Genomic DNA, 115,343 nt, shown 5'->3' on the forward strand with positions numbered 1-115,343 from the left:
GATCTGGGATTAGGACTGACCGCACCTTTGGCCGGTTGGATAGCCGGACAATCGCATTACCAAAATGTTTATCTTTTTGGTACACTTGCAGCGGCAACCAGCGTTATCCTGGTATATCGCGAATACAGGAACAATGGAACAAAATAATTCACATCACCAGCTTGAGCAACATATTGCCAGCATCGTTCATCTAACTGCGGAACAAATGTCGCTGGTACTGGGTCATTTCAAACCATTACATGCCAAACGTAACCAAATCCTATTGAGTGCCGGCGACCATAGCCAGTACATAAATTTTGTGTACAAGGGTTGCCTGCGCATATTTTTCATCAGAGACGACGGCCAAGAAGTAACCCGTTATTTTGCGTTCGAAAATGAATTTGCTACCAGCCTGGCCAGTTTTTTAACCGGGAAAGCCTCCCTGGAATATACACAGGCGATGGAACCAACAGATATCCTCCGAATCCATCGCCGTGATTTTTATTACTTGCTGGAACTTATCCCTGTCTGGGAAAAATTTTTCAGGAGTTACCTGGAATCGGCTTACATCACCAACCTGGATATCTACCAACGGGAAGTGACCAAGGATGCGGTGGAACGTTACAAGGAATTACTCATTAAAAACCCAAGAATCGTTCAACGCTTGCCCAATAAAGTTGTAGCATCTTACCTAAATATGTCACCAGAAACACTCAGCCGAATGAAACGAAAATAGCGGTAACGTGCCTTTACCTGTTATCATTTTTTACCATCAACAACTAAAAACACCACCGACCGGGGAGGTATTGATACCTTGATACCTCCATTTACCGTAGCGGAGCTTGCAGCCAATTGCTGATAATTTGCAGGGCCACCCGAAACAGAAGTTGGACCATTCCCGTTGATATATACTTTGCGCGAAAACTCACCATTATCTGTACCACCGGTTAAGGTGTAATAATAGTATCTCGCACCAGGCGCAAAGTTCTGCATATTAACATTGATTACCTGCGATGAGGTACCTTTGTTAACTATAACCGCACCCGCCTGACCTGAGCTAAACGAAGAAGCATAGCTTAATATATCATTACTTCCGGTTACCGATGAACCAACCATTTTATCGCCAAAGTATTTTTGAAAATAGTACATGTAGTAAAAAGCGGGCCGGGCATTCCATTTTGTCGCATTATCGGGTTCATCGCCAGAGCTAAACATCCCCATATCATCGCCATTGGCATAGCCGTTTGCCAGATCCCAGCGGCTCGCCATACCAAATTGATCTTTAATTAATTCGCCAAGCACCATGGTGGCATGAATACCGGCTATGTTTGATACCATTTGCTTTGATCCTGTGGCAAATATATTCCACTCCGTTAATGCAATGGGTTTTAACGCTACCCCACCCTGCTGCGTAGTAGTATTCATCCAATCCATCATTATTTTTGATTCCGATACTGCCGAATTAAGTATTGTTGCCGCATCCAGATTGGTTTGAGCGGTATAATAGTCATGAACGATATAAAAATCGGGATAATCGCCCGCCGAGGCAAACAATCCCGAGTTCCAGGTTTTATCTACCACGTTCCACGAGTTTACAGGGTTTGTTTGTATCAACTGGGCACCAATCTTAATAGTTGCGCCGGTTTCAGTTGCAGCTTTCCGCATCGAATCGGCAAATACTTTAAAATGTTTACCATAAAGTTCACCGGTGATTATTTGAGGCTGGGCATCTTTATTATTAGCGAGGTCAATTTTCCAGCCCGCCTGCCAAGGACCATTATTCTCATTTCCAATTTCCCAGTATTTTGTTCGGCCCTTATCATGGCGTACCCATTCGGCGGCAAGGTGTGCGGCAACCTGATCTGGATGCGCACTTAAACCGTAACGCGCATAGCTGTAGTTTATAGTTATAATACCCTGGCTGTTGGTTTGCTGCAGTGTATTGTAATAGTTATCCAGCGATAGTGTCCAGCCGGCCGTGTTATTCCCTAACCAGTAATCGGCCGTTGTGCTGTTACCGTCAGAATCGTAAAGTGTAGCCGGAGCATCAGCGGGGATTTTCCCATCCCAAAAATAAACGCTACTGATATTGCCGCCCGGAAAACGGAGGATATTTGGCGAGAGTGCTTTAAGGTTATTAATGAGGGTTGGTTCGGTAACAATTTGTCCCATATAGGGGTTTGTGTTATTCCCAAACAAATACTTTGAAACCTTAGCAAGTACATTACTATAATCAACATTAATTGTTACTGTTGCGCTGGCTGCAGGCTTTGTAACATCGGCAGTAGTTGGGGTAGTAAAAGTTTTTGCAGCCCAATCATTTAAGAAAAAGCCTTGTGTTTTCGCAATCTCAACATCTGTTTGTGGCTTTACAGTAACGGGAATCACCGAAGTATCTTTGCCGCTCGTGGTTGCCTGCTTTTCGGCTTTGCTTTTTGAGCACGAAAGCATAATTGGTATAAGAAATGTAGATAAACTATATAATCGAAGCATCTTCATAATTACTTTGTGTTTAATAAAAAAGGCCACCACCAATACTACGGTGATGGCCGTACCAACTAACTCAATTTAAACTATTTAATTTTAACTACTCTTATATTATCAATGGCTGCTTCAAACAACACAACAGGATCTTTGGTGTAATTCATAAACATAAACTCCATACCTGTATTTCCACTTGCCCCTGTTAAAGCAGCTATTGATGCAGGCGGCAAGCCGGCAACACCATCCTTTACAATAAAGTTCGACAAAGGAATAGTTACTGTCTGCCAACCTTTTGTAGTAAACGGCGTTTTACTACCGTCAGCATTTTTCCAGGGATTATAGGCCGCCATATTACTGAAATTATAATTGGCCAAAATATAAATGGTTCCGTTCGACCACGGTTTGGTAACATTTATCTCAAACTTTACCGCATAGCTGTCCAAACTGGCGGCAATATCTGATGCTGGAACCCATTGCGACGCGTTTAGGTTGATTGAGTGTGGATAGTCATACCAATCAGTTCCGCCCGCTGGCAGGTTGGTTGCCCCCATCACATCAAAATAACCTGTATTGCCGGGGTACGAACTATTTGAGGTACCTGAACCCCAGGGGTATGTGTTTATAGCATCAAAATTGCAAAACACACCGCTTACAAAATCTTCCACATTATAAACGGTTGTTACTGAACCAGTAGCGGTAGTAACGCTCACCGGCCCGCCTGTTGTGATACCTGATGGCACCGCCAGGGTAATTGTGGTACCATCATTTGATGCCGTATAATCTGTAATGGTTTTGCCCGCAAACGTAACGTTCTTAATAAAGAAAAAACTAAAACCGTTGATCTTAACCGAATCGCCGACATTTGCACTTTCGTTTGAAATACCAGAAATGGTTGGTGCAGGTGCCACTATAGGGAAAGAAAAAGTAGTTTGCCCATGTATAGTTATGTATTCGATGGTATTAAGCTTGCTTGACGGAACAGATGGAAAAGCTATAACAGCAGGTATAAGCACAATGGCACTGGTATCAGAAAACCAGGCATCATTAAAGGATGCTGCTACCCCATCGATATTGATATGGAGCGCGCCTTTTAAATTTTTACCCGAGATCACTATCCATTGCCCGGTACCCGCGCTGCTCAATAGCGAATCGCCTGGATGTGCAACATAATTGCGAATGGCGCTGATGGCGGGTATACCCGTTGATGATGATGCATCTTTTTTACAACCCTGTAAAAGAAAAGCTGCCGCTGCAATTAAGATAATCAACAAACGGCTATTGGTATAATAAACTAATTTTTTCATGTTTTTTAAGACTTATATAAATGAATCTTTTATCTATTTATAATATTCCACCGGTTCTTCCAACAACCTCGGATCCGCGGTTTGATCATTTGCCGGTATAGGAAGTGTAAACGTGGCCACTGTTGCAGGGGTAATAATAAGTCCGTTAACTACAGGCGTTTTTACGCCGGTACCGGGGTTATAAGTAAACTGCTGTCTTTGCTGCTTATTAAGTGCATCACTCGCTGCCTGTGGATCATAGTATGAAAGGCGAACCAAATCAAACCAATACTGGCCTTCAAATGCAAGTTCAACCCTTCTTTCTTTCCGGAGTATTTCGGGGGTGATTGTATTAATCGGATCGACCCCTGCCCTTGAGCGGATAGCGTTAAAATACTTTACAGCTTCGGCATTTGTGGTAGACGCGTTATTGCCAAGTAATGCTTCAACATAAACCAGATACACATCGCCCAGGCGCAGCACCGTATTATGTTCAATAGACGACCAAAAATCCATAGTAGGCGAATTATTGTCGGCTGCTGTACCCACAATATGCTTTTTAACGTTTACACCCGTAGCCGTATAACCGCCGCCCGCCGCGTTCAACTCGGGATAGTGCTCGCCGGTAAGCATAAAGGTGGCTTTACGACGTATAGAGTCCTGCTCGGAATACAAATTAGCCAAATCAATTGTTGGCCCGATGGCGCCGCCATAACCACCACCACCAGTAACAATAGATGCACTTGGTGCAAACTGCGCTTCAATTGCGTTGCCGTTGCCGTATCCTACACCCGGTGCCCATTGAAAAGCAAACAAAGACTCAGGGTTATCATTAAATTGGGTTTTAAACAGGTTATAATAACTTGGTAAAAGTGCCAAACCGCTTGTATTACACACTTTACCAGCGTAATAAGCAGCACTATCAAGATCGGCCTGGTTACGGCTGCCGCTTTGGCCTAAGCCTGCCCTTGTTAAATAAACCTTTGCCAGCAAGCCTTGCGCACTCCATGTGGTTACGCGGCCGGGCTGATCTGTATTGGGTAAATTGGTTGCTGCAAATCTTAAATCGTTTATTATAAATTTATAAACGTCGGTAAGCTTATTGCGTGGCACCAAAGGGTTGGCTATCAATTTGTCGTTATCCTCAATAATAGGTACTGCTCCCCATATTTGTGCTATTAAAAAGTACGAGCTGGCGCGTATAAATCTTAATTCGCCAAGCGCACCGTTTTTATCTGCTACAGCAACACTATCAGGCACTTTGGTATTAATGGTTTTTATATTGATGTTACAATGCGCCACAATATCAAAAAACGATTTCCACGATTGCTCTATATAAGAGTTTTGCGGTGTAATGGAAAACGTGGTGAACTGTACCAGATCGCCGTTGTAAGGCTGCAACATGTTGCCGCTCATGATATCGCCAATACCGAGCATCGGAAACTGATTCCAGTAAAACCACGGCTGGGCATAAAGTGCAGCCGTAGCAAGCCGAAGATCTGACTTGCTTTTGTAAAAATTATCTGTTGTAATGCCGGTTAAAGGAGGCCTGTTCAGGAAATCCTTTTTACAACCGCTTATCATGATTATCATAATGATAAGCCATGAATAAATATTTATTTTAGTTAGTTTCATAATTCAAGCTTATTTATTTAATGATACATTGAGGCCAACGGTGTATACACGCGGTTGCGCGTAATAGCCATTATCAATACCGGCGGCCAATGGGTTCCAAGATCCAATTTCGGGGTCGTACCCGCTATACTTGGTTATGGTGAATACATTGGTTACATTAACATAAACACGTAGCGATTTGAGGTGTAATTTTGACAACAAACCATCAGAAAGGTTATAGCCTAAAGCAATGCTTTTACATTTCAGGAATGAGCCGCTTTCAATATATTTATCAGAAAAACGTTGATTATCATTTCCGCTGCTTTGGCTTATCCTGGTTATTTTTGTGTCGGGATTGGTGATATACACATTATTGATATCCGCTGCTGAACCAGCTGGGTCTATCAAACCTATTTTGGCGTAGTTAAGCACACTTGGGAAGTAGCCAAAATTTTGATTAGGGTTATTAGCATTAACACTTAGCTGGTTATAAATTTTATTACCCTGCTCGCCAACCATAAAAACAGTAAGGTCGATATTTTTATAGCTGAAAGCGTTATTGATACCGTACTGAAATATTGGTAATGGCGAACCTAAAAAGGTTTGATCATTGGCATCTATTTTACCATCATGGTTCAGATCCTTAAAAATAACATCACCTACCCAAACCCCGCCAGATCCGTTTGTAATTGGTATTGGCCCGCTGCCATTTTGAGGCAACGCCGGATATTTGGTAAAGTCGGCGGCATTTTTATAAATACCCAAAACCTGGTAACCATAAAAATCGCCGATGGAACGTCCTACAACAGTTTTACTAACCTGGCCATAAATGGCCGGCGTACCGGTTGCCAAAGCCAATACCTTGTTTTTGTTTTGTGAGAAGGTAAGATTTGTTCTCCAGTTAAAATCCTTTGATTTTACGTTTAATGTTGATAAGGCAAATTCAAAACCTTTATTGCTAACCGAACCAATATTTACAAATGGCGCCTGTATTGCGCCTGGAGAATAACCGCCCGCGGCAAACGTACCTGAATATAGCGGCTCGGTAAGGCTTAACAATAAGTTAGATGTTTTGCGATAATAGGCATCGGCCGTAAGTTCTATCCTTCTGTTTAAAATACTTACATCAATACCAATATTGTATGATTTGGTTGTTTCCCATTTAATATCCGGATTGCCCGTTGTGGCCGTAAGCTGCGAATTGCCCGATAGACCTGTTGCTACGGTATTTAATGTAGATCCATACGCATACTCTGCAATGTTTTGGTTGTTAACTAAGCCATAACCTAACCTTAATTTCAAGTCATTAATGAGTTTTGAATCTTTCAGAAAATCCTCATGGCTTATTTTCCACGCTAATGCTCCCGAATAAGTGGTGTTCCACCTGTTGGCAGGTGCAAATTTCGACGAGCCATCATGACGTACGGTGGCAGTTAACAAGTATTTATCGTTGTATGTAAAGTTTGCACGACCAAAATAGGCTTCAAGCGCCCCATCGCCTTTGCTGCCGCTATTAGTTGCGGTTGTTGCATCGCCACTGTTTATAGCCTGTACGTTATTGCTGGCAAAATTTGTACGGGTGGCCGAAACCCGGTTGTTGGTAAGCAACTGCGATTCGTGTCCGGCCATTACGCTTACGTAATATTTTTGGCCAAACATATGCTGATAAGTTAAGTAGTTGGAAAGTGAATAATAGAAATTTTGCCCGCTTGTAAATGTTCCAGTGTTAGTATTGTGAGAATAAGCACCCATAACATACGTAGGATTAAAATAATCCTCGGTGGCAAAATCAAAATTTCCGGACGCTTCGTTACGCAGGCTGATATCCCGGGTAAACTGAATTTCTGCATATACGTTACCAAGGGCCTGGTACCTACTTTTTAAATCCTTAACTATAGTTGCCAGGGCGAAAGGATTGGCTCCTACTGCTCCGTATATGTTTGGATCGTTACCACCCCAGGTACCATCAGGGTTTATTACATTTACATCGGGCGTTTGGTTTAATGCCTGCAAAATAACCCCGGTATTGGTTGTTCCAACATTTTCTGCAACGTGCCCAAGCTCTAAACTGGTACCTACCTTTAACCAATCGGTTGTTTTGTTGTCGAGATTTATTTTTACCGAGGTCCTTTTAAAATCCGAGCCCAAGGCAATACCTTGTTGTGAAAAATAGGTACCAGATAAGTAGTATTTTGTTCTGGCATCGCCCCCGCTTACAGCCACATTGTGGTTTTGCATAGGTGCCGTTCTATATAAGGCTTTCTGCCAGTTGGTACCAAGACCAAGATATTGCGGATTTGCAAACTGCGGCCTCAAATCATACCCAATTATAACCGATTTTTCGTTCATGAACGTAGCGTACTGTCGCAGGTCCATTACATCATAATATTTAGGTAACGACTGCTGTCCGTAATAGCCGTCATAACTAATAACAGGTGCACCAGATGTCCCTCTCTTTGTAGTGATGATAATTACACCGTTTGATGCCTGCGAACCATAAATAGCGGTAGCCGAAGCATCTTTTAGTATATCGATAGAAGCTATCTCCGAAGGATTAATGCTTGACAAAGGATTGGTACCATTACCGGGGATAGGCGACTGCTGATTTGGCGGAATCTGGATGCCATCGATAACATAGAGTGGCGATGAGCCTGAGAAACCGCCGATGCCCCTTATCTGTACATTTACATCGCCGCCTGGCTGTCCGGATACCTGTTGTATCACAACTCCCGGAACTTTACCTTGCAAGGCCTGATCGACAGTGGTAGGCTGGGTTCTTACAAGATCACTTGCGCGAACGGAAGATACCGACCCTGTAAGATCGCCTCTTTTTCCTGTTCCGTACCCTATTACCACAACTTCGTCAAGACCATTTGTTGATGGCTTTAACTGTGCATTTATGGTTGCGCTTTGGCCTACATAAGTTTGTAAAGTGGTGTAGCCTAAAAAGCTAAACACCAATACGTCACCAGCTTTAGCATTAATAGTATAAGTACCATCGGTACCCGAAACCGTTCCTGTTGATGTATCCTTTATTTTAATACTTACGCCGGGCAACGGCTTTGCATCGTCGGTACCGGTTACTTTTCCGCTAACCTTAATGGTTTGCGCATAGCCCGAAAAGCATAATAACATTCCGGCTATAAATAACAAAGTACCACACTTCATTTTTTTTTGTAAATTTCTTTCCATCTTCTATAGAAATTTTAATAATTGGGTAATTGATTGGTTCATAATTATTGGTTTAATTGGTTTATAGGTTTGTGTTATTTCATAATTGATTAATTGGTTTTAGGAAATTATATGATTGGTTTACATCTATAATATGTATGTATCTAATACTTCGCAATCGATTGTAATTGTTTTGTATAACGCACCTCATTCAGTAGCAAGACAATTTTTTCATGGTCAGGAAAACAAATCACTCTGGTTTTGAGCTGGTAAATAATTGGTTTCGGGTTGATATAATACACATGCTGATATTTTGCACGTTTTACCCTCAATGAAGGTATAAATGTTGATTTTACCCGGGTGTAACATTTGTAATTATTGATGTAACTAATGTTTACACGCAGGTAAAGCATTAATTTAAAGCAACTTATATTTAATTACCTACACGTTTATACATAACAAAAGGCTACAAATTCACTTTTAGGGCCTTTCCTGTATATACTATGGTTTTATCAAATTTATCAACTGGTAACGGTCCGCTGCCGTGCGAGCCATTGACAATCACTATGTTGAAAGTGCGCTGCGTTAACATGCCAGGAAAGCTCCCTTTTGTAGTGGTAATGCTAAGCTGGCGATGTGCGTCGTTCCAGTTCAATGTAAAAGTGGCATACTTTCCATTTTCGTAGTTATAGTTGTCATTTTCATCATCGTAATACACAAACCCACCGTTCGCGCCGGGGTAAATTCTAAGTTCGATGGTGTTATCCGGCTTTTCGGTGGCATATTGCATTACCGGCCCCATCGGGATGATGGCACCCGCTTTAACGTATAACGGCATTGTTTCAATTGGTGCATTAGCTGCAATGCTTTGCCCTCCGTTGTAGCGTTGCCCGGTCCAGAAATCATACCATTTTGTACTTTTAGGTAGATACACATCACGCGTGGTTTTCCCTGCTGAGGCGTTTGCCCCCGTGTACAATTGTTCGGTTACCGGGTTAACCATAAGCGCAGGCCCAAACATATATTGATCCGGAATATTATAAACTTTTTCATCGTTCCTGAAATCAAATGCAAGTGAACGCATTATGGTATAGTTATTTAAGGTTACACGGCCTGCCAGCGAGTATATGTATGGCAGCAAGCGATAGCGCAACTGATCATATTTTAGCAGGATGGCTTTAGTTTTATCATCCCAATTATTGGAAAACAACGCCCGTTCTCCCTTGCCGTGTATCCTGAATATGGGCGAAAACGCACCAAACTGAAACCAGCGGGTAAACAGCTCCCGGTTCTCTGGCTTCGACCAAGTTGGTGCCGCCCAGTTAAGGTGATAGCCGCCTATGTCTGATGTCCAGTATGGGATACCGGAAGCACAAGCATTAATCCCCTGGGGTACCTGCCTTTTAAATGCGTCAAACGTGCAGGAAATATCAGATGACCACAAGGTAGCCGCATTACGCTGCTCACCGGCAAACGACTGCCTGATCAGGAAAAAAGCGCGCTTTCCAGGAATATCACGTCGCCAGCCTTCATAAATACCTTTTGAATGCTGTAACGAATAGGTGTTGAAATAATCTATCCCCTTACCTATAAAAAAATTACTTTGGCGGCGGGCATCAAGCAGTAACCCGTTATCGGGCTCACATTGGTCAACCCACCATGCATCCCATCCGTAGCGTTTAACAATACTATCGCGGGCCTGTTGCCAGTAAAGCGCCCTTGCCGCCGGGTTGTGGGCATCATAATAAGTATCAAAGGTGTGTGTAACTACATTATCCCAGGTTATATCTGTTAAGCCGCCCATTTTTTGCAAGGCATTAAAATTAGGTGTTCCCTTACCTAAAACTGGCCAAATAGAAATCATACCATGTATATTGGCTTTGTGCAACTCATCAACCATGGCTTTAGGATTTGGATAGCGTGCGGGGTTCATGATATGTGAACCTATGGGAAAAGGATCCCAGTAATACCAATCCTGCACAATAACATCAACAGGGATATTGTTGTTGCGATAGTTATTTTTAACTGTGATTATCTCATCCTGGCTCAGATACCTATCCTGCGACTGGAACAATCCGAAAGCCCATTTAGCAAACATAGGGGCTTTACCTGTAGCCGTACGATAAAGGTCAATGATGTGGTCAAAATTGGGTCCGTAAAAAAAATAGTAATCAACCTGCCTGCCGCTTTCAGATACGTATTTGAATTTGGTATTATTATCCTCCGCGCCATAAAAGTTAGAAGCTGCATAGTTATCCCACATTAACCCATACCCTTTTGTGGATAGTAATACTGGGATAGCACCTGTAAGATATTTTATGGCCATATCCTGGTTACGCCCTTTGTAATTAATAGATAACGAATCAAGCGGATGACAGCCCAAACCAAATAGACCTTCATCTGCCGGAGAGTTAAACTGGGTTGTACAGTTATAGGTATTTATGCCGGCAATAGTGGCCGGCTGCATAGCTTTATTAGTTGTTTTATCTTCGGATAAAATAACCGTTCCATCTTTTGTTAAATAGCTAATGGCATTGGTTGCTTTATCAACCAATATATTCAACCTTGCAGTAGTTATAGTTATGCTATTGCCCTCGTCCGACACGGTAAATTCCGAAGGTTGGCTCCATTTATTATTTACAACCAGCGACTCATTTTTTGAAAAGGCATCAAATATGGTGTACTTAACTTCAATTATATCGGCACTGCACACCTTTACTTTGAGTATCCCCCTATCTAAACTAAATAAAACTCCATCTTTTTCTTTTGTAAAACTACGTACACGGGCCAACGCTTTTTGTGAGTGTATGCAACAAGCAAGCAAAACTAAAAGGGTAAATATTTTAGCAGATTTTAAGTAAAGGTTATTGTATAACATAATTGGTTTTTATATCTTCTTTATTGAATTTAATTGCCATCCCCTTTCTAAAACAACACAATGATGCAAGCTGTTAGCTTTATTGGGATACCGGTTATGGCATCCGTTTTACGGCTATTAAATTATCCGGGAATGATAATTGGTTTATATAAAGTGAAGGTATAAGCCAACAGGCCAGCACAAGGTGACATTTGTAACTAAGGATGTAACAAATGTTTACGCACTCACAAATAACTGATATACAGATTCATTTAAATGAAAAACATATAAATGATCAGGAAATATTTATTTTTTCTTGGTGTAGCCCGCGTTTTTGAAGCACAAATTCAGATGGCAGCATATTAAACTCGTCCTTAAATGATTTGGCAAAATATTGCGGTGTGTTAAAACCCACCTCGTATGATACCTCGGCGATGTTCATGCGGCTGTATTCCAATAAATGGGCGGCTTTTCTCAAGCGCAAAAGCCTTATATATTCTACCGGAGATTTACCGGTAATAGTTAGTAGTTTTTTGTAAAGTGTATTGCGATTCATACCCATATGTCTGCTCAATTCATTTACCGATAGCGCGGGGTTCAGCATATTTTCGCCAATGTAGGTTACTATTTCTTTTACAAACTTTTCATCAACAGAGGCAATGGCCGGCTCGTTTATCTGTATATCCAGTTGCCGGGTGTAGGTTTTTTTGAACGTGGCCTGCAGATTCAGCAGGTTCTTTATTTTAGAGATCAATATCTCGAAGTTAAAAGGCTTTGTCATGTAATCATTAGCACCAATTTCCAGGCCTTTCAATTCCTCTTCTTCACCGATAAGGGCCGTAAGTAATATGATGGGGATATGCGATGTACGACTGTCATTTTTTATTTTTCTGCAAAGCTCCTTCCCGTTCATTTCGGGCATACTGATGTCGCTTACCATAATATCCGGATGCAGGGCCAGTGCTTTCTGCCAGCCCTCCTTTCCGTTTGATGCCTCTATGATGTGAAACATGTCCTTCATATTATCTTTGAGGTAAAACCTAAAATCGTCATTATCCTCTACTAAAAGTAAAGTAGGTTTCTTACCGCTCTTCTGCACTTTAAATGGATCCACATTTTCGGTATGAGGTTCATTTTCTGTGTCATCTAAAGATATTTCCAGATCATCTAATGCGGGTACCGGCAAATGGACAATAAAGCAGCTACCATGTTCCGGTTCGCTTTCCACACTAATTTTGCCCTGGTGCATGTAAACAAATTCCTTAGTAATTGCCAAGCCAATACCACTCCCTTGATTAAGCATTGAGCCGGGGAGGTTATTTTGAAAAAAACGCTCGAAAATACACTCCTGCTTATCTTTAGGGATACCTATCCCGGTATCCATAACTTTAATTTCAATAAATTTAAGTTCATTGGCACCGTCGCAGGCCATCATGTTGAGCAGTACACTTACGTGTCCGCCTGCAGGAGTAAACTTAAACGCGTTTGAAAGTAAATTGAACAGTATCCGTTCTATTTTATCATGATCGAAACTCGTTTTAAAAGTGTCCACATCGGTATCAAATAAAAACCCAATGCCTTTTTGGTCGGCAATATCTGTAAACGACAGACTGGCCTCCTTAATAAAATTAACAATGTCGCCGGGCTTTGTATGCAATTTCAGTTCATGAACCTCCATCTTCCTAAAATCAAGCAGTTGGTTAACGAGGTTGAGCAAGCGCCGGGCATTTTTACTGATCATATTGAGCTGCAGCTTTTGATCCGCATTTGCAGCGTGATGGAGCATTTTATCAACCGGGGCCATAATCAGCGACAACGGTGTTCTGAACTCATGGCTTACATTGGTTAAAAACTTGGTTTTGAGCTTGTCTATTTCATGCATTCGCTCAATTTCCTGTCTTTCCTGTTCTATAATAAGCTGTATTTCTTTTTTTTCCTGCTCGGCAATAAATTGTTTTCTGATTTTTTGAATACCCCGGTGGCGAATGAACAGTAACCCGCCTGCAACTATCAGTACATAAAAAGCATACGCCAATGACGATTTCCAGAACGGGGGATTTACTTTAATATTAAGAGAAATTACATTGTTATCCCACAACCCATCGGCATTAGAAGCACGTACTTTAAATACATAGTTACCTCCATCAAGATTTGTATAAGTAGCTTTACGAACATTATTATAGGCAGTAAGCCAGCTTTTATCAAAGCCCTCCAGCATATATTGGTACTTTACTTTATTGGGGTTAAAAAAGTTAAGCGCCGCAAATTCAATGGTGAACACATTCTCGGCGTGGTTTAGGGAGATGGAATGTGTTGCCGATATAGCTTTTGAGAGTATTACATGCCCATTGATTGCTTCATTTGCTGCTACACTATTATTGAGTAGCTGCAAATCTGTAAATATAAGCTTAGGTTTATTTGTGTTTGTTTGGATATTTTGGGGATCAAAAATATTAAACCCATGCCCTCCTCCAAATATCAGTTCGCCTTTTTGAGTTTTCAGGGCCGCGTTTACATTAAATTCCCTGGCTTGTAAACCGTCACTTTCATCAAAATTTTTAAAGCGAAAACTGTATTTTTTGTTAACTGGTTTAAGCGCTATACGGCAAAGGCCGCCCGATGTGCTAAGCCACATCATGTGGTCGTTATCTTCCAGGATATTCAAAATTGAATTATCGGGTAACCCATCCTCTTTTACCAGCGACGTAAAGCGTTTTGTTTTTGTGTTTAATATGCTAAGGCCATCGCGTGTTGCTATCCACATAAGGCCGCGACTATCCTGGGTGATGCTGTTCACATTGTCTGCTATAAGACTATTTGATGTCCGCGTATCATGCACGTAATGAATAACACGACCGGATTGTTTTAGGATAACATTTATGCCCATATAGCCGCCAACCCATATATTACCGTCCTTATCCTCAAAAATTGAGGATATATAAGGCGACTGAATTTGAGCCTGGGTAAATGGACGTGAAAAAAATTTCGTGATGGGATCGAAAAGATTGAGTCCTCCGGCAAAGGTACCTACCCATAAACGGTGCGAGGAATCCTCAATGATACTATAGATACGATCATCAGACACAGACGTTGCCACGTTATCATCATGGCGATAATGCGTAAAGGTTTTTCCATCAAAGCCATCCATCCCGCCAAAATAAGTGCCTATCCACAATTTTTGGTTATGATCTATACACAGGCTAACGATGATATCATTGCTCAAACTATTGTTATTTCGCACATTATGCTTGTACTGGGTATACTTGCCGGTTTTTCGGTTAAAATAAATTAAGCCGCCTCCGTTAGTGCCTATCCACAGGTTGCCTTCTTTATCCTCAACAAATTTATCAACGTCTTCAAAACTCAAACTGCCTGGATCTGACGCAAAGTGTCTGTATAGCGGAAACCTGATGATGTTTTTATGATAATAGCTTATTCCCTCTTTAAAGGTGCCGGCCCACATAATCCCTGCGTTATCCTTATAAAGTATTACACTATTTTGCACTAAAGATTTGGTGTCGTCCTCGCGATTAAGCAGGTAATTGACCTTGAAATTTTTCTTATTAAGCACATTGATACCGCCGTGATCAGTACCTATCCATATAAGCCCGTCATCTGCCTGTACAATATTGTTAACTATATTGGTGTTTAATCCGGTTTCTGTGGTTTCTTTATCGATATATTTAATAGTGTTTGCCTCCGGGTCAAGATAATATAAGCCCATATTTATAGTAGGCGCGTAAAACCAGATATCATTATCACTATCAACGGTAATGGCGTAAACTCTTTTTTTATTGCTATTATTTGCTGGTACAATTAATTTTCGATAGCTTATTTTATTCAGCTTACTATTCATCATTTCTATAACACCGGTATCGTACGCAAACCATAAGTTACCCTTGTTGTCTTCGGCAAAATCAACCACGTTGTTGGCATATAATAACACAGGCGAATTATTACTGTGGGTATAATGATAAATTTGTTGACTGGTTTCATTATAACGATATATTCCCGAGCCATCATACAGGAACCAAAAGTCCCCCCTACTGTCCTTTTTTATTTTGCGTACGGCTACACCTGGCAGCTTTAATGATTTAAGTACCGGTGCTATATTACTGTTAAATTGCTCTGTTTGGGGGTTATAAATGCAAAATCCGTTACGGGTTTCTATCCAAAGGTTATGACTGGGCCCTTCAAAAATATTTACAATATAATCATCATTAATAGAGGTACTATCGTTCACATTGTGTTTAAATACTTTAAAAGTATAGCCGTCATACCGGTTAAGACCAGATAAGGTACCAAACCACATAAAACCTTGCGCATCCTTATAAATACAGTTTACCTGATTATGTGACAAGCCATTGCTTATATCCAGATGCGAAAATTGATATTTATTTTCTTGCGCAAACGCTGAAGTATAAATACCAAAAAGTAAAATAAAAGCAAGCAATACGTTTAAACGCATATAAAGAATGGCCGGGAAATAAGTTTATAACATATAAAGCTACTTAACATATAAGCACTATCCAAATCCAATAATATCAGGCACGTTACTTTATCATCCACATAGTTTTTATCTATCTCTCGCTTATACGCCTTTCCTGTATAAGTGCTATTTAATTCCCCCTTCGGTCACTCTTCTGCTATTTGGTTTGTACCGGCACCACTTGAATACATGTTGTTTAAGTTTAACTACTTCCCATAAATTCTGTTTTTTAACTGTCCACATTACAAATATTTTAAAAACAGCTAAATAGTTTTTAAAAAAAATAGAAAGTATTGGGAATTATTAAAATTTAATTTTAAGTTTGGATTACCAATTAAAAAAATGACTGTTATAAAGAAACATCACTTACTACGGAAGGATCTTATCAAGCATTTTTATTATAACAAACGATTAACGTTAACAGAATTAAGCAAACTCACGCATAAAAGCTTGCCTTTAATTACTACAACGGTTAATAGCTTGATAGAAGATGGATATGTAATGGAGCATGAACTTGCTCCATCTACCGGGGGACGACGCGCTTTAACTTTTTTGCTGAATAGCCAAAAACAACGCTATGTGGTAGCTGTAGCGGTTGACCAAATGGTTACCCAGGTTGTAATTTACGACTTATTGAATAAGGTTAAAATGGCACCCGAGGCAACGGAACTTCTTTTGGTGAATGAGCCCGTGTTGGTTGACAAATTTACCGCGTTCTTAAAAGATTATATATCCCGCTCGGAGATACCAATTGCGCAAATATTAGGAGTTGGCATTGGGATGCCGGGCTTCGTAAATGCAGAGCAAGGTGTAAATCATAGTTTTTTTAAATCAACGGGCGATGTAAGCCTGAAGAAATATTTGACCCGCGAGCTTGGGGTGCCCGTTTTTATAGATAACGACTCGAGCGTTATAGCCCTGGCCGAATTAAAATTTGGTACAGGTAAAAATCTGAAGGATGTTTTGGTGGTGAATGTAGGTTGGGGTATAGGATTAGGCATGATAGTAAATGGCGCCCTTTTCAGGGGGCACAGCGGTTATGCGGGTGAGTTTAGCCACATTCCGCTTTCACAAAGCAATAAAATTTGTTCATGCGGAAAAAGAGGTTGCCTGGAGGTAGATACCTCATTGGTTGTGATGGTTGAGCGCGCAAAGGCACAGATGGATACGGGCGGCAGCTCAAGTATGGAACTTAGTTATACTAAAAACGGCGATTTACCTGTTGACCAATTCCTTCATGCTGCTAAATCGGGCGATCCACTGGCGGTATCAATATTGTCAGATGCTGCATTTTTAATAGGTAAAGGAATGTCGACTTTGATTCATATCATGAATCCTAAACTTATTGTTTTGAGTGGCCGTGGCGCTATAGCAGGTAAAATATTCATGGCGCCAATACAACAAGCAATTAACGAATTCTGTATCCCCTGGCTTGCCGAACAAACGGAAATACAAATTTCTACGCTGGCACCCGAAGCCGAACTCCTTGGTGCCGCCACTTTAGTAATAGAGAATTGCAACTTTAATTAAGAAAATTTAAACCAATCATTAATAAACCCCATCAATTCACCAATAATCTGTAAAAAATGAAACAATTGTACTTTAGGTGTTTCGCGTTATTGTTCTTCAGTTTGATTACAATAACTGCCTATGCACAAAAAACAGTTTCCGGGACGGTAACTGAAAAATCCGGATTGCCAGTTCCCGGAGTAAGCGTATCGGAAAAAGGCACCAGTAACGGCACTGCCACCGGAACCGACGGAAAGTTTAAGCTTACCGTTAAACCGGGCGCAGTGCTAACCTTTGCCTTTATCGGCTTAAAAACAAAAGAAGTAACTGTTGGCGATGAAACAAATTTAACAGTTGTTTTAGAAAGCAGTGAAAGCGCCCTCACCGAAGTTGTAGTTACGGCTTTAGGTATTAAAAGAGAAAAGAAATCGTTAGGATACGCCGTACAGGAAGTAAAGGGTGAAACCTTATCTGACGCCAAGGAACCCAACCTGGTGAATGCGCTTTCGGGCAAAGTTGCCGGTTTACAGATCACCCGCTCGGGTAACGGCCCCGGTGGTTCATCAAAGATTACTTTGAGAGGAAACAATTCATTTAGACCAGGGGCTGCAAATCAACCACTTATTGTGGTTGATGGGATACCATTAGATAACTTTACAGGAGCCTCAAACAACGATTATTACAACCCATCATTGGATATGGGTAACGGCCTATCAGATATAAACGCAGAAGACATTGAAAGTATGAGTGTTTTGAAAGGTGCCGCTGCTGCTGCACTTTACGGCTCAAGAGCTGGTAATGGCGCAATCCTAATCACTACAAAAACAGGTAAAGCCCAAAAAGGCTTAGGTATTACCATATCATCATCAATAGGTATTGAAAGTATTTTTGCAAGGCCATAAATACAAAACGTATTTGGCCAGGGCGATAACAATACTTACAGTGCAACATCAGCAGACAGTTGGGGACCAAAAGCAGACGGCCAGACAGTTAAAAAATATGATGGTACTAATGCCCCTTTAAGAACATTTGATAACATTGCCAACTACTTTCCTCATGGCCTTACGTCTGATCAAAATATATCTTTTCAACAGCAATACAAGTCAACCTCTGTTTATTCATCGTACAGCCGTTTAGATGACAAAAGCTTAATTCCGGGAGCAAAGCTCATCCGCAATAACCTAATGGCCAGAACGGTAAGCAAATTTGGAGATGATAAGTGGACGCTTGATACCAAGGTTCAATATATCAATTCAACTGCACTTAACCGTCCGCAGGGTGGTTCAAACACAAGCAACAACTTTTATGCTTTATCATTACTACCAACCTCTATTGACGTAAGGGACTTTAAAAACCGTACCGACAACAATGGCATCATGACATGGTGGCGCCTTGGAAGCGAATTAAACCCGTACTGGGCATCTAAATATAACCTTAACCAGGATATAAGGGACAGGCTTTTATTAAATGCTTCATTAAAATATCAATTTACCAGTTGGTTAAATGCGGAATTAAAGGGCGGTGCTGATACATACACCACCAATACCGAAAGCAAAACCTACGCGGGTTCTAACACCACCACAACAGGTTCATACGGTATTGGAAAAAGCACATTCACCGAAACCAACTACAGCGGTTTACTTACAGCTAAAAAAGATAACCTTTTTGGTAAATTAGGTGGCGTGGCAACTTTTGGTGGTAATTTAATGAACCGTCAAAGCGCTTCATTAAGTGCCAGTGCAAATCCATTACAGGTGCCGAACCTTTTTTCGGTAAATAATAGTTCAACCAACCCTTCAGTTAGTCAAAGCCAATCACGCAAAGACATATATTCAGTTTATGGATCACTTGGTTTAAATTACGACGGATACTTATTTGTTGATGGTACGTTCAGAAATGACTGGTCTTCGGCATTAAGCGCAGCTACCCGTTCGTATTTTTACCCTTCATTAAGTGGCTCATTTGTATTTACCGAATTGATGAGTAGAAGCGGAAGCACCTTACCATCATGGTTAACATACGGTAAAATAAGAGGATCCTTTGCATCTGTTGGTAATGATATGGACCCATACCAGCTATACAATACTTATACTATTGGTAAAGATCCACTTGGTAACACTACTGCAGGCCGTGGCGATGTGCTTTATGATGCAAATGTTAGAAGTGAACAAATAAAATCATATGAAGCAGGTTTGGAAATGCGCTTTTTTAACAGCCGCGTAGGATTTGATGCGGCAGTTTACAAATCTAATGCTACAAATCAATTGATCAATTTGCCATTGGATAACTTAAGCGGTTATTCTTCTAAAATAATTAACGCCGGTAATATTCAAAATAAAGGCTTTGAATTGATGGTTGACGGCAAAATCTTCCAAAATCCTGAAGGATTCAACTGGACTACCATGTTGAATTTCTCTATCAACAGAAACAAGATCGTATCAATTGCTCCTGATGTGAACACCTATGGATTGGGTGGTTTTGATGACATTTCCATTGTTGCAGAAACCGGCAAACTTTATGGAGAAATTTATGGCTCCCGTTTTTTAAGAGTTAAAGATGCAAGCAGTCCGTATAATGGTCAAATGATCCTTACCAGTACAGGTTTGCCACAAACAGATCCTGACAATGCAAGATTAGGTAATCAGCAAGCTTCAAGCTTATTAGGCTTTACCAACTCATTCGCATACAAAGGATTTGACCTTTCATTCCTAATCGACGCTCGTTTCGGAGGCCAGATCTTCTCTGGTACTATAGCTAATATGGAGCAATACGGTACATCAAATAAAACCGTAGTAGGTGGCGCAAGAGCAGACATGCTTGTTGATGGAGTTGTGCTTAACACTACTACAAATCAATACGAAAAAAATACAACAAAAACATCTGTACAAAACTACTGGACCGTAGTTGCGGGCCATAGCAATATCGGAATAACCGAGGCAAACCTTTATGATGCATCTAACGTACGTATTAGAAACGTACAATTAGGTTATAACCTCCCTAAAAAGTTTTTAGCAGGAACAGGTATTCAAAGAGCAAAAATTGGTGTATCGGCTAATAATGTATGGTTAATATCAAGTCACATGAATGGAATGGATCCTGAGTCTGTTTATGCCACAGGAACCAATGCTACAGGCTTTGAAAGCGGGAGCACGCCAACTACACGTACGTTTTTATTTAATTTAACAATTGGCTTCTAATTATAAAAATATTAATTCATAAGAATATGAAAACCATATTAAAAAGATCATGCCTGCTGCTTACAGCCACCCTGTTAGCCTCGTCATGTAATAAATTTACCGAGCTCAATAACGATCCGCTTAAGGCAAGTGTTGACCAGGTACAAACAGAGTATTTTATAGACAATTCAATTATTGGCGCCCAACAAGACCCGGGATTATCTGAACGTGTATTTATCCTTTATTGGGTAGTTGGTGGCCATGCCCTGCAAGACGAGGATGGAGAAACTTTTTCGCGCGGATCCTATGATGATGGTTGGACATCAGAATATTACAGGCAATCATCACAATGGTTAAATTACATCAACAGTGCCATTGAGGTAGGAACTGGCCAAATTGCCAAGGGAACTTCAAAACCTTACACCAACAATCTTGTACAGGTAGCCCGTATCTGGAGAGCTTATTTGATGAGTGAACTTTCAGATAGTTTTGGCCCGATACCAACTGACGGCTTTCAGGGTAAAAACCCTGATTTCAAGGATGTAAAAACAGTTTACTATTATATGCTTGACGAGCTGAAAGATGCAAGTTCAAAGCTTGATCTTAATGTTCCGGTTACTGGCGATGTAAATAAAGAAGATCCAGCTTACGGATATGATTTTGCTAAATGGCATAAATACGCTACATCAATGCGTATGCGTTTAGCCATGAGGTTATCAGAAGTCGATGCCGCAAAGGCTCAATCAGAATTTGAGGCTGCTGCTGCTACGAAAGATTACATTACTGATGCTGCAGGAATGTTTAGTGTACAGGAATTACCTAATAGCTACAACCCTCTTAGCAGTGTATTCAGAAAAGAATCATCATGGATGGGCTTACCTATATCTGCAACTTATAACAACCTTACTGTTGGCTTAGGAAGCATTAAAACCGCTGATCAATTACCTGCATTTGCATCCGCTGTTAAACCAGCCGATTGGATGGGTCAAAGTTTCCCTGATCAGTTTGCAACAAAAACCAATGATCCTATGGCTGGCTACTGGTTTAATGGTATGCCTAACACTATTGACCCGCGTGCATACAAAGTATTCAGTGTTCCTGGTGATATAACCGATCCTAATTACCCTGCTATTGGCGGTACATTTACAGCTACTGTAAGAGACCTGAAAAATAGCGCTGGTACTGTAGTTAAAACATTAAACTCCACAAGTACCTGGAATGCTAAAGCTGATGGTAACTGGGGTGCAAAAGCAGGAATGAACGATGCTATTACTACTAATGGTTTTAAGCCATTATTGAACCTGATTTACAGGAACGGTAATAACAGAAGGGTATTCTTTGGTCCTTGGGAAACGTATTTCCTATTAGCTGAAGCTGCCGAACGCGGCTGGACATCACCTGTTGATGCTAAAACAGCTTACGAAACCGGTATCAGTAAGAGCTTTGATTATTTTGGCACATCAGCTTCTTTAGGTGCTTACCTTGCCTCTACAGATTATAACCGTGTTGGTACATCTGTAAACTGGGATAACACAACTGAGCCGCCTGCTACGCATACCATGAAATATGAAGATGGTATTACCGGTACTGCTGGTACTGTAGAAATAAGCTATCCTAAAAATGATCTGTACAAATCTGGCGCAGTTAGAAACGACCACCTTACCAAGATCATTACTCAGAAATTTATAGCGCAAACGCCATATTTAACGCTGGAAAGCTGGAACGACCACAGAAGGTTAGGTTTACCATTCTATGAAAATCCTGCGGTTGAAGATATTATGCCTGATCTGCCTGCTTTAAATTCGTCAAACTATATGACAAGCAGCGTAAAATTCTTCTCTCAGCGTATGAAATACCCTTCAGGTTTGCGTAACAGCAACATTAATGGTTACAACCAGGCTGTTGCGGCATTGGGCGGTGCCGATGCAGTTTTAACACCACTATGGTGGGCAAAACACTAAAAAAAAGCAATAGTAAGCCGTAGAATAACAAACTGGTTTGCAAAAAGCAAAGACCTCGTCAGGTAATACTGACGAGGTCTTTTTGTTTCAACCCTAATTATTCCGATAGCATTTAGAATACTATGATGATTTATTTCAAATGCAAGAACTTATCATTTGAATTTATCAAAGAATACACCGCTTAAAGCCGCGTTTGGTCCCCGAACCTGGTTTATCCGGATCCTTATACTACCCGAATAATTAAAAACGAGATATTTCCCGGCTTGATATTGTTTTACCATTTGAACCGGCGCCAGTAGCTTAAGCGTTTTAGCATCAAATATTTCCAGCTCGGATCGCCTTCCGGATTTATCCCAATCCAAAAAGTAAAGTGCAAGTTGGTGAACTTTATCATCTTTTACCTGAATATCCATTGTCATAGTTTCCAGCAGCGGTATAGGATCTTGTGTAACCGCTGCTCCAAAACCGCCAACAAAACCCATAGTATCAGTTAATACCCTATCATCTCCCGGCAGGTTTGTATGAACTTTGGCTTCATTCCTCAACACTACTGATGATACATACGCCGGTAATTTTTGCAGAGTCTTTCCACTTTCAACACTGTTAAATAATGTGAAGCCCTCCCTTCCATATTTATCCCTCCATTTTCCAGCAGTTAAACTATCCTGTTTAAAAGCATTGATAGCATAATTCCAGGGCAGGTTTACCATCGGCTTGCGTTTTACAAAACTATTATACACCATCTTATACTCATATTTACCCGGTGCCAATCCCATGATATTTAAATATCCGTCATTAACCTTAATATCGTTTTGAGATCTGTTATTTGATCCTTTCCCCTCCCAAATCAATCGTCCATTCAAATAAAGAGATTTAACACTATTTCCCCCTAATGGTATAGCGACTCTTGTTGCCATTGTACCATCTGGTATTGTTACTGTAGCTCGTCCGGATTTAACATTAAAACTCGCAGAGATGGTTCCTTTTAATGTTGGTGTACTTCCGCTAACTGCATTAATGGTGTCTGCCAAATGCGGTACAATTTCAAAGGTTTTAAACCCCAGATCCAGTGGTTTGATACCCAGTATTTCCTCTGAAAGCCATTTAACTACGCCAGCGCTCCATGGATGCGTAAGACTGGTATAGGTACACTGGTTATTCGGTACAGCATCGTTTTTCCCGAGAATGGCGTTCCAACTTGGGCGATACACCTCAAAAAAAGTAGTTCCTCCGTATTTTAACTGCCCACCCCAAACATCTTTAATTGCACTTACTGCATCGGTATACTTTTGCATTTTTGCCATTGCACCTATTATAAAATATTCATTAAAAGGCGAATACGATACCCTGTTTACCCTATCCGTGAAATTACTTTTATAGAATACCCCATTTTCTACAGATGTAGTTAGGCCGGTATTGACGGCATCTGCCGAAGCGTGAAGCCCATAATTACTTTGCCAGTTATTTTTATTTCTTTCCTCTGCAATTTTTTGGATAGCATAGTCTATGTATTTTGTAGCCAGGTCTAAACGGCCAATTTGTTTCATTAACCTGCCATATTCCAGCCAGGTACGTATGCTAACCATGGAATAAGCATATTGCGATTCTGTTATATTGGCGTTTTCAAATCCGGCACCAAGGCGTTCGTCCCACCCAAAAAACTCCAGATTTGGTGCTTTTCCAAAGTGTTCGTAGGCTCGGTCCAACTTTTTACAAGCATTATCAATATATTTTTTTGCAAACTCAACATCACCTGTATAATTCACATAGTCGATAAGACTTAAAACCCAATAAAGCGCATAGCTGGCTATGCCGTTATCAAGTTTGGAAGTATAGTCGATATTGGTTTTCACAAAGTCGTAATTTCCAAATGCCACCATAGAGGCTGCCTGGGCTACGTAAGCATCACCTGTCCATGAAAACCTATCCTGCCTTTCTATTAAAATGGCGCCAAAATAATTCTTAAGTAGATTGAGTTTAACGGTGTAGGCTCCGGTATACCAGATCCGTGTAAGCTCGGGATCGCTGCAGGAAAAACTACCTTGATAATTAGTGGGCTTAACCTGGCAAACCAAACGTAAATTTTTGATGTGCCATCGCTGCTGATGTGAAAGCACATGGATCCAGCCAAACCGAACGCCTTCATATAACTCAGGATTTAATTCTAACCTGTAAGTTTGCCCGTGTTTAACCGGGGCTAAGGTTTTAAACCTATGTACGGCACCGTTATTAACAATTGCAGGTTGGTTGTATTCACTTATACTCATGGCTATACTATCTTTCAAGTCGTCGGCTTCAAACTCCAGCCAACCAGCATTTGTACGCCCGAAATCAAAGCGAATATCCCCCTTGCCGTTTACAACGATGACATCATTTTTTTTATAATCTGTCATATTAAAACTGGCGGTCTTGGAAACAACCCAGCTTACAGGTTTTAACTGATAACTCTCCAGATCATCAGAAGCCTTTGGATTAGCCCAGGTATAATTCATAACCGGGTCTGGGGACAAGGGATTTAAACGTCCTTTTTTTATTGCGGATACCGGTGGGTAGCCGTTTATTTGTCCCTGTACAGATTTCCAACACCCTAAACAAAGTATTAATAGCAGAATTGAGGAGGGCTTAATATTAAAATTTGCCTTAACAATATGTGCACACAAGGTAAATTCACGGGTAAAGTAAATCATAAGACAAAATTTGAGGCGGTTTTACAATTGATGTAATGACGAAATTACACGCTTGATGGCAAAATTCAATTGTTGTAAAATGGCTATTTTTTGCACTTTTTGACATTCAGGATTAGCTGCAATAAACATAACTCCGAATTATATAAAACGCCATTACAAACTTTCACCGTGATAAATTTAAACGCAGTATAAATGCATCCTGAAATCTTTTTAACTTTGTGATATGAATTTTGATGAATTGACGGAATATTTTGCGAACATCCAGTTACCACAGGAATTAAGATTGGACAGGGCCACAACCCAATTCAACGTTGCCGATCAGGTAAAAATATTACTGGCCAACATGCAACTATACCCTGAAAATTGGCGGCACCAGCACCGGTTATTAAAAATAAAAAATGCCATTGAAAACCCTTACAATGGGCCGGGTATCCCAAGGTGCTAATACTTAGGAAAACAAATCGTTTTCTCCTAAATAGCTGCGTATCATTTTTAAAATGGGCTCACCAAGATCCGTCGCCTTTGCGTCACCGAAACTCTTTAGCTGCGAAAGCTGATTTAATGAACGTGGCAATTTTGCTGTAATATCCCTGAGCATATTTTCCGAAACCAGTGTATGTTCCAGCACTTTTCGCTCCTGGCTTATTGCCTTACGCCAATTTAACAGTTGCTTATATAGTTCAGGATGCGCTATTTCTTTTTCTTTCGGCAATACTTTGACGTTCCAGTTTTTATAAACCGGTTTAAAACTAATACCGGCTTCCTGTACAGAAGATATCACATCGTTACCTGACGACGCCATAGGCATACGGATAAATGCCGCTGTTTTTGCTTTTAAACTCACCAGCAAATGATTCAGGCTATCATAAAATTCAACAGGGTTATTATCCCGATTTTTCTGAGCATACAAATCATTTACAGCGGCGGCCAACGCGTCTAATTTGGGTACAAAATATGTCGCGGCGTTTCTTAGCCGTTCTTTAAGCGTTTCATTGCTCCAGAGTGGTTGGTTATTATTAAAAACGGAAAGTTCTTTTTTCATGAACCTGTCACCAATGGCTTTTATCTCTTTCTGCAATAGGTTATCGGTTTGCTGCAAAACTGTTGAGAGCTGTTCATTAGCAACGTAAAATATTTTGAATTGATCCCAACCTGTAGTCAATATAGAGAAGTCGAAAATATCCATCAGCAATTCAGATTCTGCGCCAAGAATAATATCGTTCAATAATTGCTCGTTGGGCGCTTCGTTAACAGCGCTCTGCATAAAGCGCACGATTTCCGGATCTGTCCGCACGTTTTCTGAGCGCACGGGGGCTTTCAGGATAATACCTTCTAAAGTCCGGCATCGGCTAAGTGCTACGTATGCCTGTCCAAAAGCAAATGCTGCGTCGATATCAATGATGGCCTTTTCAAAGGTTAGCCCCTGGCTTTTGTGAACGGTGATAGCCCAGGCCAGCCGTAATGGATATTGACTAAAAGACCCATTATTGGATTCGTTTACCTTTTGTTCATCTTCGGCAAGTGAATATTTAACGTTTTGCCAGCTTTCAGGAACAGCTTCAAACTCGGAACCATCATCAAGGAAACTCAACTTTACACTCCCCTGTCCTATCGTTGTGATCCGCGCCGTTCTGCCATTATAATATTGTTTCTTTCCCGAACTATCATTTTTGATAAACATTACCTGGGCGCCAACTTTTAATACTAATTCTTCTTCGGCGGGGTAACCTTCTTTAGGAAAATCGCCGGTAACGGTGGCCTTAAAAACGTGAGGTTCGCCCTCCAGTTCTGTTAACCGCTGTTGGTTTATCTCGTTAACCAGTTTATTATGTGTAGAAAGCGTTACATAGTCTTTTAACCAGTTGTCATTTAAATTGGCATCAAAATGCGCATTGAGCTGATTCAGCGCCTCGTCGCCCACACTACCATTCCTGATCTGATTTAATATCGCTACAAAACCAGGGTCTTTTTGGCGATATACCTGCGTAAGCTCAAAAGTTATTACTGGTATTTTTTTTAACGCAAGACTATTAAAAAAATAAGGGCCGGTATAAAATCTGCTTAGTACACCCCAATCTTTCTCATAAACCGGCGGCAATTGGAACAGGTCACCTATCATGAGTAACTGAACACCGCCGAACGGACGTATTGATCCTTTAACCTGCCTGAGTACGGTGTCGATATAATCCAACGTATCAGCCCTTACCATACTTATTTCATCAATAATAAGCAGGTCCAGACATTGCAAAACTTTAAATTTTTCCTGGCTGACCTGTTTAAGCGGCTCATTACTACCGGCAGGTATTTGCGGCCCGAAAGGGACCTGAAAAAAAGAATGGATGGTTACACCGCCCGCGTTAATAGCTGCTACTGCGGTAGGTGCTACAACAGCCATGCTTTTGGTAACATCGGCCCTTATGCGCCGAAGGAATGTAGTTTTACCGGTACCTGCCTTACCTGTTAGAAATATGGGTCTGTTGGTATTCCTGATGAATTTTAAAACGAGTTCATGAAAGGGCTCAAGCACCATATATTAAAATAGAAATTTTGTTAAAAATAACAAATTAGGCGGCAGGATATCGTCATGAGCGTAACATAACAGCATATTAACAAAACGTAGCTGTTTAATTCAATAAGCGGATGCTGATAATCCATAAATTACCAACAGCAATGTCGCGAGTAAAGGGTATGTTTGTTAGCCATTCTTTAAACATTCAATAATTTGGTTTAACATTATTTAACTATTATTCATTTGGTGTTTTGGGTTTGGTTTCTTTTATTTATAAACGGAATGTTAGCATCGTTATACCCTACCACCAAAGTTTGTAAGTTATTACTTATCAGCCTTTTTGTTTTCTTTTTACCGTCGACACTTTCGGCGCAATATCTTTTTCTGGAAAAAATAGAGGCCTGCGGTAACGCGAGTTTTTGTATGGATTGCGGCGATAAAAAAGCAACCTGCGACCAGTTTACCCTGGATTATATATGCGGACAGATTAATCGCCGATATAGTTTTAAAGATGTAAATACATCGATTACTTTTCAGGTTTTGGTTGAATCTTCTGGTTTTAGCTGTGTGCTTAGTCATTCAGATGTTACCAATAGTTCGTTAACATCCGAATTGATCAGGTATTTGAATGGTAATATATGGAAAGCTGCAAAAGAAAATGGCAAACCCATTTCGGCCTCGGTTAATGTGATGTTTCGTATTGCCAACGGGGTAATGTCTGCCCGTATGCTCCGTATGGATTTGAGCCAGCTTGCCCCTCCCGGCGACCCAGTGATTTATAATAAAACCATAACCTATACAAACCCATCCTTAAAGAACTACGACTTTAAGGTATGGACCCGGTATAATTCTCCTCTTCCGGATAATATTGGCCAATCTGCCGCAGTAGATAAATCCGACATTTTGTGGTACGCTACGGCCAAAGGACTTACCCGTTTTGATGGAGAGGGCTTTACCCCGGTAAATGAGTTTAACTCTCCTTTTACTGCAGAAACACCTGTACAGGATATAACTGTTGATAAAGACAATTTCAAATGGGCGTATGCTTACAATAGGGTATACAAATACCAGGATGGCGCGGGGTGGCAGATATATGACTTTAAAAAGTTTTTAGCATCCGGAGTTAACCATATTTTAAATAGCCGCAACGGTAAACTGCTGTTTACAACCAAAGACGGTTTGGTTGTAGTTAAAAAAGACAAAGTTGTATTGTTAAATAAGAAAACCATACCGCAACTACCCTCAAGTAATATTTCTTACGCATTTGACGATAGCCAGCAACGCCTATGGATAGGTACATCAAAAGGTACTATAATGATGGACGGGCACTCCATAATAACCAAATTTAATACCGCCAATACCCCTTTAAAAAACATGTCTATATCCGGCGCAACCGAAGATGAAAATGGAAACATCTACTTTTCAATGGTTGATTGTAATAAGGTTGAGGGCGACAATGATCGGGAAGGCATAGCCGTGCTGAAAGCAAATGGACAATGGCTGCATTATAATGATAAAAATTCCGGCATGCCGGCAAATCATGTTAACACTATGCTGTATGACAAATTTGAACATGTTTTGTGGATAGGTACAGATCAATCAGGATTGGTGAGGTTTAATTTGAAGGATGAGTGGGAAAACTACCATAATAATAATTCTGCAATGCCAGGTTTTACTGTTTACCAGCTGATGCAGGATTCAAAAGGTGACATTTATGCTACTACGGCTAACGGTTTAACGAGGATAAAGAAGAAATAATAGTTGATTTAAATTTCAGTTCTTATTATCTGAGAAAGAGAATTAAATACCTTTTCATTGATTATGTATCTTATAAGCTGATCTAAGATAAATGCTTTAGTTGCCGGGATCTAAATAAAATATCCTGACTGGATAATTCCAGCCAGGATATTTTATATAAGCCAAAGGTATTGACTACTTTTTGCAGTATCCCCACCTCTGCCTCTATAGGCGAGGATTAATCATCAATTTTTGAATAGTCTGATTTTTGATATCCTGAAATAACTACCGGGATTACCATTACCAACAATATTCCCTAAAATTCCTATTGAAACCACTTGCGGTGAGGTAAGGGTAAATGTGAAACTTTTTGATTCGGTGGCATTGGGACCTGTTGTACCTACAATTGCCCCGTTATACACAGAAGCAGAACCTAATGCGGTAGCAAGGTTAGCCAATACGGGGATACCATTACCTCCAGCTGCTGCCACACAATACACGGATGAATTAGATTGTATTTCTGAATAATAATCAAATGTAACAATGTAATTTGCTGCAGGCAGTGGCGAGGATGTAGGCTGATAGAGTATCCCGTTTACAACAGGAGAATTATTCCATGTTTCCCAGTTAATTGCTCCGCCTTCGTCACCTGTATAACCGCCGTTAACCCCGTTGTCCTTATTTTTTGCTGCTGCGTTGGTAATCCATGGCGCTGCAAGCGTACCCCATCTTCCGTCAAAAGAATCTCTTACAAAAGGGCCCATATTTGACAGGTAAATGTTGGTTACGTCGGCTTTTACCGTGTGGGTTTGATAATCAACATAAAAAGTATCAATAGCCGTTTTGTTTGGTAAATAAGCTGTACGATAGCTAATGGAGCTGCCCGCCTTAAATGCAGGCAGCGAAGTACTTAAATTAGCTGGAATTGACGTAATTAATGTATCGTGTGCCTTGTTAGCAGCATCAGTATATTTAATTCGCATCGAAACTAAGCCATCGTCGCTGTTTACATCGGCCCAGTTAATTAATGCCGAACCGTCCGTTTGAATTTCGGCTTTTACTATCCCCCTGTTTATGATTGAGCTTTGATACAAATCGCCGTATATATTACCCGCAATACCAACCGGGATGGAAACATGCCCGGCATTATCATACGTCCTGATCTCGAACGACATCAAACCTTCGGGCAAATTGGGTATATACAATTTAGCGGTATCAACGCCACTTGTACGTACAACGGGTACCTCTACAGAATCCTGCTTGCTATTCCAGTAAACCCGGTATTTAACAATTTTAGGATCGGAGGTAAAAAGGCCCGTGATCAGTACGCGATTTTTTCCGGAAAACACTTGTACAGAGTCAAGTATGCCGGGGTATATCAGCGGACCGTTTGCTTCATATTTCTTTTTATAATCATCCATTTTAGTACAGGCACTTATTACAAGTACCGCTAATACCAAAATATAGTATGACGTAATTTTATATTGTTTCATAATTAAATTTTGATTTTTAAACTCCCTGCTACTTTCCAAACATTGTAAACTCACTGATACTCATAAAGTATGATCCTGTCCAGTTACGAAGACTCCTGATCCTCACGTAACGATATGTGCCTAAGCCTGCCGGAAAATCATAACCCCAGCCATCATGCGCATAAGTTTGATCGGCCGCGGTTTCCGTACCAGATGGTGAACCTGATGGTTTAACCACGTTACAGGTTACCAACTTTGTCCAGGTGCCATCCAGCGCACCATTTACATTTGGTGAGTTTGATCCCCATATTTCAAAATCCCTTAAATTTCCCCTTACATAATAAACGTTGCCGACCTCTATAAACGGATTGAGTATAAATCGGCTGAAAACACGAGGCTTTCCAAGATCAATGGTTACCATTTGCGGGCTGCCGGCGCTCTCTTCCGTAAACAAACAATTTGGCCAGCCGCCGTTAAAGTTTCCATCAAAAATCTTTGTTACGTCTGTATAAGAATATAGATTTTTGGCATCACCCGGCAAAACATAAACAGACCAGTCGAGCTTGGAAAATTGTTCCTCGTAAAAAGGTGTAAGCTTTAAAAACAAGGTATCAGAACGATTTAAAAACCTATCCCTTACAAAAAAAGCATACGTTCTTTCAATAGCCGGCTGTCCTCGCACCGCCGCTTTTATTTGGGCGCTGTTACTGTATATATTGTCCATACCCTTAGGCTGTACATATAATCCATTATTAGCGGTATCAACCAATGGTACTATGGCCAGGTTACCTTTAAAAAGATTATCGGCAAGTACGTTAAATCCGCCAAAGGTGGCCGTAATTTTAAGCGATCTAAACGCGAGGATATATGGCGGCGTTAAGGGCGTTACCGTAACCGTAACCGGTGCCGAAACTACCTCACTTGAATTTACGGCATATAATTTCACCTCATGCGCTAAGGTGTCGGCAAAACCATCCACCGTTAGTGTATTGGTATAATGTGAGGCTATAACTTCCCTGCTTTTACCTTTAGATGTTTCATACACGGCCTTTACATAAAAAAGGTCGGCATCATTGGGTAACGAAAATGTTAAACTGGCCTGCCCGTTTTCATTTACCACCTGTACATTTGATACAACACCCGGCGGGTTTGTATTTATTACCGTGGGCTTATTTAATGTTTCCTGCTTGCAGCCTATACCAATTACTGCTATTAAAGCTATATATAAGGCTGATCGTAATTTTATTGTTTCCATTTTAATGTTTCTAATGTTGAACATATATTGTTGCCCCTTACCAGTTAGGGTTTTGCACCAGGTTTTGATTAACCAGCAGATCGTTTTCCTGAAGTGGCCATAAGTAATCACGCGGGATTACAAAATGCCTCGAATAGATGGACCGCTCGCGATAATACAGTTCTGGCGAATTTTCACTTATCGACCATCCTGTTACGTTTCCATTAAGCTCAACGCCCGCTGTTTTCCAGCGTAACAAATCCCAAAAACGATGACCTTCAAAGCAAAGCTCAACGCTACGCTCTCGCTGTATAATTGACCGCATGCCGTCTTTAGTGGTGTATTTGGTTGGGTTGATACTGTAATTTGACCATGAATCCTGCACTGTAGGTAACCCAGCTCTTGCCCTTATCAGGTTTACATAGGTATACACATCACCGGTAGGGCCTTCTGCCTCATTTAGTGCCTCGGCATACAACAGATATAGATCTGAAAGCCTCATTTCTGGCCATGGATAATTGGTATAAGTAACGGTTGCCCATTCGTAATGCCAGTTAAGCGCTTTTTTCATGTAAAAACCGGCAATCGGTATTGGCGACGATTGGCCTACTTCGGCACCGCGGGCTTTCATCCACCAGGTATCTTCGTCGGTTTTTGATGGGCTATTAGCCATATACCACACCCCACGGTCAAATCCCAGGTCGGCGTAATAGCGTGGCTCCCTGTCAAAATTAAGGCGTGCGGTGGTTTCCCCTTCTTTGATGTTAAAACGTTCGGCATGAGTACCAACCCGCAGTTCAGCTATATTGGTAAAATCAAGCGTTTTGTCTTCATTAATGGGAACCCCGTTTTTTGTATAAAACATTTTGGCCATTTTTATAGTGGGGCCAAGCAAAGGGCGGTTTGCTGATTTTGCAGCGTCGGCATTATTAAAATCATACTGACCCGCACACATCGACTGGAAGAATGAATTAAAACCAATGTTATTAACGGTTAATCCCCATATCAACTCATCATTCCATTTTTCGCTCATGGCATTCCTGATGCTCATCTGCGTCATAGTTGTTTGACTAAGCGGATTGGTTTGCGCAGGAAATGTATACAACTGTATGTTTTGTTGCTGGCAAAGATCGATGGCTTCTTTACAAGCCGTAGCGGCACGCTGCCATTTTTCTACGCTGTAGGTTGAATTAAATAACTGCTCGCCATCTTTATTTTTAAAAGAACTATAATCAGGGTTACCGTTAAATAAGGGGCTTGCCGCGGTTACCAGTAGTTTTGCCTTCATGCTTAATGCAATTGGCTTGGTAATACGCCCAAGGTCACTACTTTCGTTGTTAATAGTTAGGGGAAGTTTGGCTGCAGCCAGATCATACAAACCGGCTATATAATTAACCACTTCGTCAACCGGCCTGCGTTTAACCCTAACTTCATCAATAGATGCATCAATTGGCAGGTTTTTATCAATGATTGGAATAGGCCCGTATGCCCTAAAAAGGATAAAATGATAAAATGCTTTAAGAAACTGTACCTCAGCTATCCAACGTTCGCGGGTATCAATATCCAGGTCACGTACTTTATTTAAATCGCTTACATTTTCCAGGAAAACATTACAGTCGCGTATTGCTTTGTAATTTGCAGCCGCGTCCCTTGTGCCGTTCATAAAATTGGCAATAGGGTCTGATGTGTTTTGAAATCCTCTGGGCAATTGTAAAACATTTGTTGACCGGATATGATTTGCCGGATCTTCAACCCAAACCTCATCACCTGCAGTGAGCCCCACGTTATACGTTGGATCTGCTTCCGTTGGCAGGTAAGAATAACAGGTAAATAAATACTTTTCTGCCTCGGTTTTTGAAACGAAAGCGTTTGCAATAGTTGAAACATTATCAGGAACAACATCCAGAAATGATTTTTTACAGGATGATATGGGCAAAGCAATTATAATAACCAACAGGCATACGGCAAACTTGCCTTTGGCTGTATAGTTATATAGTGAATGCCTTATTTTTTGTATAAAATTACTTTTCATATAATTAATTTAAACGCTATTAAAATTCTACCCTTAAACCTATGTTAAACACTTTTTGAATTGGATACCCCAATCCCGATGTTCCCATTTCCGGGTCCCAAAGCTTAAAGCTGCTCAATGTTAAGAGGTTTAAGCCGTTTATATAAATACGCGCGCTATTCAAATGGATACTTTTAAGTTGACTTTTAGTGAAATTGTATCCGATCTCTGCCGATTTCAGGCGTAGGAACGAGCCATCCCGCAACCACCATGTGGATGTTGGCGATGTTGACGTTTGGCTGTTATTTGCCTGTATGGTATTACTTAAACGTGGCCAAAACGCGTAAGGGTTACGGTTATCTTCTGACCAATGATCATTAGCAATTGAATTAAGCAGGCCACTTTGGTTACCCGTGTTAAGGCCGTTGGACTGGTAACCGCTCACTAAATAGAAAGGAGAAATATCTGCCGAATTTATCACAAAAGAAGACCGTGCTGACCCCTGGAAAAACGCACTGATATCAAAGTTTTTATATCCAACAGAAAAACCGGCACCGTATATAATTTCGGGCACCTGAGGATAACCTATTGGCACTATATCTGAATTGGTTATTTTTCCATCCCCATTCATGTCGCGGTATTTAATATCTCCGGCTTTATAATCGCCAAAGCTTTGTACGGGCGAATTGGCTACGTCTTTATCGTCAATGAATAACCGCTCGGCAAGTAAACCGTAAATCTGGCTTAGGGAATTACCTACCCTACTCAGATACTGCATGTTAGCCGGGTAAACTGGCTCTTCGTTTTTCAACAGTTTGCTTTTAGCATAAGTAAGCGTACCGCGCGATTGAATCCAAAAAGAATTAGTAAAGTTTTTCTTGTAATCCATGGCTACATCAACCCCCTTGCTTGATGATTTACCCGCATTTGAGGATATATTGGCCTGCAAACCCATAGAGGTAGGTATGGTGCTCCTTACCATTAAAATATTGTCGCGTTTGTTTTGGTAAGCATCTAAAGTTAAATTAAAGTTTTTCGCCACCGTTAAATCCATCCCTATATTGGTTTGCCTTGATTGCTCCCAGGTAATGTTTTGGTTTTCATAACGATTGGTAAATACCCCTCCTCTGCTGTAAGTAAAGTTTGTACCAAACTGACCGATATTTCCGCTATTTAAATTAACATCTGACAAGTAAAAGAAACGGTCGTTAGCATTACCTATCTGGTCGTTACCAACTAACCCGTAAGTAAACCTGAATTTCAGATTGTCGATAGTAGATAATAATGGCTCAAAAAACTTCTCGTTTGATACAACCCAGCCTGCACCTACAGATGGGAAAAACCCAAACCGGTGGTTACTTGCAAAACGCTCGGAGCCATTGTAGCCGAAGTTAAATTCAAACAGATAACGGTTATCATAAGCATAAGTAAACCTGCCGGATACGCCCTGGTTACGCGACGGTAACGATAACTGCAATGTTGGTGCGTTGGCTGTTAAATAATTACGCATAGTACCGATTAATAAACCACTGATGACGTGCTTTTCGCCAAGTGTGCGGTTGTAGTTTATCGCCGTTTCAATATAGGTAGTAGAGTTGGATACACTTCCACCAGGGCTGTAAGTTAAATACTCGGTTGGTGCGTTACCGATACTTCCCGACTGACCATCGTTAATTAATGTCAAACCGTTAAACTGCCCGTTAAACACGTTTGACTGATAATAATAAGGGCTATATTGGCGACTAACCGCGAAGGAGGAATAACGGGTTGTATATGCCATTACTCTTGCCGATAAACCACTGGTAATAAAATCAAGTTTTTGATTTAAGTTTAACTGCGCAGTTAATGTGCTTGTGTTTGAGGTTTGAAAGCCCGACAGTGATTGCGCGTATGGGTTCATATACAAACCGCCACCGGGGATAATAGCATTACCAAAAAGCGGGTGATTGGCATATGGCTGCAAATTGCCGGGGTAAATTGCCGGAAAAGCTACCGGATTACTCCACAAAGCATTTAAAAAAGTATACCCGCCGCCGCCTATAGGGCCATTATAGCTATCAAACTGACCTTTTAAACTAACTACTGCTTCGGTAGTTTTAGTAAGATTTATGGAAGTATTTGATAAAATGGAGTACGATTGCAGCTTAATGTTATTGCTGAAGTTATTAAGCTTATTTTCGGCCAGGTTACCATTATCAATATTATAGGTCATGGCCAAGTAGTACTTGGCTTTTTCTGACCCTCCATTGGCATTCATGTTGAACCTTTGGTTGCTTGTTTTAGTTTTTATAAGCTGCTTGATCCAGTTGTTGCTTGGGTATAGCAGCGGATCATCACCGTTGGCCGTGTGATCTATTTTGTTTTGTGAGTAAGGGAGCGCACCTAAGGCGTTACGGGTAAGTACTGCCTCGTTGGCAAGTGTCATGTAGGTTATATTATCGGCCAGATCAATGTTTTTGATATTGGATGATGTTGAGTTTTCAGCGCGTACGTTAAATTTAAGTGCGCCAATATCGCCTCGTTTGGTAACTACCAATATTACACCGTTTGCACCACGCGCACCATATAGTGACGAAGCGGTGGCGTCTTTTAACACCGAAAAACCGGAAATATCATCCGGTTGTAGCCGGGCAAGGTCTGTTGTTGTCGATTCGATACCGTCAATTAAAATCAGGGGGTCAACTTTACCGGCCCCAAATGTACCAACGCCGCGTATAAAAAACTGTGCGTTATCGGCTCCTGGCTCACCACTTCGCTGATATGATATCATACCCGGCACCACCCCGGCAAGCATAGTGGTTAAATTACTTGACGGGCCTTTAAGCTGTTTAGGACTTATGGTGGTAATTGAACTTACCAGACTTGATTTTTTCTGTGTACCGTAAGCAACAATGGCAACTTCATCCAGTCCGTTTTTATCAGCAGCTATTTGTACATCCACTGTGTAAATGCCTTCGCTTGATGCGGTATAATCACTTAAATTAAATTCCTGACTTTTTGATCCCACGAAAGAAAAAACGAGGGTTACTTTACCATCACCCTGTAAATTAAGTGTGTATTTACCATTAACATCTGACTGCGTGCCAATGCCTGATCCTTTTATTTTAATACTTACACCAGGTAATGATAGTCCCTTTTCATCAGTAACAGTTCCCTGTACCTTTTTGCGAGTGGCGGTGCGTACCGGTTCTTTTACAGGTGCTGCAACGGGTTCCGTTTTTTTAATTACGATGAGTTGGTCTTGTACCACGTAATTCAGGTTTTTATCTTTTAAGATAACCCGAAATACTTCCTTCAGCTCGGCATTTTTAAAATCGACCGAAATAAGTTCCTTGTCGTTTAAAATACTGTTGCTGTAAAAAACAGTTAATCCTGTTTGTTCTTTAATTGATTTAAATACTTCCGCTAATGTTATATTGTCTTTTTTGAGGGTTACGGATGGCACGCTTTGCGCGTGAACAACCGTGTACCGGGTTACCAATAAAAGAAATAGAACAGGCAATAGAAGTCGCCGGTAAAATAAAATTTTCTCCATATGTGTTGGGTTTATAATTTGGTTTTTATTAAGACCGTTTCAGAGAAAAACGGGTGAACAGAAATGAAAAAAAATCTCATTTTTTTATAGAAGAAACAAGACAACAATCACTTTATCAATTATATATCAGAAAAACAATTGAAATTCCGTCTTTTCAGCTGATATAATTAACGCACATTACACCTTAAAAACACTATTGTATCAGCGGTTTATTTGAAGTTTATTAACGCAGGTAATTGGCTTATTTTATGTGTAATACACCATCTTTAAAAGTGGCTTTCACACCTGCAGAAGTTTTAATATTTTGGATAAAAACATCAATGGGCTTATTTTTTTGAATAGCACCCGAAAATGCTTCGTCGGCCTTTGCAGGATCATCAAAAACCACCTTGATATCAAACCAGCGTAAAAGAACTTCGCTGATATCATTAAGTTTGGTGTTATGGAAGTAATAAATATTGTGCATCCAGGCCAGTTCAATACCAGGGTCAAACGATTGGGTCAGAAAACCGTTTTCGGGCGCGTAGATGGCTTGATACCCGGGATGTAATAATAATTTCTGGTTATTATGACCATTGGTAGATACAGACCCCTCAACAAGTGAGGTTATTGTGGTATTTGATTTGTACGTATTTACATTAAACTCTGTTCCAAGTACTTGTACATCGGTTTGGTTAGTATGTACAATAAATGGCTTGGCGGCGTTTTTTGCTACTTTAAAAAAGGCTTCACCGGTTAAATACACATCTCTTGTTTTGCCGGAAAATGAAAAAGGAAAACGCATGCTTGATGCCGAATTTAACCAAACCTGCGTACCATCCGACAATGCTATCTGATAGGTTAACTGAGGCGGTATCACCAGGGTGCTCCACTCTTCAGTTTTGTTATCGTTTAGTTCGTAACTTAAACCTTTTGTGCCTTTTTTAAGATGAGCAAACGATGTATTTATAATTTGTTTAGATGTATCTGAAAGGTTGATGTGTTGCCCGTTTGCCAATTTAAGTTCAATGACAGGTTTTAATGTTTTTTTAACTGCAATTACAATTGGGTTAGCTATTGGCTTTGGCTGTAAGTAATATACTGTAGTAATTGCCATGCATAATATTGCAGCTATCGGCAACCACTTTGAAAAACCTTTAAATTTTGAAATAGGTGGCTGTGCATCAATCTTAAGTTCAATTTTCTTCCAAGCCTTGTTTTCGTCAAGATTTCCCAAAAAATCCTTACCCCTGCCCGATGTCAAAGTATACTGCATTTCGTTCCACAGTTGTTTAACATCCGCATCTTCTGCTATTGCACGTTGTAGAAAATCATTATCGTCGTCACTTATTGTGCCACCAACGTGATCAATTATTAGCTCCTGAATATATGATATATTATACTTCATTATTTATAAGACCTAATTATAAGAAAAAGGGTGAACTAACGCACATTTTTTAATCCCTCTCTTAAAATTTTCACCGCAAGTTTTAAATGAGTTTTTAAAGAGTTGATACTAATTCCCATTTCAAATGCCGCATCCTTATATTTCTTATTTTGATAATGAACCAATGTAATAGCCTGCATGCGCTGCATTGATAGCTCTGCCAAAATCTTATCAGGGTAAAAATGCGCTACCGCCACATCCTCCTCTACTTGCGGCCCAGTAAGTGTATACTGATAATCTACCAGTTTTTTTTGTACAAGCGTTTCTTTTTCAATCCTTTTTAAGCACCGGTTACGAATAGCTATACTTAAATAAGCTTTTAATGACGAATTAACATTTTTATATAATTGCCTATCCCAAAAATCAACAAAAAAACCCTGAACGGTGTCTTCGGCCTCCATTTCATCCTGTAAAATATAAAAAGCCGATACGTTAAGCAGCTTATAATATTTTTTAAACAGCATTTCAAAAGCCTCTTGGTTACCCATCTTTAATTGTTCAATAATTTGAACATCATTCAAAATTTCCATGAAGTGGTCTTAACTAACTGGTTTACAAAAAACAGATTGAGAAATCTATCGAAAGCCAATGTAGATATTTTTATTGTCAAAACAACAATTAAATAAAAATATTATTAACGGACTTAACCATTGTTTAAATCAAACCGAAATTTAGCTATTAAGAAAATAATTCATAGGTAAAAAAGTTATTTTTAAAACTTAACTTATCATTAATTTTATACTTTTAACTTTAAAAAATATGATTAACAATTGTGTTTATATAACAATTAAAAGAAAGAAAACATCGTAGCATCAGGAAAAACCATGTTTATATTCTTGGCTCACCTCCAAATTAAAATCATTTTCCCGTTTCTATGAACACAAATAATAAACGAGATAAGGTAAAAGAAAAGGCCTGTAATCTCTCGATTACAGGCCTTTAACAGAACAAATTTATTCAGAAACTATTTGGCCAATTCAACTAAGACTGCTCTCCAATCTTCACTTTCTGGAATACCGGGTTTACGTTTACCAAAAAATTGAACAATTGTATTACCAGCGCTATCATAAACTTCAAGACTATGTACAAAACCGTCTGTAGTTGGCTTTTTAACAAGCCATATGGCAGCAATACCGTCCTCACGCAGGTGCATATTAAATTCCGGATCGAGCACGTTAAACCATGGGCCCGTTTGTACCAGCTTATGAATTTCGCCTGTATGAATTTGAATGCAGCCGGCACTTCCGGTAAAAACCATAATTGGCAATGAGGTTTCGGATGCTTTCGTAAGGATGTTTTTCAATGATTCAACACTTATAGGTTGAGCGTAACCTTCTGGTGCAAGCCTTAACGCCTGTGTACGTGTTAGTTCATGCTGGCGCAACAGACCATGAAAATCATGCGTATCCTGAAGTGCAAGCCAGGCATTTTGGAAAGCATCCACATTAACCTCACTATCTGGCTTTTGAAAAGCAGCAGATTTCACTGGCTTAACAGCTAATTGCTGATATTGCTCATCGGCTTTATATTTTGCCACTAATTGATGATAAGCCTGTTCATTGCTTTTTTCAGTAAGGTATATTTTATGTACGGCACTGCCATCCTCATCAAAAAACTGCAGACTCAATCTGTCATTCTCGTTTACCGCAAAACCAAAGCACCAGTGGTTCATAAACAACCGCAGATCTATATCTGGTGTTACAACTAATCCCACAGGGCCATTAAAGCCAACCTTGGTATAAATACCTTTACGTTCATGCACGCAATAGTCATTACGTGTTAATGCCATCACGTACCCTAAAGTATTGGTTTCCCTTAGCAGTTCTTTAAAATCGTTATTTAGCAAGGTATTATGTTCGCCAACCCCGGTATTAACCAGTTCGGCCTCGCTTACACCTAATTGTTTCGCCGCATCGCGGATTCGTAATTTGGGATTTTGTTCTTTAAACTGATCCCATTGTTCTTTTATTGATGTTGTTGTATTTTCCATTTCTATGTGTTTTATAAAATTAAACTAATATTCCGCTGGGTATAACCAGTGGACATTTAAATCCTTCGCAATCCATCAATCTTACTTTAATATTGAAAGCTTCATGAATATTTTCGCAGCTGATAACCTCTAATGGTGCGCCGAAGGCAACTGTTTCACCATTTTTAAGGATCAGTATCTTATCCGCATAGCGGGATGCAAAATTAATATCGTGCAAAATACTGATCACAATATATCCCCTATTGGCCATATCCCGGGCAAGCTGCAATATTTGTTGCTGATACAGCAGATCGAGCCCGTTTGTAGGCTCATCCAAAAACAGGAAGGCATTTGGCTGATCGTAGATCTGGGCTATTACCCGGGCTAACTGCACCCGCTGCTGCTCACCGCCAGATAAGGTATTGTAATCCCGTGCAGAAAGATGGGTTATTCCGGTATCTTCCATTACTTTATTCACTACCTCAATATCATTTGCCAATGGCTGATTTTCAAAGTGCGGATATCGCCCCATCAGTACCAACTCCTTTACTGTAAACATTACGCTTACGATGTTATGCTGTGTCAATACCGATCTGACAAGCGCCAATTGTTTAATGGTATAAGAATCTATATCCTTATCATTAAACCGGATATCGCCAGATGCTGGGTACATCTCCCGGCAAAGCAGTTTTAGCAAGGTACTTTTACCCGCACCATTGGCTCCTATTACTGCCAGCATCTCGCCTGCTGCAACTTTAAAGGACACATTGTTGAGGATCTGTTTCCTTCCGGCAGAATAACTTACATTTTTTACGGCTATCATATCTGTTGTTTTTTAAGCTGTGAAATAATCATGTAAATAAATACCGGCGAGCCGCCTAAGGCGGTCACTATACCTATTGGTAATTCTGCTGGGGCTACGATTGTACGTGAAATTAAATCGGCCAGTGTAAGTGCCGCCGCACCTAATAATGCCGAACCAGGTAATATCAACCTGTTATCCGAACCAAATGCCATGCGCAAGATGTGCGGTATTACCAGCCCTATAAAGCTAATGATACCAGCAACCGCCACCGACGCACCAACGGCCATTGTTGCAAATACAATTACCAGTCTTTTTGTGCGGTTAACGTTGATACCCATGTGGCCGGCCTGTACCTCGCCCAAAGCAATAGCATTTAGTGATTTTGCCATAAACGGCAACCCAATCAGCGGGACAACGATAAATGGTAATACGCTGCTGAATGATAACCAGCTGGCACCACCCAAACTGCCTAAACTCCAAAAAGTGATATTGCGCAATTGCTCATCTGTTGATAAATAAGTTAACAGACCAGTAAACGCAAAAGCCAGGGCATTAATAGCTATACCAGTTAATAATAACGCTGTTATCACCGTTTTCCCCTGGCGCATCGCCATACGGTAAACGGTAAGCGTAGTAATAAAAGCGCCAATAAACGCGGCTATAGCAAGCGCATAATAACTATAAATGCTCCCAATGGTATTAAGCAGGTGCCCCCCAAAAACTATCATTAAAGCAGCAAACAAGGTAGCACCCGATGATATACCGATAAGACCAGGCTCAGCAAGCGGGTTTCTGAATAAGCCCTGCAGCGACGCCCCTGAAATAGCCAGTGCAGCACCAATAATTATGCCCAATGAAACCCTCGGCAACCTTAAACTAAACAACACAGCGGTTTGCTGCGAACTGAATAGCATCTCTTTACTTAATCCGGTATAATAGGTTAATATCGACCAAAATTGCGATAAACTAATATGCACCGCGCCTATGCATACAGAAGCTATTACCACCACAATTAAAAACAGGCTTAGCCCTGTAAGTATTACTTTATTGTTTTTAAACACCTTGCTATTTTAACTTTTGTGATAATTGCGCCACAGCTTGCCCTAACCTCGGACCGAAACCGGTAAGTAGCTCACCTTCCATCGTTACAAATTTTTTGTTTTTACCAGCATTGGTTTGATTTATTCCCTGCACATTTAATAAACCGGCAGCACCGCCAAGGCTTTCCATACCGCTGCTAAAAAGCAAAATCACATCCGGGTTTGCGGCAACCAATGCTTCTGCAGTAAGCGGTTTATAATCATTAAAACCAGTAACTGCGTTTTGTCCGCCGGCTAATTGGATGATCTTATTTAGTGGTGTATTATCTCCTGATACCATCATAGTACCGGCTCCACGAGCATAAATGAACAATACTTTAGGCTTCGCAGCGCTTTTGCTCACCTTATTGACAGCAGCCAGATCGGTATCCAGTTTTTTAATCATGGCAGCGGCCTGTGGCGCACCGCCGAATGAAGCCGAAACATCTTTAATTAACTTGCGGGTTCCATCTGCAGAGAAATCCTGTGTAAACAAAACCAACTTTATACCGGCGGCTTTTAACTGCGCGGCCAGTTCGGGCTTTATTTCTGTAGATAAACCTGTTACCACGTCGGGTTGTAAAGCGATGATACCTTCGGCAGAAATGTTGCGGTTATGCCCTACTTTCGGTTTGCTCTTCAGGCTTTCGGGGTAATTGCTGGTAACATCGGTACCTATTATATTATTTTCCAAACCTAACCCGGCAAGAATCTCGCTAACGGTTCCGTTAAGAGATACTATTTTGGAATTTGCCGGAATTTTATCTGCCCCCTTTGCACCAAAGGCAAAAATGGCAAGTACTGTTATTAAAATTATTTTTTTCATTATCCAAATGTTTAAAAATCAAAATAGCTCCCCTTTCGGGGAGCTTTATTAACCAACCAATAAAAACCTATTTAAAGCTTGTTGTACCGTCGCCCTGGTAGGCAAAACGGAAAGTATAAAAACGCGATGCAGGCCTTTTAGTAAGATCGGCAAAGTCGGCAGTTGTGGTGTTAGGGTTGCCTTTATAATAGCTGATAATTTCAACTTTGGCATAATTACCGGCGCTGGTTTTCACTACCAATATTTTCCCGGGCACAGTAAGTATAGCATGCTGAGGAGCGGTATCGGCAGTGTAAGTATACCAGCCGGTGATAGCGTTGGCGCCGGTCGCGTCGGCTTTATAACCATCAGCCGGGGCGGCGGTTAAAGTTTCAAACGTGCTGCTTACTACCTGGGCCTGGGTTGTACCTGTACCAGATGTTCCGCTGTTTACAAAAATGCTGGTACTCTTAAATTTAAGATCCCATTTGTTTGTGGCAGTATCGGCACCGGTAACCTGCGCGCCGGTTGAAAGGCTATAATAAACGGCACCTGTTGAGCCATCAAGATCAGCAACTGTTTTAGTGCTCAGTTTGCTGACTTCAACGATTGGCGTGTCATTATTTTTGCTGCACGATGATGCAAGTAAAATAGTCGCGCTGCATAATGCCAATGATAGAGTTTTAAATTTGTTCATGTGTGTTTGTGTTATTTTGAATGGTTTGTTGTTTATTACTTGTTAAAATTATAGGCTAAGCCAGCATAAATAAGTCTGCCCGGCAAGTTCAGGATCACTTGCGAATCTTTATAGTTCAACAGGTTCTGGGCCGTGAATTGCAATCTTATAGCATCCTTCAGGAACATTTTTGAAAGCGACGCGTTTACCAGCACGTAACCCTTGGTGTATTCATCGGCGCGGTTTACAATGCCATTGCCGTCGGTATCTTTATAGCCATACCTGCCGCGATAGATAACCCTTATGGAGGTGTTAATACCTGTTTTCTCATCTTGGTAATTCAGGCGAACGTTATAGGTGTATTTAGAGCGGCTCAACAATCCACCGTAATCGCTTCTTTTTATGACTTTGGTAAGGTTGGTAGTTGGGTCTTTAGTAAATACCTTACCGGCCTTTATCTGGTCGAGCACGTCCTGGTCGTAAGCTTCCAGGTATTGAATGCCACCTGCAATTTGCAAAGGCTTAAATAGCTGGTAGCTCAAATCGGTTTCTACACCCTGGGTGAATACTTTGTTTAGATTAAAATAAGAGAAAACAGATTGCCCGTTTGTTTTAATGGCAATGGGTGCTGTTTCAATAAGGTTGCTGATATTATTACGGAACAGGTTGGCCGTCCAGTACAATTTTTCAGTAGGTTTATACCTGAAACCAAAGTTGAAAGCGGTTGAACTCTCGGCATTCAATCTTTTCAGAGTAGATGGATCTATCAGTACAGATTCTATCTGCCCCTCTTGTTGCAGGCGTTGGATACCCGCGTTGGCTTCTTCATAACCAAATACGCTGTAACCAACCTCGGCGTTGGTAAAGTTCAGATACAACTGCCTGAAATCCGGTGCTTTATAACCTTTACCTACAGAACCCAACAGGGTAAATTTATCGGTAAGCGCGTAGCTTACAGCCAGCTTCGGACTAAACTGCGATTTGTAAACACTATGCGCATCATACCGGCCACCTGCTATAATATCCAGCTTTTTAACAGGTAACCAATCGGCCTGAAAATAGCCGTAGCCAGATGTAAATGACTGCAGTTTAGTGTAACGGGTAGCCTCGACAGTTTCATACTGACCGCCGAGGCCTGCGGTTAATTTCAGGTTATCCTGTATAGCGTAATCGTTCTGAATTTCGGCACGGTTAAAGGCCTGGTTAAAATAGGTTTGGTCATAAACCGAATTATCATCCTCATACCTTACATCTGAATTTGTTTTATAGGTAGACCGATATAACTGCAAGGTGGAGAAGACCTTATCGCTAAAACGATGCGTTATAACCGGCGCTATATTAAAATCCTTTTCGGTACCGGTTCCCGCCGCGTAACGGGTATCAACCAAAAACCTGCTATCCTGATCGTTGGTGTAATATCTTACCGAAAGTTTTAACGTGGTATTATTATCAATTTTGTAGGATGTCTTACCGTTTAGGGTATATCCTTCAAAAGGTGAAACCGTTGGGATACCGGAGGCGGTTTCAAGCGAATACCCGCCGCTGCTGTACCTGTTTACAAAGCCCGAGATATAAAATTTTTCCGTTTTATAAGAAGAATTTAAAGACAGGTCGGCTGTTTTATTTGTACCGTACCGGGCAGATAACCCGCCGGCTAATCCTTTAGCCGGCTCGGCGGTGATGATATTCACAACGCCGGCCATAGCTTCGGAGCCATATAAGGAAGATGTAGGGCCTTTTACAATTTCAATCCTGTCGATGTTATTGGTAGTGATACGTGACAGTTCAAAGATCCCGGTTGTACGACCGATCAATGGCAAGCCATCTATCAAAATAAGTGTGTAAGCTGGGTCAAAACCTTGTATCTGAATACCTTGTCCGTGCGGATCATCGAGAATAGTCATCCCGGTTTGCTCGGATAACACTTCGTTTAATCTTATCAACCCTTTTTTCTTTATCTCTTCTGATGTGATTCGGGTTATGGGTATGGGCACTTGCTGCAAACTTTTTTGTGTGCGTGTTCCTGTTACCACAACTTCTTTTAACTGTTTAGCGCTATCCTTTTTTAACGAATCGGCTTTTTGCGCAGCTGTTATGCCAACTGCTGATACCTGTAATAAAAAACAAAGGATAATTTTTATTTGCATTTATTTAGACTAATTAAAAATAATGATGCAAATTTGAGCGATTTATAATTTAAGTGTCAACGCCAAAAGGATTTTAATACACGTTTAAGGGATTAATTATGCTCAGGATCACTACCCCGTTTATTCCGGATCTTGTTTTTTTACCGATAGATATGCAGCCAGATGGGGTGAAAATCAGCCAGGCTCACAAAATAAGTATCGATATTGACCTGTTAATTAAAGAGATAAAACTTGAAGGGATAGTATTACTTATTATCGACCTGAAATGTGGTGCGCCTCTGCCACTTAAAATACAGATAAACGAAAGTATTTTATTAATGAACTTTATGCTTTCGGGCTGGCGTACGATAACAACTACTGTCGATCGGACAGAAACGATCATGAAGGAAGGGAGTTATCATATTAGAACGCTGCCGGACGACAGCCAATTTAATATCCTTGCAAACGGCGATCTGAAATTGTTAATAGTTTGTTTGGCATTTCAAGACATAAGAAAACTACTGACGGCTAAAGTAGATTTCTATCTGCAAAATAACAATAGTGATGTAGGCGAACTGCTTAAAACTGGCCTTATTAATATGCCGATGAACGAGATCATCATTACAACCACCAGATACATTGATAACAATAGCCTCCATCCTATTTTATTAGCCGCTAAGATGTTGGAATTGCTCTTCCTAAGTATGGAGCAATTTGATCGGGCTGGGCTATCGCCCGTTAAATCAAACGATTTTAAAAAACTGGAACTGGCAAAAACATTGATCGCTGAAAACCTGCAAACACCCTGTTCGCTAATAGAGTTATCACGTAAAGTTGGTTTGAATGATTTTAAATTAAAAAAAGGGTTTAAAGAAGCATTTGGCAACACCGTGTTTGGGTATTTACTGGAGTTACGTATGGAGAAAGCAAAAGACATGCTTTTATTGCCCAATCAGTCGGTTAGTGAGGTTGCCCATAAGGTAGGCTATAAAAACGCCCATCACTTTACCGTAGCTTTTAAAAAACGATTTGGGTACTTACCAAGTAAAATAAACCGGCTCTTGGTTTGGGTGCTACTAAGTATTGCGTTGGTGGCTTAATATTAAGTGGTTACTAACATATTGTTATGTAAAAACGTGGTGGTTAAATCGAATTTTATAAAACTTAACCGTAGTTTTAAGGTACAAACGATACGTTTTATAGAGTGACTGATAACAACAGATTATACCGGATCGGGAATTAACTCATCATTATTTATTACAAGTATGGAATCGAAATTATTCTCCTACAAGGTTGAAGGCATTGTTCTTGAACCGGCAAACGATATATTGAAAGTAAGCGAACCGTTCGACAGAAAAGAGTTGCTAAACAAGATAAAAGAGGTTTTTAAAGACCAGGACTTTAAAGTTGAGGAGCAGTCTTTGGATTATAAAATTATTGATGGTCAGCTTTATATTCAAGGGCTTGTTGTAAAACAACAAGAGTTAAGATCCATTGGGTTTATGACAAGCAAATAGATCAGTTTCTGAAATCCTGCGTTATCATTAAGCCATAACTGCCGCCGTCAAGTATGCCAATACCTACCCTTCCAAATGAAGGATTCAGAATATTGGCGCGGTGGCCGGGAGAACGCATCAGCCCATCGTGTGCTATTGCGAGTGTTTGGGCTATTGCCAAATTTTCGCCAGCTATAAGAAAATAGACTTTACTTTTTTTCATCCTATCAAACGGATCAATACCTTCGGGTGTGTAGTGCGAAAAATAGCTTCTTTTAAACATATCTGCGCAATGTTTTATCGCAACTACAGCCATTTCGGGGTCTGCCTTAAGCGGCGCTAAACCTCTTGTTTTACGCTCTTTATTTACCAGAATAAGCATTTTCATTTCCAGGTCGCGCCTTACTTTAGCATCTGTTACTTTGAAAGGCAGGCTAACCGGCTCTTCTGCATCAACCTCAACTGTATTTTTAGGGATAGCCTCATTAAAAGCTTCGCTAAAAATTGGCGACATTTTATCGTTCAACCAGTTTATTTTTTCAATTAAACGTTCGGCCCATTTACCGTTCCGTGTTTCCATTGACACCTTATTTGTAAGCGGCGCCAGCAATAAAAATGAAGCCAATAAAGCCGACCATATAAAACCATTTACCAATCCGGGTAGTATGCCCAGTGCTTTGTTGACAATACTTTTGTGAACATATCTCGGCATCATGGCCAGTACTTTTAAAAAAATGGTATCCAAAATATACCGGGTGGCTACTACCGCAATGATGAATGCAAATGGTACCGCCCAAAAAGTTAATGACGGAATAATGTGCAATAAAAAAGAACTTAGGTAGCGATACGAAACAAAGCCGGCCACCAAACTGCCTATCAATGATAGTAACGAAAGTGATGACAGCAAAAAACCACGTTGTATACCCGAATATATGCTATACAGTACAACAATTATAAGCAGCAGGTTTATGTAGTTCATTATTAGGTATTGTACAATTATAGGTATTATACTATCACTTTGATAGGTCGGTCTTCATTTTTCATGCAGATCACATAATATTAAATTGAAAAAACAAACAGACTTTTCGGGTTAAAACAAATCAAAAACGGATATAAATGAAAAACATTGTATCGGCAAATCAATACAGAAATTTTAATAGCAATGAAATGAGGCAGATAGACAAAAAACTAAAATTATGTTTTATAATTTAACATTAAACACTATCTTTGCGACCTGTTAAAAATCCTAATGCGGAAGTGGCGTAATTGGTAGCCGCACCAGACTTAGGATCTGGCGCTTCACGGCGTGGGGGTTCGAGTCCCTTCTTCCGCACATAACAGCTTAAACCCGGTCAATTTGACTGGGTTTTTTATTTTAAACCTTTTTTATAAATCTTATTGTTTAAATAAAAATCAATAGCATACATCACAATTCGGCTATCAATCCTTCAAGATATTCCGGCACCTGCAATAACCTGCTCCCATACCAGGAAAACATTTCACCGTCAACTAACAGCACTTTGGCTTGTGGTAACAGTTCCTGAAATTCTATTATATGCTTTTGCTTGAACGGATATGGCTCTGACGATAAAAACACAACATCCGGTTTAACCCTTATCAAGTCATCTGAACCGAGCTCTGGGTACCGCTCTGCCTCAAACGCGTTGGTAAATCCGCAAAGTTGTAACATGCTATCGATATAGGTATTGGTAGCGGCTACTATATACGGTTTGCGCCATATTAAGTAAGCAACCCGAAGATTTAATTGAGGCAGAGGAAATGATTTAAAACCGGCCGTAATCGCTTTAAATAAAACTTCAGCTTCAGTCTGGCGATCAACAAGCAATCCAACGTTATGGATCATATCCAGCGCTTGGGCAAGGTTATTAATATCGCTGATCCAAACGGGGAATAATTTACTAAGTTCCTCTATTTGGCCGCGGTCGTTTTCTTCCTTATTAGCGATGATCAGATCGGGCTTGAGGGATTTAATCAGCTCGGTATTTAATTGCTTGGTGCCACCAACCTTTGTAGTTGTTTTAAACTTATTTGCAGGGTGAATGCAAAATTTGGTGATGCCTATAATTTCGGCATCAAGGCCTAAATAAAACAGCAGTTCGGTTTGTGAGGGAACAACAGAAATAATCTTTTCAGGTACAGCTGACAAACTTATAGCACGATGGAGTTGATCGTGAAAAACAGGCATCTTAAAACGCGTTCTTCTCGCCTCTTAAAGCATTCCAGAAGGTTAGGAAAACAATTTTCATATCCAACAGGAACGACCAATTTTCCAAATACCAAACGTCGGCCTCTACACGTTCAAGCATAGCTTGTGTAGTTTGAGTTTCGCCCCTAAGTCCTTTTATCTGCGCCCAACCGGTTATTCCAGGTTTAAGGAAATGGCGTACCATAAAAGTGTCTATCAACTGTGAGTATTGCTGCGTATGGCTTATCATGTGCGGCCTTGGTCCTACTACAGACATATTACCCAGTATCACGTTAAAAAATTGCGGCAACTCGTCTAAACTTGTTTTGCGGATAAAAGCACCCGTTTTGGTTATACGCTTATCGCCGCGGGTAGCTTGTTTTTTATCAGAATCCTTATTAACACGCATACTACGGAATTTGTAGCATTTAAACGGCTTATTATCGCGCCCAGAGCGTTCCTGAACAAAGAAGATTGGTCCGCGCGACTCCAGCTTGATTAAAATAGATAGTATTGGGAATAGCCAGCTAAAAACAAATAGAATGATAAATAACGAAAACAACACATCAAACAAACGCTTGATTGACCTGTTGAGCATATTTTCGAGCGGCTCGGGCCTTACAGATATTACCGGAATATGCCCAAAGCTTTGTATAAACGTTGGCTTTTTTGCATAGTCATAATACTCGGGGATAAACTTAAACCTAATTAGGTTTTTATCCGCGTCGAGCATTAACTTCTCTATCGTTAAGGCCTCGGAATTTGGCAGTGTGCAAAATATCTCGTCAACCTTATTATTCAGTACATAATTTATACAATCGTTAGTACCTCCCAAATAAAACTGCTTGTCAATTACTTTATCGGGATTATCGTCAAAAAAACCAACCAGGCTGTAACCACGCTCAGGGTTTTGTCTGAAAAAGCTGTACAGATCGTCACCAATGCGGCCACCGCCTATAATAATTACGGCTCTGGTATCTATTAACGAAGCACGGTCACTTTTACGAATAGTCAGGAATATCAACTTCCATAATCCTAATAAAAAGCCAAATAAGGCAAGAGAGTAAAAAAGGTATTCGCGGGTAATTGCGTAAGCCCTTGTGCCAATTAAGATAATAATGGTAAAACAGATGAAGCTTACAAATAAGAGGTAGGTTTTAATTACACCCCGGTATGTTTTTATAGAATCTTTATTTAAAACATGTTCATACAAACCGGTGATATTAGCCGACAACAACCATATTAAATTAAAAACCAAAACTATGGGCAAGTACTTCCTGTTGTTTATCCAAAAAATATATGACCGGTCTTCTATGAAGTAAGAAATTACCATGCTCATATTAAGAATAATATAATCAATGGTAAGGTTCACTGCTTTAATAAAAGTAGCGTATCTGTGAATCATGTATTATGAGTGCTTTCTGTAGTATAATATGCTCGCTAAAATTAGCATATTTATTTATAAATAACAATCTTAAAATCGATTGCCGCAACGATTGAAAATATGTTATCGTATAGGCAATAAAATTAAAAATCAAGAAATCAAGTATAAAATTTCAAACTGCTTTAAAGCGAAAAATCCATTAAAACCTCCAGGGGTTGGCATCTATAAAACAACGCGCTTATAACCTGCCACTTACGATATCCTTGGCCAAAATTCCTTTGATATCGTAAATAACCGCTGCATCATTTTTTTTGAGTGAACTGTAATTTAAACCAAGAAATTCGTTGTGAGATACGGCGATAATTATAGCATCATACTTACCTGTCAGACCATCGAAATTCTTTATTGTACGTACATTATATTCCTGTTTTACTTCGGCAGGATCGGCCCAGGGATCGTAGATTTCGTAATTCACTTCATACTCACTTAAAACCTTTACAATATCAATCACCCTGGTGTTACGTACATCAGGGCAGTTCTCTTTAAATGTAAAACCAAGCACAAGTACATTTGAATTTTTAACAGCGATGTCTTTCTTTATCATCAGCTTAATAACCTCCTGTGCAACATAAGTCCCCATTCCATCATTAAGTCTGCGGCCTGCCAATATTATCTCGGGGTGATACCCTACCTCCTGTGCTTTTTGGGCAAGATAATACGGATCGACACCGGTGCAATGCCCTCCTACTAAACCAGGTTTAAAATTAAGAAAGTTCCACTTGGTACCGGCTGCTTTTAATACCGCATGGGTATCTATGTCTAACAGCTGAAAGATCTTTGCCAGTTCGTTTACAAAAGCAATATTAATATCGCGTTGCGAGTTTTCAATTACTTTGCAAGCCTCAGCTACCTTTATGCTTGGTGCCTTGTGGGTACCGGCGGTAACTATGGTTCGATAAAGGCCGTCAATAAAATCAGCAGCCTGCGGTGTTGAACCCGAGGTAACTTTCAGAATATTGGTAAGGGTATGTATTTTATCACCCGGATTAATTCGTTCGGGAGAATATCCTGCAAAAAAATCGCTGTTATATATCAATCCGGATAAACGCTCTAAAACAGGGATACATACCTCTTCAGTTGCTCCTGGATAAACCGTTGATTCATAGATTACAACATCGCCCACTTTAAGTACGCTGCCAACACTTTCACTGGCTTTTATCAATATACTTAAATCGGGCCTGTTATGTTGATCTGTAGGCGTAGGTACCGAAATAATGTATACATTACAAGGGGCGATATCCTGTACAGACGAAGTAAAGATTAAGCCATTGGCACTGTTATCCGATTTTAAAACTGACGCCAAAACATCGGTATCGGTTTCTAATGTGCGGTCAAAAGCATTACTAAGTTCATCAACCCTACTCTTTTTTATATCAAAACCTATCACCGGGAACTTTTTGGCAAATTCAACAGCTAAAGGCAATCCAACATATCCCAAACCAATAATGGCTATGTGAACTTTTTGAGGTGAATGAAATTCTTTTATAATTTGATTTGATTGATCAAACATTTGTGGTTGTTTAAAGCCTTATAAATTATAGATCTGGTAAACACCGCTGATGGTTTTATTTTCGGCCGAGCCAACAAGTAATGTAGTTACCTTTTTTTCCATCATCAGCAGTTCGGCCTGACTTGCAAACTCGTCGCCATCAATAATAATAGGATCTTGAGTCATGATTTCGGCTACTGTTAAGGTAGCAGTATCCGGGTGTTTAAGTAGCGCACGTCTTAAATCACCATCGGTAACAATTCCTTTAATTCCTCGCTCATCCCCTACCATAACCATACCTAACCTACCGGCAGACATAGCCAGTAACAATTCAGTAAACGACGCCTCTTCGCTAATAAACGGCAACTTATCGGTACGCATCAGATCTTTCACCTTCACCAATAATTTTCTGCCCAAGCTACCACCGGGATGAAACCGGGCAAAATCATGCTGCTTAAAATCGCGACATTCCATTAAGGCAACGGCCAGCGCATCGCCCATTACCAAAGCGGCAGTAGTAGATGATGTAGGCGCAAGTTCAAGCGGGCAAGCCTCGCGCGCTATTTTTATATTAAGGTGATGATGACTATTTTTTGCTACCGTAGAGTTTGGATTACCGGTTACGCCAATAACCAGGTTTTTATTCCAATTTAAGAAAGGAATGATCCTGAGCACCTCGTCGGTTTCGCCGGAGTACGATATCAACATTACAATATCGTTCGAGCCAACCATTCCCAAATCGCCGTGAAATGCCTCACCGGGATGTAAAAAGAAGCTCGGAGTACCGGTACTGGCCAGTGTAGCTGCAATTTTTTTACCTATAAGTCCGGATTTGCCTATACCTATAACTACAAGTTTACCTGTGGCTTTTAGTATAGCTTCAACCGTTTTGGTAAACTCATCATCAATTAAACCGGCCACATGCTGCAGCGATTCTATCTCAATATCAAAAACCCTTTTGGCAATATCCTTCATCAAACTATCTGAACCCAATTTTCTAAATAAACTACTATTTTACTTAACCTACCAATGAGGCAATTAAACCATCCAAATCCTGTAGTTTCAACATATTAGGTCCATCGCTAAGGGCATTATCAGGGTCTGGATGAGTTTCAATAAAGTAGCCATCGGCACCGAAAGCTTTAGCAGCTAACGCCATCATAGGCACAAAAGTACGGTCGCCGCCCGTTTTACCGCCAGCACCACCAGGGCGCTGTACCGAATGGGTACAATCCATACAAACCGGATGACCAAAAGCCTTCATATCATATATATTTCTGAAATCTACAGCCAAGTTATTGTAACCGTACATGTTACCACGTTCAGTAAGGATCACCTGTTCATTACCGGCCTCCAATACTTTTTGGGCGGGATAAAACATATCATGCCCAGATAGAAATTGCGCTTTTTTAACATTCACAATTTTTCCGGTCTTGGCCGCAGCTACTAAAAGATCCGTTTGACGGCATAAAAAAGCCGGAATCTGCAAAACATCAACCACCTCGGCAGCAATAGCCGCCTGGAAAGGTTCGTGAATATCGGTAATTACCGGCAAGCCAAATCGCTCTTTAACATTTTGCAGCATCTCCATACCTTTTTCAATGCCTGGCCCGCGGTACGAGTGAATGGAGGTACGGTTTGCTTTATCAAAAGATGATTTGAAGATAACAGGCACATTATATTTTTGCCCGGCTTCGGCAACTTTTTCGGCTACCTGGTATAAAAGCTCCTGGTTTTCCATAACGCAGGGCCCCAATATAAAAAACGGCTTCTGCCGTATCTGATCAAACAACATAGTATAATAGGTTACAAAGCAAAGATGCTGATTTTTTTAATAGTCCGAAAACAGGAAAAACGTATAGGCTTACTACACATACAGTAATTGGGATCTCTACCTTTTCTGACTTTAGGATTGCCTGCTAATCTCTACCTTTACAAAATGAACTATTTTGAATTTTACGGCATTCCTGAATCGTTTCAAATTGATCAGCCATCAATAAAGAAAAAGTTTTATGAGTTGAGTAAGCTTTACCATCCCGATTTTTACGCCGGCGAAGACGAGGCTAAACAGCAGGAAATACTGGAATTGTCAACCTTAAATAATAAGGCCTACCAGGTTTTAAACGACCCGGCGCGCAGAATGGAGTACATTTTAAAGCTGCATGACCTGGTATCTGAGGGTGCAAAACCACAATTACCGGCAGATTTTTTAATGGAAATGATGGATATTAACGAGCGACTTATGGAAGTTGCTTCTGCCGAAGAATTAGCTACGGTTACCGCGGAAGTCCTTGCAATTGAGGGAGATATTAACGAGAAACTAACTATCCTAACTACCGATTACACTGAGATAAACCACACCGCACAGGAAGAACGGCGTACAGAAATTGCAGATATTTACTATAGACAAAAATATCTGTTGCGAATTAAAGAGAGTTTAGATACATTTGCAGCCCGCCTGTAAGGAATTACACATTACTTACTAAGAGCATGCCCAGCTGGCGGAATTGGTAGACGCGCTGGTCTCAAACACCTGTGGGAAACCGTGCCGGTTCGACTCCGGCGCTGGGTACATTTTTTAGCCCTAACAATCTGATTGTTAGGGCTTTATTTTTACAGAAACTACCAAAACGCCGTGTTTTCAAACGCTTTTTCATTTTTACATTTCCCTAAATATCTGTGCGTTAGAGGGTTCCAAAACTTCTATTTCAAGGCCTTTTACTTATTGAACTTTATTACGCTTTGATTCACAATACGTTATAAGTCCACGTGTTTTTTTTAATTATTACACTTTCAATTATGACTTTGACCGGGAACCTTTGAACCATTTATATTTCCCTCAGACTTTTTTAAGGTCCGATTTTATAGTTTCAATCATTAAATTAATGTGTCCGGCAGGACTTTGAAGTTATTTCAAGATGTGCCCCCGCGGCCAATCCAGTTTGGGATTAACGAAAACTCTCAATTTTCCTCATAGAATATCTATCACGGCGAACTCCGTTAGTTCAGTCATTATTGGCGGTTGTCACAAGTGCAGTATCGAAAAACATATCTTTACATAAAAAAATGTAAAACGATGCGAAAAAACATCGGTTCGATTCCTGTAAATAAATTTGGTGACGAGTTCAACTCGGGTTTCACCATTGAGAGAATTGATTTTGAATATTTACCTTATCTTGGAGACTGGGAACAACCCGAGCGACACGACCGCCATTCCTTTTTCCTACTCGAAAAAGGGGCTGTGAATATGGAAATTGATTTTCACCGATATGAAATTCATTCGCCGGCTGTCATCTATATGCATCCTGACCAGGTACACCGGATCATTTCATTTGAAAAGGTTACCGTTAGCGCCTGGGCTATCAATGATGAAAACCTGAAGCCTGAATATCTGAAATTGCTGGAAAACATCACTCCTGCATCCCCTATATCGTTAAACATCGAAACGTCTGCGTTGTTCTCCGAAGCGGTATCTCTCTGCATTAAATTCGCAGAACGAAAAATGGATCGACTCCATCATTCCCTGTTGAAAGATCACTGTAATGCACTCGTCGGGTTAGTAATTTCATCGCACTTGGATCAATCTTCATCAGCTGACAAGCTATCCAGATTAGAACTCGTTACCAAAGCCTTCCGGGAGATATTAGCACTTCATTTTATCCAGCTTAAACGCCCCACGGACTACGCAAAAAGGCTTCACCTGTCTACACCTTACCTTAATGAATGCGTAAAAAATACAACCGGTCATTCCGTTTCCTATCACATCCAGCAACGTGTTATCCTGGAAGCTAAACGTTTACTCTATCATTCTGACCATTCGCTTAAAGAAATCGCTGCAGCGTTGGGTTATGATGATTATCCATACTTTTCAAGACTATTCACCAAAGTTGCAGGTATGACTCCTTTGGCGTTTCGCGCTAAGAACCTCGATCAGTCCAAGGTTTACACTGTTTCACCCTATACCGCTTGATTGATATGATGTTGCTTTGCATCAACAAAAAGCGTATAGAAAATGAAAATACCAAAAAATAAAAAAGTACTGATTTCGGGTGCAAGTTTCGCAGGACTTTCAACTGCTTATTGGATGAATAAATTCGGTTACCATGTAACTGTCATTGAGATTGCCGGCAGTCTCAAAAAGGGGGGCACACCTGTCAACATACTGGGAAATACTATCGACATCGTGAAACGTATGGGGTTGTTCGAACAAATCGAGTCAAATAGGCTTATCATGGAAAGGATGGAGTTCAAAAATGCCGATGATGTTACTGAAAGATTAGACTTCATTCAAAAAAATCACGATGAGCGCGGAGAAGTAGAATACGAGATTGAACGGGATGTACTGTTAGACATCATGCATGAGGCGATCAAAGATGATGTTGAGTTCATTTATGGCGAATGTATTACCAACTTGGCGCAAACTAATGATCACATTGAAGTTACCTTTCAGCATGGATCAAAACAGGCATTTGATTTGGTATTCGGCTGCGACGGTATTCATTCTGCCGTCCGGAAATATTGGTTTGGAGCGGAAGCAGAGTTTTCGCATTTCCTGCAAACCTACTTCTCTATTACCATTGTGAATAAGTTACTCATCCCCGAAAATACAATACAAATGTACAGTGAACCGGGTAAGACCGTAATGCTGAATGCATACAACAATAAAACAGATATCTGTCTTGCCTTTTTTTCAGAGCATGAAATCCCTTATGACTACCGGAACGAAGAACAGCAGCGAAAAATCATTCAGGATCAGTTTAAAGGAACAGGCTGGCGAACATCAGAATTACTGGAAGAAGTGCATCACTCGGCAACTTTTTACTTTGACAAACTATGTCAAATGAAAATGCCGTCCTGGACAAAAGGCAGTGTAGCACTGGTTGGTGATGCGGGTTATTGTGCTTCACCGGCCGCGGGCAGAGGCGGATCGCTGGCAATAGACGGGGCCGCTGCGCTAGCCGATGCTTTCCAAAAACACCACGGCAATTTTGAACCGGCATTTCAGGAATACAATATCAGCTTCCGCCCTTTCATAGAGGAATTGCAGGGGGATGTGATCAATTTCGGCCTGGATATGCTAATTCCAAAAACTGAAGAAGCTGTTAACAAACGAAATAGAGAAGGCTTTGGCTTTTAGTATTATGGCTTGCCGTAAATATCTGCGCTTTAACTTTAAAATAATCACAGAAAAATATTACCGGCTGTATGATAAAACCTGATCTAAATGCATAGGCATTCTACTAAATGTGACGGTGCAAAGCAAAACCTTATTAGAATAATTACCAATAAAATCATACTTAGAAAAGTGGCTAAATTGTTTGTTAATTGTTATATTCTGCATCATTGTTTAATTTAAGTATCTGATCAAAGCTATTTTTCGTGTAATTTACGTCATGAATACGCTAACGGAATTTAAGGCCTCATTGAATTTGGAGCAGCCCGGCAGTAATCTTTCTGTGCAGTTGAAAAGTCTTTGGTATGATGCTAAGGGTGATTGGAACAAAGCCCATGCCCAGGTTGATCATCTTAAAGATCAGCAATCGGCATGGGTTCACGCTTACCTGCATCGAAAAGAAGGCGATAGTGGGAATGCAGGTTACTGGTATGGCAAAGCACGACAAATACTTCCTAATATATCGTTAGATGTGGAATGGGAGCAATTAGTTGTACATTTTCTTCAATAGATAATCTTTATTGACTCTTTTTAATATTTGGTCTGGGAATGAATCTGCTCATTGAAAATATCAGGACTTATGTGCCGCTGTCAGCGGCAGACGAAAAAGCAATAAGAGAATTGTTTCATCGGAAAGAATTTCAAAAGGAGGAACATTTACTGAAAGCTGGGCAGGTTTGCCGGCGCCTGATCTTTCTGGAGCAGGGATTGGTGAGGTATTACCTGTCCGATAACGGCGACGAGCAAACCAACTATTTTAATAAAGAAAAGGAATGGGTCTGCGATTACCCAAGTTTTCTGCCGAAAGTGTCCTCAACCGTTAACATACAGGCTTTGGAGCCGGTCATCGCCTGGACGATCAGCTACGATGATCTGCAAATCTTTTATCGGGAGGTTCAGTATGGCGAGCGGTTTGGGCGCGTAGGGATCGAGCAGGTTTTTGTTAATATTATCAAGCAGGTCACCTCACTTTATACAGATAAACCGGAGGTACGTTATGAAAAATTCCTGCGATCCTATTTTGATATAGCTCAGCGAATACCACAGTATTACATTGCTTCTTACGTCGGTGTCAAACCCCAGTCCTTAAGCCGGATACGTAAACGTATCGCAGGTCTGCGTTATTAACCCTGGTGCATGAAAAGCATTTGCTAACTCAGGACTTTTGTGTCATGAAAACACAAGAGATCAAAAATTCCTGGGGTTTCCGGTCCGTATCGTTCTGGATGACCTTTTTAGTTGCCGTAGGTATCATCTTCATTGGTCTGAGATTTATCGTCGATCCTCTGGCAGGTTCTACCGGCTTCGGCATACCACTTAAAGAGTTGTCTTACGGAAGGATAAAAGGCATACGCGACATATTTTCAGGGCTGGTATTACTCCCCTTCCTGTTTCTAAAAATGCGTATCCCTACCGCGTTAGCTTTAACTACTGCCATCATCGTGCCTGCTACTGACTTTTCTATTGTATTATTCACCAATGGCACCGGGGACCTGCAACATCTGCTTATTCACGGCTTAACTGTCGTTTATATGGTCATCACCAGCATTTTACTTTTTAAAGCAGGAAGCAATGAACTGTCACATCGTTAGTTAAACATTATGAAGTTAAAACTTAAAAGCGGCATTTGGCCGCTTTTAAGTTTACTGAGTGATGATCGTTGGTATTTATTTAAATCCGTAGTTGAGGTAGCCGCCATCTACTATTATTTCCGTCCCCTTAATGAAACTTGCAGCGTCAGAAGCCAGGAACAATACCGTTTTTGCGATCTCATCAAGATTTCCCAACCTTTACGGCGTTGTCGCGGCAGCTAAATATGCTTTTGTTTCCGGTGGTACAGCATATTCCAGACCGGGGGGACTGGTGCCATTATCGTCATAGATTTATAACTTAGAACCAACTCAATTGTCACACAGCGTCTCTTCTTCCTCTCGTTCATTGGGCACTAAGTTTAATCAAACGTAAATGATCTATCATGGCTTGGTTTATCTCACTATTCATATTTTCATTGGCATCCCTAAATTGCAATGATATCATGTGCTCACCTTTACTCAGTTTCATTTTAACAACATTGCTATAACCCCAATTACTCCACTCCCCTTTGCCGCGTTGCGGTAACACTACAGTACCGGCAAATTCCTTATCCACAAATAAACTACGTATAGCACATTTGTTTTCTGTATTAATGGGGCCATTACCATTGGCATATCTAAAATCAACTGCATAAATTCCGCCTTTGTTAACTTTAACAGATATTTTCAAAGTAAGATTCTTGGTTTTACTGACCTCTACGAAACCGTTGCCCGTAAATCCTTTATAATCCAGGGCCGACTTATTAGTTAAGCTCTCGGCTTCTATCACCTGGGCTGAGTTTGCAGGTATTACCTGCATCGGTTCGCTGGCGAATGAATTAATGCCTTTTCTATCAACAGAAACAACCTGGTATTCTGCATACTCACCTGCATTTACAGGATAACTTAGCGTACTATTTTTAACTATAAGCCCACCATTCTTAATGACCCGGTAGCCGACCGCCTTTTCGACCTTTGGCCAGGTAAGTTTCCCCTTTGCATAAGTGACAACCGGCGTTTCCGGTGCTGTGTAATTTGGTTGCAAATTACTTTTTCCATTAACTACATTGTTAGCTAATATAATGTTGATGTTATGTTCTCCATTTAAACCGGCAGGAATAATACCATTTGTTATCGTTGTGCCATCCAGCGTGATCCTTTTAACCTGGTTGCCATAACCTGTCATGCTGATATTAAGCCAGGAATCACGATATTTAAAATGATCCAAAGAACGCGTACCAGCCAATGCTTTCGGCACAAAAGGCTTAAACTGTAAACTGCCCTCGTTATAATGAATGCCGAATAATACCTTATAAACTAATGCGATATTTCCTGATAAGCTCCACAACATATTGCTGCTGTTAATTTGGGTACCTGCAAAATCACCATCGCTGGCTACAAAATTCTCTTTATTGGTAAGCCACAGCGAGACCGGGCGGTATATAGCACTGATTGCCCTTATCACTGATTCCTCGTTCCCTGCTTTAGCCGATGCCATAGCCCAATAAGCCTCTACAAATGGCCATACGGCGTTGTTATGGTACGGCAGTATATTGGGGATCTGCGGATAAATGCAAGGGATACCAAACTCATTTACCGGAGTATTGCCTATAACGCTTTGTTGTTTACCGGCATCTGCCGCGTCAAACAGTACTGCAAGGGCCTCGCCCAACGCTTCTGATCGTGGTGATACCGTTTTATAGTTACGACCATAAAGGTATTGACCATAGTAGCCTTTTGTTGGCAGCCATAGATTATTCAACCCTTTTTTGATGATATTGGCTTGTTGAGTGTAGCTCGCAGTGGCATTTTTATCACTCAATAAGCCAGCCATCGCGGCCAACACTTTATTTGCTTGATAATGTACCACACTGGTTCCCAAACACTCTGATTCATAAATATCGGCGGGCTGCATCCATCTTGGGTAGGTTTCCTCGCGCCAATCCAAAAATGAGGATTCGCCGCGGGCAAGTCCTGTTTTGCTATCGTATACATTAAGGGTATCATCGGCGGCAGACTGCTTAATAATGACATAGGCCTTTTGCAGCCAGTCACGGTCGCCGGTTACTTTGTAAACCTCCCAGGCTGCTACCGCCCATATCATCCTGTCTGACGACACCGGGTAAGCGCCGCCTGTACCGGTATCTTGTATAATGCGGCCGTTTTTTACCTTTCGCATCAGGCTGTAAATGGCCACTTTGGGTTGCAGAATGGCCATGGATAGGATAATACTATAACTGATATCCCTTGTCCAAACACCGCTCCACTCTTTACCGGTGCGAAATGTACTATCAGGTTCAACAGCGTTTTGCATTTCTTCGAGAGACAGGTTATAGACGGCATCAGACAATGGATAACCGGAATGATACTGTGGAAAATTACTCACACCCTTAGTGAGTTTCCAGCCTGCGGCAGTGCTGTTGGCATCCTGGGGTTTATTGAGTACCAGGGTGGTTTCATAAATACCATCGCCATCAGGGTCCTTTAGTTCCAGCTCGGGGCGGTTGTGAATGTTGTTAAAATCCCAGATCATGGGCGCCGTATTGCCGGCTACAAATACCCCCTTAAAATCGTCCTTGTAGATTTTATCGCCATTAAAGCAGGTGTAAAACCCTACGGTTTTAAAAGCGTTAAGCATGGCCTGCATATCTACCCTGATCCTGAAGATGGTCGAGGGTTTAAGGTAGCCACCCGGTGGCACCGCTTTTTTATCAACGTAGCTTTCACCAAATCTGATGACGGGCGTTTCGTTATCCTGGGCTAAACAACTAAAATGATGATCATTACCCGAGGGCATTTCATTATCCTTACCGTTGATGCTGAACTTAAAATCAACCACCGGGCTTTTATACAGATTCGCAGGGCTTTGATAGTTGGACTGTAGTTGGGTACGCGAAATCGCACTGGCCGTGTACTTGCCCTGAACCACCCTATTTGGGTATACAGTATAGGCTTTAGATGTGTATATGGGCTTACTGCTTTGCGCCTTCACGTTGCCTGCTGCAAGCAATAAACTAAAAATTAAAGAAAGCTTGTATCTCATGAACATTTATTTACGAATTCTTATTGGTACTCTACAACCACCATATCCCAATACTTCAGCATCGGTAAAGTGAACGTTACCGAATTTCCGGATTGTGTATAAGCCAAGGTTTTAGATGCGCCACCATCAACATCGGGCGATGCTACCCATATTTTTTTGATGCTTTTGGTGGATGTAAAATTGAAACGACCATTAATTACCGGCACCGGGGAGGTTTGCGTTCCGTTACGGTCGCGCCAGTCAAAATTATTGGCGTTGGCAAAATTGATCAGGTGGATCACTTGTTTGGTACCCAGATCTCTCCCGATTACCGATACCTGGCCTGTAACGGGCGGAAAGTTGTTTAACCTGGTTTTGCTATCGCCGGCAGTAATGACTGGATTATTGAATGTGCCGCCATCGCGTAGCAAATTCTGATAAGCAGTTAAAAAGTCATAATAGCTTACCATGGCCGTCTTCAGGTCATCGCGCATTTGCAGGTTATTATTAGGAAAGTATTCCTTGCCCAGCATATGCTCGCCCAGTTCCAGGTGCGATCCACCGTGGGCGAAGATCACCGCGTCTGTAAACAATACACCGGGGGTGTTAAAATAACCAGGGCTGCCTGCCAGGTCATAATCCATATAAGCGGCCAATACGCTTTTCTTGGCCCCGCCGGTTAGGGCGTCATTACTTTTAATAATATCACCCAGGTCTTTATAACTTTCATTAGGTGCCCACACTTCCGAATACAGGAAATCAACCGGCGCGCTGGCTATCTGCGGCTGGCCGTATTGGGTTACCGCATTCATCACCAAGGCTTTGGCCGGCATGGCTAATTTCATCGCTTTAATAAAAGAATTAAAAGCTGTTGGCAAATCAACCGTGCCGCCATTGTAGTTATACAGCGTTTTATCTCGGTTGCCCAGTTGGTCTATCTGGTAACCGTCAAAGGGGTATACCTGATAAGCTTCCTTGGTTTTGGTGGCCAGGTACTGTTGCCAACCGGTATTTGATGGGTCGACTATATTCAAGTCGCTTTTAAACAGGGGCTGCGGCAAAGTGGCTATTTCTCTTTTGGTATGGGTGGCATCGTTAAATAAATACCAGTTTTCAGCCACCCCATCTGCGGCGGCATCGTTTAAGGCACCATAAGCCAGGTTATAGTGCAGGGTAAGCATATTATAGCTATGCGCGGCATCAATATAGCCTTTCACCGTAGTGCCGTAATTATCGCGGTTGGCAATATCTTTCCAGCTGGCATCGGGTTGGGCTACGGTTCCGGCAAGTGGCTCATGGTGTTTATATTCCCAATCCTGAAACTGCACATAGTTCATGTGGTAACGGTTCAATGAACTCATGACCGTTTTAATATCTTCAGCACTCATTTTGCCATAGGCAGATAAAAAAGCATTCCGCGGGAAACGAGCGGGATCTGATGACACATCAACCGCTATCGTACCGTAAATTTTCTCCTCGTTATCCGTACCGTCAAACAATTCTACCATATAACCAGTAAAATCAGTTGCGGGAGCTGTCCATTTCCAGCTGGTACCGGATAAGGTAACCGACTGAACAATCGCCCCGGACTGCTTATACCTGATCTTCACCGTTGCAGGCAAAGCTTTATCAATGGTAAAGGTGATCTCATCACCTGGCTTGTAAAAGGCTTTATCAGTAGCGATATTGACCAGGTTGCTGGCCATTATGCTTGTTATCAGCCGGGTATTATCAACCAGTTTATCCTTCTTGCAGCCGCAGCTTATACCTGCAATCATCAATACGCCTATAAAATATAGTTTCATTTGGTGTGTTTTATTGTATGTTAAAATGTCCACGGTAAAAAAGCGGGGACCAATTATAATTATTGTTTTACGATGGCAACGCTTAAATCTTTCATATTGAGCGTTATTTTATAATTACCTGCTGTTGATGCAGTAACGACCCACTTATTATCCGGATCGCCGGAGCTAAGCTGTACCGTTGTTGCCGACAGCGCGGGATGATCACTTACAGGGCGGTAAAATTTAGCGCCGAAATCCTTTGCTGTCCCTATCTTGAATTCCCCGGCAACCAGTGGACCGGTCCAGGTAAATACAAAAGGATCGGTGACGCTTTTAACCATTGGCGTAGCAGCATCCAAACTCCAGCCTCCCGGCGAGGCATCGCCAATGATCCATAACGCGGTATAAGGTGGCGTAGTAATAATAGTATTTACGATACTGATGGTATTGGTGCGCAGGTTAAGCGTGATTTTATAGGTGCTGGCGGTTGTAATATGCCATTTATTGTCAGGGTCGCCGGCGTTTAATTGTACTGCGGTAGCCGACAGATCGGGTGCGTTAGTTGTTGGTCGGTAAAATGGCGCATTAAAATCCTTCGCGGTAGCTATTTTAAAATCGCCTGCAATTAGCGGACCTGTCCAGGTAAATATAAATGAGTCGCTGGCGTCAACAGTAAGCGGTGTAACAGCGTCCAGACTCCATCCCCCCGGCGAGGCATCGCCCAATAACCATAACTGGCTAAAAGGCGCTTTCGGCGGATCGGTGCTTACAATACTAATGCTGCTGTTATGCAGGTTTAGAGTAACCTTATAATTGCCTGCTTTGGCCGCGGCTATCTGCCATTTATTGTCCGGGTCGCCGCTGCTTACCTGGGCAGTTGTTACCGACAGGTCTGGATGATTGGTTAAGGGGCGATAAAACGCGCCGCCAAAATCCTTCACCGTGGCAATCTTAAACTCGCCTGCTGTAAGCAAACCTATGTAAGTGAACAGGTACGGATCGGTGCCATCCTGCACCATTGGCGTGGCATTACTAATATCCCATCCTTTTGGAGTGGCATCGCCCACCATCCAAAGCGCGCTGTATGGCGGCGGTATCACTTTGTTATAGGTAGTAACTGTTAACCCAATTGTGTTGGAGTTAAATGGTGTTACCGAACCATCTGATGTGGCAATAACAATACGCAGCTCAACCGGGGTGGCAGCTGCAAACGGCAGGGTGCCAAACAGATCATTCAACGCTTCCTGAGTATAGCTTTTGGTGAGCGTATCGCGACCAAGTTTAATATTGGTGGCATTAGCAAAATTGCTACCTTTTAAATCCCACTGCAAAAAGTAGGTAATGGAACCCTGCATACCTTTTACTGTTGCTGCCGACCACTTGAGTGTAACGGCCTGCTGATCTTTCGTATCCCGGCTGAGCACAATAGTACTTGCCGATGCCGACAGTAACGGGGTTGAAGTTACCTGCGGGATAATAGTATCCTTTTTACAGGATGCGATAAACAGGGCAAAAACAGCTATCAATAATAGCCCCAAAAACGTGGGTCTGCTATTTTTATATGCTGGTGAATAAGCACCGATAAAGTTAAACGCTTTCATATTAAAGGTTATTTTAATTGATTAATAGCCTGGATTTTGTACAAGATTTGGGTTGGAGTCAATCTCCTGCTGCGGTATGGGCAGCAACAGAAATTTGGCCGTAGCATTGCTTTTGCCTATCGTATGCAAAAAATCAAGCCCGTATTGCCCGTTGTTTATCCTGATCAAATCAAACCAGCGCTGGCCTTCAAAAGCAAGTTCCATGCGGCGCTCATGCAATACCGCGGTACGGAAGGCATCTTTGCTTAAACCGGTGGCAACGTTGCCTAAACCTGCCCGATTACGTACCAGGTTAAGCGGTGTTTCGGCCCCGCCCTGGCTCAGCTCGTTCATGGCTTCGGCCTGCATTAGCAAAACATCCGCGTAGCGCAAAACCGGAAAATCTTCAGGATTGGTATTATAATCTGGCGATATGGATTTGGGTACCAAAAACTTGCGCAGGTTAAAGCCCGTTGTGGAGTAAGATGCCAGATAAGCCTTACCGTCAAAAGCGGGACAGCCCGGGTAAAGTATGGTGATATCCTTACGCAGGTCACCACTTTCGTAGCTGTTTACAAACTCCTGCGTTGGCTGATCCCAGCCATACGCGCCGCCCACAAAATCAGAATTACGTGGCCCGGTGAAGGTGCTTGCCCATGCTGATTGATTAAAATCGTCAAAAAAGCCATAAGTAGTGGCCCCGCTGTATTGCACTTCAAATAATGATTCACCGGTATTTTTTTTGGTGGCCGAAAAATTATCGGCATAATTGGTATTGAGCGAATAGCCCAGCGCGGTAACCTGTTTACACAGGTCAACCGTTTGCTGGTAATTGCCCAGCGTTAAATAAACCTTGGCCAATAAACCTACGGCCGAGCCTTTTGATGCCCTGCCGATATCGGCACCCGAATAGGTTGACGCTGCGGGCAGCAAACCCATGGCATCTGTAAGGTCCTGGATGATTAGCGTGTAAACATCAGCCTTGGGTGATCGTTTCAGCTTCAGGTCATCCCCTACCACCTGTGGTTTGGTAATCAAAGGCACATCGCCAAATAACCTTACCAGGTTAAAGTAGTATAGGGCCCTTAAAAATTTGGCTTCGCCTAAAACCCGGTTCTTTAAGGCGGCATCCATATCAATGGCCGGCACTTTTTGCAATACAATATTACATTGTAAAATGCCTGGCGCGGGGCCACGGTAAATATCAAGTATCCCGGCATTGGCCGATGTGGTTACAAAATTCTGTTCGTCCTGGGTTTCAATACCATCGGTACCCCCACCTGCGCCGGTAACACTGTTACCGGCCATAATATCGGTAGTCCATATCCTGAAATTGTATAGTTTTGGGCGTTGCAAAGGCTGGTAGGCTGCGTTTACTGCATTTACAGCATCTTCGGCTGTTTTATAGTAATTGCCTGTATTAACAGAATCAAGCGGTGCTTTATCCAGGAAATCTTTTTTACAGCTCACCAATACTGCCGATAGTATGAGTGCTATGATATATTTATTGGCTTTCATTATTAATGCTTTAAAAATTAAAGTGTTAAATTGATACCTAAACTAATGGTACGGGTAACGGGGTACACGCTAAAATCGATACCGTTACTGCCCACCTCGGGATCAAATCCGGTGTATTTGGTAAACGTGAACAGGTTTTGGCCGGTGACGTACAGACGCGCGCTGCTAAAGCCAATCCGTTTCATATAAAGCTGCGGAACGGTGTAACCCAGCGTGGCGGTTTTGATACGCAGGTATGAACCATCCTCCACAAACCTGTCAGATATCCGCGAATTTTTGTTAGGGTCGTTATAAATAGCCCTCGGGATGGAATTGCTTGTACCTTCTCCTTCCCATCGGCCTAAGACCCTTGTCGTCTGATTTTGGGCCACCGCCATACTTTCCTGGTAAACGTTATTGGCGTTAAATATTTTATTGCCTTGCACGCCTTGTAAAAACACGCTCAGATCTACACCTTTGTAGCTGAACGTATTGTTCATGGCGTAAATAAACTTAGGGTTGGGATTGCCGATGTAGGTACGGTCGGCATCGTTGATCACGTTGTCATTATTCAAATCCTTAAACCTGATATCACCTGCCGATGTACGGTTGTAAGGATCGGCCCCGGTTTGCTGGGCCGCGTGTGCATCTACATCAAACTGGGTTTGGAAAATGCCCTGCGTTACAAAACCATAGAAGCTATTGATAGGATGGCCAACTGAATTGATATTAATATTGCCATTTAAGCCTATGCTGCCGCCAAACAGCGAGGTATTATCGCTCAAGGCAGTGATCTTATTTTTGTTGAAGGAGATATTGGCACTTGTTGTCCAACCGAAAGAGCCCGTTAAGTTTTTAGAGGTAACCGCGATCTCGATGCCCTTATTCTCTACATTGCCCGCGTTACCATAAGGCGCCGCCCCCGAGTAACCGGTTGATATGGGCAGGTTAATAGGTACCAGCATACCAGTTGTTTTTTTGATGTAGCCATCTATATTAAGGGTAATACGTTGGTTCAGGAATGTGGCATCGATACCCAAATTGCTTTGCTTAACTGTTTCCCAATGAAGGTTGGGATTGGCCGCGTTCAGCGCAATTTCGGCAGGTACTACAGTGCCGTTAAAGTTATAAACCGCCGATGTAAGTACCGATGCGAAGGAATAATTACCAATGTTTTGGTTACCGGTTTCGCCATAGCCGGCGCGTATTTTCAGGTCATCAAAAAAGGTGATATTTTTAAAAAATGGTTCCTGCGTAACCCGCCAGGCTAAAGATGCTGATGGGAAGGTGCCATATTTATTGTTATCGCCAAAGCGTGATGAACCATCTCGCCTGATGGTAGCCGTTAGCAGGTAACGGTCTTTAAAGGTATAGTTGGCGCGGCCTACGTAGGATAACAATGACCACTCGGAACCATCGCCCTGCAGTACAGGGTTTAACGTGCCGTTGTTCAGCTGCTGGGTAACATCGCTGGCAAAGCCGCTTACATTACCGCCTGCAAAATGGTAGGCGTTGCTTTGCGCATCGGTACCTGCCAGCAAGGTTAGGTGGTGATCTTTACCGAAGAATTTATCGTAAGTTAAAAAGTTATCCCAGGTATAGGTAATGCTCCTGTTATACTGCTCGGCCAGGTAAGAATTTGGCTGGGGAATAGGTTGATAATTATACTTTGGCGACCAGGTGCGGCTGTTAAAAAACGACGCCTGCATCCCTCCCGTTGTTTTAAAGGTTAAGCCCGGTAAAATAGTAGCTTCAGCATATACCGATCCTAATAAATTATAACCTTCGGTATTATTTTTAACCAGGTTTGCTGTCGCGATGGGATTTTTCACATCGCCATAAAATTGCGGCTGACCTACCGGCCCCGCATAAGTACCATCGGCATTAAAAATTGCCTGAGCAGGATTGGCTGCCATGGCACTACGGATATCATATGATCCACTTGGTTTTTCATCGTGATTTAGGGTTAAGTTGTTACCGAATTTTAACCATTTAAGCACTTTATTATTGCCGTTAAACTGTACGGTATACCTACGGTAGCCTGTGCCAATAATAATGCCTTTTTGATCAAGCACGCTACCGGATACATAGTAGTCTGACTTATCGGTGCCGCCCGAGTAGGACAGCGTGTAGCTTTGGATAGGCGCTGTGCGGAACAAAGCATCCAGCCAGTTGGTACCCGCGCCCAATGATTTCGGATCGGCATAGGCCGGGTTGGTTGATTGGTTGTTGTTGGCCAGCAATTCATTGTTTAGCTGCGCAAACTGACTGGCGTTGAGCAGCTTTACCATATTGGTAGCTTTTTGCACACCGGCAAAGGCATTTATATTTAAGTGACTTGCCCCCGCGCTGCCTTTTTTGGTAGTGATAAGCACCACGCCGTTTGCACCGCGCGAACCGTAAATGGCGGCTGCGGATGCATCTTTCAGCACATCGAAAGAAGCCACATCGTCGGGGTTAATGGTATTCAACGGTACGTCGGTAGGTACACCGTCGATAACCAGCAAGGGATCGGCATTGTTGATGGTACCTACCCCGCGGACCCTGATGGTAACATTACTGCCCGGCGAACCCGACGTGAGCGCCTGTACGCCAGCCGCCCGTCCTTCAATAGCCTGCCCAATATCTGGCACTGGCTGCGAGGAGATTTCTTTAATATTAACCGATGTTACCGCGCCGGTAACATCTTTCTTTTTTTGTGTACCGTAACCGATCACCACTACCTCGTTAAGAGCTTTTACGTTCGCGGCAAGCACCACATCCAGGATGGTCTTATCTGCAACAGGTACTTCCTGCGTAGTATAGCCTAAAAAGCTGAACACCAGTATGGCGTTTTGATCTTTAACTTGGAGCTTAAAATTACCGTTGCCATCAGTAAGTGTTCCGTTGGCAGTACCTTTTTCGGTAACGGATACGCCGGGCAGCACGCCTGCGGCATCGGCGACTTTACCACTGATGCTTAAGGCTTGCACCGGACTGGCAGATACCGGGACCGCTGCAGCCCTTACCGATGCAAAAGCGCATACTGGCATTGCCAGGAGCAACACCAGCGGACTAATGGCAATTGTTTTTTTGGACACGCCAAAGTGTAAGTTTCGTAAACGAAATTTCATATTTCTTTAAGATTTTCAGGTTATAATTTCAAGGCATTGGCAGCCTTACGGTTATTGGTTTATAATCGCCCGTTTTTTTAACAGCGCGGGAAGTGTGCAACGTAAATTCTCTTCATAATGGTTGTTAAGTTAATAATTTGGTTTATTGTTATCTTCTGATACCGATTGGCGGAGGCATTTTGATAAGCACTAAGTAACAGGATTGAAGACAAAGGGGATAATCACAGCATTTCAATTTAAAATCAAAATGTATCAATTTGCGGATGAGAAAATATCGGCCGGATAATGTGGTTATATTTGGTTGAGGAAGGCCACTTGCTTATTTATAAACCGATTTTGAAAAAAATATATTTCATATTGCTCCTTTTGCTTACCGCTACTGTTGCCTATAGTCAGCAGGCATCGTACTATTTTAAAAACTACCAAGTACAAAACGGCCTGTCAAGCAATACCATCACCAGCATTTTGCAGGACAAAAAGGGCTTTATGTGGTTTGGCAGCCGCAACGGGCTCAACCGGTTTGATGGCAATGTTTTTAAGCTATTTGGCAATAAGCTCGGCGATAGCACCAGCATTGGTAGTAATTCTATATTCAGCTTATATGAGGATAGCAGGGAAACCATTTGGGTGGGCACTTACAAGGGCATTTACCTGTTTAATCCCTTAAAGGAAAGCTTTACCGCTTTTAAACTGATAGCCCCCGGCGAGGTGAGGTATATCACGGGCGATAAACAGCACCACATCTGGATCATATCCGACCTTAACCTGTACCGGTACGACGAGCTGACTAACACGGTAAGCACTTATCCCCTGGGTACCGATCAAACCATTACCATGAATATGGCTGCCGACGGCTCGCTATGGACGGCAACATCAAAGGGCTTTATCAATCATTATAATACCGCAGGAAAAAAGCTGGCCGGGTATGAGCTGGCAACGGCAAACGGTGGCCATAAATTTTCAGCCATCCAGGAAATTTATCCGGTGGGCGATACATCGGTAATAGCCGGCACCATGAACCAGGCGGTGTTGTATAACTACAAAAACAAGCGACTGCTTAACATTCTTCAAGATCAGAAAACATCGGCAGATGTCCATGTGCACGTTATTTTTCACCAGAATGACGGCAATTACTGGTTTGGCACAGAGAATGGCCTGTACATTTATACCCTGCAAACCAGCAAAACCACCATAGTACAAAAACAATACAGCAACCCATACGCCATCACTGATAACATTATATCGGCTATTTACCAGGATCGTGAAGGCGGTACCTGGATAGGAACTTATTTTGGCGGCCTAAACTACTACTCGGGCCAGTACAACAATTTTAAGAAATATTTCCCCGAGCCAGGTATCAACAGCCTGAGCGGGAATATTGTGCACGAAATAACCAAAGACCGGTTTGGAAATCTATGGGTGGGTACCGAGGATGCAGGGCTTAATAAGGTAGACCTGAAAACAGGCTTTGTTAAACACTTCTTGCCCGGTAAAGAGCCCGGAAGCATAGCATACCGGAACATACATGGCCTTGTGGCCGATGGAAACATGCTTTGGATAGGCACCTACGAACATGGGCTTGATGTGATGGACCTACGGACGGAAAAGGTGGTCAAGCACTATACTTCTGGTCTGGGCGGCCGGTCGTTCAGCAGCAATTTTATTGTATCGCTATACAAAACCCACCAGGGGGACATTTTAGTTGGTACCTGGAACGGGCTGTTCAAGTACAATCCACAAAGCGATGATTTTTCAGCTATCCCATTTTTTACCGGGCATATACAATCTATAAAGGAAGACCGCCAGGGTACTTTGTGGGTAAGCACCTATGGCACCGGCGTATATTATTTAAATGAAGCCAAAAACAGCAAAGGCCATATTTATTACCAAGCGGGTAAGGTCAACAGCATTTTAAACGATTATGTAAACGGCTTATTTATTGATAAGCGGTATAACATGTGGTTTTGTACCGAGGGTGGATTAAGCAGCTATAATCCGCAAACCAGGCAGGTAAGTAATTACACCACAGAAAACGGGCTGCCCGACAATCAGGTCTTCAGGGTGCAGGAGGATGAAAGCGGCAAGCTTTGGATATCGACTGCTAAGGGCCTTGGTCGGTTTGACCCGACAAACAATACCTTTAGCAATTACCATACGGTTAATGGCTTGCCAACGGAGCAGTTCAACTACAATTCATCGTACCGCGATGCCGACGGAACCATGTATTATGGCACCGTAAAGGGTATGGTAAGCTTTATGCCTACAAAGTTTGTACGCAACCCTTACGTACCACCGGTTTATATCACCGGTTTGCAGGTAAATAACCAGGAAATTACTGCGGGGATAAAAGGATCTGCCCTACAAAATTCTATTACTTACTCGCCTCAGATCACCCTACCTTACAGCAGCTCCAACATCAGTATGGATGTAGCGGCCCTGAGCTATGTGATACCCGAAATGAATGGCTTTGCCTATAAAATGGATGGCATCGATAAAAACTGGATAAACTTTAAAAACAACCGTAAAATATATTACACCAAGCTGCCTGCCGGCGATTATGTTTTTAACCTGAAGGGATCAAACAGCGAAGGCGTTTGGAATAATAAAGTTGTTAAGTTAAGCGTACATATTTTGCCACCTTTTTATGCCACGTTATGGGCTTATGCACTGTATTTAATTATTGTGGCGGGCGTAATAATTACCATTGTGCGATATTACCATTTGGCCGTTAGCGAGAAAAACAAAAGACGAATTGAAACTATTGAAATTAATACCGAGCGGGAAATTTACAACGCAAAAATTGAGTTTTTCACCAACGTGGCGCATGAGATACGAACGCCGCTCACGCTGATAAAAATGCCTTTGGATAAACTTATTAACCGCGAATTTGACGACCCCGAAACCATCGAGAACCTTGCTATGATAAAGAAAAACACAAACCGGCTAATTGGCCTCACCAACCAGCTGCTGGATTTCAGGAAGGCCGAGGCCAACAAGTTTAGCCTGAATTTTTCAAAAACAGATATCAATGAATTGCTGAATGAGGTTTACGCCACCTTTAAACCCGCAGCCGAATTAAAAACCCTCACTTATAAACTGCAACTGCCCCGAATAACCCTGCATGCTTATGTTGACCATGAGGCGCTTAAAAAGATACTAAGCAACCTGTTTAACAACGCTATTAAATACGCGGCCCAGACTGCTGTAATAAAACTGCTGCCCTTTAGCAGCGAGGATGAAATGTTCAGGGTTGAGATCAGGAATGATGGTTTCCTAATACCGGCCGAATTGCAGGATAAGATCTTTGAACCTTTTTACCGCATTAAAGAAACAGAAAAAGAAGCCGGTACCGGGATTGGTTTGCCGCTGGCCAAATCATTAACCTTATTGCATAAAGGAACCCTGGAGCTTAAGCCATCCATTAACGCGCAAAATATTTTCCTGTTATCACTGCCCATGCACCAGGAAACCGAAATAGATTTAGGCGGGAAAGAAGAACCGCTTATTAAAGAACCAGAAGTACCCGAAAGCACCGATACTGACAAAAGCAAGCCATACATATTACTGGTAGAGGACAATAAGGAGATACTAAACTACCTTACCCGCGAGTTGACATCAACCTACTATGTGCTGAAAGCCAGTAACGGGCTGGAAGCGTTGGATGTGTTGCAAAGGGAGAATGTGCAGATAGTGATCAGCGATATTATGATGCCGGTGATGGACGGTATTGAGCTGGTTAAAAAGATGAAAACCGATGTACAGCACAGCCACATCCCTATTATACTGCTTACCGCCAAAAACTCGCTTAACTCCAAAATTGAGGGGCTGGAAGTTGGTGCTGATGCTTATATCGAAAAACCGTTTGCCTTTGAACATTTGCTGGCCCAGCTCAACAATCTCCTGGTGAACCGCAATATGATGAAGGAGTATTTCGCGCGGTCGCCCTTAACCCACATTAAAGGCATAGCGGTTTCAAAGGCCGATAAGGATTTTCTTGACCGCCTGAACAAGGTTATTTATGACCATATTACTGATATGGAATTGGATGTTGACCAGCTATCTGGTATGATGAACATGAGCCGCCCTACCCTGTACCGCAAGATAAAAGGCATATCAGACATGACACCCAATGAACTGATCAATCTTTCTCGTCTTAAAAAAGGCGCAGAATTGCTCGCTGAAGGCGATCGCAAGATCAACGAGGTTGCCAATATGATTGGTTATACATTACCTACTAATTTTTCACGCGACTTTCAAAGACAGTTTGGGGTAAGCCCTTCTATTTATGTTTATAATCTTAAAGGAGATCAAAAACAGGTATAAAAATCAGGGGCTACCAGAAAGCAGCCGAGCTGAGCAAAATTGATGTTTGATATGCTTTATAACTTAGTTTTCGCGGTTTAACACGTATTCAAAGCATTTCTTCTTAAACTGTTTATTATAAGAGAGGGTTAAGCAGGAAGTTTTCAACCAGTTTTTTGTTACACTTAATTACTGGCCTGTTATAAACTCTCTTTCGGCTTAAAAACTTTCGATACTTATTTTTACTACAAAACCTAAGATACCTCAATAATGAAATGGATCACTCGCGAAAAACTAAAGGTAGACCGCATCGCCTGCCCTTGGCTGATCAAATGGTTTTCTGAGGCTTTTGAAGCTCTGATGAAAAAACATTCAGGGAAACATTACGACCTTTAATATATCTCCATTTAGGCAAAATAGATGAATGTTAACTTTATATTTAACAGATGAGAAAACTGACCAAAATGTTTAGAATTAAAGCTGGGTGCTTTCTTTTGCTCCATTTGTTTGTCGCGCCATGCATGGGCCAGATCAAATGGCCGCCTGGCCAACTGCTTCCATCTTTCCCAGCGCCTGCGCCGGTCCAGGATTTAATTACGCTCCGTCAAAACTCTCCTTACTCTTCGGCAGAAATGTACCTGCTTGCTTCGCTAAAGGGTATCGTAAACAGAACTAAACCTCGTATTTTCTCCTATGAAGGTGATGCTTTCGGTGAAGGACCACATACCTGGCTGCAATCCCTGGGTTTGAGCTGGTCTGAACCTGCAGATAAATGGGACCTAATCACTAAATACCGGAAAGAAATTTCGGGTTTGATTGTTTATGACACAGCCCAAATACATACCATCAACCTGGCCACAGTACTTGCAAAAAGCAAAGGGGCACTAATTGCTTCTCCATTATTGTTGGCAAAATTAACTGCTCCTCCTTATAATTTTCCTGTTTTACTTGATTTGCAGGGAAAATTTAATAGTAAACTGGAAGTTTATCAATCGCTATATGATACATATTGGCCACATCTTGATCACCGCTTGCTAATCGGGTTAAATCCTAATGCACATAAAGCAGCCCTTCGTGAATACGCAGCAGCGTTGGGTGCTGCAGTAATATGGCTCGATCCTAAAGTAGCTGGAGAAAGTGAATTGCTAAACAAATTTTTATCTTCAATGTCCCCTGGTTCAGTCTTTATGGGATGGTGGCCGCAAGAAGGCCCCGGCGTAGAGAGAGCTTCAAGGTATGGTATTGCAACCGTCGCAAGCGATTGGTGTTCTAACTTAACGGTACATAGCGGTACATCCAGAATTGTAAAAATAAAACCAATCCCCCCAAAACCAGTACTCAAAAACAAAATTTATGTTGCATTTATATTGAGTGACGGAGACAATTTACAGTTTACAGAGCATTTGATGCGTAAACTTTGGAATAATCCAGACCGGGGGGCTGTTCCAATGGGATGGACTGTGTCACCTGCTATGCTGGATGCAATGCCTGGTGCACTTAATTACTATTGGCAAACTTCCACCAGCAATGATAATCTGATTTCCGGGCCTTCTGGCTATGGTTATACTTATCCTAATACCTGGTCTGACGAAAATTTGCTAAAGCAGTTTGTTTCTAAAACCGAGGACTATAATAATCGCGCTGGTTTACGGGTAATCACCGTCTGGAACACTATCGTTGGCGGTATTAACCTTAATGTTGGGAAGATCTATGCCGGTCAGGCAAAAACGCTACTTGGGGTAACGGCCCAAAACACTGGAGGAGGGCTCACTATTTATAATGACAGTTTACCGGGAATGGCACTTACCTGTAACTATTGTACAACGGAACAGGCGATGAAAGATCATATTGCCAGGGCCTCTAAGGATTGGGACAAAATCTCGCCGCGTTTCCTGATCATACAGGCGCAGCCCTGGACGGGTACTTCGCCAACAAGCTTCAAAAATGTGGCTAACTCACTTAATGAAGATTATGTAATAGTTCGCCCTGATCACCTTTTTCAGCTTATTCGTGAGGAAAAGGGTATTTCAATTAATCCGAAATAGAAATATATTAGAGAAGAGCAGCATTTTTAAGCCGATCCGGCTGGGAAACAGTTTGATAAGCGCGCTTATTGGGGATTGACGTTATTTTTGTTTTCGGAAAGGTTCTTTAATTCCGGATTCGGCTAAACCAAAAGCAGATTTGGATAAACTTTGTTGATTAGTGTAACTGATCTTTGTATCAACAAAATCAAATCAAATTATGCGCGTATTTGTCACGGGAGCCACCGGCTTCATAGGAACTGCCATTGTACAGGAATTAATTAATGCCGGCCACCAGGTATTGGGGCTTGCCCGTTCGGATGCATCCGCTGGTAAGCTGATCTCAGCAGGTGCAGAAGTTCATCGCGGCGACCTCGAAGACCTTGATAGTTTGCGGACTGGTGCCGCCGAAACAGACGGGGTGATCCATGCCGGATTCATCCATGATTTTACCCGGTTCCCGGAAGTATGCAAAGTAGATAAGCTTGCCATCAAAACCATCGGTGAAGTGCTGGCCGGTTCTAATCGTCCATTTATTGTTACTTCAGGCACAGCGTTGGTTAGTCCCGGAAAACTGGCTACCGAAGAGATTATCCCTCTTTTTAACCCAGCCTGGCCACGGGCTTCAGAGCAAACAGCAGACGCCGTCGCCGAACTGGGTGTGCGTGCCGCATCATTGCGATTATCACCATCGGTTCATGGCGAGGGCGATCATCATGGCTTTATACCAATTCTGGTTAACATCGCCCGCGAAAAAGGCTTCTCTGCTTACATTGGCGAAGGAATTAACAGGTGGAATGCTGTACACAGGCTGGACGCCGCCCATTTATTCCGCCTGGCGTTGGAAAACGCTGTGCCAAGCGCACGTTATCACGCGGCTGCAGAAGAGGCGATTACCGTTAAAGCTATTGCCGAAGCCATTGGAAAACAACTAAATATTCCGGTAAAATCAATAGCCCCTGAAGCAGCAGCCGAACATTTTGGCTGGTTCGCTCACATGGCCGCTATCGACTGCCCGGCGTCAAGTAAACTAACCCAGGAAGGTTTGAAATGGCGCCCAACACATTCAAAATTGCTCGCGGATATAGAAAACGGCGTTTATACCAAATAAAATCATGAAAATTATTGTAACCGGTTCCTTAGGGAACATCAGCAAACCACTGACCGAAATATTGATCGGCCAGGGCCATCAAGTAACGGTAATCAGCAGCGACTCCAAAAAACAAAGTGCAATTGAAGAATTGGGAGCGGTACCGGCCATTGGCTCGATCTCCGATGTTGAATTTTTAACTCACACTTTTACAGGCGCAGATGCAGTTTACGCCATGATTCCGCTGAGTTTTACCGAACCCGATCTGAGTGATTATTTACGCCGGATGGCGCAAAACTACGCGCAGGCGTTAAAAGCTGCTAAAACAAAACGTATTGTAGTGATGAGCGGTTGGGCGGCAGACCTCATAAAAGGGGAAAATGTAGAGAATGAGTTTGATGAACTGGATGCCTCAATAACTATCATGAGACCCGGCTCTTTTTACACCAACTTTTATCAGTCGATAGATCTGATCAAGGGCAAAGGATTCATCGGCAAATTCCTGACGCTGCGTTATTCGGGGCTTTGGGCATTACTTACCGGTAAAACCGGCCTGCTTATGGGTAACTATGGTGGAGAAGACCGCATAGTTTTTGTATCGCCAAAAGACATCGCTGATGCCGTATCGGAGGAGCTTTTATTGTTTACAAAAAAAACCACCATACGTTATGTGGGTAGTGAGGAAATGACTTGTAACGAAGCCGCCAGAATCATTGGCACAGCTGTGGGCAAACCCTGGTTAAAGTGGGTGCTGCTAACTGATAAAGCAATGCTACAAGGCTTAAAAATGGCAAAGATACCGGAAAAACTTGCTGAAACCCTGGTGGAAATGCAGGCGGCTATGCATAGTGGCAAACCGTTGGAGAATTTTCACCGGAGCAGGCCAAAGATGGGCAATGTAAAATTAGCTGATTTTGCCAAAGAGTTTGCGATAGCCTATCATCAAAAATAAGTACCTTGGATTATGAACAGTACCCAGCTTTTCCGTTTCAGTACCATCACCGAATATCACCGGGCGGCGGGCCTGCCGAAGCCGGCGCACCCACTGGTTAGTGTTGTTCATATGGATGATATTACCTTGCCCATCGCCGATATTCCATTCAGCCTGATCTTTGACTTTTATTCCATTTCGCTAAAAAAGGTACAGCATGGGAAATTCAAATATGGGCAGCAGGCAAGTGACTTCGACGAAGGAGTATTATTTTTCATGTCTCCCGGCCAGCTATTTGGTATTGATAGTGCCGCGGGTATGGCTGAGGCCAAACGCCCGGAAGGCTGGATGATTCTGATCCACCCAGACTTTTTGTGGAACACGCCACTGGCAAAAACCATTAAGCAATATGAGTTTTTCAGCTATTCGGTTTATGAAGCGCTGTATCTTTCCGATAAGGAAGAAACCATGCTGATGGCCATCGCTCAAAATATCGAACAAGAATACCATGCGAATATCGACCGGTTCAGTCAAAATGTAATCATTGCGCAGTTGGAACTATTGCTGACCTATTCAGAAAGATTTTATCAGCGCCAGTTCATCACCAGAAAGATCGCCAGCCACGAGTTGCTCACCAGGCTCGAAGATTTCCTGGAAGATTATTTCAACAGCGGCGCATTAACTAAGCAAGGCTTGCCAAGCGTTACTCATATTGCCGAAATTTTAAATATTTCACCGGGATACCTGAGTGGCCTGCTTAAATCCCTTACCGGGCAGAGCACACAACAGCACCTGCACGGAAAACTGATCGAGCTGGCAAAGGAAAAACTCTCGACTACCAATTTATCTGTCAGCGAAATTGCCTACGAACTGGGATTTGAACATTTACAATCCTTCAGCAAGCTGTTCAAGACCAAAACCAGCCTCTCGCCATTGGAGTTCAGACATTCTTTTAACTGAAGTTGCTGCTATATTGCCTTTTATTTTTTCTTTTTCCGGTTCTCCAGCACTTCTTTCATATTGATCAAAGCGCAATCAACGATCAAAGCAATTACAGTTTCCAATGGCATTTGTTCGGCATCCGTAAAATTGATACAACCCTTTTGAAATTGCGCAGCCGGCAGCAAGGCTTCGTATTTAGCATGAAGGCCTTTATCCATGTAAATGGGCAAACAATGGAGTGACATATATTTTTTAGTATCAGCCAAGCCATATTTCATATATCCATGATCTTCAAACAGGATCATATCCTTACCCATCATGGGTTTAACAACCGGCGTTATGCTTGGGTCATTAGCAATTATCATTTCATGGAGCCTGGTAAGTAGTTCCTGCCGTTCAACCGGTGCCCCGGCAATGTATTCTTGGGTGGTCATAGGAAATATTTTTAATAAAGATAGAAAAAACTGAGACGCTGTATACTTCCCCTTGCCTCAACCTTTTGCACTATTAAAAAACTATCATCAAAGGAAAAGCACCCGCTTCAGGGGATGCTTTTTTTAATTGATTTATTAACTGATTTAAAAGAACTTCTGAAGGCTTTTTAAAGAAAATCAATATTTATAATATCATTTTATAAAGGCCTTTAAGCCGCTGTTTAAATAGGCCAGGTAAATGCCCGCATCATACTCAGCCCCGGTTGGGGAAACTAATGGCTGTTGCGTTTCCGGATCGAGGAGAACATAGAATGGCTGGGAGTTGGATACAAACTTGCTGGTTTGTAAATAGCTCCATTTATTGCCGATGGTATTGAGCTTTTTACCTTCGGGCGTTGTAGTTTGATCTGCCACTGCCAGATCTGTTTTGTCGTCCACATAAAGCTGGATCAGTACGTAATCCTGGGTTAGCTTTTTATAAACTTCTTTATCTGGCCATACATTGGCCTCCATTTTACGGCAATTTACACAAGCATGGCCAGTAAAATCTATCATAACAGGTTTATGCATTTTTTTTGCGTAGGCCAATCCCTCGTCATAATCAAAATAAGGATCAAATCCCTTGGGCTTATCAAAGAGGTCTGCATATTTATGAGGCTTTCCGTCGGATGGAAACGATACGTTAGTGTTGTTTGTATTTGTTGCTGACAGATCAAAATCCTGTGTAGCCATTGGCGGCAATAAGGCGCTGATGGATTTTAGTGGCGCCCCCCATAAACCGGGCACCATATACATGCTGAATGAAAAAACAATAATAGCCAGGAATAAACGCGGTACGGAGATATAAGTTAGGGGAGTATCATGACTGAAGGTAAGCTTCCCTAAGAGGTAAAAACCCATCAATGTAAAGATCACTATCCACAATACCAGGAAAACTTCCCTGTCAAACAAATGCCAGTGATAAGCCAGATCTACATTTGATAGAAATTTAAATGCCAAAGCCAATTCAAGAAAACCCAATACTACCTTAACGCTGTTTAACCAGCCGCCAGATTTTGGCAATGTGCTGAGTAAAGCGGGGAACATAGCAAACACCACAAAGGGAATAGCCAGCGCAAAGGAATAACCCAGCATACCTACTGCCGGCCCTAATAATGCGCCGGTAGTAGCGGCCTGTACCAGCAGTGTGCCTATAATTGGCCCGGTACATGAAAAGGAAACCAATGCGAGTGTAGCCGCCATAAAAAACAAACCTGCCAGCCCGGCTTTGTCTGATTTGGCATCCGCCGCATTCACCCATCCCGATGGAAGCGTTATTTCAAAGGCGCCTAAAAATGAAGCTGCAAAAATAATCAACACCACAAAAAAGGTCATGTTAAAAATCCCGTTTGTTGCCAGGCTATTCAATGAAGATGCACCAAAACTAACTGTAATTAACAAACCCAGTACCACGTAGATAACAATAATGCTTAAACCGTAAATCAGCGCCTTCCCTACTCCGCTGTTCTTTTTTTCGGAACTTTTGGTGAAAAAGCTAATGGTTAACGGCACCATAGGAAATATACATGGCATAAAAAAAGCGGCGCACCCACCAATAAAGCCTGTCCAAAATATGGCCCAAAGTGTTTGATGTTTTGGCGAATTTATAACACTTGCTATTTTACCAGCCTTTAGTTTTTCTGGTGCTTTATTAATGTTTTCATCTTGTTTAGTTGCTGTATTTGTTACCGCAGGCGACTTAGATTCTATAGGTGTAAATTCAATATCTTTCGTTGATACGGTATCCTGGGCCTTTACCATTTGGCAAAGCGTAAATGTTAAGGCAATAAAAAGTATCGATCTTAATTTAAACAACATAGTTTAGGGCTTTGAATTTTATTTTACCGGGATGCTGAACTCAATTTCGTCTGGCGGTAAACATTTTTGATCGTTACAGGTCATGTATTCCAGTTTACCAGTTACTGTAGCTTGCCCGGTTTTCAGTTTTATTTTTTGCTGAAATATTACCGATTTCTCAAAAAAGCCAACCTCCATGCTAAAAACCTTTTCCATCCTCATAATTGGCTTAGGCTCTGTTGTTGCGCCAACCAATGAAAAGGTACTTGATGGGTTAAAGGTGATAGTGGTTTTTACCGGACCTCCATCTTTTACAAATTGAGAGTAAACATGCCAGCCTGCATCTATAGTGGCCTTAATAAATACAACAGCTTCCTTATCGCTTGTTTTTTTTGCTGCATAACTCCATTGCACGGGCTGTAAAATCTGCGCTTTTGCTTGTAGCGCGGCAAGCAATACAATTGCTATTGTTAAAATCTTTTTCATGTAGTTTTTGTAATTAAGCTTTATAGGGGTTTAAAATTTCAATATAATGGGTTCATGCAGCCTGCTTATGGGGCGGTAGTCTGTAAAAGTCACATCGGTTGATATGTAATTTTCTTTAACTGGTTCATCTTTTACCAGATCGGTACTCAGATATTTTTTATTGCTATCACACAGTAAGGTTACCACTGTGGCTGATTCACCCAGTTTTTCCTTTAGTTTAATAGCTCCGATTACGTTAGCTCCGGATGAAATGCCCACGGCCACCCCAAGCTCTTTGGCAAGTTTTTGTGCCATAATAATGGCATCACCATCGCCGGCCTGTAAAACTTCGTCCATTTCATCAAGCTTAACTATAGCGGGGATAAATTCATCGCTGATACCTTGTATGCGGTGGCTGCCAACTTTATAACCAGTAGTAAGCGTTGGCGATTCTGCCGGCTCCAACGGATGGATTTTTATTGCGGGGTTCATCATTTTAAGATATTTGCCGGTACCCATTACGGTACCGCCCGTTCCTACCCCGGCTACAAAAGCATCGGGTATAAGACCTTCGTTTTGTAGTTGCTGCCATATCTCGGGGCCTGTTGTCATCTCGTGCGCTTCGGCATTATAAAGATTTTCAAACTGTCGGGGTAAAAAGAACCTGTCGCTGGTTTTGTTCATGGATTCGGCCAGTCTGATACTTCCCAAAAAGCCGCCTTGGGTTTTACTTACCAGATGTATCTTTGCTCCCATGCTGGCGATGATGTCTTTGCGCTCCTTACTCAGCCAATCCGGCATAATGATGATAACTTCATGCCCAAGCGCCTTGCCAATAGCGGCAAAAGCGATTCCTGTATTACCCGAAGTAGCTTCTATTATAGTATCACCTGATTTTATAGCCTCATTCTTATAGGCTTTAAAAAGAATGTAGAGTGCCATCCTATCCTTTACACTACCGGTTAAATTATAATTTTCACACTTCACATATATTTTACCGGGTTTGCCTTTATAGGTATAGCCAATCTGCAACATTGGCGTATTGCCTACCATGTGCCATAAGTTGGTAAACTTACTTTCAAGGGTTAAATCCAGGTCCTTCAATTCAATTTTCACTTTGTTTATTTTTCGGTAAATATCATTACCAATAAATTATAATACAACCAAACACTAAAAACCCGGAAATTTTATGAATATTGACATATAAACCTATTTTTTTTATATTTGGAAAAGGTTAAATGTTAAAACATTGTTTGTTTTTTCAGCCGAACAAAAAACTATATGGGCAACTCGCAATTAGATATACTGGATATAGAGATCCTAAAGCTTTTACAGAAGAACACCTTACTTACTAATAAGGAAATTTCCTTTAGTTTGCGTAAATCTATCGCGACAGTACACGACCGTATAAGGCGCCTTAATGAGCTCGGCATTATAAAACGTTCTGTTGCTATCCTTGACAGAAAAAAGATCGATAAAAACCTCATTGCTTTCAGCCAGGTTTTATTGAACGATCATGCTACCGCTACTTTGACCCAATTTGAAACAGAGATAGTGAAGTTCCCTGAAGTTATGGAATGCTTTCAGATGACGGGTACTTTTGATTTTTTGCTACGTGTTGCTACCAGCGATATGGATGCCTATCATCAGTTTTACAGGCATAAACTGGCTGCTTTACCAAATATCACCTCTATCCAAAGCTTTTTTGTATTGTCTGAAACCAAAAGTGATACGGCCTACCCGTTATAGTATTTATTGATTAAGCCTTTCTATGGTTACACACATAATACCGTTACTATACAACTCGTCCCGTATTTGTTTAATCTCTGTAACGGAGAAAGCTTTATAAAACACCAGGGTTTTTCTTCCCGATATCACCGGTACTGTTTTAAACAAACTTACGGCCAGCGGCTGCTGGGCTTCATCAGCATAAAATACGGTATTAAGGAATCCAATATCTGAACCCGGAATAGCCACTTTTATGCGCCATTGATAAATTGGTTCGCCCTGTGCTGTTATGTTTTTTTTGGCGGCACATGATGTGGCCATCAATAGCAGCAGGTATACATACATCGGCTTTATATGAAAGCTCCGGGTTATACAATACATCTTTTTTAAATTAGGGGCTTTAAAAAAGTCGTATTAATAACACCTGTTTATCTTGCTTTTATTCAGAAAAAACGAAACTCAACAGTGGTTATTAATACGACCTGCATAATGGTTACTTAAATTCACTATTCGTCCAGCAGCTCTTTTAATTTATTGGTAAGCTCTTCGCCGCGAATGTTTTTGGCTACTATTTTACCATCGGGAGCAACCAGAAAGTTTTGCGGAATTGACTGAACAGCGTACAACTGTGCTACATCATTTTTCCAACCTTTTAGGTCAGATACCTGCGTCCAGCTCAAATGATCGGCGTAAATAGCTTTAAGCCATTTGTCTTTGGCACCAGGCTGATCAAGAGATACACCTAATATTGTAAAACCTTTTCCTTTATACAGATCAAAAGCCTTAACGACGTTAGGATTTTCTGCACGACATGGCCCGCACCAGCTGGCCCAAAAATCCACTAATACATATTTTCCTTTAAAATCATGCAATGAAATGGCTTTACCGGCGGTATCTGCCTGGGTAAAATCCGGAGCTATGGCACCCAACGCTGTTTTTTTCATTTTGACAATTTCGGCAGCGTAGTTTGTACCTGTTTTGCTTGATTTTACGGCCGGTGATAAAGCGTTAAAAACGGGTTCAATTTCGGCAACATCCGGCACCGAACCTGCCGAGTTTTGAAGTGCAAAAAGGCTCATCAACGAATTAGGATTAGCTTTTATAAAAGCCAGGTTTACCTGTTTCTGATCTTTTTCCAACGCCTCGTAACGTTTATCTATATCATCGCTAAATTCTTTTGATTTACGTTTCTCTTCAGATGCAGCACTGTATTCTTTATTGAGCGCGTTCATTTTTTCGGTAACCGGTTTAAGGGCTACTTTTAATTTATCGTTATCAGCGTTAACCTGTCCTGCCTTTATTTTAGCATTTTCCAATGAATCAGGACTGGTTACTGTAATGGCTCCGGGCTCAAGGTATAATGTAGTAACGTTAAGGGACTGGCTGCGTAAACCGTCGCCTTTTTTATTAATAATTAAATAAGCGTTCTGAGGGTTATCAACCGTACCCTTAAAACTAAAAGCACCTGCATTCATCACCACCGAATCTGTTTGCCTGCCTGCAGCCGTGCTATACATTAAATAAGCCTTTGCCGGGGCCGATAGCGTTCCTACTTTTCCAGTCAGCGTATAATTTACACCGCTTTGTGCCATTAACATTGCCGGCATGGCAACCATTAAAGAAGCACCTAAAAATTTGATTTTGTTTTTCATGTAATTATTTTTTTATTGAAGCTAAACCACGATCGTTAGCGTTATTTTTTATAAATATGCTTATCATTAAATTTAATAGCAATCATTCCATCAAAAGCCGGAAATTTTATACTATTACCGGAATAAACATTATCTTTTTTCGATTTAAAAAGATTTAGCACGGTAATAACCTATGTTTTTTCAGTATTGATAATCCATTGAAGACATGACGATTAACTCAAGTTACTGATTATCGTTATTTATCAAAAACAGAGGCCAGCATTTTGTCCATATCCTCGTCTGTACCACCAAAGCTATCGCCAAACCGACCGATAATTTTGCCGGATGGATCTATCAATATTTTTGTCGGGATAGATGAGATACCATATCGTTCGTCCAGATCCTCGGGATTGGGGATATGTTTCATTATCATATCCATTTTAAGCCCTCTTAACACATGGTGCCAAATGCCTACGTTGTCTTTAGCTACAGCAGCATTCCACGTTGGGATTTTTCCGTCATCATCGGCAATGCCAATAATATCCAGCCCTTTATCTTTGTATTTGTTGTAAACTTCAATCATGTGTGGGTTACCTTTACGGCAGGGCACACACCAGCTTGCCCAAAAATCAAGCATTACATATTTTCCTTTAAAATCGGTTAATGAAAGTTGCTTGCCATTAATATCCATTTTGGTAAATACAGCGGCCATGCTTCCCGGCATACCAGATTCTATGGTTTTGATTTTTGCGTCCAGTTCCTTTGCCGCATCGGTAGCTTTAAGCTCATCGTTAAAGGCATTATAAACCACTTTAGTTGAATCGAGTTTCATTTGCGACACATAGTAACGCATCATATCAAGCGTTACATATGAGTTGGGGTGATCAAGAAAAAACTGATAAGTAACCTTTTTTATGCGGGCAAAGTAAGGTTCAAATTGATCGTGAATGGCGGCGGCTTTTTCATGATCTTTTTCTTTCATAAAGGCCTCTTCAAGCGGCTTCATTTCTTCACGGATAGAATTGGTTTTGGCCGTAAGTTCTTCAAACTCCAATTCTGTTTTTGAGCCACTTATTTTTAACTTTTTAAGCTCGGCAGGATTACCCGCAAGTTTTAAAACTGATGGTTCCAGGTAAATCTCACGCATCCTGTCCTCATATTTTTCCCGTGGGATAACCTCGCCGGTATGCTTAAAAATTATTCTTGCACTAACGGGCTGGCCAATATTACCGGTTAAAGTAAAAGCGTTATTTACTACAGGTTTTGAAAGATGAGCATATGCACCAGAAGCATCGGCGTAATAAAGCAGTACGGAATCCATTTTGGCGCCGCTTAATTTACCCTGTAAGGTAAATTGTGTTAATGGTTTAGCATCCTGCGCAAAACCCTGTTGTAAAAAAAACAACGATAAGAGCATGCAGCTTAATTTTTTGGTTTTCATAATTAAAATTGATTTAACTGTTTAAAATGAGGTATTAAGCAAAAAGCAGCAAATACATTTCCAGCACGGCCTTTTTTGAACGTTATAAATAACTATTAGAATAAATGCTTGGACTGGCTAAATATGGCCCGTTTGCCGGACGGGCCATATAGAAAATCATCAACTCCCGAAAACTTCCTTCAGTTTTTCGTCTATCTTTTTCTCGTCGCCGCTGCTTACCAGTATTTTACCTTCTTTATCAAGTAATACGTAATAAGGAATGTAGGTAGTCATGTAAAGACTGCCTATACGCGAGGGCATGTTTTTTATCGGAAATTCATCGCATACCTGCGTCCATGGCATTTTCTCTACGTCCATGGCTTTGAACCAGTCTTTCCATTTGCTATCATCAGAAACACTTACGATCTCGAAACCCTTGGCATTGTACTTTTGATAAACCGACTTCCAGTGTGGGATGGCCTGACGGCAGGGATGACACCAGCTTGCCCAAAAATCAATCATGGTATATTTGCCCCGGGTTGATGAAAGGGTATATTTAGAACTATCCCTTTTTAGTAAAGTAAAATCGGGAGCCACCGCACCTGGTTGAACCGCCTTTAATTTGGCAAGTGAAGCAGCCAAACTTTTATAATAAGCGGATGATTTAGCTTCGCCGGTAAACTTGTTCAATGTTGCTTCGAGCGTTGTTACAGGCATATCGCTCGAAAACTGATACAAGTTATTAAACATGTATACCCCGGCTACCGACGATGGATTTTTTGTTATGTATTCATCGATCTTTGTTTTTTGCCAGGCCTGCTGCACTTTACGCACCGAATCCATCTGGTCGCGTACTTTGTATTGAGCATCAACGTTATTACCTGCCGCTTTAAACTTCTTATCAAGCTCGGCATATACCGGGTCAAACTTTTTCTGACCGGGATCATTCTGATAAGCCATCCAATCGTCATAGTTTTTTGAACCTTGTTCCGTAAATTTTTTCAGCTGCGCGCCCTTACCTTCGCCATATTTGGTATAATCATAATGCTCGGCTCCGGCAGTATCGGCGGTTACTGTAACGGTTGCATTATCAACAAAAACATTAAAGCTCCATTTACCAGGTTCAATTGTTAAAGTCATCATTTGCGGTGCATCCAATTGGCCCTGCAACTTAAAAGTGCCATTAGTAACCGTGCCGCTATCAACAGTTTTTGAGCTACGGTCATCTTCATTGTAGCTTTGCAATTTTATGGTGCCGGATGATATACCTTTTAAACTTCCGTTTATAACATATCCACTTTGATCGGCTGACTTGTTGCTGCAACCTGCCAGCATCAGCGATGCTGCCAGGCAGTTTAATATAGTTTTTTTCATTATTGCTTTAATTAGTTTGCGTAACCAGGGTTTTGATCTACTTTACCGTTAGTGACTCTTTCAATGTTCGGTATTGGCAGTATAAGTTGTGTTGCCGCTGTGATAGCCGGTTGTATTTTCTTCACAGTTGCAAACGGAAGCCTGCGCAGCGCGAACCAATCGCCCCCATTTTCACCAATAAAGTTTTTCATTTCTTCTTTTACCACCAGCAACTGTAATTCTTCGCCGGTTTTAGCATTAATAACTGCCGATACATCCGTAATACCAGCACGGTTCATTATGGTAGTTAGCAGTGTTTTGGCTTTTGTTAAATCGCCGTTTAAAAGAGCGAGCGCTTCGGCCTCCAATAAATAAGCTTCGGTTATCCTAAAAGCATAGCAATTTTCAGAGAGCGGCGTTTGCTGAATGTTTTTTACATCGCCCGAGTAATACTTGGTAAATTCGGGGATAACACCGTAATAACGACTGGTGTAATCTTTATACATCCATTCTGCGCGAGGATCGCCGGTTAACATGCTCTTTAATGAATCTGTTAAAACATATTGCTGATAGTACTGGTAATTTTGAAATTTGTAGTTTTCGGTAGCAAACGGCTGCACGTTCATTACCACTTCTTTGCTGGTTAGTCCATTGCTCAAAAACAAATCCTTAACGCTTGGTTCCAGTTCAAACGTTTTGGCGTTTATCACATCATCTGTGAGCGTAGCTACCTGTGCATAATCTCCTGCGATACCCCTGTTTATCAACACACGGGCCTTTAAAATTTTTGCAGCTGTAATGTTAGCGTAAAAGGTTTTTGTGTTTTGAGCGGGCAGATCAGGAATAGCTGCATCAAGATCGGAAAGGATTGATGTATAAGTAGCCGCAACGGTAGACCGCGCCACATTTATATTATCGGTAGTGATAAACTCATCGCGCAAAATAATGCCAAACTTGCTATTTACATCATGATATTCCCCATAAAACAGCAGCAGATACTCGTTGCCGTAAGCCCGTAAAAATTTAGCTTCGGCAATCATTTGTTTCTTGGTTGCTGCCGGTATGGTTGTAATCGGTGCAACGTTTTTCAGGAAGCCGTTTGCAGCATTTACTAAAGCGTAGCCATAGTTCCAGATACCGTCAACACCGTATGATTTTGAATCGAAGGTAAATTCATTAAAGTTATCACCGCCACCTGGTATTACCAGCGTATTAGCCATTTCTGATGGCAGGCTTTCGCTTACATCGCACCACCTTACAGATGGTATGGTGTTATTATCTGCACCAGCATTGGCAAACCGGTAATATACACCATTAAGTACGGTAAATGCACTTTTTGCATCTACAATAACATTACCATCAACCTCGGACGTGGTGGGGAATACATTTAATTCTTTTTTACATGACCAAAGAAAGCAACTGACAAAAACAATTACCAGATACTTTATATTTTTCTGTTTCATTTTACTATTTGTTAATGGGTAAAAATTAAAAACCTGCCTTTAAACCTAATGAGAAGGTTTTTACCGTAGGGTAATTACTCACATCAAAATAACCGCCGCCTACACTGTAGGGATCGTCAGATGTTTCTGGGTCATTACCCGGATACTTGGTAATGGTGAATAGATTGGTCGCTGACGCAAATACTGAAGCATTTTGCAAACCGGCTTTTTGCATCCACCTGCTTTTACCTAAATGATAATTAAACGTTAGGGTACGCAGCTTTAAGTACGATGAGTTGAATACATCGAGGTTTGATTTATAGTAGATACCGTCATTGAGTAACAACCGCGGCTGGTTGCTATCGGTATTTGTTGAGGTATACCTGTTAAGCATGGCTACATTGGCATTTGATGTGCCGGTGAATGCTACGCTTGATACATGATCGCCCCAAACCAGCTTACCTCCCTGTGAAAATGTAAAGTAAAATTGCAGATCGAAGTTTTTGTAAGTGAAGCCCTGTGTAATACCGCCAAAATATTTTGGTGCCGCGTTTGCTATTACAGTACCAAAATTAAGGTAATTATTTGTAGGGCCGGTTTCTTCCAGCTGATACATTGGGTCGCCGATATTAAGGTAAGGGAATATATATGTAGCATAAACCCCTAACTTTTTCTTATAAGCATCAAGCTGTGCCTGGTTCTTTATAATACCGGTAACTGTAAGACCGGTTATTAAGCCCAACGGTTTTCCTTCAACCAAAGTGGTGTTACCATATTCCAGCCCGGTTAAATCGCCCAACTGTCCCAGATCGGCATTTTTGTCCAGCTTGGTAACCAGCGATTTATTCCAGGTAACATTTATCGATGCATTCCATTTAAAATTTGTAGTATGGATTATATCGCCCGACAAACTGGCCTCAAAACCGGTGTTTTTGATACCAACGGCATTGCTAAATGCTGCTCCGTATGAGCTGCTTGGAGCAACAGGCAGCGCAAGTAAGGCCCCGCTGGTTTTCTTGTTGTAATAATCAAACGTTGCCTGTAACCTGTTTTTGAATAATGATATATCTAAACCACCATCGGCCTCTTTTGTGCTTTCCCATTTAATGGTTGGATTACCTAATTGTGTAGGGATAAGCGCGCTTGTACCGCCATAAGAGAACGGACTGTACAGTGTACGATACATCTGATCGCCAATATTTTGCGTTCCGGTTAAACCGTAGCTTCCGCGGAATTTAATATCGTCTATCCAGTTAACGTTCTTAAGAAAGTTTTCCTGCGATATACGCCAGGCTATAGCACCTGAGGGAAAGTAACCAAATTTATCATTAGGGCCAAATTTTGAAGAACCATCGGTTCGGCCGGTAAAGGTAAACAGGTATTTATCCATATAACTGTAGTTTGCCCGTACATAAAACGACAATAAGTAACTTTGGGGTTTCGACGGATCATCTCCCCTTACATATAGTGGCGTAACCGCGGATGAAAGACTGGTTAACACATTATCATTAGGATAGCCTGTAGCTGTAGCACTAAAAAAGCTGGTTTTGCGCGTTTCATAAGATGTACCAGCCAGTACATCTATAGTATGCTTACCAAAGCTTTTGTTGTAGGAAAGTGTATTTTCCAAAAACCAGTTGGTAAGCCTACTGTTTGTATTGCCGCCTATGCCACCCTCGTTAGCAACGTTACCATAAAAACTACCAATATCCAGATAGCTTGGAGTATAGTTCCGTTGGTTGTATGCCTGTGAGTTTAACGATACCGTACTTTTAAACTGTAGTTGTTTGGTGATATCATATATACCCGAGAAAGAACCAAGTAAGCTAAATGTTTTTGCATTATTTGTTGCTGTAAGCAATGCAACGGGGTTTTGAAAACCCTGGTACGAGGCACCCACTTCAGAAAAATTGGTAAAATTTCCATCGGCGTCGTAAGGTGTATAGTCAGGTCGCGATCTTAAAGCCTGACCGTAAGCACCATCGCCAATATTTTGCTGGGTGTAACCCAATATAAGGTTAGTAATAAACCTGAAATGCTTACCAATCTCGTTCTCCAGATTTACTTTTCCCGAGATCCTTTGGTAATCAGTGGCTTTTACTACACCGGGTGTGCTGTTGTACGATATAGAGCTAAAATACTTTGACGCCGCGCCGCCGCCTTGTACGGCAAGTTCGGCATTGTGTGATACCGTGTTGCGGGTTACTTCCTTTATCCAATCGGTATTGCCTTTGCCAAAAAATAAATTGGGTGTATTCAGGATTGAATTTATATCATCGGGAATAGGATCGCCGGCTGCCTTACGTTCGTCATAATCGTTTTGAGCTGCCTCGGTAAGTAATGTTTTGTATTGCGATGCATTTAAAACATGAGGGGTTTTAGGCGAGGTAATGGTTGTGTAATAACTGGCTGTTATTACGGGCTTCATATCCTTTTTGCCTCGTTTAGTGGTAATAATAACCACACCATTAGCCGCTTTTGATCCGTAAATAGCCGTCGATGAAGCATCTTTTAAAATACTGATAGACTCTATATCATCGGTATTTAATCCGCCAAGGCTGTTAAGCCCGTTAACGAAAGCGGTCGACAAGCCAGCATTTACGCCACCTGCGGCTGTAACGTCGTTACCTACAGGGCTGCCCACATCATAACCGGGAGTTTTAAAGCTGCTTTGCACCTGCACCGGTACTCCATCAATTACGTATAAAGGATCGTTTCCGCCCAAAATAGAGCTTGAGCCCCTTATCCTTATACGCACAGCACCGCCGGGTGTTCCGTCAGATTTGGTTACTTGTACGCCCGCAGCTTTTCCTGCAAGCGCATTATCAATGGTGGTAAAAGGTACATCCTCAATGGTTTTGGTATCAACTGTAGATACCGCGCCGGTTAGATCTTTCTTTCTTGTGCTGCCGTAACCCACTACCACAACCTGGTTAAGGTTAGACAGGTCTATCTGCATTGTAACATTCAGTACATCCTGGCTGGTAATGGTTACCTCTTTATTTTTGTAACCAATAAACCTAAAAACAACAATGTCTCCTTTCTCTACAGACATTGAATAAAAACCTGTTTCATCAGATACGGTATTTCTTTTGCCTTTACTATCAACTATTGTAACGCCCGGTAACGGCTTGCCATTTTCGTCGGTTACTTTGCCGGTTATAGTGTAAGGAATTGTAATAAGATTAACGATTTTTGAAAAGAGAGATTCCGATTTATTTTTAACAACGATGTTCTTTTGGTCAACAACATTAAAAGATAGCGGCAGATCTTTGAAATAATTGTCCAGTACGTCATTTATGGAAGCATTTTGCGCGTGAATGCTTACACGTAAATTGCGAATAGTTGCAATGTCGTAGAAAAAAACGTATCCTGTTTGTTTTTCTATCGAATGAAAAACTGCCTCAACAGCTACATTCTTTTCGTTTAAATTGATACTTTGTCCGTAGCCTTTGGCACTGGCCTGCATAAGGGCTATGATCAACAGGAAGGTAGTCAACTTCATAACCAATAAAAAATTAGGGGGAAGCCAGGAACTGAACACAGCTCTGGTAATAGCATTAAATTTCATTACTTTTGTAAAGTTTGGATTAACACATGAATAGTTCGACCGAATTGTTTTTGTCCGTATGCGGGGTTGATCCAAATATTTTCCGTGGAGGTGCTGGTAACACTTCTGCGGTTTTTTATTTGGTGCCCGTCTTACCTGCTAATGCTGCTTTCGTAAATGTTTTTTCATTTGAGTTTTTGGGGTTAATAATTAACTAATATTTAAAATCAGGGTGTTACAATAATTTTGTTGGTTTTTTGGCTGGCAGACGCCTTTTCGATATGAAACCTTACGCCAGAAAAGTTGATAATTTCCAGCGCTTGCGAAATATTTATATTGCGGTATATCTTACCCGAAAATTTCCTTTCCGGTATTTCTCCATCGTATGCTATATCAACATTATACCAACGAGATAAACTCCGCATTATGGTTTCTAAACTTGCATCTTTAAACTGAAATAAACCATTTTTCCAGGCTATAGCCTGTTCGGTATCTGCATTTTGTATTACACTTATAGCGCCTGAACCTGCAGTTGTTTGCGCCTGCTCCCCTGGCTTAATCACAACCTCCTGATTGCCATTAAACACTTTTACACTCCCTTCAAGCAGTGTTGTATTAAGTGTACTTTCATCGGAATAAGCATTAATGTTAAAGTGAGTGCCTAAAACCTCTACCGTTTGACTGCCGGTAATAACTTTAAAGGGTTTGGTTTTATCGTGAGCTACTTCAAAATAAGCTTCCCCGGTTAACTCTACCCTCCTGTCATTACCGTTAAAAGCAGTTGGAAAATGCAATGATGAAGCCGAATTTAGTAACACCCTGCTCCCGTCTGGCAAGGTTACCTGATACTGGCCACCCCTTGGTACGCTAATCATGTTATAAGTAACGTCCGCTTTTTCATTTAACAATGCAGGTTGGTTATTATAGGCTATTTGCCCGATGGCTGATTTAACGATCTTTGTGTTGCCTTGTATAGCAAGTAATCCGTTCCCCTTGGCTCCCAATATTATCTGCTGCCCGTTGGCGAGTGTGAGTATTGCTTTGTTACCACCCGGTTGTATGTCATGTTTTGAATAATAGTGTGCAGGATAGATGTCACCATTTTCCCAGGCTACGTAAAAATATACACCTATGGAAAGGGTAATTAATATTACAGCAGCAACCGCTACCTTACCAAAAAGAGGAAAACGTTTAACTGTTCTTTTACTTGCGGCCGCTGCAATATCTTTTTGCAATCCGGCTTTTATCTGCTCCTTTAAGGATGTTTTTTCTTCGGCATCTAATAATTCAACAACATCAGTCCTTACTTCAAACGAATTATAATAGCTGTCCAGGAATTGTTTTTCCTGATACGAAGCCGTTCCGTCATTATATTTTTTTAAGATCCGTATAAATTCCGCTTTTTCCATTAGCCAGTTTGCGCCTGTTTAGTACATGACAGGTGAAAATGAAAAAGTCCCACGTGATTTTTTATTTTTTTATAAAAAAGGAAAATAAAAGTAAAATTATGCAGCGTTGATAAGGATGTTTCCTACAAAATCAATAGATGCTAAAAAACATTATCGATTATTTATAAGTAACAATAAGGAGATAAGCGTTAATGAAGAACGAATCTGAGCAACGGCTTTGCCAAGCTGGTTTTGTACGGTTTTGCGTGAAATATCTAATTGCTCCGCAATTTCAATAGTTGAGAGGTCCTGCTGATATCGCATCCTGAAAATTTGCTGCTGCGATGGGGTAAGTGAATTAAGCAACACCTCGTATGCACTCATAAATTCCTTTTTTAAAATTTCCGCATCTGTTTGGTCCAGGGAAGTTTTAAGCTCAAGGAGCAAATCTGCAACGGGTGTAAACCTGCGCCTTTTCTCAATCCAATTAAGTACTTTGTTTTTAACCGCTGTAAACAAATAAGCGCGAAGGTTATCAATGTCATTCTCTTCCCGCTTTAACCACAGCTGTAAAAATATTTCTTGTGTAATATCCTTGGCCTGGTCTGCATCTTGCAGTCGTTTAAATGCCGATGCATAAGTACTTTGCCAATGCTTTTCATAAAGCGCGTCAAATGCTTCGGTATTACCTTCACGCAATTTTAAAAGCAATAACCTATCCGACCCGCTATCATCGTGTTTATCTAAAAGCATTTGACCAGTTTGTTAATACCAAATTTAAGGAAAAGACATATGTAATTAACAATTACCTTCATTAAAATCGATTAGGTCATCGATTTCGGCTTTATTTGAAGTTGATCAGCGCAGTTGAGTCCCGCCTGTGGGTCTATATTACATTTTTTAGAAAAACTGTGAAATGATGACGACCATTCGAATAACCATAATTTATTACCCACCCGTGCACTAAACATATTTGTTTGATAATAGAAAGGCCAAGCCCTATCCCTGTGGATGCGGCATCCTTGTTCTTAAAACGTGTAAACAATGCGTCTTCAGAAAACGTCAAAAGTTTCCCTTCGTTTACAAACATCAGTTTATCTGGTGAGAGCGCTACAGCGACAAACTTGCCAGGCTCTGTATGATTCCGCATATTGGAAAGCAAATTTGAAACCATAATATTAACAAGATGGGGGCTGGCGTTAATAGTTACGGGCTGTATATCGTGTTTTAAATGCAATCTCTTGCTGTTAAACAATTCCTCAAACTGATCAATTATATCGGTTACTGTCACGGAAAGTGAAATTCGCTGCAGGTCGGGGAAGTTATCGTGTTCGAGTTTGGCAAGCAGCAACAAACCTTTATTTACCTTACTTAACCTGTCTAATGATTGTTTTGCATCCACCAGGTAACTTGCCGCTTTTGTATCTAAAGGCAACTGACTGATACTTTCTAACCGTGCGCGGATAATGCTTATCGGTGTTTGTAGTTCATGCGAGGCATTTTCTGAAAACTCCTGTAAACTTTTATATTCTCTGCGGGCCTGGGTTACAAAATCAGTCATAACAGCATTCAGCTCTTCAAACTCGTTAATGTCCGACTTTACCAACGCCAGATCCTGATTTTTGGCCAGTGAAAACCCCTTCAGGATAGCCATATTTTTAAGAAAGGGGCGCCATATGTTTTTGCTAATGAGATAATTGACCCCAACACCGCCGCAAATAAGTAATGACACCAGTATAACAAACATATACATAATGGCTTTGAAATACTCGGCCCAGCCAATGTGGGCGGTTGTAACAGTTATGCGATAAGGCCTATTGTTAATAATTCGGGACTGCGTTAGCAGGTAGTAATCTTCATTCTTTTGTTGTAAGGGGTCAAAAATAACGGTGTCTTTAAAAATTTTCACAGCATTATTTTGCCCCTGCTCTATTTTAACCAGCGGGAAGTTTATCGGGTTTCCCTCCTTAATTTCATGAATAACAAGTTCGGCCTCTAATTCCAACTGTTCTTTTATTTCGGCGGATATATCTCTTTTTAAGAGTACAAACCACAAAAAACAGGAGGCTAATAAAAGTACGCCACTCACCCATAAATAATGCAGGCTGGTTTTAGTTAACAGTTTCATGAAGAAAACCTATAACCCATACCGTAAACAGTTTTAATGTAATCCTTGCCGCTGGCCTTGTTTAGTTTTTTTCGCAGATTCATAAGGTGTACGTAAACAGCATCAAAGTTATCAAGCTGGTCGGCATAATCGCCCCATACATGCTCGGCAATAGATGGTTTACTTACTACCCGCTCTTTATTAACAATAAAATACAACAGTAACTGATACTCCTTTTTGGTGAGGCTTATTTCCTTATTTTTATGAAACAGCGTTTTTGATTGCGGGTCTACCACAAAACTATCAAACACTATCTGATGGGTACCCTTTAACGTTTTACGACGGTAAAGCGCATGCAGACGTGCATTCAGTTCTTCAACATAAAAAGGCTTTGTTACATAATCGTCTGCACCCAGTTTAAGCCCCTCTAACTTATCAGGTAAGGAGTGCTTTGCTGATAAGATCATGATACCAGTTTCATTGCTTTGCGCAACTACCGATGGAATAAGTTGCATACCAGAACCATCTGGCAGGCCAATATCCACTACTACAATATCGTAAGCATAATTGGCTATCTTTTCTGAAGCACCTGAAAATGTACTGGCCACTTCACACAAGTATCCCTGGGTTGAAAAATAGCCCAGCATTTCATCAGCTAATACAGGTTCGTCCTCAATAAATAAAACTTTCACTATTGTAATTCAAAGATTTATAAACTCAAAAAACTTTTAATTCTTTAGATTTTCTTTAGAATCAACAAGCATCTTTGCGACAAAACTAAGTATTTATTTAGACTTAATACAAATAGTGAACTAATTTATAAAATACAGATGAAAAACAAATTTACCTACACCGCGCTTCTCCTGGCCGGTATTGCTTTGGCAACCTCTTGTAAAAAAGATAAAGTTTCTTCCCCGGTAAGCGAAGAAGAACAAGTACAGCCGTATACTGTTCCCGCCACTTATACCTTTGCAAATGCTGATTATTCAAAAACTACCGCCCGCGTTAAAATGGGTGCCGAACTAAACAGCTATTTAGGTACAGCAAACAATGCAACAATCACCGCTACTAAAGCGAATGATATGTTTGATAACAAAAACAGCCAGTTTACCGATGCTGCCCTTAACACCTCAGGAGTAACATTGGCCGAGAAAATAACCGATGCGGCATTTTTCAGAGGCCACTTTACAACACAAGCTACCAACAGCCAAAACAATACGGTTACTGCCGTTGATGGTACTGCCGGTATCATCATTGTGGGAACTACAAAAAGGTTAGTAGGCACTACAGGTTTAGAATCAAACCAGGCTGTTGCCAAAGGTATGATGGGTGCCCTTTACTTTAAAGAAGCTGTGAACTTGTTAACCAATATCCCTAATGATGATAACAAAGCAGTAACCAACGGGACTACCCTTGCCCAGCGCCATTGGGACGAAGCCTTTGGTAACTTAGGTGTACCGTTTGATTACGACCCGGATAAAACTTACCCAAATACAGATGCAAACCGCCCGTTATTATGGGGAGGTTACCTTGCAGAGCGCGGTAAAGAAATACTTGCAGGTAAAACTATATTTGAAGCATTCCGTACAGGCCGTGCCGCTTTAGGTGGAAAAGACAAAAAAGTTGTTGCCGCCCAGATCAAAATAATACTTGACAAATGGGAGCAATTGAACGCTGCCGCTGCTTTAGAATATTCAACTATACCTACCCGTTCGGTAAATGTTGGCAACCTGGCTACACAGTTCCACGCTTTATCAGAAGGTTACGGCTTTATTTATTCATTACAGTTCCGTGCGGCAACAAGCAAACTTAGTGCTACCGATTACGCAATATTGAAAAGCATTTTTGCTACAAACTTCTACACTTTAATAAACGAGCCAAATTTCACCAAACTGGTACAGGCTCAAACTATACTTAAAACAACTTACGGCTTGTAATAACCGTTTTAAAAAGCTCAAAATTTTCACAAGCTCTTTGGCCAAATACGCCAAGGGGCTTGCGTGTTAATATTAAATCTTAATCTGATGATAAAACTTAGTAGAAAAACAATCGCATTTATCGCCGCAGCGCTTGTTGTTACCACTTTTATTATAGCATGTTCAAAAAGTGGTGGCAACACAAACACACTAGATCCATCTGCAAATGGGTTTGATAAAACAGCCATGCTTACCAACTATGCCGACAACCTGATTATACCGGCCTACACCAACCTGCAAACTCAGGCAAATTTGCTCGAAACCGCAGTAAATACATTTTTAACTACCCCAAATACCGCAAACCAGGTTACATTAAAAAATGTATTTAAAGATACGTACCTACGCTACCAGGATGTGTCTGTGGATCAGTTTGGTCCGGCAGAAACTGCTTTGCTAAGTAACTTCTCAAACACATTCCCAGCAGATTCGGTCGTAATTGAGGGCAATATTACCCGCGGTACGTACAGTCTTACTTCCAATGCAAGTATCAATCAGCAAGGTTTTCCGGCGTTAGATTATTTACTGTTTAACTTACACGCTATAAATGATTTTACAGGCGCTACGGCAGTAAATCGTAAAAAATATGTGCAGGATGTTGTAACTAATCTTAAAACAAGGGTGGCTACAGTACTTTCCGCCTGGAAAGGCAGCTATCGCGCTACATTCATAGGAAATACCCGTTCAGATTCGGGCAGCCCGATAGCCTTCCTGATCAATCAGTTTGCTTTTGAAATGGACCAGCTTAAGGGCCCAAGAATTGGCTGGCCATTTGGCAAGCAGTCGGGCGGAACCATGTTCCCAAACAATACCGAGGGATTTAACGCAGGTATTTCTGTAGCGCTTGCTACCCAAAACCTAACCGCATTAAAAACCATGTTTAATGGCAATGGCAGCGGCACGGGTATGTCAGATTACCTGGTGGCCCTTAAACAACAAAAGCTAAGTACCGATGTAATGGCTCAGTTTGATAAGGCGATTAACAGCCTAAAGACTGTACCAGATCCTTATGTAACAGCAATGAGTAATAACAAAACACAAATTGAAGCTGCTTACCGCGAGATACAAATACTGTTAACCTTAATTAAAACAGATGTTGCCTCGGCAACAGGTGTGCGTATCACCTACCAGGATACCGACGGAGACTAATAGCGATTAAAAAAAGAAGAAAAAATGTTTCTTTCCGCCATCAATCGCTTACAGCGCCCTGTATCCATCGCCCCATTAGTAACCTTCAGAATACTGTTTGGGCTTATGATGCTTGCCGGTACTATTCGTTTTTGGGCCAATGGCTGGATAACGCAGCAATACGTAACGCCCAAGTTCTACTTCACCTACATGGGATTTGAATGGGTGCACCCTTTAGGGAACACCGGCATGCACTTTATTTTTGGTGTAATTGCACTTGCTACTATATGTATAACTGCCGGTCTATTTTATAGGGTGGCAGTTGTTGTGTTCTTTGCCGCATTTACTTATGTGGAACTCATAGATGTTACCAATTATTTAAACCACTACTATTTTATAAGCCTTATTAGCTTTTTATTGATATGGCTACCGGCTAACCGGTATTTATCGGTAGATGTACGCATCTGGCCGAAGCTTAAATGCACACATGTGCCATTATGGACTATTGGTATCATCAGACTGCAAATTGCCATAGTTTACTTTTTTGCCGGCCTTGCCAAACTAAACCCCGATTGGATGCTGCATGCCCTACCCATGAAAATATGGTTACCGGCCAAAAGTCATTTGCCATTAATTGGCGGCTTAATGTACAAGGAGTGGATTGCCTACCTGTTTAGCTGGTTTGGGGCGTTTTATGATCTGTTCATCGCATTCTTTCTTATCAACCGTAAAACCAGGCCTATGGCTTATGTTTTTGTGTTGGGTTTCCATATTTCTACCGCCATATTTTTCCCGGGGATTGGGATGTTCCCTTATGTAATGATCATAAGCAGCTTCGCGTTCTTTAGTTCGGGATATCACCAAAAACTACTTGCCTTTTTTATAGGTAAAAATCAGCTGATACCTACAAGCAATTACCGCTATCCTGCCATTTTGCGAGTACTCTTACCTGGTGTTATTGGAATATATTTTTTACTACAAATCATTATTCCGTTAAGGTTCCTGGCATACCCGGGTCACCTGTTTTGGTACGAAGAAGGTTACCGGTTCTCGTGGCGGGTTATGCTGATGGAAAAATCCGGCAACACCTTTTTTACTGTTAAAGAACCTTCTACCGGTAAAACTTACGAGGTTGATAACAGCAAATACCTAACCCCTTTGCAAGATAAAATGATGAGCACACAGCCAGATATGATATTGCGTTATGCGCATTACCTGGCTGATATTTATACCAAGCGTGGCATAAAAAGCCCTGCTGTTTATGCCGAATGTCATGTTGCGCTTAATGGCGAGCGTTCCAGGCTTTATATAGATACTACCGTTAACCTGGCAATGCAATCCCTAAGCTGGAAACATTATAAATGGGTTTTACCCTTTACTAAAAATGAAAAATAAACTATTACTTTTTATACCAACAATACTGTTCACCTTGGCAGGTACAGGCGCATTATCCCAGCAACTGCAAATAAGCGGCACCATTAAAAATGGCGATCAAACTGTAGCAGGTGCAACAGTAACTTTACTACCTGCTAACTTGCAAACAGCTACAGATACCGGCGGTCATTTTTCACTTAGTGCACTTAGTTCGGGCAAATATGAGTTAACAGTTACTTACCTGGGTGCAGAAGCCTATCGCAGAAAGATAAACCTTGACAATAAAAGCATCAGCCTTAAAATTGATGTGGATAAACACGATGTCCGTGAACTATCAGAAGTAAACATTCAGGACGAAGCTTATCGCCAGGCATCAGGCAATTTGCGGCAGGTAGAAGGCACCGCCATATATGCCGGTAAAAAAACTGAGGTGATCAACATAGCTAACCTCAATGTTAACCTTGCCACTAATAACACAAGGCAAATATACAGCCGCGCTGCCGGTATCAATATAATTGAGTATGATGGTGGTGGCCTGCAACTGGGTATTGGCGGCCGTGGCTTAAACCCAAGCCGTGTATCAAACTTCAATACGCGCCAAAACGGTTATGACATCAGCGCTGATGCACTTGGTTATCCCGAAAGTTACTATACGCCTACTACCGAGGCGGTAGACAGGATTGAGATCATCCGCGGCGCTGCAAGTTTGCAATATGGTACGCAATTTGGCGGCTTAATAAACTTTAAGATGAAGCAAGGCCCTGCTAATAAACCCTTTGAAATAACCAGCAGGCAAACTGCCGGCTCGTTTGGTTTTTTCAACACCTTCAATAGCATAGGCGGTACGGTTAAAAAACTAAACTACTACGCCTACTACCAATACAAGCGTGGCGACGGCTGGCGCCCCAATAATCATTTCGATCAAAAAGGGGCCTACATACACTTAGATTATGCCTTTACCGATCGACTTAAAGTTACCGGTGAATATACTTACATGACCTATCTGGCCAAATTGCCGGGCGGTTTAACAGATGCTGAATTTGCTGCAGACCCGGGGCAATCTAACAGGGCGCGTAACTGGTTTAAGGTTAACTGGAACCTGGCCAGCCTTACCGTTGATTACAAACTTGGCGACAACACCAAACTTAACTGGCGCAGCTATCATTTAAGTGCCGATCGTATTGCCCTGGGTATTTTAGACTACATTAACCGGCCCGACCCGGGAGGTCCGCGTGATATGCTTAACGATCATTACAGCAACTACGGTTCAGAGCTTCGCTTGCTGCACCAGTATAAATTAGGCGGCACACAAATAAACTCATTGCTTACCGGTGTAAGGGTTTACAAAGGTAAAACCTTACGCAGCCAAGGCGCGGCTGATGCAGGCAGCGGCCCCGATTTTAATTATACCGGCGATTACCCAAGTAGCTCGCGATACACATTCCCGGGTACTAATATGGCTGTGTTTACCGAAAATATTTTTCAGATCAACGATAAATGGAGCGTAACTCCAGGCGCCAGGTTTGAATTTATATCAACCAAAGCAAATGGTTATTACACCACAAGATCAAGCCCATATCCTGATTATTATCTTATCCAAAACCCCGAGAACAAAGTAAACAACCGCTCTTTCGTGTTTTTTGGTATAGGTACGTCATATAAACCGGTTAACGGTGTAGAGGTTTATGCCAATATTTCGCAAAATTACCGTTCGGTAAACTTTAATGATATTCGTGTGCTTAACGTAAATGCACGTGTAGATTCAAACCTTACCGACGAACGTGGTTACACCATAGATGGTGGTGTGCGCGGTAATATCAACAGTTTTATGCGTTATGATGTAAGCGTGTTTTATCTCAAATATAACCGCCGTATTGGCTCTGTATTCACTACCAACGATGATTACACGGTTGCATATCGCTTCCGTAAAAACATTGGCGACAGCCGCAATATTGGTTTAGAAAGTTTAATAGAAGCCGATCTGTTGAAAGCCTTTACGCAAGGTAGCAGTAAATATAAACTATCGGTTTACACCAACTTCGCACTCATAGATGCCAAATATGTAAATAGTCTTGATAAATCCGTATTAAAAGGTAATATGGTAGAATTTGTACCGCCGGTATTATTTCGTACGGGCCTATCCTTCGGTAATAAGTGTTTTGATGTGAGTTACCAGTTTTCGTATGTGGGCAAACAATACTCGGATGCCACAAATACAGAATTTTCGCCAAGGGCTATAGATGGCGTGGTACCGGCTTATAAGGTGATGGACCTGAGTGCGAGTTATAATTGGAAATGGTTCACGCTATCGGGCAGTGTAAACAACCTGGCAAACGCCAGATATTTTACACGTCGTGCTGATGGCTATCCCGGACCGGGTATTTTACCGTCCGATCCCCGGGGCTATTATGTCACTATGCAAATCAGGTACTAACTCCTAACCAATGGGCTAATATTAATCTCATCTGTTGCAAGGCTGTAGTCTTAAGCATATCGTCAATAAATCCTTCTTCCTTAAATCTATTTAAACAATCCCGGGTAATGCCGCGCAATCATGTCTTTCTCTGTATTTCCCAACTCGGCTAATAAAACCGGTTTATCTTGCGGCCTAAGCCCTTTCTGATTCATTGTATTCATTAAACTCCAGTCCTTTACCGGTTTTTCAAGAGAGGGGTCACGGGGTTCTTCGGCTGGGAGATCATACCGCGTAAAATCAACAACCATATCCGGTGTATTTTTATGCCAGTTTCTTACTGTGGCCAGCCGAAACTCTTTGTTCATATACCATTTAATCTCTTCGTTCCCCCAGGAATTTCCTATACCCAGCCCCTTTTCTTCAAAACGGTAATTCCACTGGCTGTTATCCCGGTAATGACTGCGCCATATCTCGCCGTATTCTCCAAAAGTGATGAATTGTACATCGGGCCACCGTTGTACCGTAGCTCCTACCCACTTATCTAAAGCACGCAATGCAAAGGTATCGTCCCAGTTTTTACGTTCGGGGATCTTAACTAATGCCGCCTCCCATATATTAGGAATCCAACCAAAGCCATTAAGCTCAAATCCCCGGTCGAAATGTATAGACTGTGTGTGCATAACCGAATAATGACCAATATCCAGTCCCCAATCGCCATAACTCTCAATCGGCCCCACACCACGGCGGCTCGCGGCTCCATTAAAGGGTGTAGTCCCCCATACATTACCACTTTGCAATGCACAAAGAAAATCCACGCTCCAGCCATCAAGGTTTACGCAGTCAATAAAGTCGCTTTTACCTTGCGCGGGTTTACAGAAATGTTCCCTGGATGGATAAAAAGGATAAGACGGCGATCCATCCGCGCCACCACCATCGGTTTCATGCTGGCTCCATATTACCGCATGGGCCACATGGATATTTTCCTTCTCGGCCAAATAAGCCAGGTTGTTTGCAGATAAAAAACCGCCCATAATACCCTTTGGTCTATAGCCCCTACCTACCATACTTGTAATACGTTGGAGAGCTTCTGTCATCTCCCGGTTTATTCTTTCCCGTGGCAGGTACATCGCCGGAAAATATCCTGGAAAGTAAGAAATCTCATCGCCATATTTATACTGGCATTCTGTAGCATATTTGCGAATATCGGCATAGTTTTGGCGCTTGTCTTCCAACGCATTCATGGTAAAACCCCAGGTTAGCCTGCCGCCGGGCGCGTTTTTTGCAAAGGTTTCCCTTAAACTCCTAACCACCTCCAACGTATGGGCAAAACCTTCGTCGCGGTTAATTAGTTTTATATCCCGCGATACCTCCCAGGGAGAAGTGCGTATCATAATACAAAATGTAACAAAACGGCCACCCATCAAAGGGGCAATCTTATTGCTTGTCAAAAAATCCAGTGGATTACTTTTCCCGATCAACGGATCTGCCAGTACAGCAGCTCCGCCCAACAAAGAGCTTTTACAAAAAGTTCGTCTTTCCATTTATCCAAATCTACAGGTTGATTCCAAATTATAAAATAATCCTCTCTATCAAATAGTGCCAATCATCGGTTTAAAAGCGCCGTTTGAAAAATCTCGGGGTATTTACGGATAAAATAAACGGGAGTACAACTCCACGCATGGCAATAACTATTAACAGGAAAAAAGTTATATGGCGACAAAAATTCATTATTCGGATCGTATACCTCCCAAAATGTATCTGCTCCCTTTTGGATCATTCCACCCCAATAATTGGAAACAGTTTCTTTTGCCTGTGTGTTCATACCGGCATCTATGAGTGCTTGCACATAATAATGATAAAGATATGGGGCACCTGGATAAAGCGCATTTTTGGTTTCCCTTATTGTAAGTAGCGCCTTCTGACTTTCTTGCTTACTGGTTACACCAGCTATAACCATCCATATTTGTGAAGCGTAGGATATTTGTTTTGATGTACCGCTTTCAAACATCCCTGTTTGTTTATTAAATAGGTTCTTGAGCCCTGCGGCAGACATTTTCTTGATCAATGAAGGAACCTCCTTTAGCTCTGTTTCCTTATTTAATGCCTTTGCCAATTCATAAGTTTGTTTTAGGGTGTAAATAGCCAAACCTTGCAGCGCAGCTTGTTTATCTAAACCATCCTTCCAATCAAAAAACAACCACCATTCCTTGTTGGCTTTTTCATAATTCATCAATCCATTGGCTTGAACATAGCTATTAATGATATCCAGTTGTCTTTTTGCAACAGGCCACAGGTCGTTAGCTGTTTGCTCATCTTTGGTGGCACTCAGATATTCCTTTAATGCAACATTATACAACAAGGCGTAGTCCATTAGGTACTGACCGGCTTGTGGGTGGGGTTCCGGATTTTCAAAGACTGTACCTATCAAATAACCATTTTCGCCACTGAGGCCGGCTAAGAGATATAAACAACGTTTAGTTAATTCATAACTTTTGAAGGAGTAATTATTAGCCAACGATTCCAGATAAAGATCACCAATCCAAAGCCTCCGGTCCCTTTTGGGGCCGTCCTCGTAAACGGTTTGCATACATTCCCTTAACGTATTTAACCCAACCCTGTCTATATCTTTAAATTGTTGAGGTGTGGCTGCGGCAAGTTCTACAGGTTTTTCTGTAGCCGATGTAACGGCTTTGCAGCTTATATCAACCATTTTAAAATCAAAATTTTGCGAGCTTCCCAATAGTTCAATTTTCACATACCTAAACGCCAAACGCCTGGCTATGGTAACCGTCGCAGGAACATCCATTACATCAACTACTTCATCTTGTAACCAAGCCCGGCTAAGGCCACCTGAATAAGGATCAAAGGGGGTAGCTAACTCAGAGGGCACTTCGCCAAAAGTAAGTTTAAAGCGCAGGGGTGCATCCGCAGTTCCTGCCGAAGTTGCCAGTTTAAAAGAAACATAACCCGTTACATGCTCGCCAAAATCTACCACTATCCCGTTTTGCTTTCTAAACGACCTTTGGTACAGTGTGTCAACAGGTGTTGCAATAACAGCTTTCCAGCCCTGGAACGAAGCTTTATCGGCAATTAAATTTACAAGAACTGTTGGGCGTTTTATAGTTTCGTTTAACCGGGGTTTTGCATTTTCTGCTTTTGCTAACCAATTGTTTCGTTGGCTGGCATAGTAGTCCTGAGCTTTTACAGTAGAGGCCAGCCCTGTTAAGAAAAGAACACTTAAGGCAAAACAAATAAATTTCATGAGCTTGTTTTATGGATGATAGTAATTCTGGACAGCATGCGAATTAACCGGTTTCAATTAAACCATGCTGAAACCAAAGTATGAAAATGTTTTGGATAATAGCCTAATGTTGTGTGAGGCGATCCCTTATAAGCAAAACGCTACCGCTTCAAGGCTTACTCTTTGAATATTTGAGGTCCTGAAATTCGATCATTAAATGATATATTAGTACAATCGTTAAAACACCTGATAGGGATAATGACTTTTGAATTTATCGTTCAGCCTTCATTTAATTTTGTACAAAGCTTTGGTGAAAAGTTTGGTATCCCGGTTTACAAGGATAGCCTGACCATACCACCGTATATGGGCAGTGGTCATATCAGGATAATTGAAATAGCGCCTGGATTTAAATTTGTACTGCATCATTACACGCTAAAAGAAGATTTTCATTTAAAACGTCAATCGTCAGAGGAAAATAATGAGTTGGTTTCCATTGTGTTCAACAGCAACGAAATTCCGGTGGACTTTAACGCCGACCGCGAAACAGCCATCCAATTTTTGAAAAGCAACGGCTCATCAATTCAAATATCCTCAACAGCCTTAGCAACTGAAACCTTTTTCCCGGCTAACATCGAGGTTTATTTTGGGGTGATTGGTATCCATCGTAAGGTCTTGGCTTCTATGTTACGTATAGAAGCCAGTGGGATATTAGCCAACGTGCTTACCGGTCCAGCCAAGTTCTTTTACCATGAAAAAATGCTTCCCGAAGTGCAGCGGATCCTTAAACAACTCTCGGAATTTCGCGATCGCGGGCGACTTGGTGAGCTTTATTACAGCACCAAAACACAGGAAATGATCTACTTGTTATTTGACCAACTACTAAACAGGGGTACGGAAAAGCATAACCCGGTAAATAAAGCCGACATTGAAAAACTATACGCCATAAGAACAGCTATACTTGCCGATTTAAGTTTGCCGCCGCAGTTGGGCACCCTTGCTAAAATGACGGGCATGAGCGAAACTAAAATGAAGCAATTATTTAAGCAAACCTTCGGCGATACAATTTATAATTACTACCAAAACGAAAGAATGCAAGAAGCGGCATTCTTATTGAAACACGCAGGCCATTCTGTTGCCGAAACCGGTTACCGGCTTGGGTTCACCAATCTAAGTCACTTCGCCCGGCTTTTTGAAAAGCACTATAACATCACACCCAAAAAATACACCGCCACCGGATAGGACTATTTTAAAGCCATTAAGCGTTATTTTACCCACACATATCAACATAACTTTGATCTATCAAAACAAAACAATTGATACGAGCAAAATGAAAAAGATATTAACAGCCTACAGCAAAAACGGTTTTAACTTAAAGAATCACATGGTTATGGCACCCATGACCAGGAGCCGCGCCATTGGAAACATCCCGAATGATTTAATGGCCACCTACTACGCGCAACGCAGCGGGGCTGGCTTAATCATCACTGAAGGGACGGCACCATCACCCGAGGCACTTGGTTATCCCCGTATCCCGGGTATTTTCAACGAGGCTCAAATTGAGGGTTGGAAAAAAGTAACCGCTGGCGTTCATGAACACGGCAGCAAGATCTTTCTGCAGTTAATGCATACCGGGCGTATCGGCCATATTGATAATTTGCCGGCTGGTACTGGGTTAGTTGGCGCTTCAAACATTAAAGCATCCGGACAAATATTTACAGATACAGCAGGATTGCAAGATCATTCCGAGCCTGTTGCCTTAACAACCGAAGGTGTAAAAGCAGTAATAGAAGAATATGTTAATGCAGCAAAAAACGCTATACAAGCAGGTTTTGACGGGGTGGAACTACATGCAGCCAACGGTTATTTGTTGGAACAGTTTTTAAATCCGAATGTAAATAACCGCGTGGATGAATATGGTGGAGGCATGGAAAATCGTGCAAGCTTAATTATTGAAGTTGTCGAAAAGGTTTCAGCAACTATTGGTAATGAAAAAGTGGGTATCCGATTTTCACCCTTTTCTACATTGGGAGATCTGCAGGCTTACGATGAAGTTGTAGTTCACGAAACTTATGCTTACTTGTCAGAAGCGATGAATCAATTAAAAATTCAGTACATTCATATTTCAGCAAACCCAGCTATTCCACCAAAAACATTTAATGCCATACGTGCTGGTTTTTCCAATACTATAATTCTTTGTAACGGGCTTACTGCCGAAACTGCAGAAGCACAATTACAAAATGGTTTTGCCGACATTGTTGCGTTTGGAAGAAGTTTTTTAGCTAACCCTGATTTTGTAACCCGGATTGAAAAAGATGAACCGTTGAATCCTTTAGATTTCACCACACTTTACACTCCTGGCGAAAAAGGATATACCGATTATCCTATACTTTAATTAACTTTTTTATAATCAACACAAAAAAAATATTATGTCAGATCAAATTTCAACCATAAACGTCAACGAGGGAGTAAGTATATCCGTGGTGGGCGATACCTATAGGATCATAATGCCGGGTGAACAAACTGGCGGAGCTTACGCCGTTATTGATATGCTTGTTCCTCCCGGCGGCGGCCCCGGTCCTCACGCGCATGCCGACATACAGGAGTTATTTTACGTGGTAGACGGCGAGATTGAATTTCAGACCGAAGCTGGAAAATACCTTGCAAAAAAGGGTTCTTTCGTTAATATTCCCAAAGGCGGTCAGGTACATTGCTTTAAAAACTTTGGCACAGAAACAGCCCATATGCTATGTACCGTTATTCCTTCGGGCCTCGATGCGTTTTTTATGGAGATAGGGACGCCCGTAGCCACTGGTGAGTTTTTGCCGCCGCCGGTTTTGGACGAGAATGAACTAAAAAGGCTAATATCCGCGGCAGAAAAACATGGCCAAAAACTATTCCCGCCAGACTATTTTGACAAAAAAAGCTAATAACAAAACCTTTGAGGTAACGACACTGTTACAGCTCATATAGAAAGCCATTACCGGGAATACTTAAATTTGAAATAAGCCTTCAATTATATGAATCAGATCAATAAAGAAGATGTTAAACAAGAAGTGTTTGACCTGTATGACGATTATGCACACAACCGACTCGACAGACGTAGCTTTATGCAAAAGCTATCATTCTACGCCGTAGGCAGTATAACCGTTCCTGCGTTAATGAGTTTTCTGATGCCTGATTACCAGAACAATATTCAAATTAAAAAGGATGATCTGCGCCTGAAATCAACATATATTAATTACGATTCTCCCAAAGGTGGCGGATCGATAAAGGGTTTATTATCAATGCCAACCGACGCTAAAAAGAAACTTGGCGGTATCATAGTGGTTCATGAAAACCGGGGGCTTAACCCCTACATTGAAGATGTGGCAAGAAGAGCTGCCCTCGCAGGATTTATTACGCTCGCACCCGATGCTTTAACACCGCTTGGCGGCTACCCAGGCAATGACGATACCGGACGTGAGATGCAAAGCAAACGCGACAAGGCTGAAATGGAGGAAGATTTTATCGACGCATATAACTACCTTAAAAACCATAAAGACTGCAACGGTAAAGTAGGCGTTGTGGGCTTTTGTTACGGCGGCGGAATTGCCAATATGATGGCCGTTAGGCTGCCTGACCTGGCCGCTGCAGTACCTTTTTACGGAAGCCAGCCGGCCGCAGAAGACGTACCTAAAATTAAAGCGCCTTTACTTTTACATTACGCATCATTGGACACACGGATAACAGGTGGCTTGCCTGCCTACGAAGCCGCTTTAAAAGCAAATAACAAAAAATATCAGGCCTTCATTTATGAAAACGCGAACCACGGCTTTCATAATGATACTACGCCCCGATACGATAAAGCAGCCGCAGAACTTGCCTGGAAACGTACTATCGATTTTTTTACTGAAAATTTAAGTTAGGTGATCCGTTATTTGGTAAAGCTTCTGGCTTAGTTTGTTTCGCCGCAACTTTGCTTACAGCTCCTTTAAACCCATACCAATAAGTTGTTGCTGCAAAATCTGCCGTTCCATTTTCCCAGCCGAGTGTTTCGAGGGTATAGCGAAATGCCTTTTTAAATGTAACGCCATCCAGGTTTCTGGTTCTGGTAAATGTATTATAGCCGAATGAATCGGCGTTGTCTGCCCGCGGTGCGTTGGCGAATGGTGTTTGATAAAGGGTTACCGGTGCCCATGAAGTATTATAGTAGTCTTCGGTGCCGGTGCCGTATTCTGTCGGGAATTTAATCCCATCCGTCCAGATCTTTTGGTCGCCCTCACCATACCACTTATGTTGGTGGTTATAAACAGCAAAAGAATCGCCCAGAAAAATACCCCGACCAGTAATTTCACTGAACACCCATTCGGTTGGTTTATCTTCTTCCGCATGTTTTATCGGCACGCTGTTTTGGTTTCTCCAGTCGGCATGAAAGTACATACTGCGTTTATCCCAGTGCCATTTGCCTGTTGTTGCTTTGAGCGATACTTTTACAGCTACCGTACCTAAATTCAGCAGTGTTATTTTTGCTGATTTTTGGTAAGGCATCACCCAGCGGCTTATAATTTCACCATCTGCGGTAACTACCCTATACCAGCTTTGTAATTGTTTACCCCCAACTCCACTGCCAGAGAAATCACCAATCGGGCACCAAACTGTTTGCTGGCCGTCGAAACTAATTTCCAGTACAGTTGAGCGCAATGCCTGTTCATAATCCGCTGGCTTTTCTGTTTCGATTTTCACCTGCAACAAACGAATAGCAGCGTTGCCGGCAGGAAGATTTAACTGCAATTGTTTCCGGGAGGCAAGGCGCCCCTTGATCGCGGCACCGTGCCCTTGTATTTTATTATCCTGATCTATTAACTGGTGATTAACAGACGAAATAAGGTCACCAAGTTCATTAAATCGCTTTACTGTAAAGGTTTCTATTTTAGTATTGGGTGGATATGCCCTGTAATTTAACTGGTAATAACGTGGCTGTTTATCGGGTTCATTGTCTTCAAAAGTCACTTTGCAGTGTTTGGAATATGGCATAGGTAAGTAAAGGGTGCTACCTCCTTTTTCCTTTGGCTCATAGCTGGAATGCTGCGCCAGTAAGGGTGTACCGATGTTCAATCCAATTTTCATCAGATCGTAAGCCGGGATAGTAATTTCAGGATCAGTTTGCCCATCAAAATAGATCCTTATTTTTCCTGCACGTTTAAAGGTAGTAAGCCAGAACCTAACTATAGCGCCGGGGCCATCAACATCCAGCATTACCAGTTCCTTACGGCCGTTTATAGTATCTGTCCTGATGTAGTTGGAATGATCTTCATTTGCATACCAGCCTGGCATATTTGGTGCTACCGAATGCCTGTCATAACTGCTGGCCTGCATTTCTTTATAGTAAGGCGCGGGCCATTTTGCAACTTCATCCCGGTTAGTTAAATCATTTAACAGCGATTTCAAGGAAACTACATTTTGCGCAGAGCAGTTGTTTGCCAAAACGACAAACACACCAATTGTCATTATTTTATATAATAATTTCATAGGATATAAAGGTTCTGTTGGTAACCAATACCTTAGCATCTGGCATTGTTATTTCTAATTGATATTTTGCAAAATATGAAATTTATTACACAACCCTGGCCCTGGTATGTGGCAGGCCCATTAATTGGTTTGGTAGTACCTGCTTTACTATTGCTGGGCAATAAAACCTTTGGCATATCATCAACCCTGCGCCATATTTGCGCGGCATGTATCCCGGCCAATATTCCTTTTTTTAAATATGATTGGAAGAAAGAAAGCTGGAACTTATTTTTCGCACTCGGAATAATTGCAGGCGGCTTTATCGCAACAAACTACCTATCTACGCCTGCACCCGTAAATTTAAATCCCAAAACAATTGCAAGTTTGCAACACCTGGGCATTAAAGATTTCGGCGGTTTGCTTCCAAAGGATATTTTCAGTTTGGGACAGTTATTTACTTTAAAAGGTTTGATATTTATTGTGCTTGGCGGCTTTTTAGTAGGCTTTGGAACGCGTTATGCGGGTGGTTGCACATCGGGACATGCAATTATGGGGATTTCATCGTTACAGTGGCCATCATTGGTGGCTACCTGCTGTTTCATGGTTGGAGGCTTTGTGATGACCTGGCTAATTTTACCTTATCTACTTCAATTGTAAATTCTATGAAAAACATAAAATTCCTTGTTACAGGCACGCTATTCGGCATTATATTGATAAAATCAGAGGTAATATCCTGGTTTCGTATTCAGGAGATGTTTCGGTTGCAGGCTTTCCATATGTATGGAATAATCGGCAGCGCGATAGTTGTCGCAATGATCTCCATATTACTTATCAAGCACTTTCAGCTTAAAACTATTAATAATGAACCGATCGTCATCCCCGAAAAGAAATTTAACTGGGGCAATGTTTATGGCGGGTTAATATTTGGATTAGGATGGGCAATAACGGGAGCATGCCCCGGTCCGTTATTTGCACAAATTGGAAGCGGTTTCCTGGTTGTTGGCGTCACTTTGTTAAGCGCTATTGCAGGTACCTGGTTTTATGGCTTGATCCGTGATAGATTACCTCATTAAGATTCAAAATATTCAACCGGGGTAAGATCGTTTAATTCCTCATCAGTGAACAGTCTTGATCTGATAATAAAACGGATTCCCATAGGTATCTCTATCGAAAAGCTGGAACCCCGACCGGGCGTAACATCTAATGTAAGGTGGGTGTGTTTCCAGTATTCAAACTGATCTATACTCATAAAAAAATCACAGCCGGATACCTCTCCTATCTTTACGTCGCTGCTACCTATTTTAAATTCACCTTTTTCAAAACACATGGGCGATGAGCCATCGCAGCATCCACCACTTTGGTGAAACATTAATTCGCCAAACCGTTCTTTCAACTCGACAATTACTTTTTCGGCAGCGGGTGTAATAGCTATTCTTTCGGTCATGGCAGTTAAATTAAAAAAGGCGCTGCAAAACCCCAAACATTTTGCAGGCACCTTAATAACAAGACTAAAAGAAGCCCAGTTTGTTTTTATTATAAGAGATCAGCATGTTTTTTGTTTGGCGATAGTAGTTCAGCATCATTTTATGATTTTCCCTTCCAAAGCCCGATTTTTTGTAGCCTCCGAACGGCGCGTGTGCAGGGTAAGCATGGTAACAATTAACCCAAACACGACCAGCCTGAATAGCGCGTGGCACCTGGTAAATTTCATGTGCATCGCGTGTCCATACCCCGGCACCTAAACCGTATAAAGTATCATTGGCTATTTCAATTGCCTCCTCAACTGTTTTAAAAGTGGTTACCGATACCACGGGACCAAAAATCTCTTCCTGGAAAATACGCATCTTATTGTGGCCTTTAAATATAGTTGGCTTAATGTAGTAACCACTGCCTAAATCGCCATCGAGCTTTTGAGCATCGCCGCCGGCAAGCACTTCAGCACCTTCCTTTTTGCCAATATCCAGGTAGCTCAGGATCTTTTCATATTGGTCATTTGAAGCTTGCGCGCCCATCATGGTTTCAGAATTAAGCGGATCGCCCATTTTAATAGCATTGGTACGCGCTATAACACGCTCCATGAATTTGTCGTAAATATTTTCGTGCACCAACATT

85 protein-coding genes and 2 tRNA genes (2 of these 87 cut by a window edge) are annotated in these 115,343 nt (G+C 41.5%); 36 read left to right on the plus strand and 51 right to left on the minus strand.

Going from position 1 to position 115,343, the window contains the following annotated elements:
- Positions 1 to 147, plus strand: partial view of an MFS transporter gene (locus BLS59_RS02570; RefSeq protein ID WP_091143772.1) — the final stretch only. It extends 1,071 nt beyond the left edge of the window; only the last 147 of its 1,218 coding nucleotides appear in the window; its start codon lies off the left edge, out of view; it ends in the stop codon at positions 145 to 147.
- Positions 134 to 715 (plus strand): Crp/Fnr family transcriptional regulator, encoded by a 582-nt coding sequence (locus tag BLS59_RS02575; protein ID WP_091143778.1) that lies wholly within the window; start codon positions 134 to 136, stop codon positions 713 to 715. The genes BLS59_RS02570 and BLS59_RS02575 overlap by 14 nt, the downstream gene beginning before the upstream one ends.
- Positions 716 to 738: 23 nt before the next feature.
- Here BLS59_RS02575 and BLS59_RS02580 read toward each other — a convergent pair whose 3' ends face one another.
- The 6 genes from BLS59_RS02580 to BLS59_RS02610 form a co-directional block, all read right to left on the minus strand.
- A complete protein-coding gene (locus BLS59_RS02580; protein ID WP_091145020.1) occupies positions 739 to 2,478 on the minus strand; it encodes an alpha-L-arabinofuranosidase in 1,740 nt (579 codons plus the stop codon).
- 74 nt (positions 2,479 to 2,552) lie between these two features.
- The gene (locus tag BLS59_RS02585) at positions 2,553 to 3,767 is read right to left on the minus strand and encodes a glycan-binding surface protein (protein WP_091143782.1); all 1,215 of its coding nucleotides are present in this window, start codon (positions 3,765 to 3,767) and stop codon (positions 2,553 to 2,555) included.
- A 33-nt stretch (positions 3,768 to 3,800) separates the two neighbouring features.
- Positions 3,801 to 5,381, minus strand: coding sequence for a RagB/SusD family nutrient uptake outer membrane protein (locus BLS59_RS02590; RefSeq protein WP_091143785.1), 1,581 nt, complete (start codon positions 5,379 to 5,381; stop codon positions 3,801 to 3,803).
- Positions 5,382 to 5,390: 9 nt separating this feature from the next.
- The gene (locus BLS59_RS02595; RefSeq protein ID WP_091143789.1) at positions 5,391 to 8,552 is read right to left on the minus strand and encodes a SusC/RagA family TonB-linked outer membrane protein; all 3,162 of its coding nucleotides are present in this window, start codon (positions 8,550 to 8,552) and stop codon (positions 5,391 to 5,393) included.
- Between the two features lie 445 nt (positions 8,553 to 8,997).
- Complete coding sequence (locus tag BLS59_RS02605) at positions 8,998 to 11,409, minus strand: glycoside hydrolase family 31 protein (RefSeq protein ID WP_091143795.1); 2,412 nt, start codon at positions 11,407 to 11,409, stop codon at positions 8,998 to 9,000.
- Positions 11,410 to 11,683: 274 nt separating this feature from the next.
- Positions 11,684 to 15,856 (minus strand): hybrid sensor histidine kinase/response regulator transcription factor, encoded by a 4,173-nt coding sequence (locus BLS59_RS02610; protein WP_091143799.1) that lies wholly within the window; start codon positions 15,854 to 15,856, stop codon positions 11,684 to 11,686.
- A gap of 363 nt (positions 15,857 to 16,219) precedes the next feature.
- Here BLS59_RS02610 and BLS59_RS02615 point away from each other — a divergent pair, with 363 nt between their 5' ends.
- The 4 genes from BLS59_RS02615 (at position 16,220) to BLS59_RS02625 (ending at position 22,523) form a co-directional block, all read left to right on the plus strand.
- Complete coding sequence (locus BLS59_RS02615; RefSeq protein ID WP_091143802.1) at positions 16,220 to 17,407, plus strand: ROK family transcriptional regulator; 1,188 nt, start codon at positions 16,220 to 16,222, stop codon at positions 17,405 to 17,407.
- Positions 17,408 to 17,463: 56 nt separating this feature from the next.
- A complete protein-coding gene (locus BLS59_RS32190; RefSeq protein ID WP_240315130.1) occupies positions 17,464 to 18,288 on the plus strand; it encodes a TonB-dependent receptor plug domain-containing protein in 825 nt (274 codons plus the stop codon).
- A gap of 282 nt (positions 18,289 to 18,570) precedes the next feature.
- Positions 18,571 to 20,583 carry a SusC/RagA family TonB-linked outer membrane protein gene (locus BLS59_RS32195; protein WP_240315131.1) on the plus strand — a complete coding sequence of 671 codons (2,013 nt, stop codon included), beginning with the start codon at positions 18,571 to 18,573 and terminating at the stop codon, positions 20,581 to 20,583.
- Positions 20,584 to 20,609: 26 nt separating this feature from the next.
- Positions 20,610 to 22,523: a SusD/RagB family nutrient-binding outer membrane lipoprotein gene (locus BLS59_RS02625; protein ID WP_091143804.1), complete on the plus strand. Its 1,914-nt coding sequence runs from the start codon at positions 20,610 to 20,612 to the stop codon at positions 22,521 to 22,523.
- Between the two features lie 152 nt (positions 22,524 to 22,675).
- Here the strand turns inward: BLS59_RS02625 and BLS59_RS02630 are convergent, their stop codons facing one another.
- Complete coding sequence (locus BLS59_RS02630) at positions 22,676 to 25,015, minus strand: alpha-L-rhamnosidase C-terminal domain-containing protein (protein ID WP_162842542.1); 2,340 nt, start codon at positions 25,013 to 25,015, stop codon at positions 22,676 to 22,678.
- Positions 25,016 to 25,433: 418 nt separating this feature from the next.
- Here BLS59_RS02630 and BLS59_RS02635 point away from each other — a divergent pair, with 418 nt between their 5' ends.
- Positions 25,434 to 25,655 carry a DUF6965 family protein gene (locus tag BLS59_RS02635; RefSeq protein WP_091143812.1) on the plus strand — a complete coding sequence of 74 codons (222 nt, stop codon included), beginning with the start codon at positions 25,434 to 25,436 and terminating at the stop codon, positions 25,653 to 25,655.
- 3 nt (positions 25,656 to 25,658) lie between these two features.
- On the opposite strand, the gene BLS59_RS02640 is transcribed toward BLS59_RS02635, so the two are convergent.
- Complete coding sequence (locus tag BLS59_RS02640; protein WP_091143815.1) at positions 25,659 to 27,740, minus strand: AAA family ATPase; 2,082 nt, start codon at positions 27,738 to 27,740, stop codon at positions 25,659 to 25,661.
- A 261-nt stretch (positions 27,741 to 28,001) separates the two neighbouring features.
- Between BLS59_RS02640 and BLS59_RS02645 the strand changes: the two genes are divergently transcribed.
- On the plus strand, positions 28,002 to 29,477 hold the full coding sequence (locus BLS59_RS02645; protein WP_091143818.1) for a ligand-binding sensor domain-containing protein: 1,476 nt from the start codon (positions 28,002 to 28,004) through the stop codon (positions 29,475 to 29,477).
- Between the two features lie 224 nt (positions 29,478 to 29,701).
- On the opposite strand, the gene BLS59_RS02650 is transcribed toward BLS59_RS02645, so the two are convergent.
- From BLS59_RS02650 to BLS59_RS02705, 12 genes are all read right to left on the minus strand, one after another.
- Positions 29,702 to 30,949 carry a DUF4998 domain-containing protein gene (locus BLS59_RS02650; RefSeq protein ID WP_091145024.1) on the minus strand — a complete coding sequence of 416 codons (1,248 nt, stop codon included), beginning with the start codon at positions 30,947 to 30,949 and terminating at the stop codon, positions 29,702 to 29,704.
- A gap of 28 nt (positions 30,950 to 30,977) precedes the next feature.
- Positions 30,978 to 32,183 carry a DUF5000 domain-containing lipoprotein gene (locus BLS59_RS02655; protein ID WP_091143822.1) on the minus strand — a complete coding sequence of 402 codons (1,206 nt, stop codon included), beginning with the start codon at positions 32,181 to 32,183 and terminating at the stop codon, positions 30,978 to 30,980.
- Positions 32,184 to 32,220: 37 nt separating this feature from the next.
- Positions 32,221 to 34,194, minus strand: coding sequence for a RagB/SusD family nutrient uptake outer membrane protein (locus BLS59_RS02660; RefSeq protein ID WP_091143825.1), 1,974 nt, complete (start codon positions 34,192 to 34,194; stop codon positions 32,221 to 32,223).
- A gap of 19 nt (positions 34,195 to 34,213) precedes the next feature.
- Complete coding sequence (locus BLS59_RS02665) at positions 34,214 to 37,708, minus strand: TonB-dependent receptor (RefSeq protein WP_091143829.1); 3,495 nt, start codon at positions 37,706 to 37,708, stop codon at positions 34,214 to 34,216.
- A 241-nt stretch (positions 37,709 to 37,949) separates the two neighbouring features.
- A complete protein-coding gene (locus tag BLS59_RS02670; RefSeq protein ID WP_091143833.1) occupies positions 37,950 to 39,095 on the minus strand; it encodes a FecR family protein in 1,146 nt (381 codons plus the stop codon).
- Positions 39,096 to 39,130: 35 nt separating this feature from the next.
- The gene (locus BLS59_RS02675) at positions 39,131 to 39,664 is read right to left on the minus strand and encodes an RNA polymerase sigma factor (protein ID WP_091143836.1); all 534 of its coding nucleotides are present in this window, start codon (positions 39,662 to 39,664) and stop codon (positions 39,131 to 39,133) included.
- Between the two features lie 434 nt (positions 39,665 to 40,098).
- Positions 40,099 to 41,124 (minus strand): hemin-degrading factor, encoded by a 1,026-nt coding sequence (locus BLS59_RS02680; RefSeq protein ID WP_091143840.1) that lies wholly within the window; start codon positions 41,122 to 41,124, stop codon positions 40,099 to 40,101.
- A gap of 19 nt (positions 41,125 to 41,143) precedes the next feature.
- Positions 41,144 to 41,926: a heme ABC transporter ATP-binding protein gene (locus tag BLS59_RS02685; protein ID WP_091143844.1), complete on the minus strand. Its 783-nt coding sequence runs from the start codon at positions 41,924 to 41,926 to the stop codon at positions 41,144 to 41,146.
- Entirely contained in the window at positions 41,923 to 42,969 is a 1,047-nt protein-coding gene (locus tag BLS59_RS02690) for a FecCD family ABC transporter permease (RefSeq protein WP_091143848.1), read from the minus strand. Before BLS59_RS02690 ends, BLS59_RS02685 begins: the two co-directional genes overlap by 4 nt.
- Before the next feature lie 4 nt (positions 42,970 to 42,973).
- Entirely contained in the window at positions 42,974 to 43,813 is an 840-nt protein-coding gene (locus BLS59_RS02695) for a heme/hemin ABC transporter substrate-binding protein (protein WP_162842544.1), read from the minus strand.
- 67 nt (positions 43,814 to 43,880) lie between these two features.
- Positions 43,881 to 44,489 carry an HmuY family protein gene (locus tag BLS59_RS02700; protein ID WP_091143852.1) on the minus strand — a complete coding sequence of 203 codons (609 nt, stop codon included), beginning with the start codon at positions 44,487 to 44,489 and terminating at the stop codon, positions 43,881 to 43,883.
- 35 nt (positions 44,490 to 44,524) lie between these two features.
- The gene (locus BLS59_RS02705) at positions 44,525 to 46,615 is read right to left on the minus strand and encodes a TonB-dependent receptor plug domain-containing protein (protein ID WP_091143855.1); all 2,091 of its coding nucleotides are present in this window, start codon (positions 46,613 to 46,615) and stop codon (positions 44,525 to 44,527) included.
- A gap of 98 nt (positions 46,616 to 46,713) precedes the next feature.
- Here BLS59_RS02705 and BLS59_RS02710 point away from each other — a divergent pair, with 98 nt between their 5' ends.
- Together BLS59_RS02710 and BLS59_RS02715 are read left to right on the plus strand one after the other, a co-directional pair.
- A complete protein-coding gene (locus BLS59_RS02710) occupies positions 46,714 to 47,694 on the plus strand; it encodes a helix-turn-helix transcriptional regulator (protein WP_091143859.1) in 981 nt (326 codons plus the stop codon).
- Positions 47,695 to 47,859: 165 nt separating this feature from the next.
- Positions 47,860 to 48,111, plus strand: a complete 252-nt coding sequence (locus BLS59_RS02715; protein WP_091143862.1) for a hypothetical protein — start codon at positions 47,860 to 47,862, stop codon at positions 48,109 to 48,111.
- Between the two features lies 1 nt (position 48,112).
- Here the strand turns inward: BLS59_RS02715 and BLS59_RS02720 are convergent, their stop codons facing one another.
- On the minus strand, positions 48,113 to 49,069 hold the full coding sequence (locus tag BLS59_RS02720; protein WP_091143865.1) for a CvpA family protein: 957 nt from the start codon (positions 49,067 to 49,069) through the stop codon (positions 48,113 to 48,115).
- Positions 49,070 to 49,341: 272 nt separating this feature from the next.
- Here BLS59_RS02720 and BLS59_RS02725 point away from each other — a divergent pair.
- Positions 49,342 to 49,423, plus strand: a tRNA-Leu gene (locus tag BLS59_RS02725).
- Between the two features lie 93 nt (positions 49,424 to 49,516).
- Here the strand turns inward: BLS59_RS02725 and BLS59_RS02730 are convergent.
- From BLS59_RS02730 to kdsA, 5 genes are all read right to left on the minus strand, one after another.
- A complete protein-coding gene (locus BLS59_RS02730; protein ID WP_091143869.1) occupies positions 49,517 to 50,296 on the minus strand; it encodes an ABC transporter substrate-binding protein in 780 nt (259 codons plus the stop codon).
- Between the two features lies 1 nt (position 50,297).
- Positions 50,298 to 51,701, minus strand: a complete 1,404-nt coding sequence (locus BLS59_RS02735) for an undecaprenyl-phosphate glucose phosphotransferase (RefSeq protein ID WP_091143873.1) — start codon at positions 51,699 to 51,701, stop codon at positions 50,298 to 50,300.
- A 217-nt stretch (positions 51,702 to 51,918) separates the two neighbouring features.
- The gene (locus tag BLS59_RS02740) at positions 51,919 to 53,250 is read right to left on the minus strand and encodes a nucleotide sugar dehydrogenase (RefSeq protein WP_091143876.1); all 1,332 of its coding nucleotides are present in this window, start codon (positions 53,248 to 53,250) and stop codon (positions 51,919 to 51,921) included.
- 18 nt (positions 53,251 to 53,268) lie between these two features.
- Positions 53,269 to 54,222: a KpsF/GutQ family sugar-phosphate isomerase gene (locus BLS59_RS02745; protein ID WP_240315132.1), complete on the minus strand. Its 954-nt coding sequence runs from the start codon at positions 54,220 to 54,222 to the stop codon at positions 53,269 to 53,271.
- 25 nt (positions 54,223 to 54,247) lie between these two features.
- Positions 54,248 to 55,024, minus strand: a complete 777-nt coding sequence (gene kdsA, locus BLS59_RS02750) for a 3-deoxy-8-phosphooctulonate synthase (protein ID WP_091143881.1) — start codon at positions 55,022 to 55,024, stop codon at positions 54,248 to 54,250.
- Positions 55,025 to 55,168: 144 nt separating this feature from the next.
- Between kdsA and hscB the strand changes: the two genes are divergently transcribed.
- The 7 genes from hscB to BLS59_RS02785 all read left to right on the plus strand — a co-directional run bounded on the left by hscB (position 55,169) and on the right by BLS59_RS02785 (position 59,994).
- On the plus strand, positions 55,169 to 55,693 hold the full coding sequence (gene hscB, locus BLS59_RS02755) for a Fe-S protein assembly co-chaperone HscB (protein WP_091143885.1): 525 nt from the start codon (positions 55,169 to 55,171) through the stop codon (positions 55,691 to 55,693).
- Between the two features lie 28 nt (positions 55,694 to 55,721).
- Positions 55,722 to 55,801: transfer RNA gene (locus BLS59_RS02760), tRNA-Leu, on the plus strand.
- A gap of 504 nt (positions 55,802 to 56,305) precedes the next feature.
- The gene (locus BLS59_RS02765; protein WP_091143889.1) at positions 56,306 to 57,199 is read left to right on the plus strand and encodes a helix-turn-helix domain-containing protein; all 894 of its coding nucleotides are present in this window, start codon (positions 56,306 to 56,308) and stop codon (positions 57,197 to 57,199) included.
- Positions 57,200 to 57,241: 42 nt separating this feature from the next.
- Complete coding sequence (locus BLS59_RS02770) at positions 57,242 to 58,366, plus strand: FAD-dependent monooxygenase (protein ID WP_091143892.1); 1,125 nt, start codon at positions 57,242 to 57,244, stop codon at positions 58,364 to 58,366.
- A gap of 256 nt (positions 58,367 to 58,622) precedes the next feature.
- Positions 58,623 to 58,913 carry a hypothetical protein gene (locus tag BLS59_RS02775; protein ID WP_091143895.1) on the plus strand — a complete coding sequence of 97 codons (291 nt, stop codon included), beginning with the start codon at positions 58,623 to 58,625 and terminating at the stop codon, positions 58,911 to 58,913.
- 38 nt (positions 58,914 to 58,951) lie between these two features.
- Positions 58,952 to 59,530, plus strand: coding sequence for a Crp/Fnr family transcriptional regulator (locus tag BLS59_RS02780; RefSeq protein ID WP_091143899.1), 579 nt, complete (start codon positions 58,952 to 58,954; stop codon positions 59,528 to 59,530).
- Positions 59,531 to 59,574: 44 nt separating this feature from the next.
- On the plus strand, positions 59,575 to 59,994 hold the full coding sequence (locus BLS59_RS02785; RefSeq protein ID WP_091143902.1) for a DUF4267 domain-containing protein: 420 nt from the start codon (positions 59,575 to 59,577) through the stop codon (positions 59,992 to 59,994).
- Between the two features lie 75 nt (positions 59,995 to 60,069).
- Here the strand turns inward: BLS59_RS02785 and BLS59_RS32200 are convergent, their stop codons facing one another.
- On the minus strand, positions 60,070 to 60,156 hold the full coding sequence (locus BLS59_RS32200) for a hypothetical protein (RefSeq protein ID WP_240315147.1): 87 nt from the start codon (positions 60,154 to 60,156) through the stop codon (positions 60,070 to 60,072).
- Here BLS59_RS32200 and BLS59_RS32205 point away from each other — a divergent pair.
- On the plus strand, positions 60,125 to 60,283 hold the full coding sequence (locus tag BLS59_RS32205) for a hypothetical protein (RefSeq protein ID WP_240315148.1): 159 nt from the start codon (positions 60,125 to 60,127) through the stop codon (positions 60,281 to 60,283). The genes BLS59_RS32200 and BLS59_RS32205 overlap by 32 nt on opposite strands.
- A gap of 54 nt (positions 60,284 to 60,337) precedes the next feature.
- Here the strand turns inward: BLS59_RS32205 and BLS59_RS02795 are convergent, their stop codons facing one another.
- The 5 genes from BLS59_RS02795 to BLS59_RS02815 are packed head-to-tail and all read right to left on the minus strand — an operon-like array spanning position 60,338 to position 70,969.
- On the minus strand, positions 60,338 to 63,016 hold the full coding sequence (locus tag BLS59_RS02795) for an alpha-L-rhamnosidase-related protein (protein ID WP_091143909.1): 2,679 nt from the start codon (positions 63,014 to 63,016) through the stop codon (positions 60,338 to 60,340).
- 20 nt (positions 63,017 to 63,036) lie between these two features.
- A complete protein-coding gene (locus BLS59_RS02800; protein ID WP_091143912.1) occupies positions 63,037 to 64,800 on the minus strand; it encodes an endo-dextranase in 1,764 nt (587 codons plus the stop codon).
- Between the two features lie 59 nt (positions 64,801 to 64,859).
- The gene (locus BLS59_RS02805) at positions 64,860 to 66,380 is read right to left on the minus strand and encodes a SusE domain-containing protein (protein WP_091143916.1); all 1,521 of its coding nucleotides are present in this window, start codon (positions 66,378 to 66,380) and stop codon (positions 64,860 to 64,862) included.
- A gap of 21 nt (positions 66,381 to 66,401) precedes the next feature.
- Positions 66,402 to 67,877, minus strand: coding sequence for a RagB/SusD family nutrient uptake outer membrane protein (locus BLS59_RS02810; RefSeq protein WP_091143918.1), 1,476 nt, complete (start codon positions 67,875 to 67,877; stop codon positions 66,402 to 66,404).
- A gap of 17 nt (positions 67,878 to 67,894) precedes the next feature.
- Complete coding sequence (locus BLS59_RS02815) at positions 67,895 to 70,969, minus strand: SusC/RagA family TonB-linked outer membrane protein (RefSeq protein WP_091143922.1); 3,075 nt, start codon at positions 70,967 to 70,969, stop codon at positions 67,895 to 67,897.
- Positions 70,970 to 71,305: 336 nt separating this feature from the next.
- On the opposite strand from BLS59_RS02815, the gene BLS59_RS02820 reads away from it, so the two are divergent.
- The 6 genes from BLS59_RS02820 (at position 71,306) to BLS59_RS02845 (ending at position 80,276) form a co-directional block, all read left to right on the plus strand.
- The gene (locus tag BLS59_RS02820; protein ID WP_240315134.1) at positions 71,306 to 75,292 is read left to right on the plus strand and encodes a hybrid sensor histidine kinase/response regulator transcription factor; all 3,987 of its coding nucleotides are present in this window, start codon (positions 71,306 to 71,308) and stop codon (positions 75,290 to 75,292) included.
- A 249-nt stretch (positions 75,293 to 75,541) separates the two neighbouring features.
- A complete protein-coding gene (locus BLS59_RS31965) occupies positions 75,542 to 75,667 on the plus strand; it encodes a chromate resistance protein ChrB domain-containing protein (RefSeq protein ID WP_091143929.1) in 126 nt (41 codons plus the stop codon).
- Between the two features lie 50 nt (positions 75,668 to 75,717).
- Positions 75,718 to 77,316 (plus strand): GxGYxYP domain-containing protein, encoded by a 1,599-nt coding sequence (locus tag BLS59_RS02830; RefSeq protein WP_240315135.1) that lies wholly within the window; start codon positions 75,718 to 75,720, stop codon positions 77,314 to 77,316.
- 199 nt (positions 77,317 to 77,515) lie between these two features.
- Positions 77,516 to 78,406 carry an SDR family oxidoreductase gene (locus tag BLS59_RS02835; protein WP_091143934.1) on the plus strand — a complete coding sequence of 297 codons (891 nt, stop codon included), beginning with the start codon at positions 77,516 to 77,518 and terminating at the stop codon, positions 78,404 to 78,406.
- A gap of 4 nt (positions 78,407 to 78,410) precedes the next feature.
- A complete protein-coding gene (locus BLS59_RS02840) occupies positions 78,411 to 79,337 on the plus strand; it encodes an NAD(P)H-binding protein (protein WP_091143936.1) in 927 nt (308 codons plus the stop codon).
- A 12-nt stretch (positions 79,338 to 79,349) separates the two neighbouring features.
- Positions 79,350 to 80,276 (plus strand): helix-turn-helix domain-containing protein, encoded by a 927-nt coding sequence (locus BLS59_RS02845; RefSeq protein WP_091143940.1) that lies wholly within the window; start codon positions 79,350 to 79,352, stop codon positions 80,274 to 80,276.
- A 20-nt stretch (positions 80,277 to 80,296) separates the two neighbouring features.
- On the opposite strand, the gene BLS59_RS02850 is transcribed toward BLS59_RS02845, so the two are convergent.
- The 4 genes from BLS59_RS02850 to BLS59_RS02865 form a co-directional block, all read right to left on the minus strand.
- Positions 80,297 to 80,692: a DUF1801 domain-containing protein gene (locus BLS59_RS02850; RefSeq protein ID WP_091143944.1), complete on the minus strand. Its 396-nt coding sequence runs from the start codon at positions 80,690 to 80,692 to the stop codon at positions 80,297 to 80,299.
- A gap of 192 nt (positions 80,693 to 80,884) precedes the next feature.
- Complete coding sequence (locus BLS59_RS02855) at positions 80,885 to 82,549, minus strand: protein-disulfide reductase DsbD family protein (protein ID WP_091143948.1); 1,665 nt, start codon at positions 82,547 to 82,549, stop codon at positions 80,885 to 80,887.
- An 18-nt stretch (positions 82,550 to 82,567) separates the two neighbouring features.
- On the minus strand, positions 82,568 to 83,014 hold the full coding sequence (locus BLS59_RS02860; protein ID WP_091143952.1) for a protein-disulfide reductase DsbD domain-containing protein: 447 nt from the start codon (positions 83,012 to 83,014) through the stop codon (positions 82,568 to 82,570).
- A gap of 30 nt (positions 83,015 to 83,044) precedes the next feature.
- Positions 83,045 to 84,109: a PLP-dependent cysteine synthase family protein gene (locus tag BLS59_RS02865; protein WP_240315136.1), complete on the minus strand. Its 1,065-nt coding sequence runs from the start codon at positions 84,107 to 84,109 to the stop codon at positions 83,045 to 83,047.
- Between the two features lie 165 nt (positions 84,110 to 84,274).
- Between BLS59_RS02865 and BLS59_RS02870 the strand changes: the two genes are divergently transcribed.
- Positions 84,275 to 84,742, plus strand: coding sequence for an Lrp/AsnC family transcriptional regulator (locus tag BLS59_RS02870; protein ID WP_091143955.1), 468 nt, complete (start codon positions 84,275 to 84,277; stop codon positions 84,740 to 84,742).
- A gap of 3 nt (positions 84,743 to 84,745) precedes the next feature.
- Here BLS59_RS02870 and BLS59_RS02875 read toward each other — a convergent pair whose 3' ends face one another.
- From BLS59_RS02875 to BLS59_RS02920, 10 genes are all read right to left on the minus strand, one after another.
- Positions 84,746 to 85,066: a hypothetical protein gene (locus tag BLS59_RS02875; protein ID WP_091143960.1), complete on the minus strand. Its 321-nt coding sequence runs from the start codon at positions 85,064 to 85,066 to the stop codon at positions 84,746 to 84,748.
- Between the two features lie 161 nt (positions 85,067 to 85,227).
- Complete coding sequence (locus tag BLS59_RS02880; protein ID WP_091143964.1) at positions 85,228 to 86,373, minus strand: TlpA disulfide reductase family protein; 1,146 nt, start codon at positions 86,371 to 86,373, stop codon at positions 85,228 to 85,230.
- A gap of 235 nt (positions 86,374 to 86,608) precedes the next feature.
- The gene (locus tag BLS59_RS02885; RefSeq protein WP_091143967.1) at positions 86,609 to 87,793 is read right to left on the minus strand and encodes a TlpA disulfide reductase family protein; all 1,185 of its coding nucleotides are present in this window, start codon (positions 87,791 to 87,793) and stop codon (positions 86,609 to 86,611) included.
- Positions 87,794 to 87,952: 159 nt separating this feature from the next.
- Positions 87,953 to 89,146, minus strand: a complete 1,194-nt coding sequence (locus BLS59_RS02890) for a TlpA disulfide reductase family protein (RefSeq protein WP_091143970.1) — start codon at positions 89,144 to 89,146, stop codon at positions 87,953 to 87,955.
- An 11-nt stretch (positions 89,147 to 89,157) separates the two neighbouring features.
- Positions 89,158 to 90,588 (minus strand): RagB/SusD family nutrient uptake outer membrane protein, encoded by a 1,431-nt coding sequence (locus tag BLS59_RS02895; protein WP_091143974.1) that lies wholly within the window; start codon positions 90,586 to 90,588, stop codon positions 89,158 to 89,160.
- 25 nt (positions 90,589 to 90,613) lie between these two features.
- Positions 90,614 to 94,072: a SusC/RagA family TonB-linked outer membrane protein gene (locus tag BLS59_RS02900; protein ID WP_162842545.1), complete on the minus strand. Its 3,459-nt coding sequence runs from the start codon at positions 94,070 to 94,072 to the stop codon at positions 90,614 to 90,616.
- Between the two features lie 272 nt (positions 94,073 to 94,344).
- Positions 94,345 to 95,526, minus strand: a complete 1,182-nt coding sequence (locus BLS59_RS02905; RefSeq protein WP_091143982.1) for a FecR family protein — start codon at positions 95,524 to 95,526, stop codon at positions 94,345 to 94,347.
- Positions 95,527 to 95,676: 150 nt separating this feature from the next.
- Complete coding sequence (locus tag BLS59_RS02910) at positions 95,677 to 96,258, minus strand: RNA polymerase sigma factor (RefSeq protein ID WP_091143985.1); 582 nt, start codon at positions 96,256 to 96,258, stop codon at positions 95,677 to 95,679.
- A gap of 133 nt (positions 96,259 to 96,391) precedes the next feature.
- A complete protein-coding gene (locus BLS59_RS02915) occupies positions 96,392 to 97,633 on the minus strand; it encodes a sensor histidine kinase (protein ID WP_091143987.1) in 1,242 nt (413 codons plus the stop codon).
- Positions 97,630 to 98,304 carry a response regulator transcription factor gene (locus BLS59_RS02920; protein ID WP_091143990.1) on the minus strand — a complete coding sequence of 225 codons (675 nt, stop codon included), beginning with the start codon at positions 98,302 to 98,304 and terminating at the stop codon, positions 97,630 to 97,632. Before BLS59_RS02920 ends, BLS59_RS02915 begins: the two co-directional genes overlap by 4 nt.
- 138 nt (positions 98,305 to 98,442) lie before the next feature.
- On the opposite strand from BLS59_RS02920, the gene BLS59_RS02925 reads away from it, so the two are divergent.
- From BLS59_RS02925 to BLS59_RS02940, 4 genes are all read left to right on the plus strand, one after another.
- The gene (locus BLS59_RS02925; RefSeq protein WP_091143993.1) at positions 98,443 to 99,549 is read left to right on the plus strand and encodes a DUF4856 domain-containing protein; all 1,107 of its coding nucleotides are present in this window, start codon (positions 98,443 to 98,445) and stop codon (positions 99,547 to 99,549) included.
- 87 nt (positions 99,550 to 99,636) lie between these two features.
- Entirely contained in the window at positions 99,637 to 100,734 is a 1,098-nt protein-coding gene (locus tag BLS59_RS02930; protein WP_091143996.1) for an imelysin family protein, read from the plus strand.
- Positions 100,735 to 100,758: 24 nt separating this feature from the next.
- On the plus strand, positions 100,759 to 102,108 hold the full coding sequence (locus BLS59_RS02935) for an HTTM domain-containing protein (protein WP_091143999.1): 1,350 nt from the start codon (positions 100,759 to 100,761) through the stop codon (positions 102,106 to 102,108).
- Complete coding sequence (locus BLS59_RS02940; protein ID WP_091144002.1) at positions 102,098 to 104,521, plus strand: TonB-dependent receptor domain-containing protein; 2,424 nt, start codon at positions 102,098 to 102,100, stop codon at positions 104,519 to 104,521. Before BLS59_RS02935 ends, BLS59_RS02940 begins: the two co-directional genes overlap by 11 nt.
- A gap of 86 nt (positions 104,522 to 104,607) precedes the next feature.
- Here BLS59_RS02940 and BLS59_RS02945 read toward each other — a convergent pair whose 3' ends face one another.
- Both BLS59_RS02945 and BLS59_RS02950 read right to left on the minus strand, forming a co-directional pair.
- Positions 104,608 to 106,044, minus strand: coding sequence for a DUF3863 domain-containing protein (locus tag BLS59_RS02945; protein WP_091144006.1), 1,437 nt, complete (start codon positions 106,042 to 106,044; stop codon positions 104,608 to 104,610).
- 62 nt (positions 106,045 to 106,106) lie between these two features.
- Positions 106,107 to 107,765: an alpha-L-rhamnosidase-related protein gene (locus BLS59_RS02950; RefSeq protein ID WP_091144011.1), complete on the minus strand. Its 1,659-nt coding sequence runs from the start codon at positions 107,763 to 107,765 to the stop codon at positions 106,107 to 106,109.
- Positions 107,766 to 108,002: 237 nt separating this feature from the next.
- On the opposite strand from BLS59_RS02950, the gene BLS59_RS02955 reads away from it, so the two are divergent.
- From BLS59_RS02955 to BLS59_RS02970, 4 genes are all read left to right on the plus strand, one after another.
- Positions 108,003 to 108,983, plus strand: a complete 981-nt coding sequence (locus BLS59_RS02955; protein WP_091144015.1) for an AraC family transcriptional regulator — start codon at positions 108,003 to 108,005, stop codon at positions 108,981 to 108,983.
- Between the two features lie 88 nt (positions 108,984 to 109,071).
- The gene (locus BLS59_RS02960; RefSeq protein WP_091144018.1) at positions 109,072 to 110,136 is read left to right on the plus strand and encodes an alkene reductase; all 1,065 of its coding nucleotides are present in this window, start codon (positions 109,072 to 109,074) and stop codon (positions 110,134 to 110,136) included.
- A 34-nt stretch (positions 110,137 to 110,170) separates the two neighbouring features.
- On the plus strand, positions 110,171 to 110,671 hold the full coding sequence (locus BLS59_RS02965) for a cupin domain-containing protein (RefSeq protein WP_091144020.1): 501 nt from the start codon (positions 110,171 to 110,173) through the stop codon (positions 110,669 to 110,671).
- Positions 110,672 to 110,761: 90 nt separating this feature from the next.
- Entirely contained in the window at positions 110,762 to 111,649 is an 888-nt protein-coding gene (locus BLS59_RS02970) for a dienelactone hydrolase family protein (protein ID WP_091144023.1), read from the plus strand.
- Here the strand turns inward: BLS59_RS02970 and BLS59_RS02975 are convergent.
- Positions 111,630 to 113,252: a glycoside hydrolase family 172 protein gene (locus BLS59_RS02975; protein WP_162842546.1), complete on the minus strand. Its 1,623-nt coding sequence runs from the start codon at positions 113,250 to 113,252 to the stop codon at positions 111,630 to 111,632. The genes BLS59_RS02970 and BLS59_RS02975 overlap by 20 nt on opposite strands.
- A gap of 75 nt (positions 113,253 to 113,327) precedes the next feature.
- Between BLS59_RS02975 and BLS59_RS02980 the strand changes: the two genes are divergently transcribed.
- Together BLS59_RS02980 and BLS59_RS02985 are read left to right on the plus strand one after the other, a co-directional pair.
- Positions 113,328 to 113,888, plus strand: coding sequence for a YeeE/YedE family protein (locus tag BLS59_RS02980; RefSeq protein ID WP_091144029.1), 561 nt, complete (start codon positions 113,328 to 113,330; stop codon positions 113,886 to 113,888).
- A 5-nt stretch (positions 113,889 to 113,893) separates the two neighbouring features.
- Positions 113,894 to 114,304: a DUF6691 family protein gene (locus tag BLS59_RS02985; RefSeq protein WP_091144033.1), complete on the plus strand. Its 411-nt coding sequence runs from the start codon at positions 113,894 to 113,896 to the stop codon at positions 114,302 to 114,304.
- Here BLS59_RS02985 and BLS59_RS02990 read toward each other — a convergent pair.
- The gene (locus tag BLS59_RS02990; protein WP_091144036.1) at positions 114,301 to 114,675 is read right to left on the minus strand and encodes a DUF779 domain-containing protein; all 375 of its coding nucleotides are present in this window, start codon (positions 114,673 to 114,675) and stop codon (positions 114,301 to 114,303) included. The genes BLS59_RS02985 and BLS59_RS02990 overlap by 4 nt on opposite strands.
- Before the next feature lie 64 nt (positions 114,676 to 114,739).
- Positions 114,740 to 115,343 carry the end of an aldehyde dehydrogenase family protein gene (locus BLS59_RS02995; protein ID WP_091144039.1) on the minus strand. Its footprint extends 899 nt past the window's final position, so 604 of the gene's 1,503 nt are visible here — the last part of the coding sequence; its start codon lies off the right edge, out of view; it ends in the stop codon at positions 114,740 to 114,742.

The sequence above is a fragment of the Mucilaginibacter pineti genome, from assembly GCF_900101875.1.
Classification (GTDB): domain Bacteria; phylum Bacteroidota; class Bacteroidia; order Sphingobacteriales; family Sphingobacteriaceae; genus Mucilaginibacter; species Mucilaginibacter pineti.

Coding starts and splice junctions, on each gene's coding strand:
- BLS59_RS02660 (WP_091143825.1), bottom strand. CDS start 34,194: ATGAAAAGTAATTTTATACAAAAAATAAGGCATTCACTATATAACTAT.
- BLS59_RS02835 (WP_091143934.1), top strand. CDS start 77,516: ATGCGCGTATTTGTCACGGGAGCCACCGGCTTCATAGGAACTGCCATT.
- BLS59_RS02935 (WP_091143999.1), top strand. CDS start 100,759: ATGTTTCTTTCCGCCATCAATCGCTTACAGCGCCCTGTATCCATCGCC.
- BLS59_RS02585 (WP_091143782.1), bottom strand. CDS start 3,767: ATGAAAAAATTAGTTTATTATACCAATAGCCGTTTGTTGATTATCTTA.
- BLS59_RS02900 (WP_162842545.1), bottom strand. CDS start 94,072: ATGAAGTTGACTACCTTCCTGTTGATCATAGCCCTTATGCAGGCCAGT.
- BLS59_RS02815 (WP_091143922.1), bottom strand. CDS start 70,969: ATGAAATTTCGTTTACGAAACTTACACTTTGGCGTGTCCAAAAAAACA.
- BLS59_RS02855 (WP_091143948.1), bottom strand. CDS start 82,549: ATGTTGTTTAAATTAAGATCGATACTTTTTATTGCCTTAACATTTACG.
- BLS59_RS02715 (WP_091143862.1), top strand. CDS start 47,860: ATGGAATCGAAATTATTCTCCTACAAGGTTGAAGGCATTGTTCTTGAA.
- BLS59_RS32205 (WP_240315148.1), top strand. CDS start 60,125: ATGAAACTTGCAGCGTCAGAAGCCAGGAACAATACCGTTTTTGCGATC.
- BLS59_RS02580 (WP_091145020.1), bottom strand. CDS start 2,478: ATGAAGATGCTTCGATTATATAGTTTATCTACATTTCTTATACCAATT.
- BLS59_RS02960 (WP_091144018.1), top strand. CDS start 109,072: ATGAAAAAGATATTAACAGCCTACAGCAAAAACGGTTTTAACTTAAAG.
- BLS59_RS02625 (WP_091143804.1), top strand. CDS start 20,610: ATGAAAACCATATTAAAAAGATCATGCCTGCTGCTTACAGCCACCCTG.
- BLS59_RS02930 (WP_091143996.1), top strand. CDS start 99,637: ATGATAAAACTTAGTAGAAAAACAATCGCATTTATCGCCGCAGCGCTT.
- BLS59_RS02975 (WP_162842546.1), bottom strand. CDS start 113,252: ATGAAATTATTATATAAAATAATGACAATTGGTGTGTTTGTCGTTTTG.
- BLS59_RS02655 (WP_091143822.1), bottom strand. CDS start 32,183: ATGGAAACAATAAAATTACGATCAGCCTTATATATAGCTTTAATAGCA.
- BLS59_RS02705 (WP_091143855.1), bottom strand. CDS start 46,615: ATGCAAATAAAAATTATCCTTTGTTTTTTATTACAGGTATCAGCAGTT.
- BLS59_RS02870 (WP_091143955.1), top strand. CDS start 84,275: ATGGGCAACTCGCAATTAGATATACTGGATATAGAGATCCTAAAGCTT.
- BLS59_RS02695 (WP_162842544.1), bottom strand. CDS start 43,813: ATGAAAAAAATAATTTTAATAACAGTACTTGCCATTTTTGCCTTTGGT.
- kdsA (WP_091143881.1), bottom strand. CDS start 55,024: ATGTTGTTTGATCAGATACGGCAGAAGCCGTTTTTTATATTGGGGCCC.
- BLS59_RS02645 (WP_091143818.1), top strand. CDS start 28,002: ATGTTAGCATCGTTATACCCTACCACCAAAGTTTGTAAGTTATTACTT.
- BLS59_RS02605 (WP_091143795.1), bottom strand. CDS start 11,409: ATGTTATACAATAACCTTTACTTAAAATCTGCTAAAATATTTACCCTT.
- BLS59_RS02800 (WP_091143912.1), bottom strand. CDS start 64,800: ATGAAACTATATTTTATAGGCGTATTGATGATTGCAGGTATAAGCTGC.
- BLS59_RS02795 (WP_091143909.1), bottom strand. CDS start 63,016: ATGAGATACAAGCTTTCTTTAATTTTTAGTTTATTGCTTGCAGCAGGC.
- BLS59_RS02675 (WP_091143836.1), bottom strand. CDS start 39,664: ATGGAAATTTTGAATGATGTTCAAATTATTGAACAATTAAAGATGGGT.
- BLS59_RS02665 (WP_091143829.1), bottom strand. CDS start 37,708: ATGGAGAAAATTTTATTTTACCGGCGACTTCTATTGCCTGTTCTATTT.
- BLS59_RS02735 (WP_091143873.1), bottom strand. CDS start 51,701: ATGATTCACAGATACGCTACTTTTATTAAAGCAGTGAACCTTACCATT.
- BLS59_RS02850 (WP_091143944.1), bottom strand. CDS start 80,692: ATGACCACCCAAGAATACATTGCCGGGGCACCGGTTGAACGGCAGGAA.
- BLS59_RS02615 (WP_091143802.1), top strand. CDS start 16,220: ATGACTGTTATAAAGAAACATCACTTACTACGGAAGGATCTTATCAAG.
- BLS59_RS02590 (WP_091143785.1), bottom strand. CDS start 5,381: ATGAAACTAACTAAAATAAATATTTATTCATGGCTTATCATTATGATA.
- BLS59_RS02860 (WP_091143952.1), bottom strand. CDS start 83,014: ATGAAAAAGATTTTAACAATAGCAATTGTATTGCTTGCCGCGCTACAA.
- BLS59_RS02740 (WP_091143876.1), bottom strand. CDS start 53,250: ATGTTTGATCAATCAAATCAAATTATAAAAGAATTTCATTCACCTCAA.
- BLS59_RS02730 (WP_091143869.1), bottom strand. CDS start 50,296: ATGCCTGTTTTTCACGATCAACTCCATCGTGCTATAAGTTTGTCAGCT.
- BLS59_RS02940 (WP_091144002.1), top strand. CDS start 102,098: ATGAAAAATAAACTATTACTTTTTATACCAACAATACTGTTCACCTTG.
- BLS59_RS02910 (WP_091143985.1), bottom strand. CDS start 96,258: ATGCTTTTAGATAAACACGATGATAGCGGGTCGGATAGGTTATTGCTT.
- BLS59_RS02630 (WP_162842542.1), bottom strand. CDS start 25,015: ATGAATTATACCTGGGCTAATCCAAAGGCTTCTGATGATCTGGAGAGT.
- BLS59_RS02915 (WP_091143987.1), bottom strand. CDS start 97,633: ATGAAACTGTTAACTAAAACCAGCCTGCATTATTTATGGGTGAGTGGC.
- hscB (WP_091143885.1), top strand. CDS start 55,169: ATGAACTATTTTGAATTTTACGGCATTCCTGAATCGTTTCAAATTGAT.
- BLS59_RS32195 (WP_240315131.1), top strand. CDS start 18,571: ATGGCCAGAACGGTAAGCAAATTTGGAGATGATAAGTGGACGCTTGAT.
- BLS59_RS02700 (WP_091143852.1), bottom strand. CDS start 44,489: ATGAACAAATTTAAAACTCTATCATTGGCATTATGCAGCGCGACTATT.
- BLS59_RS02980 (WP_091144029.1), top strand. CDS start 113,328: ATGAAATTTATTACACAACCCTGGCCCTGGTATGTGGCAGGCCCATTA.
- BLS59_RS02885 (WP_091143967.1), bottom strand. CDS start 87,793: ATGAAAACCAAAAAATTAAGCTGCATGCTCTTATCGTTGTTTTTTTTA.
- BLS59_RS02945 (WP_091144006.1), bottom strand. CDS start 106,044: ATGGAAAGACGAACTTTTTGTAAAAGCTCTTTGTTGGGCGGAGCTGCT.
- BLS59_RS02610 (WP_091143799.1), bottom strand. CDS start 15,856: ATGCGTTTAAACGTATTGCTTGCTTTTATTTTACTTTTTGGTATTTAT.
- BLS59_RS02720 (WP_091143865.1), bottom strand. CDS start 49,069: ATGAACTACATAAACCTGCTGCTTATAATTGTTGTACTGTATAGCATA.
- BLS59_RS02985 (WP_091144033.1), top strand. CDS start 113,894: ATGAAAAACATAAAATTCCTTGTTACAGGCACGCTATTCGGCATTATA.
- BLS59_RS02575 (WP_091143778.1), top strand. CDS start 134: ATGGAACAAAATAATTCACATCACCAGCTTGAGCAACATATTGCCAGC.
- BLS59_RS32190 (WP_240315130.1), top strand. CDS start 17,464: ATGAAACAATTGTACTTTAGGTGTTTCGCGTTATTGTTCTTCAGTTTG.
- BLS59_RS02785 (WP_091143902.1), top strand. CDS start 59,575: ATGAAAACACAAGAGATCAAAAATTCCTGGGGTTTCCGGTCCGTATCG.
- BLS59_RS02965 (WP_091144020.1), top strand. CDS start 110,171: ATGTCAGATCAAATTTCAACCATAAACGTCAACGAGGGAGTAAGTATA.
- BLS59_RS02990 (WP_091144036.1), bottom strand. CDS start 114,675: ATGACCGAAAGAATAGCTATTACACCCGCTGCCGAAAAAGTAATTGTC.
- BLS59_RS02595 (WP_091143789.1), bottom strand. CDS start 8,552: ATGGAAAGAAATTTACAAAAAAAAATGAAGTGTGGTACTTTGTTATTT.
- BLS59_RS02765 (WP_091143889.1), top strand. CDS start 56,306: ATGCGAAAAAACATCGGTTCGATTCCTGTAAATAAATTTGGTGACGAG.
- BLS59_RS02770 (WP_091143892.1), top strand. CDS start 57,242: ATGAAAATACCAAAAAATAAAAAAGTACTGATTTCGGGTGCAAGTTTC.
- BLS59_RS02905 (WP_091143982.1), bottom strand. CDS start 95,526: ATGGAAAAAGCGGAATTTATACGGATCTTAAAAAAATATAATGACGGA.
- BLS59_RS31965 (WP_091143929.1), top strand. CDS start 75,542: ATGAAATGGATCACTCGCGAAAAACTAAAGGTAGACCGCATCGCCTGC.
- BLS59_RS02650 (WP_091145024.1), bottom strand. CDS start 30,949: ATGAAACAATATAAAATTACGTCATACTATATTTTGGTATTAGCGGTA.
- BLS59_RS02845 (WP_091143940.1), top strand. CDS start 79,350: ATGAACAGTACCCAGCTTTTCCGTTTCAGTACCATCACCGAATATCAC.
- BLS59_RS02950 (WP_091144011.1), bottom strand. CDS start 107,765: ATGAAATTTATTTGTTTTGCCTTAAGTGTTCTTTTCTTAACAGGGCTG.
- BLS59_RS02640 (WP_091143815.1), bottom strand. CDS start 27,740: ATGGTGCTTGAGCCCTTTCATGAACTCGTTTTAAAATTCATCAGGAAT.
- BLS59_RS02895 (WP_091143974.1), bottom strand. CDS start 90,588: ATGAAACAGAAAAATATAAAGTATCTGGTAATTGTTTTTGTCAGTTGC.
- BLS59_RS02970 (WP_091144023.1), top strand. CDS start 110,762: ATGAATCAGATCAATAAAGAAGATGTTAAACAAGAAGTGTTTGACCTG.
- BLS59_RS02840 (WP_091143936.1), top strand. CDS start 78,411: ATGAAAATTATTGTAACCGGTTCCTTAGGGAACATCAGCAAACCACTG.
- BLS59_RS02680 (WP_091143840.1), bottom strand. CDS start 41,124: ATGGAAAATACAACAACATCAATAAAAGAACAATGGGATCAGTTTAAA.
- BLS59_RS02670 (WP_091143833.1), bottom strand. CDS start 39,095: ATGAAGTATAATATATCATATATTCAGGAGCTAATAATTGATCACGTT.
- BLS59_RS02775 (WP_091143895.1), top strand. CDS start 58,623: ATGAATACGCTAACGGAATTTAAGGCCTCATTGAATTTGGAGCAGCCC.
- BLS59_RS02805 (WP_091143916.1), bottom strand. CDS start 66,380: ATGAAAGCGTTTAACTTTATCGGTGCTTATTCACCAGCATATAAAAAT.
- BLS59_RS02685 (WP_091143844.1), bottom strand. CDS start 41,926: ATGATAGCCGTAAAAAATGTAAGTTATTCTGCCGGAAGGAAACAGATC.
- BLS59_RS02880 (WP_091143964.1), bottom strand. CDS start 86,373: ATGAAAAACAAAATCAAATTTTTAGGTGCTTCTTTAATGGTTGCCATG.
- BLS59_RS02830 (WP_240315135.1), top strand. CDS start 75,718: ATGAGAAAACTGACCAAAATGTTTAGAATTAAAGCTGGGTGCTTTCTT.
- BLS59_RS02955 (WP_091144015.1), top strand. CDS start 108,003: ATGACTTTTGAATTTATCGTTCAGCCTTCATTTAATTTTGTACAAAGC.
- BLS59_RS02780 (WP_091143899.1), top strand. CDS start 58,952: ATGAATCTGCTCATTGAAAATATCAGGACTTATGTGCCGCTGTCAGCG.
- BLS59_RS02710 (WP_091143859.1), top strand. CDS start 46,714: ATGCTCAGGATCACTACCCCGTTTATTCCGGATCTTGTTTTTTTACCG.
- BLS59_RS02875 (WP_091143960.1), bottom strand. CDS start 85,066: ATGTATGTATACCTGCTGCTATTGATGGCCACATCATGTGCCGCCAAA.
- BLS59_RS02890 (WP_091143970.1), bottom strand. CDS start 89,146: ATGAAAAAAACTATATTAAACTGCCTGGCAGCATCGCTGATGCTGGCA.
- BLS59_RS02925 (WP_091143993.1), top strand. CDS start 98,443: ATGAAAAACAAATTTACCTACACCGCGCTTCTCCTGGCCGGTATTGCT.
- BLS59_RS02635 (WP_091143812.1), top strand. CDS start 25,434: ATGAATTTTGATGAATTGACGGAATATTTTGCGAACATCCAGTTACCA.
- BLS59_RS02810 (WP_091143918.1), bottom strand. CDS start 67,877: ATGAAAGCCAATAAATATATCATAGCACTCATACTATCGGCAGTATTG.